Here is a 115343-nt window from a genome sequence, read left to right on the forward strand (position 1 = left end):
CCCCCCCCCCCCCGCAGGTGGAGCCCCCCCTCGGCGCACGGAGTGGCTGCGTCGATGGAGGTGGGTGAGCCCGCTGGGCATCACCCCGCCGTGGTCGTTAGCCACTAGCCGGGCCGGGGGGTCGATGGATGGCTGTCAAGCCGCATCGTCTTGGCTCCGCGGACGCCAAGGCACGTGAGCGAGGAACCGCCTTGAGCACACCGGCCGGGAGCACCAGGAAGTTCGCCCTCTGACGGTCGTAGACACCGGCTGTGAACCGTGTGTTTAAGGCGCCGCTGGACACGTCGACAGCGGCGGGTCCTTACGGTGGACCCACACCCGCGTTGCCTTGGTAGGCGTACCTTACCGTCCGGAGTCAGGCTCCAAACGGTTGGCCGTCGGTGACTCGCGGGCGAGAGCGTACGTCGACCACGTCGGAACATCTAGCGGCCGGTCCGTCCTGCGCTGAACCGCACGCCAACGTACGTCCACGGAAGGTATTTGGACGGGAAGGGCACGTCCTCGGCAGCCTGTCCCCGGCACGTTCTCCCAGGTCAGAGTACGTATTTGGGTGTCCAGGCAGATGTCCCAGTGGCTGTTGCACGGGACAACCTCAATTCAGGTAGACGCGTGTGGTTAGTGCGCAAGTCGCCCCTCGGACACAATCAGTACGCCCAACCTGGTGAAGGATCGGCATGAGCCTCCACCAGGTGGGCGTGTTTGTCGAATCTGACGTTCAGTCCTAGCAGGCGATACAGCTCGTTCTTGTCGGCTGCGTTGAGTGCCGCTGTCAGGCGCTCGACGCTGATGTCAGTTGTCGCCTTCTTTTTGCGCTGCCTGCGCCACCGCCGGGCGCGACCCTGTCTGGACATGCTGTTCGGTTCCATCGGAAGCGGCGGTTCGACGGCGCGCGGGACGAGTAGAGGTGTCGTCGGAGGCGGTAATCGGGTTGTGGGGACCCGGGGGGTCGAGAGGTTCCGGATTCGTTCCGCGAGTGGAGACCTTGGACGCGCTTGAGTAGGGACGCACGTCCCTTACCCGGTTGCTGCGCGCTGGACATGATCGCCTTCGGATGCCCGACGGGGCGGTGCACGCGGCGAACAGGGAGCAGTCATGGACCGGGTCCTGACATCGGAACAGGAAGCAGCGTTGCGCAAGCTGGTTGGGGAGGGCGTTCTGGCCAGTTGGCAACACGATGCGGTGCGTGACGCCCTCGCCGAGGAACGGGTCCCGGCGACCGCTAGGCGCAGCGAGATCCTCGCGTACCTCGGTGGCGGCTTGGTCCTTGTGGGCGCGGCGCTGATGGTCGCCACCTCCTGGGCGGACCTGTCGCGCCCGGCGCGCAGCCTTGTGGTGCTGGGGGCGACCGCGGGTCTGCTCGTGGCTGGACTGCTGGTCAGCCAGCACGGCAGCCGCGCGGGCCACCGCGCCGCGACCGCTCTGTTCGCTCTCGGCGCCGGGGTCGGTGCCCTGGCCGCGGGCACTGTCGCAACCGCCCATGCAGGGATGTGGGCTGCTTCGACCGCCTTGGCCCTGTCGGCTCTGACCTACGCGTACCTGCCATCACTGCCCAGCCTGGGCGTCGCGGGGATCAGCGCGTTCGCCCTGGTCGTCGACCTTGTGCTGGCCGAGGCCGGGGGCGAGGGGCGGGCCGCGGCGGCGGCCCTGGTGGCACTGGGCGTGCTGTGGGGCGCTCTTACCGTGTCCGAACTCGTGCGACCGGCCTGGGCCGGGTACGGGATCGCGGTGGCCACCGCGCTGATCGGCGCCCAGCTGGCGATCGATGGGCTCGGCCGGGTCACCTGGGCCTACATCCTCACCGCAGGGATCGCGGTGTTCTGCTCGCTCGCCTACGCCCGCTACCGCCATCCGGTCCTGCTCGCGGGCGCGGTCATCGGGACGACCGTCGCCGTACCGCAAGCCCTGTGGGACTGGACCGGCGGCACCGTGGGCGCCGCGGCGAGCGTGCTGGTCGCCGGGGCGGTCCTCCTGCTCTTCGGCACGCTCGGGGTGTGGCGCCGGTCCAGGGGCTCCTATCCGCGACGGAGGCACAGCAGCAGCGTGGGTGGGCGCCGCCAAGCGGAAGGTGACCGCGGTGTGCGGGGCCGCATCCTTGGCCAGAGGCCCGAGAGGGACGCGGAGGCGTCCGCCAGCCCCTAGCCGGACAGGAGCCGCGTTCACCACGCAGGTCAGAGCGAAGCGGTGGGCGCCACGGATCATTCGAGCGGATGGGGTTCTCGGGATGGCGGATGTGGCGGGTGCGCCTGCGACCAAGGTCATGAGGGCCGCTGCTCGTCGGCATGCCCAGGTCGATGGCGATGGCATGACGACACGCGAGCCAGTGCCCGGGATTCTGCGCGCTCGCCCGTTGGCGATCGGGCTGTTGGTCGTGGCGATCGGTCTGGCGGTCTACACCGGGTTCCGGGCGCCCAGCGCGTGGACCGCCACGCTGCATTCCGTATCAGTCACCGACGGCTTCCGTCGCCGTGTGCTGGTCGGCACGCTGTTGCGACCGCTCGCCCTGGCGACTGACTACGACTACTGGGTCTTCGCGGGGTGGAGTTTCCTGGTGTCGGCCGCGGTGCTGGGTGTGGTGGTCGGCGTTTATCTGCGGACGGGATCGGCCAGCGTGCGGCTGCTGATCGTGGGCTGGCTGCTGCTGCCCACCGGGGGCTACTTCTTCCACGAGGTCGGCTACTACGACCACGTCCTCTACCTCCTGTTGTTCGCCGCGTTGTGGCTGCTCCACCGGAACCGGGTGGTGCTCGCCGTCGCGGTGATGACGCTCAGCGTGCTGGCGCACGAGATCACGGTGTTGACCGTGTTGCCGATCTTCGCGATGGTGGCGCTGTGGCGGCTGGCGTTCTGGCGGGCGTTGGCCGCCCTGGCGCCGCCCGCCCTGGTGACCGGCGCCGTGCTACTTGCCGTCGCTCCGGCGGCGCCGGGTGCTACCGGCCGGCTGGCGGCCACGGTGGCGCAGGCCGACTTCCCCTACCGGCCGGATGCCTTGGCGCTGTTCAACCGCACCCAGAGCCAGAGTTGGCAGCTCTACAGCGTCAGCAAGGTGCTGCTCTACCTCGCGCCGTTCCTGACGATCGCCGTAGTCGCGTTCCTGGTTCTGCGTCTCGTCGGTGACGCGCTGACGGTCAACGTGAGCAGACCGCCGCTCGCCTTGGTCCACGGCGTCATCGCGGCCGCCGCCATCACCATGCCCGCCACGCTCGCCTTCGCCGGTTGGGACAAGGACCGGTGGGGTTTCCTCTTGGTGACCAACCTGGTCGTCGTCCTCGTGCTCCACCTGCGGCACACCGGACGTGAGCTGACGCCGCCCCAGGTCGCGGTGCTGGTCGCCGCGATGCTGCTGATCACGCACCTCCCGCTGAGCTACTTCGACGGATACGCCCCACGACCGCTGCACTGGACGGCGATCCGGCAGTTCCTGAGTGAGGTTGTGCACGGTCACGTCTTCGTGATCCCCACGAGGTAGTGGGGACCGATCCGGATCGCGATGGCGCGTCAGGCCTCGTGGACGAGTTGGACCCACGGGGTCACATTCTGAAGCGTCGTGAGCAACACGTTCGGTTCTATCAGGTACGAGACGCCACCTCAGACGAGGACGTGTTCGCCCTCGCGGGGAACGACGGCGTTCCAGCCGTGGTCGTCGCGCAGGCGTTGCGCGAGGGTGCTGCTGGCGTCGGGTTCGCCGTGCACGAGGTAGGCGGTGTGAGGTGGGGGCGCGGCGGTGGCCCACGCGATGAGGTCCTCGGCGTCGGCGTGGGCGCTGAAGCCGTCGAGGACGCGGACTGTCGCGCGGACCGGGACGTAGTAGCCGTGGATCTTGATGAAGCGGGCGCCGTCGGCCAGGAGGCGGGCTCGGGTGCCCGCGGCGGCGAAGCCGACGATGACCACCGTGTTTCGGTTGTCGGGAAGGAGGTGTTTGAGGTGGTGCAGGACGCGTCCGCCGGTGGCCATGCCCGAGGCGGAGACGATGATCGAGGGCACTCGCGGGTGGTTGGCTGTCATCGACTCCTCGACCGTGTGCAGTTCGTGCAGGCGCAGTGGGGCGAAGGGGTCGTCGCCGCACCAGAGTTCGGGGCGCAGTCGTGGGTCGTGGTCGGCGATCGCCTGGCGGTAGACGCGCAGGGAGGCCAGGGCCATCGGGCTGTCGACCAGGACCGGCAGGTCCGGGATCAGGTCGGCTCGCCGCAGGCGGGCCAGGGCCATCAGCACGACCTCGGTGCGGTCGACGGCGAAGGCGGGGATCAGCACGCTGCCGCCGTGGCGGACGGTGGTGTTGATCGTTTCCGCCAGGTGCTCGTCGACGCCGGTGTCGTCGTGCGAGCGCAGGCCGTAGGTCGATTCCAGCAGCAGTGCATCGCAGGCGGGGCGGGGGCGAGGCGAGTTGAGCAGGGGGTGTCCGGGCCTGCCGAGGTCTCCGCTGACGACCACGGTCTTGGCGCCGCCTGCGAGGCCCAGGCGCACCCATGCCGAGCCGAGGATGTGCCCTGCGGTGCCGAACTCCGCCTCCACGCCGTCGGCGACGGTGAACGGGGTGTCGAAGTCGACGGGTCGCAGGCAGGCCACCGCCGCGGCGGCGTCGCGCTGGTCGTAGAGGGGGAGGGCCGGGTGGTGCTTGGACCAGCCGCGGGCGTTGGCGTGCGCGGCCTCCTCCATCATGAGGTGGGCGCTGTCGGCGAGCAGGATCTCGGCCAGCCGCGCGGTGTCCGCGGTGGCGTACACCGGCCCGCGCCAGCCCTCGCGGACCAGGACTGGCAGGTAGCCGGTGTGGTCGAGGTGGGCGTGGGTCAGCACGACGGCGTCCAGTTCGGACACGTCCAGCGGCGGGCGCGACCAGTTGCGCTTGCGTAGCGAGGACAGTCCCTGGAACAGGCCGCAGTCGACCAGGACCCGGGCGGTGCCGGAGGAGATCAGGTGCTTGCTGCCGGTGACCGTGCCTACCCCGCCCAGGAAGTCCACCGCGGGTGCGGCGTCGGCGTTCATCGGCTGCCCGCCAGGCTGGCGCCGTCGGTGACGCGCACGTCGATGTCCGGCGGTAGGCGCAGGGTGTTGTGGACGGTGCAGTGGTCGACCGCGGCGAGCAGCCCGCAGCGGTGCTTGTCGGTCAGCGGCTGCGGGGTGCGCACCGCGATCTCGACCCGTCCGACGCGCGCCGGGTTCGGCCGCATCGACCAGCGGCACTCGACGGTGACGCCCCGGTCGCACAGGCCCTCGGCGCGCAGGTAGCCGACGGCGTAGTGCGCCGCGCAGGACGCCAGTGCCATCACGCACAGCTCGACGGGGGTGGGGGCGATGTCGTCGCCCGGTTGGTCCACCAGCACCGGGTGGTTGCGCGTGGTGGCCAGGAAGCGGTTGCCATGCAGGTGGGTCACGCTGATCGTCGCCATCGGTCTTCCCTGTCGGGTTCCCACCGCCCGTGCGGTGGTCGTCGGGTTTCGGGCGGCCGAGCACCGCACGGTGGGCGCCCGGCCACCCGGATTCAGTCGGTCCAGGCCAGGTCGGCGTGGACAGGACCCACCTGCACCGAGGTCACCCCGGGCACGGTGCGGACCAGGGCGGTGACGACCCGGCGCTCGGCCTCATCGGCGAACTCGCCGGTCACCGTCGCCGCGCCGCGGCGCAGGGTGACCGACCAGCGCCTCGTGCTGCCCGCGTAGTCGTCGAGCAGGGACCGCACGTTCGCGGCGACCACGTCTTCGTCGCGCACGAGCACGCGCAGCAGGTCCCGCCGGGCGACCATGCCGACCAGCACGCCCTCCTCCACCACCGGCACACACCGCAGGCGCCCGCGCAGCATGCGGGCCGCGATCGCGGCGGTGTCGTCGGTGGGCGCGGCCACCTCGACCGGCCTGCTCAGCGCCGTGGACACCGGGTCGTCCCGGTGATCGGCCCCCGAGGTGGCGGCCAGGGCGTCGGATTCGCTGAACAGCCCGATCACGCGGCCCGCGTCGTCGACCACGGGCAACGCGGCGAACCCCTTGTCGGTGAGGATGGCGATCGCCTCGCGGATGGTCGTGCCCGCGCGGACACTCACCACGGGCCTGGTCATCACGTCCCGCGCTTTCATCACACCCTCCCTCGTCAGGGTTTGCCGACCTCGACGGCGATGCGCCGGGCCGGGCTCGCCTCGGTGATCGGCACGCGGACTTCCAGGACGCCCGCCTCGTAGCTCGCGGTGATCCCGGCCGGGTCGGCGCCCGCGGGCAGGCGGACGGACCGGCCGAAGGAGCCGTAGCGGAACTCCGAGTGGGTCCTCTCGTGCCTGCTGTCCGAGCGCTCGGCCGTGACGGTCAGCAGGTTCCCGTCGACGCTGACATCGATGTCCTGGGCGGGGTCGACGCCGGGGAGCTCGGCGCGCAGGACGTACTGGCCGTCCTCCTGGTAGTCCTCGACCCTGACGACGTGGCGCCCGGCGAAGGGGAAGCCCTCCTCCAGGACGCGGAACAGGTCGGCGATCGCGGTGTTGCGGGGGATCAGGCTGGTCATCGTCTCTCCTTTCGCGAACCTGGCTTCAGCCCACCGCGCCGAGAGCGGCTCGCGACAGCGACCAAAGCCCCGACCTCCGGGGGACCAAAGCGCGAAGTGGTCCTCGGCTGCCGACGGTCCCGACGCGGGTGCGACGGAAGTCCCTGTGCGCCTGCCCTGCCCGCACTCCAGTCTCGAGTTGTCAGTCCACGCTCCACAGGAGACACCATGAGTCACGCGACAACCGACCGGACCGCCCCTATCGTGACCGTTCGCGGCGTGTTGGGCCTGGGCATCGGCGAGTACGCCGAAGCGAAGGTCAACGCCGCGCTCGAGCACGCGCACGGACCGGTGCACAGGGTTCGGATCACGATCACCCGGTTGCCCGACCCCGCGGTCGCCGAGGCGGTGGAGGCGACGTCGCACGTCGACGTCGACGGCACGGTGCTGCACACCCACGCCCGCGCCGACACCGCCCGGACCGCCGTGGACCGCCTCACCCACCGCCTGGCGCGCCAGCTCCGCACCCACTCCCGGCGCGGGCGCGGTCACCGCGTGACCACGGTCCACGACGGGCCCGCTCCTGGCCGGACGGTGGTGTCGCACCCGACCTACAGCGCCGACCGCTGTTCGGTGGAGGACGCCATCGCCGACATGGAGGCCCTGGACTACGCGTTCCACCTGTTCACCCACACATCCGGTGAGGACTGCCTGCTCCGCCGCACGACGGAGGGCTACCTCCTCGCCGCCGCGCACGGCACTCCGCCGTGGATCGGTCCCGACCTGCCCGTGTGGCCGTCCGACCAGAGCGCCGCACGGCTCACCGCCCAGCAGGCGCAGGCGCGCCTCGACCTGTCCGCAGAACCCGCGCTGTTCTACCTCGACGACACCGACGGTCGCGGACGCCTGCTGTACCGGCGGGACGATGGCGGCTACGGCCTGGTGACCGCCGCCGACTGACGATCGGCCGACGCCGCGCGGGTCTTCCTGCCCTGGCGAGGTCCGCGCGGCGGGGGTCAGGCTGGTGTGGCGAAAGGGGGCAAAGTCATGAGCATCGATGTGCAGCAGCCCAGGATGTACGACCTGGTGGGCAGCACCATCATGGTGGCCGGGGTCGCGGGGGGCGCCTTCGAGGCGAACTTCGAGTATCGCGTCCACGAAGGTCACGACGAGGTGACCGGGCACTTCATGGCGGGCGACGGCATCGGCGGCCACGGACAGTTCCAGATCACCGTCGACGTCGCGGGGGCGGCCTTCACGCTCGACCGGCTGTTCGTGGAGGTCTTCCACACCTCCCCCGACGACGGCGCCGAGCTCGACAAGGTCGTCGTTCCCGTCGTGTACGGACCCAAGATCGTCCCCGGGTACCGGGTGTACTCCGAGCACGTCGTCCAGCAGGGCGAGACGCTGTGGGGCATCGCCGCCCAGCACTACGGCAACGGCGCCCTCCACCACCGCCTCGTCGCCGCGAACCCCGGCACCATCACCAACCCCGACATCATCAACCCCGGCGACGTCATCCGCGTCCCGCGAGACTGACCACGACCGCCCGCGGGATCGCCCGGGACCAAGGTCCTTGATCTTGCGGTCGTTGCTTCCCTATCTCCCGCTCAGGCGCGGCCGCAGAGTGAGGACAGCGTCCCACTGAAGGAGATTCCGTGCTGTCCGCAGCCTCCGCGGCCGTTGTCCGCGCCACGTTGCCCGTCGTCCGCGCCCACGCCGTCGACATCACCGCCCACTTCTACCCGTCGATGTTCGCCGCCCACCCTGACCTTCTCCACCTGTTCAACCAGGGAAACCAGGCCGACGGCAGGCAGCGGGTTGCACTGGCGTCCGCGGTGGTCGCCTTCGCCGAGCACCTGCTGGGCGACGCGCCAGGCGGGGGCTTCGACATGGTCGCCGAGCGGATCGCGCACAAGCACGTGTCCCTGGGCATCCGGGCCGACCAGTACCCGGTCGTGGGACGCCACCTGCTGGCCTCGGTCGCCGCGGTCCTCGGCGACGCCGTCACCCCCGCCGTCGCCGCGGCGTGGGACGAGGTCTACTGGCTGCTCGCCTGCAGGCTCATCGCCGCCGAGGCCCGTCTCTACCAGCGGGCCGGAGTGGAGCCGACCGCCCTGTGGCGGCGCTGGCGGGTGGCCAAGCGCCTCGACGAGGCGGTCGACACCGTGTCGTTCACCCTGATTCCCGACAGGGACGACGCGATCCCCGACTTCACCCCGGGGCAGTACGTCTCCGTGGCGGTGGATCTGCCCGACGGCCGCCGCCAGCCCCGCCAGTACTCGCTGTCCCAGGGGCCCGGCCGCGGGTCGATGCGGATCACAGTGCGCCGGGTGCGCGGCACCGCCGCGACACCGGACGGCATGGTGTCCACCCACCTGCACAACCACCTGGCCGAGGACGACTCCCTGCTGGTCGGACCGCCCGCCGGGGAGACCACGCTCGTCCCCGCCACATCCCCGGTGCTCCTGATCAGCGCGGGAATCGGCATCACCCCCATGGCGGCCATGCTCGACCACCTCGCCCGCACCCAGCCCACGCGGCCGGTCGTCGCCGCCCACGCCGACCGCTCCCCCGCCCACCACGCCCTGCGCGCCGACTGCGCGCACGCCCTCGCGGGCCTGACCCACTCCGACTGCCTGACCTGGTACGAGTCCGGCCAGCACAACGACTCGCGCCCCGGCCGGATGGACCCCGGCATCCTTCCGCTGACCCCGGACACCACCGCCTACCTGTGCGGGCCGGTGCCGTTCATGCGGGATGTCCGATCGTCCCTGCTGCGCCGCGGACTCCCCGCCGAGCGCCTCCGCTACGAGGTGTTCGGGCCGGGGATGCTCGACCAGCACACCGGCTGACGGCTTCGGCGGGATCAGCGCGCTCGCAGCGCAGCGCGGGTCTGGGCGGCGATCTCGATGTCCTCGCGGGCCGTGATGACCCAGGTCGTCACGGTCGCGTCCGGTGCGCTGATGCGGGCGTCCTCCGAGGTGCCGCGGTTGCGCTCGTCGTCGAGGGTGATTCCCAGGAAGCCGAGCCCGGCGGCGGTCTCCGCCCGCAGCGCGGCGTCGTGTTCGCCCCCGCCGCCGGTGAACACCAGCAGGTCGAGGCCGCCGAGGGACGCGGCCATGGCGGCGACGGCCTGGCGGAGGCGGTGCACGTACACCTCCAGCGCCAGGGCGGCGTGCGGGTCGCCCGCGGCGGCGGCGCGGCGCACGTCACGCATGTCGCCGCCGTGGCCGCTGAGCCCCGCGAGCCCGGAGGCGTGCTCCAGCCCGTCGGCCAGGTCGTCGAGGGTGAGCCGGTCGCCGTGCAGCAGCCACAGCAGCAGGCCGGGATCGACGTCGCCGCTGCGGGTGGCCATCACCAGCCCCGCCAAGGGGGTGAACCCCATGGTGGTGTCCACCGAGCGCCCGCCTGCGACCGCCGCGACGGACGCCCCCGCTCCCAGGTGGCAGACGACCACCCGGGCCCGCTCCACGGCCAGTCCCGCGAGCCCGGTCGCCCGCCGCGACGCGTAGGCGTGGGAGAGGCCGTGGAACCCGTATCGGCGCAGGCCCCATCGACGGCGCCACGCGGCGGGCAGGGCGTAGGTCGCCGCCGAGGGCGGCATCGTGGCGTGGAACGCCGTGTCGAAGCACGCCACCTGCGGCACGTCGGGCAGCAGGGCCGTGGCGGCGTCGATCCCGGCCAGCGCGCGGGGTTGGTGCAGGGGCGCCAGCTCGCTCAGCCGCTCGATCGCCGCGCGCGTCTCGGCGTCGAGGCGGACGGGACCGGTGAACTCCGGGCCGCCGTGCACGACCCGGTGCCCGACGGCGTGGACCTTCGGCGCGTCGGCCAGGAAGTCCGCGATCGGCGCGGTCTCGTCCTGACCTGTCCACCGCTGGATGTCGTGGCTCGCCAGGACGGTGTCATCGGCATCGAGGACGCGCAGCTTGAGGCTCGACGAGCCCGCGTTGACCACGAGCACGGCGGACATCAGAACTGCCACGTCCAGCCGCGCACCTCGGGCAGGTCCTCACCGTGCTCGCGGATCCAGGCGTGGTGGCGGGCGCGCTGGTCCTGCATGTGCTGACGCAGCCGCGCCGCCCTCGGCCCCAGCCCGGGCACCCGGTCGATGACGTCGATGACGAGGCGGTAGCGGTCCATGTCGTTGAGCACGAGCATGTCGAACGGCGTGGTCGTGGTGCCCTCCTCCTTGTAGCCGCGGACGTGGAGGTTGGCGTGGTTCGTGCGGCGGTAGGTCAGCCGGTGGATCAGCCACGGATAGCCGTGGTAGGCGAAGATGACCGGCCGGTCGCGGGTGAACAGCGCGTCGAACTCGCGGTCGGGCATGCCGTGCGGGTGCTCGGTGTCCGGTTGCATGCGCATCAGGTCGACGACGTTGACCACGCGGATCCGCAGCCCGGGCAGGTGCTCGCGCAGGAGCGCGGTGGCGGCGAGCACCTCCATGGTGGGCGCGTCGCCCGCGCAGGCGAGCACCACGTCCGGTTCCACGTCGCCGTCGTCCGTGCTCGCCCACTCCCAGATGCCCGCGCCCCTGGCGCAGTGCAGGACCGCGTCCTCGATGCCGAGCCAGTCGGGTGTCTCGTTCTTCGCCGCGACGACGACGTTGATCGCGTCGCGGCTGCGCAGGCAGCTGTCGGCGACGGTGAGGAGGGTGTTCGTGTCCGGCGGGAGGTAGACCCGGACGACCTCGGCCTTCTTGTTCATCACGTGGTCGATGAAGCCGGGGTCCTGGTGGGAGAAGCCGTTGTGGTCCTGCCGCCAGACGTGCGAGCTGAGCAGGTAGTTCAGCGAGGCGACGGGTCGGCGCCACACGAGCTTCTGGTGGGTCTTGAGCCACTTCGCGTGCTGGTTGAACATCGAGTCGACGATGTGGATGAACGCCTCGTAGCAGTTGAAGAGCCCGTGCCTGCCGGTGAGCAGGTAGCCCTCCAGGAACCCCTGGCACAGGTGCTCGGACAGCACCTCGACGACCCGCCCCTGGCGGCCGAGGTGCTCATCGACGGGCAGCGTCTCTGCCTGCCACTGCTTGTCGCTGGCCTCATACACCGCGTCGAGCCGGTTGGAGGCCGTCTCGTCCGGTCCGAAGAGCCGGAAGTTGCGCGCGTCGGCGTTGGCGACCATCACGTCACGCAGCAGGCGGCCCAACGCCCTCGTCGGCTCCGAGGTGGTGGCGCCGGGCTTGGCGACCTCCACGGCGTGGGCGCGGATGTCGGGGATGTGCAGGTCGCGCAGCAGCAGGCCGCCGTTGGCGTGCGGGGTGGACCCCATGCGCCGAGGGCCGTCGGGGACCAGTGCCGACAGCTCGGGGCGCGGCGCGCCGCGCTCGTCGAACAGTTCCTCCGGGCGGTACCCGCGCAGCCAGGACTCCAGCAGCCGCAGGTGGTCGGGATTGTCGCGGACGCCGGCGAGCGGGACCTGGTGGGAGCGCCAGGTGCCCTCGACCGCCACGCCGTCCACGGTCGCGGGTCCGGTCCAGCCCTTCGGGCTGCGCAGCACGATCATCGGCCAGCGCGGGCGGGCACCGTCCTGCCCCGCGCGTGCTTCGTGCTGGATGCGCTGGATGTCGTCGATCACCTGGTCGAGCACTTCGGCCATGCGGGCGTGCATCGCGGTCGGGTCCTCCCCCTCGACGTAGCGGGGGTCGTAGCCGTAGCCGCGCAGCAGCGCGTCCAGCTCCTCGTGCGGGATACGGGCCAGGACGGCGGGATTGGCGATCTTGTAGCCGTTCAGGTGCAGGATCGGCAGCACGGTGCCGTCGCTGGCCGGATCGAGGAACTTGTTCGCGTGCCAGCTGGCGGCCAGCGGTCCGGTCTCGGCCTCGCCGTCGCCGACCACGCAGGCCACCAGCAGGTCCGGGTTGTCGAACGCGGCCCCGAAGGCGTGCGCCAGGGAGTAGCCGAGCTCGCCGCCCTCGTGAATTGAGCCGGGCACCTCCGGCGCGACGTGGCTGGGCACCCCGCCGGGGAAGGAGAACTGGCGGAACAGCCGCCGCATCCCGGACGCGTCCCTGGGCACGTCCGGGTAGGTCTCGCTGTAGGAGCCCTCGAGCCAGGTGTTGGCCAGCAGCGCGGGCCCGCCGTGGCCGGGTCCGGTCACGAACAGCACATCCAGCTCCCGGGCCTTGATCACCCGATTGAGGTGGGCGTAGACGAAGTTCAGCCCGGGTGTGGTCCCCCAGTGCCCGAGCAGTCGGGGTTTGATGTGCTCAGGGGCCAGAGGCTGGGTCAGCAGAGGGTTGTCCAGCAGGTAGATCTGCCCTGCCGAGAGGTAGTTCGCGGCCCGCCAGTAGGCGTCCACCAAGGACAGATCCGCCTGCCCGACTGCTTGCGACACCGTCGTTCTCCTCACTCGTCGGGGCGTACTGATCTCCCTTTCACCTACCCAATCCCGAGTTGGGCAAGCGTGCAACCTGATGCGCTCTGATCCCACGGCTTCACTCACGGAGGCGGTGCCAGGGGCTGAGGCGCGGGCTGTCGTCGTAGTGGAAGCCGATGCGGTCGCGCACCTCGTGCGGGGCGAGGACGCGGCGGAGCCGGTCGCCGACCGCACGGGCCTCGCTGCTCCACTGGACGCGGCCGAGGAGCAGGATCGCGCCGTCCTGGCTGGCGGCGCGGACGTGTGTCGTGTCGATGTCGGGGACCGCGCGCAACGCGGCTTCGGCGAGGGCGAGCGGGTCGGGGGCGTCCGGCGGCGTCCTCGGCATCGGGACGCGGGTGACAGTCGTGGTCATGGCGGGGTCCAGGGGTTCCTATCCGCGGGTGCGGATCGCGTGCTGCAGGCGCGCGGCGCGGCGTTGGGCCGCTTCGTCGCGTTCGTGGAGTTCGGCGCTGGTGAGGATGTGGGCGTCGGGTCCGGGGAAGACCAGGGCGCGGCGCTCGGTGTCGGTCCAGCGGACGAGGTAGGGCGGGGTTCCGTCGGGGTGGGCGACCTCCTCGATGTGGCCGCGGCGGGCCTCGCGGTGGTCGTCGGCTCGTTCGACGACGAGCCAGTCGCCGGGGTGGGCGCGCATGGCGGGCTCCCTGGGGGTCAGAACAGCGGACCGGGCGTGAGCGCGGTCGCTTCGGCGGTGGTGGGGGCGGGCGCCAGGGCGTCGGGGATGAGCACGACGGGCACCCGGGCGTGGCGGACGCAGTAGGCGGCGACGGAGCCGAGGAGGGCGGACAGGACCGCGTTCGCGCCGTGGCTGCCGAGCACGAGCATCGCCGCGCCGTCGGCGGCGGCGAGCAGGGCGTCGCCGATCGTCCCGGTCAGGACCCGGTGCTCCACCGGAACGTCCGGGTGGCGGGCGGCGGCCGCGGTGACCTCGGCGGCGATCGCCCCGGCCGCGGCGGCGCCGCGGGGACGGACGGTGACGGCCAGGACGCGGCAGCCGCGCCGCCGCCCCTCGGTGATGGCCCACTCCAGCGCGGCGAAGGACAGGTCGGAGCCGTCGGCTCCGACGACGATCACGCCGGTCGGTGCTGTGTCCACGATGTGCTCCTTCACTTGTCGATGACTCGATGGTGGCCGGGCGGCCCGATGTCCGACACACACGACGGTCCTCACCCGTGTGGGACCTAGGCCCCTCGGTGGGTCGTGGGCTCAGGACGGTCGCACGACGGCGACCGGGCAGGGGGCGTGGTGCAGGACGGCCTGGCTGGTCGAGCCCAAGCCCATCGCCGTGAACTCGCCGGTCCCCCGGGTGCCCACCACGACCAGCGCGGCGCCCTCCGCGTGCTCGACGAGAGCACGCACCGGACGGTCGCACCGGACGACCCGCTCGACGGCGACCAGCGGGTACCTCGGCGTCCACGGGGCGATCCAGTCGTCGAGCAGCCGGGCGGCGGCGGCACCCGCGGCAGTGCGGTCGGCGTCGGGCAGTGCGCGCCACCGGCCCGAGAGCATGACCTCCGACCAGGTGTGGACCGCGACCAGCCGGGCGCCGCGCAGCGCGGCGGCGCCGAACGCGTAGGCGATCGCCGCCTCGCTCGCGGGGGTGCCGTCGACCCCCACGACCACCGGCCCGTCCTCCGCGCTCGTTCCGCGCACCACGACGACCGGGCACGCCGCATGCGCGGCGAGGGCGACCGCGACCGAGCCGACCAGGGCCCGGTGGAACCCGCCCAGGCCGCGGTGGCCGATGACGAGCGAGTGGGCGCGCGCCGACTCACCGACCAGCGCCGGGACGGCGGACCCGATCAGCACCTGGTGGTCGACGACGACGTCCTCGACCGCGGCCGACGCCGTGCGCAGGGCCTGTTCCCCGAAAGCGGTCAGTTCCGCGACCCACCGGCGTTCGTCGGCAGGCGCGAGGAGCGGGGGCAGCGCGCAGGCGTGGACCAAGCGCAGCGGGAGGGCGCGGCGGCGGGCCTCGGCCGCGGCCCAGGCGACCGCCGCCAGCGCCGAGTCCGAGCCGTCGACCCCGACGACGATGGGGGCGGTCATGGCCGGGGCTCGTGGCGGATGTCGACGACCATCGCCTCGGGGATGGTCACGCCGGTGTCGTCCCAGGACCAGCCGAGTCGGTTGTGGACCGAGACGACGCCGTCGACGCGTTCGGACAGCGCGGCGGCGATCGGCACCCAGCTGCGCCGCTCGACGGTGCCGTCGAGGGTCACCTGGCCGTCGTGCACGGTGACCCCGACCCGGTCGGCCGGGGTGTCCAGCGAGCGCTCGAACACCTCGTGCCGGATCTCCTCGGCGATCGCGTCGTCGCCGCGCAGGAAGACGCCGAGCAGGTCCGAGCGGCTGACCACGCCCGTCAGCACGCCGTCGGCGGTGACGACCGGCAGCCGCTTGACGCGGTGCTCGGACATCAGTCGCGCGGCGGTGGTGACCGGGGTGTGCTCGGTGGTGGTCACCGCGGGACTGCTCATCAGCTCGGCGGCCACGGTTCCCGCGGCACGGGTCTTGTCGGCGTGCCTGCGCAGCAGCGCGCGCAGCGAGTGCGGCGCGCCGTCGGCGCGGGCGCTCTCCTTGGCCAGCAGGTCCGCTTCGGACACCACGCCGACGACCCCGCCGCTCGCGTCGGTCACGGGCAGGGCGCTGACGGAGTGCTCGGTCATCAGCCGGACCAGTTCGGCGAAACCGGTGTCCGGCCGGGCGGTGACCACCGTGCGGGTCATCACATCGGCGACGGTGCGCTTGTGCATCTCGACCTCCTCAAGACGTTGTGCGACCAGTGAATCCGCGCCGCCGTCCCGGTCGCAGGAAGCCAAGGTCCCGCATCGGCACCCTCTTTGGACTCTCCACCGAGCACGGCGCGGCGGCGATGGTTGAGGCATCGAGAGGGAAGGAGGCGCCATGACCGCCGCGAAACCCGACCACGGCACAGTGCGCGCCGTGCTCGCCTTGGCCGGACGGGCGCCGTCGGTGCACAACACCCAGCCGTGGCGCTGGGTCGTCGGCGCGGAGTCGGTGCACCTGATGGCCGACTGGGACCGGTGGCTGCGCGCCACCGACCCGGACGGGCGGGACCTGCTGGTCAGCTGTGGAGCCGCGCTGCACCACCTGCGGACCGCGTTCGCGGGCATGGGCTTCGCCACCCGCGTGCACCGGTTGCCCAACCCCGCCGACCCGGTCCACCTGGCCGCCGTGGAACCGCGCGCCGCGACCGCGTCCGACGAGCAGGTCGCGCTTTCCGCGGCGATCGGCAAGCGGCGCACCGACCGCCGCCGGTTCTCGTCGTGGCCGGTTCCCGCTGCCCATCTCGACCTGTTCGCGGCCAGGGCGGCCGAGGAGGGCGTGCTCGCCGTCCCGATCGCGGGCGCCCGGGAGCGAGGCAGGCTGGCGTCGGCGTTCACGCGGGCCGCGGCGCACCAGGAGCGCGTCGAGGGCTACGGCACCGAGCTGGGGCTGTGGTCCGGGCGCGGCCGCACCGCCGCCGACGGCGTCCCCAGGACCGCGGCGCCGAGCAGGCCGATGGCGCACGACGGCCTTCCCATGCGCGCCTTCAGCGCGGGCTCCCTGACCGCGTCCACCGCCAACGACCAGGAGGTCGACGCGGGCGCCCTGCTGGTGCTCGCCACCGCGGGCGACGACCCGCTCTCCCGGCTGCGCGCGGGCGAGGCGGCCAGCGCCGTGCTGCTGGAGGCCACCGGCCTCGGCCTGGCCACCTGCCCGCTGTCCCAGCCGCTCGAACTGCCCGAGACCCGGGCGGCGATCCGCGACGGTGTGCTCGACGGGGCCGCCGTCCCGCAGCTGGTCCTGCGGATCGGGTGGGCGCCCGCCGCGGCTCCCCCGCTGCCCTCGACCCCGCGCCGCCCGGTCGAGGACATCCTGTCCCGTCTGCCGGGCACCGGAACACCGTGATCACCGAACCGATGGAGGAAGAGATGTCCCTGCACCACGCCGAACGCCCCACCCGCCAGTCCGCGCGCCCCGCCCCCGCCGTCGGCGCCGGGTGGCCCCTGCCCGCCGCGCGGCTGCTCGCCACGATCCGGATCGCGATGGGCCTCGTCTTCGCCTGGGCGTTCCTCGACAAGTCCTTCGGCCTCGGCTACGCGACCCCGTCGGCGAACGCCTGGATCAACGGCGGCTCGCCGACCAAGGGTTTCCTCGGCGGCATCGACCGCGGCCCGCTCGGGGACATGTTCCGCTCCTGGGCCGGGCAGGCGTGGGCGGACTGGCTGTTCATGGCCGGGCTGCTCGGCATCGGGGTCGCCCTGCTGCTGGGCGTGGGCCTGCGCGTGGCCGCCGTGGCGGGCTCGGTGCAGATGGCGCTGATGTGGGCGGCGGAGTGGCCGCTGGCCCGCCACACCGACGTGGGCGAGTTGACCCGCTCGACCAACCCGGTGCTCGACTACCACATCGTCTACGCCCTGGTGCTGGTCCTGCTCGCCGCCGCGTGCGCGGGTGACGTCTGGGGCATGGGCAGGCGCTGGGCCCGGCTGGACCTGGTCGACCGCAACCGCTGGCTGCGGTGACCCCGACCGAGAGGAAGCCCCGACCCGCGAGCGGGTCGGGGCTTCGCGGCGCGCGATCCGCGGTCACCGGGCCGCCAGGGCGTCGGCCAGGCGGTCGACGGAGGTCACGGTGACGCGCGCGGCCAGGCCCACGGGGGCGGTGGCCGCGACGAGCGGGTCGGCCTCCACCACGAACACCGGCCGGTTCGCGCGCAGCGCGCACACCACGCCGTACTCGCGGGTGGTGAGCTCGTCGTCGGCGCCGCGCACATCGACGAACAGGTCGACCGGGTCGGTGCGCGTGTCCAGCGGGCAGCGCGATCCCGGGGCGAGCGCGCGGCACAGGCCCGCGTCGGCGTGGCAGGTGCTGACGCGGGCCCCCGCGGCGCGCAGCCGGGCCGCGACGGGCCCGGCGTCGCCGAAGCGGGCCTCGGTGAGCAGCACGTGCTGGGGCTTCAGGTCGATGGTCATGGCGTCCTCCTCGGCAGAGCTGTGCTTCCAGCGTTCCGGCCCGGGCTCGGGGACGCAGTGGCCGAAAGTCCCGCACGGGTGGGGATGTCCGCCGCGCGGACCGGGACCTGGCTCCCTGTCAGCGAGCCCGCGCGTGTCACAGGCTCGGGGAAGACGACCAGGAGGAGAGCCATGACGCGATGGGTGAGCACACTGTCCGAAGTCGACAGCGAGGATGTGGCGACGGTCGGCGGCAAGGGGGCCAACCTCGGCGAGCTGATGGCCGCGGGCTTCCCCGTGCCCGACGGGTTCGTGGTGACCGCGGACGCCTTCCGCCGGTCCATGGTCGACGCGGGCGTCCGCGTCGACGACCCCGACACCGACGCCGAGCGGCTGGGCAAGGCCGTGCACGCCGCGGGCGCGGCCGACGAGGTCCGCGCGGCGATCGCGGCGGCCTACCGGGAGCTCGGCGATGACGTCCTGGTGGCGGTGCGGTCGTCGGCGATCGGCGAGGACTCGGTGACGACCTCGTTCGCCGGGATGAACCGCACGCTGACCAACGTGCGGGGCGCCGACGCCGTCGTGGAGGCGGTCGTCGAGTGCTGGGCGTCGCTGTTCGCGCCGAGGTCGGTGGCCTACCGCGCCGAGCACGGGCTGGCGGGCGCGCCCGCGATCGCCGTCGTGGTGCAGCGGATGGTGCAGTCGGAGCGCTCCGGGGTGATGTTCACCGCCGACCCGCTGACCGGCGACACCGGCAGGGTGGTCGTCGAGGCCGCGTTCGGCCTCGGCGAGGTGGTGGTCAGCGGCGCGGTCGAGCCCGACACCTACGTGCTGGCCAAGGCCGGTCCGTCGGTGGAGCGGGTGCGCGTCGGCACGCAGACCCACGTGATCGCCCTCGGCGCGGACGGCGAGCGCCGGGTCGAACTGCCCGCGGACCGGGCGGGCAGCCGGGTGCTCGGCGAGGCCGAGGCGGTCGAGCTGGCCCGCACGGGTCTGGCCATCGAGCGCCACTACGGCCGCCCGCAGGACATCGAGTGGGCCATCGCCGACGGCAAGACCTGGATCGTGCAGACCCGGCCCGTCACCACCATGGGCGGGGAGCGGCCCGTGGTCGCGGGCCTGCCCGCCGCGCCCGGGGTGGCTTCCGGCCGGGTCCGGGTCCTCCGCGACCCGGCGGAGGCGGATCGGTTCGCCGACGGCGACGTGCTGGTCGCCCGGATGACCGACCCGGACTGGGTGCCGCTGATGCGCCGTGCCGCCGCGGTGGTCACCGACGAGGGCGGGGCCACCTGCCACGCCGCGATCGTGGCCCGCGAGCTGCGCGTCCCCTGCGTGGTGGGCGCCCGTACCGCCACCACGGCGCTGCGCGAGGGCATGACGGTCACCGTCGACGGCGCGGCGGGCACCGTCACCGAGGGCGTGCGCACGGCCCGCGCGGAGGTCGCCGAGCCGGTGCGGGTCGAGCCCGTCGAGGCGCTCGGCACCCGGGTCTACGTCAACATCGCCCTGCCCGACGGCGCGGCGGCGGCCGCGGCGCTGCCGGTCGACGGGGTCGGGCTGCTGCGCGCGGAGTTCCTGATCACCCAGGCGCTGCGCGGCGCGCACCCCCGCAGGTTCCTCGCCCAGGAGGGCGCCGACCGGTTCATCGAGACCATGGCCGACCCCCTGGCCCGCATCGCGACCGCTTTCGGCACCCGCCCCGTCGTCTACCGGGCCACGGACTTCCGCACCAACGAGTTCCGCGGCCTGGCGGGCGGGGCGGACTTCGAGCCCCTGGAGCGCAACCCGATGATCGGCTTCCGGGGCTGCCACCGCTACGTGCGCGACCCGCAGCTGTTCTCCCTCGAACTGGCCGCTCTGGCCAGGGTGCGGGAGCAGGCGCCGAACCTGCACCTCATGCTCCCGTTCGTGCGGACCCGCTGGGAGCTGGAGGCGTGCCTGCACCTGGTCGACGCCAGCCCGCTGGGCGCCCAGCGCGGCCTGCTGCGCTGGATCATGGCCGAGGTGCCCTCCGCCGCCTACTGGATCCCCGAGTACGCCGGGATGGGTGTGGACGGGGTGTCCATCGGCAGCAACGACCTCACCCAGCTCGTCCTCGGCGTCGACCGCGACTCCACCACCTGCGCGGAGCTGTTCGACGAGGGCGACCCGGCCGTGCTGGACATGATCGGGCGCATCGTCGGCGCCTGCCGCCGCGCCGGGATCACCTCGTCGCTGTGCGGGCAGGCGCCCACCACCAGGCCCGAGTACGCCGAGCGCCTGGTGCGGCTCGGGATCACCTCGATCTCGGTCGACCCGACCGCGGTCCCCGCCACGCGGGCGGCCATCGCCGCCGCGGAACGGCGGATCGTGCTGGAGGCGGCCCGAGGCGGTGCCCGGTGACCCGGGCGCTGCGGGCCCGCACCCGGCGCAGGTGGGCCGGGCTCGGCGGCACCCTCGCGGGTTTCATGGCCGTCTGGGCCTATGCGGGCGCGGTCGGTGTCATCGGCGGCGGCGTCGACTTCGGCCCGGACATCACCGCCCGCCTGCCGTGGGAGAGCACCACGGTGGCCGGGATCGCGCTGCTCGCCTGCGTCGCGGCGCCGATGACCGCCGCCTGCGCCCTGGTGTGGCGCGGCTCGGGCCGCGCGCCCAGGGCGCTGGTGGTCGCCGGGGTGCTGCTCGCGGGCTGGATCGTCGTGCAGCTGGCCGTCATCCGCACGTTCTCCTGGCTGCAGCCGCTCTGCCTCGGCTACGCCATCGTCGTCGCCGCACTCGGCGTCATGTCCACGACAGACAATCCCAAGGAGCGATCATGACCGGCAACAGCAAGCGCATCGTCGTCGGCTTCGACGGGTCGCCGTCGAGCGTGGCCGCGCTGCGCTGGGCACTGGCCGAGGGCCGGGCGCTCGCGGCGACCGTCACCGCCGTCGAGGTGTGCCCGCCCGACACCGCCTTCCTGCCCGCGACCTCGATGAGCCTGCACCCCAGGGGCACGGTCCCGCACCCGGGCGCCGGTCCGCTGGCGCGCATCGCCGAGCAGGTCGCCGACGAGGCGGGCGCCCGCCTCCGGGTGCGCCGGGTGTCCGGGCGCACCGGCAAGGCGCTGGCCGAGACCGCCGAGGGCGCCGACCTCATCGTCATCGGCGCCCACCACCACGCGGCGCGCCTGGCCACCGGCATGGGCGTCTTCGCCATGGACTGCGTCCGGCATGCCCGCTGCCCGGTGGCCGTCATCCCGGAACGGACCTGAACCCGGACTGGCGAACGGCCCCGGACCGACGAGGTCCGGGGCCGTTCGGGTGTCCGGGTCAGCGCGGCGGGACGACGGCAACCGGGCACTCGGCGTGGTGCAGGACGGCCTGGGCCGTGCCGCCGAGGACGACACCCGCCAGCGGGCTGTGCCCTCGGCTGCCGACGACCAGCAGCTGGGCGTCCTCGGCGTGGTCGAGCAGGGCCCGGGCCGGACGGTCGCGGACCACGATGCGCTCGACGGGCACCTCGGGGTACTTCTCGGTCCAGCCCGCCAGCCGCTCGGCCAGGAACGCGCGCTCGTCCTCGGCGATCGCGTCCCAGTCCATCAGGACCGGCAGCGGGTACCAGCCGCCGGTGTAGGCGGTGTCGAGCCAGGTGTGCACGGCGCGCAGGCCGACACCGCGGTGCGCGGCCTGGTCGAAGGCGAACGCCAGCGCCGCCTCGCCCGCCGGGGACCCGTCGACGCCCACGACGACCGGCCCCTGCTCGGGTGCGCCGCGGACGACGACGACCGGGCTGTGGGCGTGGGTGGCCATCGTCAGCGCGAGCGAGCCCGCGAGCAGGCCGCGGAACCCGCCGAGCCCCCGACTGCCCAGCACCACGGCGTGAGCGTCGAGGGAGGCGTCGACGACGACCTGGGAGGGCGTGCCCATCCGCTGGTCGAGGATCGGCGTGACGCCGGGCGCCGCGGCCCGGGCGGCGGCGGACGCCTCGGCGAGCACGCGCTCGGCGTGGTCGGTCATGGCCGCCACCCACCGGTCGTCCGGGTCGAGGGCGGCGGGCAGCCGGGGCGGGGGCGGCGGGTAGGCGTGCAGCAGCCGCAGCGGCAGGCCGCGCGCCGCTGCCGCGCGGGCCGCCCAGCGGACGGCGTCGAGCGCGGCGGCCGAGCCGTCGACGGCGGCGATGATCTGGGACATCAGCGGACCTTTCCGGGTGTGCGCGAGAACGCGGTGGGTGGACGGCGGGGCGTGGGCGCGGTGTCGACCGCCGGGACGCCGACCCGCAGGATCACCTGCGGGAAACCGGGCAGTTCGGCGGTCTCGACGAGCCCGGCGCGGACTTCGTGCAGGTGCAGGGGCAGGGTGACGGCGGAGGCCGCGAGCCCCATGGCGGTGGCGGCCAGCCAGGTCTGCTGCAGCGCGATCCCGGCGTGCAGGTGGTCGCTGCGGCCGTCGCCGGTGGTGATGACCACCAGGTGCGCCTCATCGGCGAGCCGGTCGGCCAGGGACGGCCCGCCGGGCCGCGGGTCCGCAGCGGCGCCCAGACCGGCCCACAGCCTCGGGTCCGCGTCCGGCCCGCACCAGGCGGCCAGCTCGGCGCGGTAGGCGGGGTCGTTCCCGATGTGGTCCGCGGCGTGGGCAAGCAGGCGCCCCACGGCGGCGTCGCGCTCGGGCCCGGCGAGCAGGACCACGGCCGCGCCCGCCACGTCGGTCGCCTTCAGCAGCCCGGCTCGGGCGGTGACCGGGGGCGGGGCGGCGAATCGGGCCCGGTGGCTGCGGCGGGCGCCGATGGCCGCGTAACGCGCCAGCTCACCCGGGGTCGGCGGCTTGCGCTCACCCGCGCGCACCATGGCGACGACGTCGCGGCGCTCGGGCAGCGGGAACTGCCGCCACGACTCGGTCCAGCCGAGCCTGCGGCAGGCGAGCCGCAGGGTGGCCACGGCCGCGCCGCAGGAGATCAGCCGGTCCCGGCCGAACGGGTCCTGCCTCGGCAGGCGCAGGGCGACCCGCTCGATGACCAGGGCGTCGCGGTCGCGGGTCTCCAACGCCCACGGGCGGGTGTCGTGCACCGACGGCGCGCGGTCCATCGCCGCCGCGAGGACAGCCTCCTCCGCCTGAGTCCACCGTGGACTGTCGGCGGTCATCGGATCGACGCGGTCAGCGGCGACCCGGCGACCGCACCGCCGTCGACGACGAACTCCGAGCCGGTGCTGTAGGTGGCCTCGGCGGCGATGAACAGCACCATCCTGGCGACCTCCTCCGGCTCGCCGAAGCGGGCGATGGGCTGGCCCGCGGTCATGGTGTCGTCGAACCCCTGGGTCATCGGGGTGCGGATCGGCCCGGGGTGCACGGAGCAGACCCGCACCCCGTCGCGGGCGAACTCCAGGGCCGCGGTCTTGGTCAGCCCGCGCAGGCCCCACTTGCTGGCCGTGTAGGCGCCGAGGTTCGGGTAGCCGGTGAGACCCGCCGTGGAGGAGATGTTGATGACGACCCCGCCGCCCGCCGCGCGCAGCGACCGGGCGGCGACGTGCATGCCGAGCCAGGCGCCGGTGAGATTGACGTCGATGACGTGCTGGAAGGACTTCAGGCTCTGCTCGCCGATGCCGCCGAACTCCACGATGCCCGCGTTGTTGACCAGCAGGGAGACCGGTCCGAACGCGGCCTCGGTGGCGGCCACGGCGCTGTGCCAGTCGTCCTCGGAGGTGACGTCGAGGTGGGTGTACGCGGCGCCGGGCGGCAGGTCGGCTGGCTCGGGCAGCACGTCGGCGGCCATCACCGACGCGCCCGCCTCGGCCAGCGCATCGACCACGGCGCGGCCGATGCCGCGCGCGCCGCCGGTCACGATGGCGGTGGTCCCCTCCAGGTTGGACATGGTGCTCTCCCTCGATATCGGTTGTCGCATTCCCAGCCTCGCGTTCTCCCCTCTGCGCGAAGAGGGTCGAACGTCCCCGTGGCGCGGGACGTCCGACGACGGCGCAAGCGCTCCGCCGTGGGCTGCAATGGCAGCGAACCGACCGGAGGAGCAGCCATGTCCGCTTCGTCGCCGTGGCCGGACCACGACACGCTCATGTCCGCGATCGCCCTCGCCAACCGGGCCCCGTCGGTGCACAACACCCAGCCGTGGCGGTGGCTCGTCGGGACGCGGTCGCTGCACCTGATGGCCGACCGCACCCGGTGGCTGCCCGCCACCGACCCGCACGGCCGCGACCTGGTGATGAGCTGCGGCGCCGCGCTGCACCACCTGCGGGTCGCGCTGGCCGCGCGCGGTTGGTCCACTGTGGACCTATCCGTCGATGCCGAGGGCGACGATCACCTCGCCGCACTCGGCCTGCGCCCCTGCCCGCCCGAGGGCGCGGAGCTCGCCGCGGCGATCCCGCTGCGGCGCACCGACCGGCGCCGCTACAGCGCGCGGCCCGTCCCGGACAGGGCCGTCGCCGAACTGGCGCGGGCCGCGGCGCGCCTCGGCGTGGCGGCGATCCCGCTCGTCGGCGAGGAGGAGCGGCTGGAGGTGGCCGTGAGCCTCTTGGCGGGTGCGGCGCGACAGCGGGTCGATCCCCGGGTGCGGCGGGAGCTGGTCCACTGGACCGGCCGCACCCACGGTTTGCCCGAGGGCGTTCCCGCCGCCAACTCACCGAGCGGGGCTGTCCGCCACGGCGGGCTGCCCATGCGGTATTTCCCCCGGGGCGTGCTCACCGAGCCGCCCGGCGGCCCGGTCGGGCCGGATGTCGGGCTGCTGCTGGTCCTCGCCACCGCGGGGGACACCCGCGCGGCGTGGCTGCGCGCCGGGGAGGCGGCCAGCGCGGTGCTGCTCGCCGCGACCACGCTGGGCATGGCGACCTGCGTGCTCTCCCAGAACGTCGAGGTCGACGGCGTGCGGGCGCGCCTGCGCGACCGTCTCCTGGCCGGGCGCGGCGAGCCGCAGCTGGTCATCCGGGTCGGCTACGCGCCGGAATCGGCGGGCCCGCTGCCCGCCACCGCCCGGCGCCCGGTCGGCGAGGTGTGCCACCGCCTTCCCGGCACCGGGTCCCGCCCCCGCCGCGCCTAGTCCGCGCCTGCTGGATCACGGCGCGCTACGCATGCCCGCCGTAATCCGGCCTCTAGCGGACCAGATCCGCCAGCGGCCTGCGGTGGGTCGGGGGCGTCACGTGCGCGGGATGGCCGATCCGGAGCACGGCCTGGGGCGGACCCGGCAGGCCGAGGTCCGTCACGAGCGCGGCCCTGGCCTCGCTGACGTGCAGCGGCTGGGTGATCAGCGAGCCCGCCAGCCCCGAGGCGACCGCGGTCAGCCAGAGGCGCTGCAGGGCCATGCCCGCGCCCAGGTGGTCGCGGCGGGTGTCGCCGTCGGTCGTGACGACGAACTGGGTCTCGGCTGCCAGGCGCCGGGCGAGGACCACCTGGTCCGGGATCGCCGTGTGCCGGTTGACCAGCACGGGGATCGGCTGCCCCTGGTCGGGTGGAAGACCGTCGGCGGCCGTCCAGGCGGAAAGTTCGCGCAGGTAGGCGCGATCGTGGCGGATTACCGACGCGCTGTAGCCCAGCGTGCGTGCGAGCGGGTTCTTCTGGTCGGGCCGCACCAGGTGCACGGTCGTGCCGGGGACGCGGGCCGCGCGTGCGAGTCGGTGCAGCAGCGCGGCGTCGACCGGCGTCGGGAGGAAGGCGCCGCGATGGCTGCGCCGCGCGGCGATGGCCAGGAACCGTCCCCGGTCCGCGGCGTCGGGCGGCCGGGGCCCGTGGGCGTCGACGTGGCCGACGACGTCCGGGCGGGCGGGGTCGGGCAGCCAGGTCCAGCCTGCCTGGTGGCCGAGCCCTCGGACCGCGGCGTGCACGGTGGCCAGTGCCGCGCCGCAGGAGATCAGGCGGTCGCGGCCGAAGGGATCGTGCCGCGGCACGGCGATGTCCGTCCGCTCGATGACCGACGCGGTGCTGTCTGCGAGTTCCAGGGCCCACGGCTGGGAGTTGTGCACCGAGGGGGCGCGGCTCATCGCCGCGGCGATCGCGTTCGCCTCGTCCGCGGTCCAGCCGCTCACCGCGCCCCCCTCGGGGCGCGCGCGGCGAGGCCCTCGGCCCATGCGGTGGCCCGGCCGGTCTCGCCCGCGGCCAGCGGTCCGGGGGTGCCGGTGACCCAGAACGTCTCGGCCTCGCCGACGGTGAAGCCCGCGTGGCGCAGTGCCCTGCGCATGCAGCGAGCGGCCGAGCCGGGCAGCCCCCGCACGCGCACGCGGGTGTCGAAGGCGTGCGCGACCACCTCGGGCCTGCCCTGCAGCCCGGCGAGCCACTCGCGGACGCCCCGGCCTTGCGACACGAGTGGGCCGTCAGCCTGCTGCCGGGCGGAGTCCCGGGTGCTCTGCCTGCTCATGCCGAAGGCGTGGGTCGGGCCGCCGACCAGCAGCAGGCCCACGTCATCGGGCAGGCGCTCCGGGGCGGCGCCGACCTCGACGAGCGTCACCGGCCCGGAGGCGGCCATGCCGTCGGCGATAGCGGCGGCGATCTCCCTGGTGTTGCCGAACATCGACTCGAAGACCACGAGCGTGCGTGCCATGACGGATCCCTTCAGCTGTTCAGGGTGGGGAGGATGCGGACGCGGGCGTCGACCGCGCGTCCGGCGGTGAGCGGGTTGATGTCGAGTTCGGCCAGTTCGGGAACGGTCTCGGCCAGCCGGGCCACCCGGCGCAGCACGTCCGCGACGGCCGGGTCGGGATGGGCGCGGGCGAGTCGCGGGGCGGTGCTCATCTCGGCGATGTCGCCCTCGGTGAGCGGGCACAGCCGCATCACCTGGTCGTCCAGCGCCTCGGCGTCGGTGCCGCCCGCGCCGAAGGCCACCAGCGGACCGAAGCGCGGGTCGTTGCGGACGCCGATGAGCAGTTCGGGGCCACGCCCCACCATCGGCTGCACGAACACCGAGCGCAGCCCGGCGCCGAACCGGTCGCGCAGGGCGGCCACGGCGGCCCGCACGTCCGCCTCCGTGCGCAGGTCGAGCAGGACTCCCCCGGCCCTGCTCTTGTGCAGCAGGCCGCCGGTGACGGCCTTGACCGCGACCGGGACACCCACCCTGCGCCAGAAGTCCACCGCCGCGTCGGCGTCCGGCACGGTCTCCCCGGCGACGACCGGGATGCCCGCCGCGGTGAGCAGCGTGAGGCTGTCCGCCGGGTCCAGCCAGACGCCTTCCGGGTGTTCGGCGAGCCGATCGGCGACGAGGGCGGCGACGGCGCCGCCGTCGAAGTCCGCGGGCTCGGCCACGGGCACGGCGGGCCGGTCCAGCCAGGACCGGCGGTCAGCCGCGGCGGCGATGGCGCGCACCGCGGCTGCCGGGTCGGCGTAGCGGGGCGGCACGCCCGCTTCCACCGGAGTGTGCTGTCCGATGTGGACTCCGACGAGCGGCTTGCCGAGTTCGAGCGCGGTCTTCGCGACGCGGTCGATGGCGGTCCCCGGGTCGCCGAGCGCGGTGGGCACGGTGATCGCGACGACCGCGTCCACGCCGGGATCGGCGAGCACGGCGGCGACGCACTCGGCGAAGACGTCGGCGGTGACGACCGCGGTCGTGTCGACCGGGTTCCCGACCGCCGCCGTGGCGGGCAGCCGGTCGCGGAGGCGGCGCACCGTCGATTCGCCGAGCGCGGCGACCGGCAGGCCCGCGGCGGCGCAGGAGTCGGCGGCGAGCACACCGGCGCCGCCCGCGTTGGTGACCACGGCGGTGCGCCTCCCCGGGGGAAGCGGCTGGTCGAGCAGCAGCGCCAGGACCTCGACGGCCTCGGCCGTCGAGTCGACGGCGGTGATCCCCGCCTGCCGGTACAGCGCGTCGGCCGTCGCCGCCGGGGTGGCCAGCGCCGCGGTGTGCGACCCGGCCGCCCGGCTGCCCTCGGCCGAGACCCCGGCGCGGATGGCGACCAGCGGCTTGCGCCGGGCCAGCGCCCTGGCGAGCCGGGCGAAGCGGCGCGGGTCGCCGAAGGACTCCAGGTAGAGCACCGCGGCGTCCGTGCCGTCGTCGGCCGACCACCAGTGCAGCAGGTCGTTTCCGCTGATGTCGAGCTTGTCCCCTGTGGACACCAGGGTGGACACGCCGAGGCCGACCCGCGACAGCTCGCGCACCAGTCCGATCGCGATCCCGCCGGACTGGCAGGCCAGCCCCACCCGCCCGGGCAACGGCGGCCGGTCCATGAAGGTCGCGTCGAGCCGCGCGAGCGGGTTCGCGATGCCCAGGCAGTTGGGCCCGACCATCCGCATCCCGTGCTCGCGCACGACCTCGCGCACCGCGGCGGAATCGGCAGCCGACAGCCCGGCGGTGACCACCACGAGGGCGCGCACCCCGACTGCGGCGCACTCCCGCACCACGCGCGGGACCGCGGGCGCGGGCACGCACACCACCGCCAGCTCGGGCGGCTCGGCCAGGTCGGCGACGCTGGGCACGCACGGCACGCCCGCGATCGACCGGGCATGCGGGTTCACGGCGGTGAGCTGGCCGGGGAAGCCGCCGCGGCGGATGTTGACCAGCACGGCGTGCCCCACGGAGTCCACGCGCCTGCCCGCGCCGATCACGGCGACCGACGCCGGACGCAGCAGCGGGACCATTCCCGCGACGACGGCCGTGCGGGCTCGCTGGTCCACGGCGGTGAGATAGGCGTCGAGAGAAGCGCTGTCCTCGTCGAGCGGCATGGTGATCCGGATGACGTCGTCGTCGCGTTCGGTGCGCACGGGCAGACCGAGGTCGTCCAACACCCGCAGCATCCGGTGGTTGGCGGTGAGCACGTCGGCGGTGAGGGTGGTGACCCCGTCCGCGCGGGCGCGTTCGACCAGGTCTTGCAGCAGCAGGGTCCCGATGCCGTGCGCCTGGTCGTGATGGGCGACCGAGACCGCGAATTCGGCGACGCCGGGCCCGGTGCGCGCATAGCTGGCGGCGCCGAGCAGGGCCCCGTCGCGGAAGGCCCCGACCGCGGGGCGGGCGTGGTCGGGGTCGGTGGTCAGGCTGCGCACGTACTGCTCGGCGTTGGACCTGCCGAGGGTGAAGAACCTCAGGTAGCGGTCCTCGGGCGGCAGCGCGGCGTGCAGCAGCCGCAAGGCGTCCTCGTCGCCGGGGCCGAGCCGCCGGATCTCGACGGCGCCACCGTCGCGGCAGCGGGCCCAGTGCGCGGCGGTGGCGGTCATCGGTACCACCGCCAGCCGCTGATCTCGGGCAGGTCCTCGCCGTCGCGGTCGGCGAACACCCGGTTGAGGTGGGCGCAGGTGAGGGTGGCGCCGGAGACGCTGCCCCGGTGCCCGCGCAGGCGCGACGTGACGTCCCCGGACCGCAGCGTCTCGGCCAGCGGATTGTCCAGCAGGTGGACCTGCCCGACGGACAGGAGTCTCACCGCCCGCCACCACGCGTCGACGCGGACGACCGGGTCCCCGGGACGGAGATCGGCGATGGACATGGACTGCACGGTGCCTGCGGTCATCAAAGTGCTCCCGGTGTGTGGCGACTGAGTCGATCGTGGCCGCGGGCGCCCACCCCGGGACAGCGTCGGCCGTCCCCACCGGACCGTGACCTTCGACCCCGTCGGCGCGGAGGAACCCGATCAGGTGACCGAGCCGACTGAACACGGCGCCCGCGTTCATCCTGGGCAGATGAACGACGCGCGCGGTGGCGAGAAGGGACGTTCGTCCTTTTCTCGGCGCGGCGCTGGGCCCTATCCGCGACAGCGGCGGTGATCGACGCTGAACGTGCTCGCCGACAGGGCGTGCGTTCGATGACCCGCGAGCTATGGACTGGAGGATGATGACCTCGACACCCCGCCCCTCGAGCGCGACCTCCGCGACCTCCGCGACCTCCGCCGGACGCGCGACGCTGATGCTGGCCATGGCCACGGCCGGGTTCGCAGTGAACTTCTGGGCATGGGCGCTGTTGAGCCCGCTCGGACCGCTGTTCAAGGACTCCCTGGGGCTGAGCTCGTTTCAGCAGGCGCTGCTGGTGGCCGTACCGGTGGTGGTCGGATCGTTGGGACGCATCCCGGTGGGCGCGTTGACCGACCGGTTCGGCGGGCGGGTGATGTTCCCGCTGGTCTCGGCGGTCACGATCGTGCCGGTGCTGTTCGTCGGCCTGCTCGGGCACTCCTCGCTGGCCGCGTTGCTGCTCGGTGGCTTCTTCCTCGGTCTCGGCGGCACCGCGTTCGCCGTCGGTGTGCCCTTCGTCAACGCGTGGTTCCCGCCCCGGCGGCGCGGGCTGGCGATCGGCGTCTTCGGCGCGGGCATGGGCGGGACGGCCGTCAGCGCGCTCACGACCGTGCCGCTGGTGGACGCGGGCGGGGTGGCCACGCCGTTCCTCGTCACCGCGGCGGTGCTGGCGGCCTACGCGGTCGCCGCAGCCCTGATCCTCCGGGACGCCCCCGGGCGCACCGTGCCCGCCTGCTCGTTCGGGCGGCGCCTGGCCGCGACGCTCCGGCTGTCGGTGACGTGGCAGGCGTCGTGGCTGTACGCGGTGGTGTTCGGCGGATACGTCGCGTTCTCGGTCTACCTGCCCGCCTACCTCAAGACCGCCTACAACCTCACGCAGGCCGACGCGGCGGGCCGCATGGCCGGGTTCGTGCTGCTGGCCGTCGTGCTGCGCCCGCTCGGCGGTTGGCTGTCGGACCGGGTCGGCCCGGTCCGTGTGCTGGCCGCGTCGCTGGTCGTGGTCGCGCTCGGCGCGACCGTGCAGGCGTTCACCCCGCCGCTGATGCCACTGGGCACCATCGCGTTCCTGGCCATGGCCGCGGCGCTCGGCGCGGGCAGCGGGGCGGTGTTCGCCCTGGTCGCGCTACTGGCCCCGGCCTCGGCGGTCGGGTCGGTGACCGGTGTGGTCGGCGCGGCGGGCGGACTGGGCGGCTTCATCCCGCCGCTGGTGATGGGCGCCCTGTTCGGGGCGTTCGGCTCCTACGCCCTCGGGTTGGCCGCGCTGGCCGTGGTCGCCGCGGTCACCCTCGCCTTCACCCTGGCCGCCGTGCGGCGGGGCGTCCACGCCCACTGACCTCTGCGAGGCCGCGGCGCCGCCACTAGCGTCACAACCGCCCTCTGGATCACCCGCGGACCGCACCCTGCCCCACTGCCACGAGGAGCCGTGCACAAGTGAGCACCCATACCGATCCACCTCCGGGCCTGGACACCGGGCTGACCGACGCGCTGATCCGGACCCGCCGGTTCTTCAGCCGCGCCGAGGTCTCCGACGACCTGCGGACGCTGCACAGGATCGGAGGCAGGCAGGCCGACGAGTTCTACCGGGACCGGTGGAGCCACGACAAGGTGGTCCGCTCCACCCACGGGGTGAACTGCACCGGGTCGTGCTCGTGGAAGGTGTACGTCAAGGACGGCATCATCACCTGGGAGGCCCAGCAGACCGACTACCCCTCGGTCGGGCCCGACCGGCCCGAGTACGAGCCGCGCGGCTGCCCGCGCGGGGCCGCGTTCTCCTGGTACACCTACTCGCCCACCCGGGTGCGCTACCCCTACGTGCGCGGCGTCCTGCTGGAGATGTACCGCGAGGCGAAGGCCCGCACCGGTGATCCCGTGCTCGCCTGGGCCGACATCGTCGAGGACCCGGAACGCGCCCGCCGGTACAAGGCGGCGCGCGGCAAGGGCGGGCTGGTCAGGGCCTCCTGGGACGAGGCGACGGAGATGGTCGCCGCCGCGCACGTGCACACCGTCAAGCGGTACGGGCCCGATCGGGTGGCCGGGTTCTCCCCCATCCCGGCGATGTCGATGGTCTCCCACGCGTCCGGGGCCCGGTTCGTCTCGCTCCTGGGCGGGTCGATGCTGTCGTTCTACGACTGGTACGCCGACCTGCCCGTGGCCTCCCCGCAGGTGTTCGGCGACCAGACCGACGTGCCCGAGTCCGGCGACTGGTGGGACGCCGGGTACCTGATCATGTGGGGATCGAACCTGCCGGTCACCCGCACCCCGGACGCGCACTGGATGGCCGAGGCCCGCTACCGGGGCCAGAAGGTCGTCGCGGTCGCCCCGGACTACGCCGACAACGTCAAGTTCGCCGACGAGTGGCTCTCCGTCCAGCCCGGCGCCGACGGCGCGCTGGCGATGGCCATGGGCCACGTGGTCCTGCGCGAGTTCTTCGTCGAGAAGCAGGTCCCGTACTTCACCGACTACGTCAAGCGCTACACCGACCTGCCGTTCCTCGTCCGGCTGGACGAGCGGGGGGACGCCCACGTCCCCGGCAAGTTCCTCACCGCCGCCGACCTCGACGGGCACGCCGACAGCGAGCACGCCGCGTTCAAGACCGTGCTGCTCGACGCGGCCACCGGGGCGCCGGTGGTGCCGGGCGGCTCGCTCGGCTTCCGCTACGGCGAGCAGGGCGCGGGCCGCTGGAACCTCGACCTCGGCGACGTCGACCCGCTGTTGTCCGTCGCCGGGAACGACGCGGTGGAGGTCGAGCTGGCGCGGTTCGACAGCGCTGGCGCCGTCCGCAGGGGCGTGCCGGTCCGCCGGGTCGGTGGCCACCTGGTCACCACGGTGTTCGACCTGCTGCTGGCCCAGTACGGGGTGCGCCGCGACGGCCTGCCCGGGGCATGGCCCCGCGACTACGACGACGCCGCCGAGCCCTACACGCCCGCGTGGCAGGAGCCGATCACCGGCGTGCCCGCTCAGGCCGCGGCGCGCATCGCGCGGGAGTTCGCCGCGAACGCCGCCGAGTCCCGGGGCCGGTCGATGATCATCATGGGGGCGGGCACCAACCACTGGTTCCACTCGGACACCATCTACCGCGCCTTCCTCGCCCTGACCACGCTCACCGGGTGCCAGGGCGTCAACGGCGGCGGGTGGGCGCACTACGTCGGACAGGAGAAATGCCGTCCCGTCACCGGCTGGTCGCAGCTGGCGTTCGCGCTGGACTGGTCCCGCCCGCCGCGGCAGATGATCCAGACCGCCTACTGGTACCTGCACACCGACCAGTTCCGCTACGACCACTTCGGCGCCGACACCCTCTCCGCCGCGACCGCGGGCGGGCACCTGGCGGGTAAGACGACCGCGGACGTCATCGCGCAGGCCGCGCGACTGGGCTGGATGCCCTCCTACCCCACTTTCGACCGCAACCCCCTCGACCTGGCCGACGACGCCGAATCGGCGGGCGTGCCGGTCGGCGAGCACGTCGTGGCGGAGCTGAAGGCCGGGCGCCTGCGCTTCGCCTGCGAGGACCCCGACGCGCCGGAGAACTTCCCGCGCGTGCTCAGCGTCTGGCGGGCGAACCTGCTGGGGTCCTCGGCCAAGGGGAACGAGTACTTCCTCAAACACCTGCTGGGCACCGACAACTCGCTGCGGGCGGAGGAGGCGCCGCCGCGCGCGCGTCCCCGCGACGTGGTCTGGCATGAGGAGGCGCCCGTCGGCAAGCTGGACCTGCTGCTGACGCTGGACTTCCGCATGACCAGCACCACGCTGTTCTCCGACGTGGTCCTGCCCGCCGCCACCTGGTACGAGAAGCACGACCTCAACACCACCGACATGCACCCGTTCGTGCACTCGTTCAACCCGGCCATCGCCCCGCCGTGGCAGACCCGCACCGACTGGGCGGCGTTCCAGGCCATCGCGAAGGCGTTCAGCAGGCTCGCCGCCACGCATCTCGGGGTGCGCAAGGACGTCGTCGCCACCCCGCTGCTGCACGACACCCCGGACGAGCTGGCCACCCCGCACGGCGTCGTGCGGGACTGGAAGGCAGGCGAGTGCGAACCTGTCCCGGGCGTCACCATGCCCCGGCTCACCGTGGTCGAGCGCGATTACGGTGCGATCGCGGCGAAGATGGACGCCCTGGGTCCGCTGGCCGACACGCTCGGCGCGACGACCAAGGGCATCACCTACCGCGTCGAGCGCGAGGTCGAGTACCTGCGGCACAAGAACGGCTCGATCCGCGGCGGCCCGGCCGACGGCCGCCCGTCCCTGGTCCGCGACGTGCACGCGTGCGAAACGATCCTCGCGCTGTCCGGCACCACCAACGGGCACCTGGCCACCCAGGGATTCCGCACGCTGGAGCAGCGCACCGGCACGGCGCTGGCGGACCTGGCCGCCGAGCACGAGGGCAAGCGGATCGCCTTCGCCGACACCCAGGCCGCGCCCGTCCCGGTCATCACCTCCCCGGAGTGGTCCGGCAGCGAGACCGGCGGCAGGCGCTACTCGCCGTTCACCATCAACGTCGAGCGGCTGAAGCCGTGGCACACCCTCACCGGGCGCCAGCACTTCTTCATCGACCACGACTGGATGGCCGAGCTGGGCGAGCAGCTGCCCGTCTTCCGGCCCCCGCTGAACATGAGCGCGCTGTTCGCCGAACCCCGCGTCGGCGACCAGGGCGAGCTGGGGATCACCGTCCGGTACCTGACCCCGCACAGCAAGTGGTCCATCCACTCGGAGTACCAGGACAACCTGCTCATGCTCAGCCTGTCCCGCGGCGGCCAGACCATCTGGATGTCCACGCAGGACGCGCGCAAGATCGGGGTCGCCGACAACGACTGGATCGAGGCGGCCAACCGCAACGGCGTCGTCGTCGCCCGCGCGATCGTCTCGCACCGCATGCCGGAGGGGACCGTCTACATGCATCACGCCCAGGACCGCCTCATCGACGTGCCGCGCACCGAGACGTCGGGCAAGCGCGGCGGCATCCACAACTCGCTGACCCGGCTGCTCATCAAACCGTCGCACCTCATCGGCGGGTACGCGCAACTGTCGTTCGCGTTCAACTACCTCGGCCCGACCGGCAACCAGCGCGACGAAGTGACCGTCATCCGCCGCCGCGCGCAGGAGGTGATCTACTGATGCGGGTCATGGCTCAGATGGCGATGGTGATGAACCTCGACAAGTGCATCGGCTGCCACACCTGCTCGGTCACCTGCAAGCAGGCCTGGACCAACCGCTCCGGCGTCGAGTACGTCTGGTTCAACAACGTCGAGACCCGCCCCGGTCTGGGTTACCCGCGCACCTACGAGGACCAGGAGCGGTGGCGCGGCGGCTGGACGGTGAACCGGCGCGGCAGGCTGAAACTCAAGGGCGGCGGGCGGCTGCGCAAGCTGCTGACCATCTTCAGCAACCCCAAACTGCCCAGCATCGACGACTACTACGAGCCCTGGACCTACGACTACGACACCCTGACCTCCGCGCCCCTCCAGGAACACACTCCGGTGGCCCGGCCGCGGTCGCTCATCAGCGGGGAGCCCACCAAGATCACGTGGTCGGCGAACTGGGACGACAACCTCGGCGGCGCGCCCGACCACGGGCACCGGGACCCGATGCTCAAGGGCATCGAGGACAAGGTGCGGTTCGAGTTCGAGCAGACCTTCATGTTCTACCTGCCGCGCATCTGCGAGCACTGCCTGAACCCCTCGTGCGCGGCGTCGTGCCCGTCGGGGGCGATCTACAAGCGCAGTGAGGACGGCATCGTCCTGGTGGACCAGGACCGCTGCCGTGGATGGCGCATGTGCGTCTCGGGCTGCCCGTACAAGAAGGTCTACTTCAACCACCGCACCGGCAAGGCCGAGAAGTGCACCTTCTGCTTCCCCCGTGTCGAGGTCGGGCTGCCTACCGTGTGCGCGGAGACCTGCGTGGGAAGGCTGCGCTACATCGGCCTGGTCCTCTACGACGCCGACAGAGTCCTGGAAGCCGCGTCCACTCCGGACGACACCGACCTCTACGAGGCCCAACGCCGGGTGTTCCTGGACCCGAACGACCCGGAGGTGGTGCGCGCCGCCGAGCGCGCGGGCATTCCGCGCGACTGGATCGAGGCCGCCCAGCGCTCCCCCGTCCACGCCCTGATCACCACCTTCAAGGTGGCCTTGCCGCTGCACCCGGAGTACCGGACCATGCCGATGGTCTGGTACATCCCGCCGCTGTCGCCCGTCGTCGACGTCGTGCGGGACACCGGGCACGACGCCGAGGACCACGGCAACCTGTTCGCCGCCATCGAGGCCCTGCGCATCCCCGTCGAGTACCTGGCGCGGCTGTTCACCGCGGGCGACGTCGAGCCCGTGAACGCCGTGCTGCGCAGGCTGGCGGCCATGCGCGCATACATGCGCGACATCAACCTCGGCCGCGAGCCACGGGAGGAGGTCGCCATGAGAGTCGGGATGACCGGCGAGCAGGTCTACGACATGTACCGGCTGCTCGCCCTGGCCAAGTACGACGAGCGCTACGTGATCCCGCCCGCCCACGCCGAGCAGGCCCACGGCCTGGAGGAACTGGCCACCGAATGCAGCCTGGACTACGAGGGCGGCCCCGGCATGGGCGGATCGGGACCGTTCGGGGAGAACTCCGGCGGCGCCTCCCCGATCGCTGTGGAGAACTTCCGGATGCTGCGCGACCGGCAGACCACCGACACCATCGCCGCACCGCTGGACAAGGACAACCGGGTCAACCTGCTCAACTGGGACGGCAAGGGCCGCCCGGACGGTCTCTTCCCGCCCAGGGAACACCCCGGCGGCGGAGACCCGGCAGGCGAAGTGGAGCCCAAGCCATGACGGCCACCGACGCCCAGCGCGCCACCGCGTGGCAGGTCCAGTCCCTGCTCATGGGCTACCCCGACCCGCCGCTTCTGGAGCGGCTGCCCCTGCTGAGCGCAGCCGTCACCACGCTGCCCGACGCCATCGGCGCGCCTCTGCGGACGACACTGGACCACCTGGCGCGTACTCCGCTGACGGAGCTGGCGGCCGACTACGTGGCGACCTTCGACCATCGCAGGCGGTTCAGCCCGTACCTGACCTACTTCACCTACGGCGACACCCGCAAACGCGGCATGGCGCTGCTGAGGTTCAAGCACGCCTACCGCCAGGCGGGCCTGGTGCTCGACGATGCCGAGTTGCCTGACCACCTCGCCGTCGTCCTGGAGTTCGCCGCGAGCGGCGACGCCGCGGTGGGCACCCGACTGCTGATCGAGCACCGCGCGGGCCTGGAACTCATGCGCCTCGGCCTGCACGAGCACGGCTCGCCGTGGGCGCACGTCGTCGACTCCGTCTGCGCCACCCTGCCACCGATGGGCAGGCGCGACCACGACTCGGTCGCCCGGCTGGCCGCCGAGGGCCCGCCGGAGGAGGAGGTCGGGCTGGCCCCGTTCGCCCCACCGGAGTACATGCCCGCCGGACGAGGAGAGCCCCGATGAGCGCGCTGGACATCCTGCTGTGGGTCGCCGTCCCGTACATCTCGCTCGCGGTGTTCGTCGTCGGCCACATCTGGCGCTACCGCTATGACAAGTTCGGCTGGACGACTCGTTCCTCCCAGCTCTACGAGAACCGACTGCTGCGGCTGGGCAGCCCGTTGTTCCACTTCGGCATCCTGCTGGTGGCCATCGGCCACATCGGCGGCCTGCTCGTCCCCAAGTCCTGGACCGAGGCCGTCGGGATCAGCGACACCGCCTACCACGTGGTGGCCGTCGTGCTCGGCGTCCTCGCGGGTGCGTGCACCCTGTTCGGCGCGGCGATCCTGGTCTACCGCCGCCGCACCGTCGGGCCGGTCTTCTCGGCCACCACCCGCAACGACAAGCTCATGTACGTGCTGCTCGTCGGGGCCATCGTGCTCGGACTGGGCACCACCGTGCTGGGCAACCTCACCGCGGACCCGCACGACTACCGCGAGACCGTCTCGCCGTGGTTCCGGTCCATCCTCATCCTGCGGCCCGAGCCTGCCCTCATGGCCGCCGCCCCGCTCGGGTTCCAGCTCCACGTGCTGGTCGCGTTCGCCCTGTTCGCGTTCTGGCCGTTCAGCCGCCTGGTGCACGTGTTCTCCATGCCGCTGGGCTATCTGACCAGGCCCTATGTCGTGTATCGCAGCCGTGACGAACAACTGGGCAGCCGGCCGACCCGCCGAGGGTGGGAGCGGGTGCCGTGACCGCGGCGGTCCTGCTCAGGACCGCACTCGGGGTGAGCGATCGCCAGGACTCACTCCGCGGCGGAGGTGGCGGGGGCGTGCAGGCGCCGCCCCGTCACCTTCTCCGCGCTGATCCGCACGAAGTGGTCGCGGCGGCCGTCCACCCAAGGCCGGAGCCAGGTGCCCGACAGCAGCAGCAGCTCGTCCACGTCGGTGATGAGCTCGGCGTGGCCGACGACCGTGACGCTCCAGCCGCTGCGCAGGTCGGGGTCGAGTTCGTCGGCCTGGAAGGCCACCACCGCGTGTCCGGTCGCGGCCGCCAGCTTCCCCCCGCCCGCCACCCGGATCACGACCCGGTCCCCGTGCATCCGGAAGTTGACCGGCTGCACCGCGGGCAGCGCGTCCTCGGTGAACACCAGCCGCCCGACCCGCACGGTCTCCAGCAGCCGCAGGCACCGCTCCCGATCGAGGACCTCAAGTCGCTGCTCGCCCCTCATGCTCCGCCTCCAGCCACGTCTCCGCTTCCGGCCACCACCGAGTATGCGCGCGCCTCTCCGCCGAGCCGCAGAGCCGCAGGTCCCCGGCGGGGTGGAGCGACCGACCGTGTCCGCGCCCGGACCCGGGGAGGGAACAGGAGGATAATCGGGTCAGGACGGGCAGACCGGGAGGGAACGTGTCCGAGCACGACATCGGGGGTGACGTTCCCACCGACCCGCTCCGCTTCCCCGACACCGCCCGCCTCGAACTCGACGCCGCCATCGACGCCTTGGTCGAACGCGCACATGCCGTGCGCAACACCCAGGAACGGCTGCGCTCGCTCCTGCGCGCCACCCACCTCGTGGCCTCCCACGTGGACCTCGCCGTCGTCCTCCGCCACATCGTGACGGCCGCCAGGGAGCTCGTGGACGCGACCTACGCCGCGCTGGCCGTGCTGGGGCCGGACGGCGAGGTCGACGAGTTCGTTCACGTGGGGATGGACGCCGAGCAGGTCGCACGGGTCGGGCATCCGCCGCGCGGGCTCGGGATCCTCGGCCTGCTCATCACCGAACCCCGGCCGCTCCGGCTGGCCGACCTCACCGCGCACCCCGCGGCCACCGGCTTCCCGGCAGGCCACCCGGCGATGCGGTCGTTCCTGGGCGTGCCGATTCTCGTGCGCGGTCGCGCGTTCGGCAACCTCTACCTGGCTGACAAGGCCGGCGGCGGGGAATTCACCGCGGAGGACGAGAGCCTCGTACAGTCCCTCGCCGGGTACGCCGCGGTCGCCGTCGACAACGCCCGCCTGTTCGCCGAGGCGCGTCGCCGCGAGGCGTGGCAGCACAGCAGTGTCGACATCACCGCCGCCCTGCTGGCGGGCCAGGACACCGACGACGTTCTGCGGCTGATCGCCGATCGTGCCCGCACCACCGCCGAGGCCGACGTCGCCGCCGTCGTCGTGCCCGCGGCCGAGTCCGCGCTCCTGGTCGTGCGCACGGCTGTCGGCGAGCGGGCGGATGACCTGCTCGGCCGCGGCCTGCCGGTGAACGAGTCGCTGTGCGGGCTTGCCATGACCGACGCGGAGCCGCTCATCAGCGCCGACATCGCCGAGGACGAACGGGCCTACCCGCCGCTGGCGGTCGAACTCGGTCCGGCGATGGTCGTCCCTCTGGTCACCCCCGACCATCCCCCGACCGGTGTCCTGCTGGTCGCCAACCGGCGGGGCAGGCGTGGTTTCGACCGCGGGGACCTGGACCTACTCGCCGCCTTCGGCGCCCAGGCCGCGCTGGCCCAGCGTCTGGCCGCCCACCGGGCCGACGCCCAGGAGCTGCGGCTGCTGGAGGAGCGCGACCGCATCGGCCGGGATCTGCACGACCACGTCATCCAGGAGGTGTTCGCCACGGGTCTGTCCCTGCACAGCGTCGCCGCCACCGCCGCCCCCGAGCAGCGCCGCAAGCTCATGGTCGCGGTGCGCAGGCTCGACCAGGTGATCAGCGACATCCGCTCGACCATCTTCGACCTGCACTCCCCGCCTGCGCCGTCCGAGGACGGGCCGCCAAGCCTGCGACGCAGGCTCACCCGGGTCATCCACGACCTCACCGACGCGATCGGGTTCACCCCCGCGCTGCGGTTCGACGGCCCGCTGGACACGCTCGTCCCGGAGGCGATCGCGGTCGACCTGGTCGCGGTCGTGCGCGAAGCCCTGTCGAACGCCGCCCGGCATGCCGCGGCGACAGCGGTGACCGTCGAGGTCAGCGCATCACCCGGCCGCGTCACCGCCCGCATCGAGGACAACGGGCGCGGCATCACCGATGGCAAGCGTCGCAGCGGCCTGGCCAACCTCGACGGGCGGGCCCGTGCGCACGGCGGCGCCTTCACCGTCGACAGCTCACCCGGCCAGGGGACGGCGTTGACCTGGACCACCCCGCTTCCAGCCGAGTGACTACGGCAGTGGGACGCGCCAGGTGAGGCGGGTGCCGTGTGGGGTGGCGGGTGTGAGGGTGAGGGTGCCCTCGCAGGTGGCGGCGCGGTGTTGGAGGTTGGCCAGGCCGCTGCGGGCGAAGTGCTCGGGCAGGCCGGTGCCGTCGTCGACGACGTCGATCACGAGGTCGTCGCCTGCCTCGATGGTCACGGTGACGCTGGTGGGTGCGGCGTGGCGGACGGCGTTGCTGACGGCCTCGCGCACCACCGCCTCCGCGTGCTCGGCCACCGTGGGCGGGACGAGGGTGTCCACCGGCCCGGACATGCGCACCGTGGGTGTGATGCCGCTGTCGGCGGCGGTCTGGGTGATGGCGTCCATGAACCGCCTGCGCGCGCTGCCCGGGGACTCCTGGCCGGCGGTGTGCAGGTCGAAGATGCTGGTGCGGATCTCGCGGACGGTCTCGTCCAACTGTTCGACCACCCGCATGATGCGGGCCCGCACCTCCGGGCCGCTCACCCGGTGGAGGGTGCCCTGCAGGGTCATGCCCGAGGCGTAGAGCCGCTGGATGACGTGGTCGTGCAGGTCGTGGGCGATACGGTCCCGGTCGGCGAGCACGTCGAGCAGCCGCCGGTCGCGCTGGGCCTGCGCGGCCTGCAGGGCCAGACCCGCCTGGTCGGCGAAGGAGTCCAGCACCGGCACCAGGTCCGGGTCGAACAGCGCCGCCCCCTTGTCCCGCGCGGCCAGCAGCACCCCGCTCACCCGGTCGGTGGTCCGCAACGGCACCACCAACGCCGGACCGAAACCGAGCGCGTCCGCACCGAGGACATCGCCCAGCGCGGCGGCCAGGTCCGCCACCAGGTCGGCCGCCCCCGCCTCCAGAACACCCTCCAGGACCGGGGTCTCCGGCGGGATCGGCGCCCCCACCAGCGCCCGACCCCGCTCACCGGTGCCCGTGCGCACCCGCAACACCTCCTCGTCGGCCAGCAGCACCAGCACGCAGTCGGCCTCGGTCAACTCCAACGCCCGCCGCACCACCAACTCCAGCGCGTCGTCCGTGCTGGCCCCCGCGAGCAACTCGGCGCGGACCTCCGAGGACGCCTCCAACCACCGCTGCCGCCTGCGGCCCTGCTCGAACAGCCGCGCGTTCTCGATCGCCACCCCCGCCGCCGCCGCCAGCGCCCGCAGCACGACCTCGTCCTCGGCGCTGAACTCCCTCGCCCCCCGCTTCTCCGTCAGATACAGATTGCCGAAGATCTCCTCACGCACCCGCACCGGCGCACCCAGGAAACTGCTCATCGGCGGATGATTCGGCGGAAAACCCACCGACGCCGGATGCGCCCCCAACTCCGGCACCCGAATCACCTTCGGATGCGTGATCAGCAGCCCGAGCAGCCCCCGCCCCTCCGGCAGATGCCCCATCCGGGCCCGCTCCTCCGGGCTGATGCCCACATAGACGAACTCCTGCAGCAGACCCTCCCGACCCCCGAGAACACCCAAAGCCCCATAGCGGGCATCGACCAGATCCACCGCGGCCTGCACGATCCGCTGCAGCGTCGAATCCAACTCCAACCCCGCACCCACGGCCATCACGGCCTCCAACAGGCCATGCATACGATCCCGCGTACGGCCGATCTCACTGAGCCGCTCCTGCACCTCGGCCAGCAGCTCGTCCAGGCGAAGCCCGCCCAAACCGGTCGTCTCGCCCATGTCGGACATCTCCCGCATCCCTTCGCCGCTCCCGCCATTCTCACGGCGACACGGACGCACGCCAACCCGACATGACGACACCTGTCCCGAACCGAACGGGACCCCCGACGACCGCGAGCTGGCGTTGACCGCTGGTGACCCTCACCTACTGGGCGTGGCCCGGTGATGACCCGGACCGGCCGCTCACGCAGAGCGTCGTCATCGCCAGCAGGCCGCGCAAGGGCACCCGCCCAGGGAGTGATCGCTAGCCGACGAGCACCCGCACCAGGTCCGCGCTGGTGAGGATGCCGACCAGCGCGCCCGCGGAGGTCACCACGACCGCGTCCGCCCCCGATTCGGCCACGGCGCGCGCCGCATCGGGCAGCGCGGCCGACAGGTCCACCGACGGCGCGGGCGTGCGCATGATCCGGGTGACCTGACAGTCCGCGTCACCGCTGGCCCACGCGTGCCAGAGGGCGTCGGCCTCGGTGAGCAGTCCGAGACACCGCCCGTCGGCGATCACCGGCAGGTGGCGGACCCTGGTCTGGGCCATCATCCGCAGGGCGGCGTCGAGCGTGGCTTCCGGCGTGATGCCGATGACCCGGCCGGTCATGGCCGACTCCACGGTGGCGCTCATGCGTCGGCCCTCCTGATCGCGGCGACCATCGCGAGCCCGACCATCCGCCCGGCGGTGACGTCCACGGGCTCGGGTGTCGGCGGCTCGACGGGCTCGGGGGCGGGCGCGACCCCCTCGGCCGCGGTGAGGCCGAGCATGTCCAGCAGCGCGGCCGCCTCGGCGGCATCGGCCGAACGCGCCGCGACGACGCGGGCGGCGCGGTGTCGTTCCCAGTTGCTCATCGTCAACTCCTCATGCTGGTGCGGATCCGCCGGGCGAGTTCGGTGTCAGCCCGAGCACATCGGCGGTGGGGTAGGCAGGGGACAGACCGTGGAAACGTGCAGCGGTCAGGGCCCTTGGTGTCGCGCACAGCCGCACGCGGGCGGGCATCCCGGAAGCGGTGCCGAAGCAGGCCACCACCGGGCAGTCGGCGGGCCACCTCGGCCGCGACGTGCCCGCGGACCAGCGCGACATCGTCGAACAGGGCGGCCTTCAGGCTCGGTGCGCCCGGATTCAGCACGCGGGTCATCGCCGCCTCCTCCACACGGCCTTCGCCGCCAGGTCCGCCCCGAGCACGACGGGGATGACCGCCGCGGCCAGCGCCCAGCCCAGTGCGGTGGGGCCGGTTCCGCCGAGCAGGTCGGGCAGCGGCGGCACGGAGAGGAAAACGGCGAGGACGGCCAGTTCGACCGCGACCGCGGCGAGCAGCGCCGGGTTGCCGCGCCAGCCCGCCCAGCGGCTCTCCGAGCGGCAGGCGAACGCCGTGCCGAGCTGGCCGAGGACGATGGCGGCGAAGGCGGTGCCCGAGGCCGTGGCGAGCAGGGCGGGGTCCGCGGTGTCGCCGAGGCGCCAGCCGCCGGTCACCAGGACGATGAGGAAGGCGGCCAGCGCCGCCGCGGCCTCCACGGGTCCGAGCAGCCCGAACGCGCGGCGCAGGACCCGCCCGTCGAGCAGTTGCCCGCGGCGGGCCGGGCCGGACAGCGTGCGCGGGTTGGCGGGCTCGGCGCCCAGTGCCAGCGCGGGCAGCAGGTCGGTGCCGATGTCGATGGCCAGCACCTGCAGCACGGTGATGGCCAGCGGGATCTGCCCGCCTGAGAGCGCCCAGAGGACGAACGGCGCGAGTTCGGCGACGTTGTCGGTGAGGTGATAGGTGAGAAACCGGCGGATGTTGGCGAAGGTCGCCCTGCCCAGCTCGACGGCGGCGACGATGGTGCCGAAGTGGTCGTCGAGCAGCACCAGGTCGGCGGCCTCACGGGCGACGTCGGTGCCGGAGGCGCCCATCGCGACGCCGATGTCGGCCGCGCGCAGCGCCGGGCCGTCGTTGACGCCGTCGCCGGTCATCGCCACCACGTGGCCGCGGGACTGCAGCGCCCGGGCGATGCGCAGCTTGTCCTCGGGTTGGACTCGGGCCACGACGATCCCGTCGTGGTCGACCAGAGCGGCGAGGGCTGCGTCGTTCTCGGGCAGGTCCGCTCCGGTGAGGACCGGAGAGCCGGGCAGGGCGAGGCCCACCTCACGGGCGATCGCGGCGGCGGTGCCGGGGTGGTCCCCGGTGATCATGCCGACGGCGATTCCCGCCCGCCTGCACGCCGTGACCGCCTCGGCGACGTCGGGGCGGGGCGGGTCCTCCAGCGCGATGAGGCCGAGCAGGTCCAAGTCGCGCTCGTCGGCGCCGGGGGTGACGCGGTGGGCGACGGCGAGCAGCCGCAGCCCGCGCTCGCTGAGGGCGGCCAGCTGCTGGCGCGCTTCGTCCGGCACCGCGTGGCACAGCGGCAGCACGGCGTCGGGCGCGCCGACGACGTGGAGCCCGTCGGCGTCGACGACCGACGACCGACGCCTGCGGGGGTCGAACGCGGTCCGCCCGATCGGGTGGGGTGGTGCGGGCACGCCCGCCTTGGCAGCCAGCACGTGCAGGGCGACCTCCATCGGGTCGCCGACGGGCCGCGGGTGGCCGTGACGGGTGTCGACGTGGGCGTCGGGTGAGCACCGGGCAGCGCTGTCGGCCAGGGCGGGGAGCAGCGCCAGCGCGGCGGGCGCGCCGGTGGCGGCGCCGTCCGCGCTGTAGCCGCTGCCGGAGATGTCGACCATGCCCGCCGGGGTCCAGACCGCGACGACGGTCATCTCGTTGCGGGTGAGGGTGCCGGTCTTGTCGGTGCAGATGAACGTCGTGGCCCCGAGCGTCTCCACGGCCTCCAACCGGCGCACCAGCGCTTTCCGGGCGGCCATCCGGCGCGCGGCCACGGCCAGCGAGAGCGTCACGGTGGGCAGCAGGCCCTCGGGGACCAGGGCGACGGTGACGCCGACGGCGAACAGGAAGCTCTCGGCCAGGGGCAGGTCGAGCAGCGTGGCGATGCCGAAGAAGACGACACCGACACCAATGGCCACGCTCGCGACGACCAGCACCGTGTGGTGCAGCCGCACCGCCAGCGGGCTGGACGGGCGGCCTGCCGTCGCGGTCACCGCCGCCACGGCGGCCAGGCGCGTGTCGGCCCCGGTGGCCGTGACGACCGCCTGGCACACCCCTTCCACGACGTGCGTGCCCGCGGTGAGTCTGTCGCCGGGCTCCTTGCGCACCGGAAGGCTTTCCCCCGTCAGCGCGGACTCGTCCACCGCGAGGCCGCTGCCCGTGACGGCCTCGGCGTCGGCGCAGACCCGGTCGCCCGCCTCCAGCACGAGGACGTCGCCGACCACCAGGTCCTCCGCCGCGACGACGACCGCGCGGCCGTCGCGGCGCACGGTCGCGCGCAACGGCATGAGGTCGCGCAGGCGTTGCGCGGCACGGTCGGCCCGATACTCCTGGGCGAAGGAGAACACGGCATTGACGACCACGACCACGGCGATGGCCACGCCCAGCTCGGGCATCCCGGCGAGCACGGCCAGCCCGGCGGCCACCCACAGCATCACCGCGAAGAAGTGCACCAGCTGGCGGGCCAGCACGAGCGCGGCAGGGGTGCGACGCGGCTCGGGCAGCCGGTTGGGGCCCGTTCTGCGCAGACGGTCGGCGGCCTCGTCGGCCGACAGCCCGGGGTGCGGCAGCGTGGCGGTCATCGCAGGATCTCCCGCAGTCCGAGGCCGGTGATCATGGCCACGATCGCGGCCATCGCCAGCCCGGCGACCGCGCCGACCGCCACGGTCTCGGCCACGGCCTGTCCCTCGTGCCACAGCGGCGTGGCGATGGCGAGGAAGGCGGCGAGCCCGGCCACCCAGGCCATCGCGGTCACCGCGATCCAGCCCGCAGACCGGCGGACGTGGCGGCGCAGCACCAGCCACTGGGCGAACCCGATGGTCAGCGGCAACGCGGCCAGACCGGTCAGCGCCCATGGCGACAGCAGGATCGACGGGAGGAGTCCCAGCAGGTAGGCGACCGCTGCGGCCGCCGCCGTCGCCCCGACCCAGCGTGGCACCGACAGGCCGGGCACGACGGCCCGGAGGACGGCGGCCTGCCCGAGGCCGAGGGCCGCGCCCTCCACCGCGCCCGCGGCGACCAGCGCGGGAACGGCGACGCCCGCCGCGGCGTCCGCGGTGATCGCGCCCACCGCCGCGGGCAGCAGGAAGCCGCCGAACTCGGCCGCGGTGACGACGCCGATCCAACGCCGCAGCGACAACCCGGTCACCCGCGCGTCGGCCGGGACCGCCGTGATCCAGGGACTCGTGCTCATGACGACCACCATCACCGAGCGGCCGGTCCCTGCCCCAGTGCCGCAAGCGGCTCAGCGGGCGGGACCTTCGACCCACCCGGGCACGGGACCTGCGCCACCGCAGGACCGACGTTGGCTCCTGCCGTACCGCTCGCCACCTAACGCAGGCTGGGGCCATGACGCAGACGACCGAGGCACACGCCTTCGGACTGTCCGAAGCGGACGCCGCGGACGCGCTGAACCGCTGCGGGCGCAACATCATCCCGGAACCGCGCCGCCCCGGCGTGGTGTCCAGGGCCGCTGCGCAACTGCGCGACCCGATGATCATGCTGCTGCTGGCCGCGATGGTGCTCTCGACCGCGCTGGGCGATGTGACCGACACCGTCGTCATCGCCGTCGTCGTCGTGCTCAACACCGCGGTCGGCATCATCCAGGAGCTGCGGGCCGAGCGCGCGCTGGCCGCGCTGCGCAGGCTGTCCGCGCCGACCGCGCGCGTCGTGCGCGACGGGGTGGCCGCACAGCGCCCCGCCGAGGACGTCGTTCCCGGGGACGTGGTGCTGCTGGAGGCGGGCGACATCGTGTCCGCCGACGGCGAGCTGCTGTCCCACCACCACCTGCAGGTCGACGAGGCCGCCCTCACCGGCGAGTCCGTCCCGGTCGACAAGGACGGCGGCGAGGTCCAGGCGGGCACCGTCGTCACCCGCGGCCGCGGCGCGTTCCGGGTCACCCGCACCGGGGCGGACAGCGCGCTCGGCCGTATCGCCGCGCTGCTCGACGGGCAGGGCACCAGGCCGACACCGCTGCAGCGGCGGCTGGCCGCGCTGGGCAGGCTGCTGGCCGTGGCGGCCGTCGGCCTCTCGGCGCTGGTCGCCGCGATCGGCCTGGTGCAGGGGCGCCCGCTCGGGGAGGTCGCGCTCACCGGCATCAGCCTCGCCGTCGCCGCCGTGCCCGAGTCGCTGCCCGCGGTCGTCACCCTCGCCCTGGCCCTCGGCGCGCACCGGATGGCCCGCCGCGCCGCCGTGGTCCGCGCGCTGCCCGCGGTGGAGACGCTGGGCTCGGTCACCGTGCTGGCCGCCGACAAGACCGGCACCCTCACCCAGAACCGCATGCTCGTGGAACGCCTGTGGACCCCGGAAGGCGGGGAGGCGACGGTGACCGGCAGCGGCTACGACCCGGCCGGCGCGATCGCCGGGACCGGCTTCGGCGACCTGCTGCGCGACGCCGTGCTCTGCAACGACGCCGACCTGCTCCCACCCGGCCCTGACGGCGGCTGGCGTCCGGCCGGCGACCCGACCGAGGTCGCCCTCGTCGTCGCCGCCGCGAAGGGCGGACTCGACACCGACGACGTGCGCGCCGCCCACCCGCGCGTCGCCGAGATCCCGTTCGAGAGCGCCACCAAGCGCATGACCACCACCCACACCGCGCCCGACGGCGGACTGCTGGAGATCACCAAGGGCGCGCCCGAGGTCCTGCTCCCCGCCGACGATCCCGCCCACGCCGTCGTCCGCGGCTGGACCGCCCAGGGCTACCGCGTGCTCGCCGTGGCCGAACGCGTCGCAGGAGGCCAGCGCACCGTCGGCATGGTGGCCATCACCGACCCCCCGCGCCCGGACGCCGCCGACACCGTCGCCGAGTTCCGCCGCGCCGGTGTCCACCTGCTCATGATCACCGGGGACCACCCGGACACCGCCCATGCCATCGCCGCCCGCGTGGGCATCACCACCGAGACCGACAGCGACAGCGTCTACGCCCGCGTCCAACCCGAGCAGAAACTCGACATCGTGGCCGACTGGCAACGCCGAGGCCACATCGTCGCCATGACCGGCGACGGCGTCAACGACGCCCCCGCCCTGCGCCGCGCGGACATCGGCATCGCCATGGGCGGCGACGGCACCGAGGTCGCCCGCCAGGCCGCCGACCTCGTCCTCACCGACGACAACCTGCGCACCGTCGCCCATGCGATCGAGGAAGGCAGGCGCATCCACGCCAACGTGCGCACCTTCCTGCGCTACGCCCTCTCCGGCGGCGCAGCGGAGATCGCCGTCATGCTGCTGGGCCCGCTGATCGGCCTGGCGGTCCCCCTGCTGCCCGCGCAGATCCTCTGGATCAACATGCTCACCCACGGCCTCCCGGGCGTGGCCATCGGCGCGGAGCCCGCGTCGCCCGGGCTGATGCGCCGTCCCCCGCTCGCCCCCGGCGCCGCCATCCTCAGCGGGCTCTGGGGCCGGGTGGCCTGGACGGGCGCCCTCATCGCCGCGGTCACGCTCGCCGTGGGCTGGTGGATGGCCGAGACCGGGAAGCCCTGGCAGTCCGCGGTGTTCCTCTGCCTCGGCCTGGCCCAGCTCGCCGTCGCCGTCGCCCTGCGCGCCAGCGACCGCGGGCTCCGCTTCCTCGACGCGGCGATCGCGGGCGCCGTCATCCTGCACGTCGCGGCGGTCTTCCTCCCGCCGCTCGCGGGTTTCCTCGGCACCGAGCCGCTCGCCATGACCGACACGCTCATCGTCTGCGCCGCGGCCGTCATCCCGGGCGTCGCGGTCCGACTCACGCGCAAGCGCTAGCCACGACGCAAGGAGGCCATGATGGCGCAGAACGGGTTTTATCCGGTCCGAGTGGACGGTGCGCTGGACGAACCGCTGTCCCGCGGGCTGTGGCTGGTGAAATGGCTGCTGCTCGTCCCGCACCTGCTGGTGCTGGCCGTGCTGTGGCCCGCGTTCGTCGTGGTCACCGTCGCGGCGTTCTTCTCCATCCTGGTCACCGGCCGCTACCCCCGTCCCCTGTTCGACTTCACCGTCGGGGTGCTGCGGTGGAGCTGGCGGGTGCACTACTACGGCTACGCCGCGCTGGGCACCGACCGCTACCCGCCCTTCACCCTCGCCGACGTCCCGGACTACCCGGCCCGGCTGAGCGTGGACTACCCGGAGCGGCTCTCGCGCGGACTGGCGCTGGTGAAGACCTGGCTGCTGGCCCTGCCGCACTACCTGGTGGTCGCGCTGTTCGCGGGCGTGGGGTTCGGGACCACCGGGGACGGGACGGACTTCGCCGTGGCGGGCCTGATCGGGCTGCTCGTCCTCATCGCGGGTGTCGTGCTGCTGTTCACGAAGGCGTACCCGCGGCCCATCCACGATTTCGTCATCGGGATGGACAGGTGGGTGGTGCGCGTCGTTGCCTACGCCGCGCTGATGACCGACGAGTACCCACCGTTCCGACTCGACGAAGGCGGTGTCGAGGCGGGACCCATGCGACCGGCCGCGTCACCGCGCGCCAACGACTGGACCGCGGGCAGGGTCGCGTCCGTCGTCGTGGGCGCGGTCCTGGCCCTGACCGCGACCGGCCTGCTCACCGGGGCGGCGGGGATGCTGTGGCTGGACCGCACGCAGCGGGACGCGGACGGCTACCTCGTCGCGCCCGTCACCACGGTGAGCAGTTCCGGCTACGCGATCACCACCGACGAGCTCACCGTGCACCACGGACTCCCGGTGTCCGACACGCTCGGCCGCGTGCGGATCACGGTCACCGCGACGGACCCGGCCGATCCGGTGTTCCTCGGCGTGGGACGCCCATCGGACGTCGACCGGTATCTCGCCGGTGTGGCGCACGGGGTGCTCACCGACGAGGGGTCGATCGTCGAACAACCGGGAGCGACCCCGACGGGCGCGGCCGCCGACCAGCGGTACTGGGCCGACTCCGTCCAAGGAGCAGGCAGCCAGACGGTGACCTGGGAGCCCGCTGACGGGGAGTGGAAGTGGGTCGCGATGAACGCGACCGCCGAGCGCGGCGTGCAGCTGCGGGTGCAGGTCGCGGCGACCCTGCCCGCGCTGCCGTGGCTCGCCGCCGCCGCGGCGGGCGCGGGCGCCGTCCTGCTCGCGTGCGCGGCGCTGCTGATCGGAGTCGCCGCACACCGTGCGGCCACCCCGCCTGCCCCTCCCGCTGCGCCGATTCCCGCCACAACACCATGAGGACCCTCCGAGGAGACCAGTGAGGCGCACCATGATCTTCAGGGAGCCGGACAACGCGACGACGCCCCTGTGCGGTTGGCAGCGGCGGGTGGGCAAGCGCCCGTGGCGCTCGCTCAGCCGGGAGCAGCGCGTCGCCGTCATCGTCCTGGCCGCGGCGCAGATCGGCCTCGCCGTCGCGGCTTGGGCGGACCTGGCGCGCAGACCCGCGTCGGCTGTGCGCGGCGGCAAACGCGGGTGGGCGTGGGCGATAGCGGTGAACTTCGTGGGACCGATCGCCTATTTCCGCTACGGGAGACGGACTCGGCGCTGAAGCCCAGCCGCACAACTCGATTGCCGATGTCCGGATCGAACTCAGCTAGGAGAAGCACATGAAGGCGCTGCGCTACACCGGTCCTGCGACCATGGAGTGGGTCGACACCGCCGACGCCGCGGTCCAGGAGCCCACCGATGCCCTCGTCCGCGTCGACGCGACCACGATCTGCGGCACAGACCTGCACATCCTCAACGGCGACGTGCCCTCCGTCGACCACGGCCGGGTGCTGGGGCACGAGGCCGTCGGCACGGTGGTCGACGTGGGCGCCGCGGTCTCCGCCGTCGCAGCGGGCGACCGCGTCCTCGTCTCCTGCATCACCTCGTGCGGACGGTGCCGGTTCTGCCGCGAAGCCGCGTACGGGCAATGCGTCGGCGGTGGCGGCTGGATCCTCGGCAACCGGGTCGACGGCACCCAGGCCGAACTCGTCCGGGTGCCCTTCGCCGACACCTCGACCCACCTGCTGCCCGCGGGGCTGTCCACCGAATCCGCGTTGATGCTGTCCGACATCCTGCCCACCGCCTTCGAGGTCGGCGTCCTCAACGGCGCCGTCGCTCCCGGCGACACCGTCGCCGTCGTCGGCGCCGGACCGATCGGCCTCGCCGCCATCGCCACGGCGCGGCTGTTCAGCCCCGGCGCGATCATCGCGATCGATCCGGCCGCGCCGAGACGCGACGCGGCCAAGCGCTTCGGCGCCGACCTGGTCGTTGACACCACGACCGACCCGACCTCGGTGGTCATGGCGCGCACCGACGGCCTCGGGGCGGACGTCGTCATCGAGGCCGTCGGCGTCCCCGCCGCGTTCGAACTGTGCGCCGACCTCGTCCGCCCCGGCGGCCATCTGGCCAACGTCGGCGTCCACGGCAGCCCAGCGGCGCTGCACCTGGAACGGCTCTGGAACCGCAACATCACCATCACCACCGGACTGGTCGACACCTACTCGACCCCACGGCTACTGGCGATGCTCGCCGCCGGACACCTCGACGGCGCCCAGTTCATCACCCACCGCTTCGACCTGGACGACATCGAACACGCCTACGAGGTGTTCTCCCGCCCCATGGACAGCGGCGCACTCAAGATCGCGCTACACCGCCGGGGTTAGGGGCGATCAGTGGTCGGGGTCGCCGCGGCGAATGAGCCGGAGCCAGGACGTCCTGATCTGCGTCGCAGCGATTCGCTCTGCGGATCACGGCCACGCTAGAGAGCCGATCGCCCGATGCCCTGCCCTGCCGGATATCGCCCGGTAGGGCAGGGCGCGGTCCCTTTGAACTCAACCTGGCCTTGCACCTTGCACCTGTTTCGCGAGCGAGCGTCGGACAACCGGGGCGGGGCCGCAGCTCGGCGGCCCCGCCCCGGTCATATTCGCGATGCGTCCCCTGCCAGCGCACCGCGGTGGCCTGCTCGATCACAACAAGCGCTACACCACACACTTCACCGCAAGACGCCTGGTGGGCACACCGACCAAAGTCCTCTCCATAACGGGACCTACGCACGCGCTCATTCACTGTATGCGACGTCCCGCCCAAGGATCCTCGCGCCGGTGACAAATCAGGCATCGGGTGCGGGTGTTATCCCGCCTTCCCCGGAAGCAGTCGCGTCGCGGCACGCACGAGCAATGGAAGATCGAGGGCAGTCACCACGACCGACAACACCTCGCCCACCGAAGCACCGTCAGGGTCCTCAGATCTCCGCGCGGAGGCGAGCACAACGATCACGAGCAGAGCAAGAAAAGCCGGGCGATACCGCGGTCTGTTCATTCCGAACCTCCTCCGAGTCGGACTCCTCGTCGTCCCCGTCCACTCATCTCGACATGCCCTCGAGCCCGAAGACGAGCGAGCGCAGCGAGCCCGCTGCCCCATCGATGCGGGCGGCGACCTGCAGCATGCGCCTGCGGACCATGGAGTTCCGGGCGATGGTGACGGTGTTCTGCAGGGCCAGCCCGACGGCGATCAGTTCGGGCAGGACCGCTGCCCGCAGCCCGTTCGCGATCCGCTCCCGGTCGTCGGCGACCGCGCGGACCCGCTCGGCCTCGACCTGCTGCCGAAGGGCCGCCAAGGCCGCTCCGTGGTCCACGAGCCTTCGGAGGAGCGCGAGGTGCTCCTCACCGAAGGGTGGATCGGCGGCATACCGGACAAGGACCAGCACGGCAGGCACCACGCGATCGTCGGCGACAGTCAGCAGAGCGGTCGAACCGAGCCCGCGTGGACAAGCCGATGTTCCGTCGAGCACACCCGCCGCCACGGGGTCCGGGCTGATCCGGTTCGCCGACGCGGTGAACACCCGACTGACCAGACTGTCCCGGCCCGCCACCCGACGGATCGCACGGTGGTCTTGCCCAGCCAGCACGGACAGCCGGACACCGCCGTCCGCGCTCGGCCTGCCGACGGCCACGAGCGCGGCATCGGTGGCGGTCCGCGCGGCGCGACCGATGGGCGACAGTGGCTCCGGCGGCGGCTCCGCGCCCAGCATCGCATCGACGAGCTCGATGGTCGCTCTCACCCATACCTCCGCCAGGCCAAGCGACCAGGAACCGGTGGAATCGTTGTAGGACAACCTTCCTCCAACTTCATGACACGACCGCGGGACTCGTCGCCCGCGATCACGGCCGCGGCTCTATCGCAAGAGGTCCGCGGCATGCACAGCGGCAGGCAGGATGGCCGCCGCGATCCCGAGTCCCACGACCAGGACGACAACCACGAAGCGGACGAGGTCACGCCCCAGCGTTCGCCCGCGGCCGCAGCGGGCTCTGGTGAGCCCGACGTCGCCGAGGCCGGATCGGGTCATCGCCATCGCGCCGCCGATCCGAGGCCTTCGGCGCTCTGCCCGCACCACTGCGTCCCTAAGCCCACAGGCGCCGTCACTGCGCTCCGAGGGCTGATCCCGCCAGCCATCCCACGCCTCCCTCATTCCAATGTGGGAACTTCGCGACAATTTGAGCGAACAGGCGCCGGACACGCGCGATAACGCATATCCCAGCCACCCCGACTAGCTGTGGACTGTGCCCGGCGCCCGCAGCGGCCCGTCTCCCCTGACCGCCATGACGAATATGGCCGACCCGATCCGGATCCATCGCCACCCATCCCGGGTGGTTTGTCCCGCCGTTGAGCGAAGGAGCGGCCGAGCCGACGAACACCTGTGTCACCCGCATCGGGTGACACAGGAAAAATTCGACCTGCCGCCCCCGTTTCCGCGCACCACACGGGCTGCTCTAAATCCCGTTCCACGATCACGAGAGACGAAGATCACAAATCGCCAGTATCCCCATCGACGCAGGTGACGGGGGCGGCGGCGGGCGTTCCCAGTTTTCGCACCTAACGGCGTTCCGCTCAGGTTCCCGGGTCTAGCTGGCCCTTCCCCGGTGCTCACTCATTTCGCCCGCAGAAGGTGAGGTTCGCACCCGTCGTGCGCCGATGTACTCAGCCGTGCCGACCGCTACCCGCCATCATGCGCGGTTGAAAGGCGAATCCGCCGAGTAGAAACCGTCCGAGCACCTGATAGGAGCGCGATCGAATGCAGGACGACAACGCAGTCCGGAGCCAGCTCGTGCGGGCACCGAGCACCCACGCCTCGGTTCTGCCCACGAAAATCCGCGTCCCGGACGTGCAGCCGGTGCGGCCATGGCGGGACCGCATCGCGGCGATCCTGGACCGAGCGGTCGATGACCTCGCTGTGGCCGGATCGGTGATCGTCATCGATGGACCCCCGGGCGCAGGCAAGACAACCGCGGCGGCGAGTTGGGCGAACGATGCGATGGAGCGGGGTGATGACGTCCGCTGGGCAACGCTGGACCAGCGGGACAACGACACGTGCACCCTGTGGACGACGGTCGAGGCCGCGTTGCGCCTCACAGGACGGGACGGGGAGCAGGACGACCGGACGGCGTCGTTGCCGTCGTTGTCGTCAGTCCTAGCAGCTCTCCATCGTCCTACCGTCCTCATCCTCGACGATGTGCATGAACTGCGGTCACCCGCGGTCCAAGACGACTTCGTGCGGTTCGTGCGCACCGTTCCCGACACACTGCGACTGGTCCTGGTCGGCCGACGACCTGGCCTTCGGCTGTCCCGTCTGCGATTGGAAGGCCGCGTCCTGGAGATAGCGGGCGACGTCCTCGCGTTCGACCAGGACGAGGCCGAGTCGCTGCTCGACCAGCACGGCCTGCGACTTCCTCCCGAGGGTCTCGCGGAGTTGATGGCCCACACCCGCGGGTGGGCCGCCGGACTGCGGATGGCGGCGCTCTGGCTGGCCGATGATCCCACTCGCGCGACCACGATCGCCGCGTTTCCCACCGGGGCCCCGCTCGTGGCCGAATACCTCAACGAGGAGGTGCTCGCCGACCAGTCCCCCCGAGCCCGACACGTCCTCATGGCCACCAGCATCTGCGACACCGTGCACCCGCGCCTGGCCACCGAACTGTCAGGACAGCGGAATGTCGACGTCCTTCTGCACCAGTTGGCAGGAGAGAACAACCTGATCACCCGATCCGGTCCCGGTGGACAGACGTACCATTACCACCCGCTGCTACGCAGCCACCTCCGCAGCGAACTCGCCAGGACCAGGCCGGGCGCCCCGGATCATCTGCACCGGGTGGCGGCGCGCTGGTTTCGCGCCGAGGGCGACACCGGCGCCGCGCTGCGACACGCGCGGCAGGCGCGGGACAGCAAACTCACCGTGGACCTCATCGCGTCCCACGGTGTCCAGGAGATCCTCAACGGCAACTCCGACGTCGTACGCGAGGCGATCGACTGCCTTCCTGACGGGAGGGTCGACAGGCACGCGTCGGTGGTGGCGGCCCTGGCCGCGTTGGACGCCCGTGACGCGGCCGCGGCCGACGTCCACCTCACCCGGCTCATGACCGAGCGCCGAGCGCCGCTGTCCCGGCGAACCCGGCTTCTGCTCGACGCCGCTCTGCTCCAGCGCACCCACCTCGGGCCAAGTGTGCGGCTGCCCCGGCACGAGCGCCCACTGTCCAGTGGTGACGAGGCGACCGACGTTCTCCTCCTGCTGGCTGCCGGAACCACTCGATTGTGGTCCGGGGACCCGCAGGGCGCGGAGACCGAGTTGAGCCGGGCGGCGGAGTTGACGGACAGACCGCACTACGGGTGGGCGCACCTGCAGGCCATGTCCCACTTGTCTGTCGCCTTCGCGCTTACTGGGAACGTTGTCGGACTGGCCGACCGCGCGCGGCGCGCGCTGCGGTTCGCCGCCGAGCACGGGTGGGACCGCACCTGGCCGTGCGCCGCGCCGTATGCCGCGCTCGCCGCTCTCAGTTACCACCAGGGCGACGGTGTCCGGGCCGGGGACCTGATCGCCATGGCCGCGGAACTCCTGCCCCAGGAATCGGAGCCGCCGGTCGCCCTTGCCGTGCTGTGCATACGGGCCTTCATCGAATTCGACGTGGCCGCGGAACCGCACGGGGTCGTCGGCATCGCGACCGGCCAGTGGCACGCGCTGTCAGGACGACACAGGTGTCCTCAGGTCGTCGCCGTCCTGGCACCGACCCTGGCCCGGATGTCGCTGCAGGTGGAAGAGCCCGCCTGGGCCGAAGCGCTCGCCGACGACGTGCGCGGAACCCTCGACCAGCACGCGGAGCTCTCCCTGCTCCAGGCCGCCATCCACGCCCACCACGGCCGTTCCGCGCGGGCACGGCGCTGTCTCGCCCCCGTCCTCGCGGGTGACCTGGCCCCGCTGACCCCACTGGCCCTGGTCGAGAGCTGGGTGCTGGAGGCCGCATTGGCCGATCGCGCGGGCGACGCCCACCGCGCGCACCAGGCCGTGTCCTCGGCTCTCCATGCCGCCGAACCGCTTGGCGTGACCCGCCTGTTCCGACCCGTGCGCGATGTCCTCGCCCAGGGCGTGGGCCGCTTCGGTCGCGCCGACCGCTTCGGGCACACCGTGCTGTCATCCCTTCCCGCGCAGAAGGCCATACCCGACCCCCTGACCAGCCGGGAGCGCGACCTCCTGGTCGAACTCCCGTCCATGCGCACGGTCGAGGAGATCGCCGAGTCGATGTACCTTTCGGCCAACACGGTCAAGACCCACCTGCGCAGCATCTACCGCAAGCTGGGGGTGCGACAGCGCCGCGACGCGGTCACCACCGCCCGACAGCTCGGCCTGCTGTGAAGACGCCTTCCCCGCCTCGGCTCCGACGACCGTCGTCGGGCGGACTGTCGATCGCGCGACGCTCCAGGAATCGGGCGGACTAGCCGTCGGCGATAAGCCGAATCAGATCGACGGTGCGGTTGGCGTATCCCCATTCGTTGTCATACCAGCCGAACACCTTGACCAGGTGGCCGCGAGCACGGGTGAGCGGGCCGTCGATCACGCACGAGGCCGGGTCTCCCACGATGTCACGGGAGACGATAGGGGCAGTGGAATAGCGCAGCACGTTTCGGAGCTGGTGCTCCGCCGCTTCGGCGAAGGCGGCGTTGACCTCGTCGGCGGCCACCGAGCGGGACAGCTCGACCGTCAGGTCGGTCAGCGAGCCGTCCTCCACCGGCACGCGGACGGCGACTCCGTCGAGCCTGCCCCGCAGTTCGGGAAGGACCTCGCCGACCGCGGCCGCGGCCCCGGTGGTGGTGGGGATGATGTTCACCGCGGCCGAACGCGCCCGCCGCGCGTCCTTGTGTGGTCCGTCGAGCAGGTTCTGGTCGTTGGTGTAGCTGTGGACCGTGGTCATGAGAGCGTGCTCAACCCCGAAAGCCGTGTGGAGCACGCGCACCATCGGCGCCAGGCAGTTGGTCGTGCACGAGGCGTTGGATATGACGCGGTGACGCACTGGATCGAAGGTGTGGTCATTCACCCCGAGCACGATCGTCGCGTCCACTCCCCTGCCGGGCGCGGTGATCAGCACCCGGTCCGCACCAGCGCGCAGGTGCGCGGCCGCGGCGTCGCGGGTGCGGAACCGCCCGGTCGCCTCGACGACGAGGTCGACGCCCAGTTCGCGCCACGGCAGCTGTTCCGGGTCCGGCAGCGCGGTCACCCGCAGAGTCGTGTCGGCGAAGGACATCCAGTCCGTGCCGGACTCGATACGCGGCCCCCATGGACCGTAGGTCGAGTCGTGGCGCAGCAGATGCGCGAGGGTTTCCGGCGTGGCCAGGTCGTTGACGGCGACGATGTCGATGTCCTCGGCACGGTCTGCCACGGCCCGCAGAACGGCTCGACCCATCCTGCCGAATCCATTGACGGCGATCCTCATGACCGCTCCCTTCGTGTCGATCTGGTCACTGGTGACCGGTGAGGTCCCGCCGCCGCAGCCCGGCGGCCCCGGCCGCGACCAACGCCGCGGCGACGCCTGCCAATGCGAACAAGGACAGCCACTGCGCGTCCGCGCCAGGCAGAGCGGGGACGTGGGTGAACGGGGAGATCCCGAGCACCGCGCCGTCCAGGCCGAGCAACGGCCCGACCTCCCCGATCAGGAGTGCGGCGATCAGGTAGGCCCAGGCCGCACCGCTCGCGCGCGGGAACACGCCGTACCCGACGGCGGCCACGCCGACGAGCACCCAAGCGGCCGGGACACGCGCCAGAGCAGCCCCCATCACCCTTGCGAACTGGTCCGCATCGCCCAGCCGCAGCGCGTGCACGGCGCCCGCCGCCACCCCCGCGGCCACCAGCACGAGGGCCGAGCCCACCAGGGCGACGGCGATATGACCGAGCAGCCACCGGGTCCGGCCGACGGGCCCCGCGAGGACGAGGGCGGCTCGCCCCGCGTCCTCCTCGGCGTGCGCACGCCCCACCGCTTGGACGCCGTGCGCCGCGGCGAGCACGCCCAGCACCCCCAGCATCGCGGCGAGCACGGAGTCCGAGAGCGATCCCGCGTTCCCGAGCTTGTCGAACAGCTCACGCGCCTGCTCGCTGGACAACATGTCCCCCGCGCTGCCCGCGACGGCGCCGACCAGCAACCCGTAGGCCGTGAACCCGGCCGTCCATCCGGCCAGCGCTCCCCGATGCGACCGCCACGCCAGCGACAGGGGACCGCGCAGGCCGAGCCCGGGCGACACCGGTCCAGCACGCTCGGGGACCAGACCCGCACCGAGGTCACGTCGGGCGGCCAGTGCGTACGCCGCGGCGACGGCCGCGACCGCGAACGTGAGGGGCAGCAGACCGGCCCACCACCGGTCGCCCGCGAAGGGCCGCACAGCCTGCGCCCATCCGATCGGGGACAGCCACGACAACCACTGCTCCCCCATAGCGTCGCCGATCCCACGCAGCGCGTAGGTCAGCGCGAGCGTCCCGAACGCCAGCCCGGCCGCGCCACGGGCGCTAGCGACGGCTTGGGCGGCCACCGCGGCGACCGCCGCGAACGCGACTCCGACGCCTGCCCATGCCAGACCGAACGCGAAGCACCCGCTCAGGGGCAGGCCGGACGCGGCGAGCGCCAGCGCGCTGGCCAGTCCGAGCAGGAGGCTCCCGCCGACCACGACCACCATGGCCGCGGTCAGCTGGGCGCTGCGCCCGACCGGTCCCGCGACCAGCAGCTCGGCGCGTCCGGCCTCCTCCTCGCCCCGGGTGTGCCGCACGACCAGGAACACGGCCAGCGCCGCCACGAGCACCGCTCCGCTCGCCAGCGCCTTCAGCATCGCCAGGGCACCGACCGACGACGGATCGTGGACGCGCCCGTACAGGGCCACCATCGCCGGGGTGTCATTCAGCGCGGACACCGCCTTCGCCACCGACTCGGCGGTGGGATAGAGATCGGTTGTGGCGACCGCGGATGTCACGGCCAGCGCGACGAGTGCCAGCAGCCATGCCGGGAGCAGGATCCGGTCCCGACGCAGCGCGAGGCGGACGAGCGCGCCCGTGCCAGCCAGCTCCCTCATACCCGCACCTCGTCACGGTAGTGTTCGAGGAACAGGTCGTTCAGGCTGGGCGGCCTGCACTGCAGGTCTCGGACTCCGAGGTCGGCCAAGGCGCGCAGCGCCCGGTCCAGCCCGTCGGGGTCGACGCGCAGGCGCACCCTGCCGCCCTCGACCCGCAGATCGTGCACGCCCGGCAGCGCCGCCAACGCGCCGGGCGCCCCGGTCACTTCCGCATCCACCGCGATCCGCCGCAGACGGCGCAACTCGGTGAGCGTGCCGCACTCCACCACCCGGCCCGCGCGCACGATGCTCACCCGGTGGCAGACCGTCTCGACCTCGGCCAGCTCGTGGCTGGCGAGCAGCACCGACCGTCCCTCGCCGACCGCGGCGGCGACGCAGTCGGCGAACACCGCCTGCATGACCGGATCGAGGCCCGCTGTGGGCTCGTCGAGCACGAGCAGGTCGGCTTCGGCGGCCAACGCCGCGACCAGCGCCACTTTGCGTCGGTTGCCGTTGGAGTACGTCCGGCATCGGCGTGAGGGATCCAGCTCGAAGCGATCCACCAGGTCCGCGACGCGGTCTTGGCGGCGCATGCCCCGCAACCTGCCGAGAAGCCCGATCACCTCGCCACCGGTCAGGTTCGGCCACAGCGTGACGTCACCGGGCACATAGGCCGTTCGCCGGTGCACGCGCACCGCGTCGCGCCACGGGTCACCGCCGAGCACGCTGACGCGTCCTCCATCGGCGCGCACCAGCCCCAGCAGCACACGCAGCGCGGTGGTCTTGCCCGCCCCGTTCGGGCCGAGCAGGCCATGGGCCTCACCCGCGCGCACGGTGAGATCCAGTCCGTCGAGGGCTCGTACCCGCCCGAAGGACTTGCGCAGGCCCAAAGCCGCCACCGGGTCCCGACTGCTCATCTCCCCAGCCTCGCTCGGCGGTCGGCGTACTCCTCAGCGTCGATCTCGCCGCGGGCGAAGCGCTCGTCCAAAATTCTCCGAGCGCTGGAGCCCGTGCCGAAGTGCCGGATGAGCACGGCCGTCATGACCGCCACCACAACCAGGACCACCGTCATCGCGGCCACGGCGAGATAACCGCCCGCCCAGCCCATACCCGCGGGATGCCAGCCGTACATGGCCCCTCCTCGTCGACTCGGATCAATGACCACAGCGTGTTGTCCCGACCGATCGCGGCCTAGGGACCAAGGCACCGGTTCGCCCAAGGCCAACGGCATGTGCGGCCAGCGCGCGCTGTGGCAGGTTCCGCGGTACCGGAAGGGACATCTCACCCGCCGCGGATGGTTACCGCCCCGGCGGCAATCAGCAGAATCGGTGATGGCGGCCACGATGCCCCCGGGTCGCCCCACAGGTGCCGGGGCGCGGTCAGGCCCCGCAGGCTCGGCACACCCGGCGGGCCAGGCCGCCCCGGCGCCGCAGGCCGATCGATCTCCCAAGGGCACAAGGTCCTCCGCTGACGGGCCTCGCGCACCTGGGCACGCCATGCGATCGCGTGCACGTTCGGTACAGCAGAGCCGACAGGAGGACCTAATGACCACCAGGACAGTCCTGTTCGAACAGGCCGGGCAAGCCGCGCGCCGATGGGTGCGTGAGATCTCGCATGGATTCCCCACCGATGACGAGCACTTCGTCTTCCGAGTTCTGCGGACATGGCTGCACATCGTCCGCGACCAGTTGACCGTGCCCGCGGCGGCGCACCTGGCCGCTCAGCTGCCAGACCTGCTGCGGGGCACCTACTACGAGGGCTGGAACCCGAGCCGCGTCCCGCACCGGGCGGACGTCGCGGCGTTCGTCGACCGCTTCGCCCAGGATGCGGGCATCTCGCCCAAGGACGTGCCCACCGCCGCCCGCGTGGTCACCACGAGGATGGACCGCCTGATGAGCGCGGGGCAGATCGCCAAGGTGCTGGCCCAACTCCCCCGCGACGTCCGCGCCGTCCTCGACCCCGCGGCCCGGATCGAGACCGAGGTGATCTGAGCGGACTCCGCAGCCAGCGAGCGTGCGGGATTTCCCAACGCGCCGGCCGAGCACCGCTCGCGGCGCCGGATCCGACGGGAGTTCGAGATGGTGACCGCAGGTCGTCGAGGGCGTCACCGGACGCAGGCACGGGCCCTCCTGGCCGTAATGGTCCCGGCACTGCTCGCCTTGACGCCCCTTCCAGCGCGGTCCGCGGACCCGGTGGGGGCGCCCACAGTGCCCGAACCCCCGGCAGGCGAAGCGCTGCTGGGCGGTTCGGGCACGGAGCCCGCCGACGGGATCACGCTGCCACCGTCGGAGCCGGAGGAGTTGAGCGCGCCCCTCGCCCGGGCCTCGGCCCGGCCACCGCTCGGCGTCTACACCAGAGCCGACTACACGCCACGCCGACTCACCTGGTCAGAACTGCCGTACAACTCGCCGACGCCCTACGGCTGGGACCGCGGTGTCCCCCGGGACTCCGCCGGAGTGCGGATGCACGCCATCGACGGCGTCCTCTACGACCACCCGGTGGCCCAAGCCCAGGACGGGCTGATGGCTCTCAGCGACCACCGGCTCACCGGCGAGGCGCGCTACCTGCAGCGTGCCCTCGCAGATGCCCAGCGGCTCGTCGAGCGACGCGTGCTGTCCGACGGCGGTTGGTATCACCCCTACCCGTTCGACTTCTCACTCCACGGCTTGCCCGGCGCGACGATGCGGGCGCCCTGGTTCAGCGGCATGGCGCAAGGGCAGGCCCTCAGCCTGTTCACCCGGCTGCACCAGGTCACCGGCGAGCAGTGGTGGCGGGACGCGGCAGAGGCAACGTTCACCAGCTTCCGCAACGCGCCTGCCCAAGGCCTGCCCTCCGTCGTCGACATCGACTCGGCGGGCTACCTGTGGCTGGAGGAGTACCCACGCTGGCCCACGGCCGATTCCGACCGCACGCTCAACGGCCACGTCTTCGCCGCGTTCGGCCTGTACGACTACCACCAGCTCACGGGCGATCCGCTCGCCCGGGACCTGTGGAACGGCAGCCTGGCCCACACCCGCCACTACCTGGTCAACGGCTTCCGCGTGCCGGACTACATCAGCCGGTACTGTCTGGCTCACCCCACCGTGCAGTCCCCCCGCTACCACCAGATCCACTGGACTCAGATGCTCACCCTGCACGCCAGCACCGGCGACGCCCTGTGGAGCCGCTACGCCGACCTCCTTCGATCGGACTACCCACCACCGGCTCTCACCGGCACCGTCCAATTCAGACCAGGCACGCACACCGGCTACAAGTACGCCACGAACGGCGCCGTCACGGCCACCAGGACAATCACCTTGAGCAGGCAGTCCAGCGCTCCCACCAACGCGCGCCAGCGCATCCGGGGCCGCGGCATCGTCCTGGCCATCACCGCAGGCGCGCTCGCGGGCTACAGCGTCCCCGAGAACTGGCAACGGGCCTGGATCGCAGGCGCCAAGGTGAGCTTGACCTACCCCCTACCGCGCACCGTGTCGATCCCAGCAGGCAGCCGATCCGCCTACCGGTACAGCTCCACCGGGGCCGTGACGTCATCGAAGACCATCACGCCGTCCAGGACGACGAGCGCGCCCTTCAGCACCAGCGCCACGATCAACGGCCGCTGGCACATCCTGGTGAGTGCTGGCTCTCTGGCCGGTTACTGGCTACCCGCCCAGGGCACGACCCTGCATTGAGTCGTGCCGCGCGCGGTTGGCCCAGTCGCCGCCTCGTGCGGCACGATAACCGGTACGACCCTTGGCGCACGCCCTGGTGTCGACCACCTCGGCGTTGGAGGTGCAGGTCCCGTGACGATCGACGAGTTCCTGGACGCTTCCCCGTTCGCCCGCGCTGTCCACGAGCGGCTCCGCACGCTGCTCGACGACCCGTACACGGTCCAGGCCACGAAGAGCCAGCTCGCGTACCGGCGCGCCAGGGGGTTCGCCTATCTGTGGCTGCCCGGCCGCTACCTGCGCAACCCGGGAGCCGAGGTCGTCCTGTCCATCGTCCTCCCCCGCCGGTCGGACTCGGCGCGGTTCAAGGAGGTCGCCCACCCTGCGCCGGGGCTGTGGATCCACCACCTTGAGATCCATGACGTCACTGAGCTCGACGCCGAGGTCGCGGCGTGGCTCCGGGAAGCCGCCGAGGCGTGAGCACGGCCGGACCGACGCAGCTGCTCAACCAGCGCAGCAGGGACAACGTGCCACCTTGAGTACGGAGCCCGCCCCCCGACCAACAGCCCTACGACAGATCATGCTCCGGTGAGCAGGCGGTCGAGGGTGACGAACCGGTATCCCCGGTCGCGCAGGGCGGCGATGGTCGCGGGCAGCGCGTCGGCGTCGAGGGTCGTCCTGTCGTCGGGGTTGGAGCCGATGTGCATCAGGACGATCTCACCCGGCTGGAGGGCGCCGAGCACCCGGTCGGTCACCCGGCTGGCGGTCATGCCACCGCTGGTCCCCTTCCAGCCCAGGGTGTCCACCGTCCACCGGACCGCGGCGTAACCGGTGTCGTTCACCGCGCGGATGGCGCGGGCGTCGCGATCCCCGAAGGGGAAGCGGAACAGCGGCCGAGGGTCCGCTCCGGCACTCCGGATCGCGGTCTCGGCGCGGCGCAGTTCTCCGGTGATGTCCGCGGCGGACAGAGCGGTCATGTGCGGGTGGGTCATCGAGTGGTTGCCGACGCGGTGGCCCGCCGCGGCGATGGACCGCACGCCTGCGGGATTGTCCTTCGCCCAGCTTCCGGTGAGGAAGAAGGTCGCGGGCACGCGCTGGTCGGCCAGGGTCCGCAGGATGGACGGCAGGCCTGCGGAGTCGGCGCCCGCGTCGAAGGTGAGCGCGACGACCTTCGCGGTCGTCGGAATCCGCGTCACGTCCTGGCCGCGCAGGCCCGCGGGAAACGGCGTCGTCGTGGGTGGCCGGGTGGTCGTCATGGGCCGGGTCGTCCGCGTGGGTCGCGCCGTGGTCGGCGTGGTCGTCGGTGTGCTTGTGGGCGGTCGTGTCGACGTCGTGGAACGCGGCGTGCTCGGTGTGGTGGACGTGGTGGTCGTCATGGTGGGCAGGGCGCCATCGGGGTCTTCCCGGTCCCTGGTGGTCAGCACCGCGATCGCCACCACCAACGCCAGCACCAGTCCGGCCGAGCCCGCGACGATCACCTTGTGCTGCCTGAACCAAGCGGCCATCGAAATCACCTTCCTCACGGAGCAGGGTCCATTAGCGATCGATCCGGTGCGCGGGTCGGAAGTCCCGTCCCGATAAGGGCTGATCGCGGAGCCGAGCCCGCCGTTCCCGGCGCGCAGGGTGTCCGCGTGGGTTGGGAGCCGCTCAGGAAACCGGTTCCGTGCCGTCAGGTTGCGGGATCGAGCAGCACGGCGGTCACCGGGCGTCGGGGGGTCGGGGCGATGTCGACGGCCGGGACACCCACCCGCAGGACGGCCTGGGGGAATCCGGGCAGTTCCGCGGCCTCGACCAGCCCGGCTCGGACCTCGGGAAGGTGCAGCGGCTGGGTGATGACGGAGGCCGCGAGGCCCATCGAGGTCGCGGCCAGCCAGGTCTGCTCGAGGGCAACGCCCGCGCGCAGGTGGTCGCCGGGGCCGTCACCCGTGGTGGTCACCACGAAGTGCGCTTCGCCCGAGAACCGCGCGGCCTGCACGACGGGGTCCTGCGCCGCGCCCGCGTCGAGCCCGTCCCATGACCTCGGCTCCGTCCACGCCGACAGCTCGGCCCGGCAGGCCGGGTCCTTCCCGATCAGGTCCACCGCGTGCCGGAGCAGCCGGGCCAGGGCCTCGTCCCGCGCCTGCCCGTCGAGCAGGACGACCGCCGCGCCCGCCACGTCACTCTCCTCCACCAGGCGTGCGGGCTCCGCGGGCGGACTCGCGAACGGGGGGCGATGGCTGCGCCGCGCCCCGATCGCGGCGTACCGGGACATCTCGGCCGCTGTCGGCTCCGACCACGCGCCCGCACGCACCAGCGCCACGACGTCGCGGCGGTCGGGCAGCGGATACTCCCGCCAGGACTCCGCCCATCCGAGCCTGCGCACCGCCACCCGCAGATTCGCCAGCGCCGCCCCGCAGGAGATGAGCCGGTCCCGGCCGGTCGGGTCGTGCGCGGGCGGTCGCCCATCGACCCGCTCGACAAGCAGGACATCGCGCCCACGTGTCTCGAGCGCCCACGGCTGCGAATTGCGCGCCGAAGGAGCGCGGCCGGTGGCCGCGGCCATGACGACCTCTTCCGCGTGCGTCCAATGCCCGCGGCCTCCGCTCCGCGCACTCTCGCGGCGCGCGGGCCGCTCACCACCACGCACAACGACCCCTAGTCGATGCCACGGGGTCTCGTCACGCGCGATGTCCCCGTCCACGTCGCCCATGCCGTTCTCCTTGTTCTCGGTTCGCGCCACTCAGCCTCCGGACCGGGACTACGCCCGGGGAGGGTCGAACGTCCCGGGGCAACGGGACGTCCGATGTCAGCGGATCGTCCGGGGGGCGGTCCTCAGTGGATGACCGCCACCGGGCAGGGCGCGTGCTTCAGCACGGCCTGGCTGGTCGACCCCAGCAGCTGCCCGCGCACGCCGCCCAGACCGCGGGACCCCACCACGAGCAAGCGCGCGCCCAGTGCCAGACCGGTCAGCAGCCGCGCAGGGCGGCCCGCCAGCAGCACCCGGCTGACCGGGACGTCGGGGTGCTTGTCCGGCCAGCCCGCCAGGCACTCGGCGAGCAGGCGGGCGTGCTCGGGCGCCTCGTCCTCCTCCAGCAGCACGTCGGTGCCGCGCAACGGGCGCACCGGGGCCACCATCGCGCCCACGACACCGGTGCCGAGCCGTGCCGCCTCCGCTACCGCGAACTCGATCACGGCGGCCGATGCGGCCGACCCGTCGACCCCGGCCACCACCAGTCCGCGGGACTCCGGCGGGCCGGGCTCGTCGACGACCGGTCGGACCACGACCACCGGGCAGGCCGCGTCGGCGGCGACCCGCAGCGCCGTGGAGCCCAGGAGGGCGCCCGCCGCCCCGCTGTGCGAGCCGACGACCACCAGGTCCGCGTCCTGCCGCAGGAGCGCGTCGGCGGGGCCACCGGGCACTGTCCGGCCCGCGACGGCAGCACCGGGCTCAACCCGCATGGCCAGTTCCACCGCGGCCTCGACCACACCGGGCCCACTGCCCGCGTGCACGATCCGCAGCGGACGCCCCTTGGCCGCGCGCGCCGCCCACTCCACAGCGGCCAGCGCCTGCTCCGAACCGTCCACCCCGACCACGACCGGCCGTCCGGACATGGCGGCCTCCCTCCGTTCGACGTCCACTCGACCATGCCCTGCGGAGAGCCGAGCGGACGCGTGCCAAACGCTCTGAAAGGCGGGACCTTCGTCGCTCATCAGCGCGCCCCACCGCGGCTGATAGTTGCCGAAAACCCGATCGCGGAAGGAATCCCCACCATGTCGAGCACAACCGCGCGCGTCGCCGCCGCCCTCACCGCGGGCGCGCTGGCCCTGGCGGGGTGCGGCGAGGCCGCCCCGCCTGCCGCAGCCCCGACCACGACGACCACGACGACCACGACCACCACCTCAACGGCGGTGTCGACGACACCGACGACGACGAGCAAGCCTGCTCCGCCGCCCACCCCACGCCCGACGACGACCCGGCCGCTTCCGGCGGGCACGGTCCAGACCGCCGCCTACTTCCTGCGCGGCGAGAAGGTCTACCCCGTGCTCCGGACCGCCACCCCGCCCGCGGTCGCCGGTGACGCCGTGCGTGCCCTGCTGGCGGGCCCGACCGCCGCAGAGCGGGCGGCGGGCTACCGGACCGCGGTGCCGTCCGGTGTCGCGCTGCGCGGGCTGACGATCAGGGGCGGCACCGCGACCGTCGACCTGACCGGGGCGTTCGCGAGCGGCGGGGGGTCGGCGTCGATGTTCGCCCGGCTCGCCCAGCTCACCTTCACCCTGACCCGGTTCAGCACCGTCGACCGGGTGGCCCTGTGGCTCGACGGCGTGCCCGTGCGCGTGTTCAGCGGCGAGGGCATCGTCATCGACCACCCGCTCGTCCGGGCCGACTACGAGGACCAGACCCCGGTCGTGCTGCCCGACTCCCCCGTGGCCTACGCCCAGGTCCGCAGCCCGCTGCGGGTGTGGGGCACGGCGAACACCTTCGAGGCCGTCTTCCACCTCGACGTCCGCGACGCGGCGGGCCGCACGCTGACCACCGCGCGCGTCCAGGCCACCTCCGGCACCGGCACCCGCGGCACGTTCGATGTGACGCTGCGCTTCAGCGGCGCCAGGCCGGGCCTCGGCAAGCTGATCGCCTGGTACCACTCGCCGAAGGACGGGTCCCGCGTCGAGGTCGGCGTCACGCCGATCCGACTGGGCTGAGCGCGGGCCGCCCTCGGTGTCCCGTCCGGCGCTCGGGGTCAGGCGGTGGTCAGACCCCGAGCGCCCTCAGCCGCACTCACGGCTCCATTTGGGGGGGCGATCGCCGACCACTCGCTCGCCCACGCCCGGGCTCGCCATCGGTCCAGGATTGCGCCGCACATGACCAGCAGACCCGCCAGGAGCGCGCAGGCCGCGAAAAGCGTGACCACGGCGTCGACGCGCGTGGACTCCACGGCCCTGGCCGCGCTCGCGCTGACGTTGTCGGCGTACACCGCAATCCCATGAGGACGACGACCACCACCACCGTCCACTCCAGTCGATCCGAGGAACGAGGGCGGCAGGCCACCTGCGAAGGGCCGAACGCCATCGGTCGGCGAGGACGTCCGGCGGTGGTCCCGTCCGCGCACGGGACAGCACGCTGGTGCTTTCCCGACCACTGTCGAATACGAGGAGTCCACCATGACCCACCCGGTTGTCCATTTCGAGATCGGCACCAAGGACGGCGAGCGCGCGGGCGCGTTCTACCGCGACCTCTTCGGCTGGCAGCTGGAGCCCGCGGGGCCGGGGTACTCGCTCATCAGCCCCCAGGACGGGGGCATCGGCGGCGGGCTGATGGAGGCCACCGAGGACATCCCGACCTACGTCACGGTCTACGTCCAGGTCGAGGATCTGCGGGCGAGCCTGGACCGGGCGGTGGCGTTGGGCGGTGCGGTCGCCGTGGAGCCCATGCCGATCGAGGGCGTCGGGTCGTTCGCGCTCTTCCAGGACCCGGACGGCAACACGATCGGCTTGATGCAGACGGCAGGCGCGTCTTCCTGACGGTCGGACCGACCCGGCCGGACCCAGTGGGCCTCTTGTCACCCCGATACGGCCGGATCGGTCCCGGTCCGGTCGGCGTGATCACCATCGTCGATCCCGTGCGGCCGTGCCGTGGACCACGGTCCGAGCCGGTGGTGACCTTGGCCGACGGGCGAGTGCGTCGGCGGGGACGACCCGGTGGTGATCGGCCACGCCCGCCATGAACGCGCCTGCGCGGGCCGGGGAAGACACCCCTGGCCCGCGCAGGCGGCCGTCAGACGTCTTTCGCGGCGTCCGGTTCGGCCGTGCCCTGGATCGCGGCGTCGCGGCCCGTGGGCTCGACCGCGATCGTCCAGCGGTTCGCCAAGGCCGCGAGGGCGCCGACGGCGGACACCACGGGGGCGACCACCGCGGCGACGACGCCCGCGGTCACCGGCATCTCGATCACCCGTTTGCCGCTCTTGTCCTTCACCACCAGGTGGCGGCTGTTCCCCTCGCGCACGAGGGTCTTGATCCTGTCGGCCACCTGGCGCCCGTCGACGCGGGCGGACTCCGCTCGGGTCGGTGCTCGGCTCGTCATCCCGGTTCCTCCTCCGGTTCGGTTTCCCGGCAGGCCCGCGCTCCGGCGGGTCCTGCCCTGCTCTCAGCGAACTGACCGCGGGCAGGCCCGGGCGAGGGACCAAAGGCGCACGGCGGGGAAGCGTTCGTCCTGTCCGCCCTTGCCTGCCCAAGGCCGGGCGTGGGTCCGGTGGCCGCGGCGGGGCATCCGCGGCCACCGGACGCCGCCCTCAGCCACGGACGTCCTCGCGGCGGGGCGGGACCGTGTCGTCCCAGGTCGCGGAGATGTGGTTGTGGACAGCGACCACACCCGGGGTCACGCTCGCCAGGTAGCCCGCGATGCCCACCTCGCTGCGGCGCTCCACCTCCCCGCGTATGGTCACCACGCCGTCCTTGACATCGACGTCGACCGTTCCCGGCGTGAGCCACAGGGAACGGCCCAGGACCTCGTCACGGATCGCGGCGACCAGTTCGTCGTCCCTGCGGACGAACACCTTGAGCAGGTCGCGGCGCGACAACACGCCCACGAGGGCGCCGTCCGGGCTCACGACGAAGAGCCTGCGCACGCCCGCCTCCGCCATCGCGTGGGCCGCCGCGGCGGCGCGGGCGTCGGGACGGATAGTCCGTACCGGTGTGGTCATCAGGTCCGCGGCGGTGAGCGCGTGCGCTTGGGCCCAGCGCTTGCGTGCCGCCTTGCCCGCGAAGAGGCCGGGCGGGTCGTCGGCGCCGCCGCGGTACTCCTCTTTGGGCAGCAGGTCGGCCTCGGACACCACCCCGACGACGCGCCCGTCGTCGACGACGGGCACCGCGCTGATAGCGTTCTCCGCGAGCAGCGCCACCAGGTCCTTGAACCGGGTGTCCGGTGTCGCCGTGATCACCTGGTCTGTCATCAACGATGCAACGGTCGGTTCGCGCACGGTGTCCTCCAACGGCTCGATCGGGTCCGCGTCCAGCGTGAACGCCCGCGTCCGCTGCCGGAGCGGCCCAAAGTCCCCGGGGGGCGGGGACTACTGGCGTCGGGAGTGCTGACGACGCAGGGAGCGCACGGCGTCTCCGTCGGAGGTGTCCGTGGCGGCGGCGACGCTCGCCCGGCAGGTGCGGACGAGTTGGCGGGTCGCCCGCGAGTCGGGGACGCGGCCGCAGCGGGTGCAGGTGACGCGGACGTCGCCGGTGAGCTGGTCGATGGCGACCGCGGCGGGGCAGGCGCAGTCGCGGCACCACCGGTATCCGGAGACGGCGACGACGTGGGTCGGGGAATGCACGCAGGTGTGCAGCCAGCGGCGGTGGAGCCTGCAGGTGACCCGCTCGAACGGGTCGAGTCCCTGCTCCTCGGCGGCGTCCTCGCCGGTCAGCCGCCGCGCGAGGCGCGGGTCGGGCAGGTCGGCGTACCGGGGGTGGACGGCGGGACCCGCCGGGGGCGCCGCGAAGTCGGTCTGCGCCGGTCGGTTCTCGAACATCGTCCTCGCCTTTCCCGTGCAGCGGTTTCCTGGTGTCAACGGTCCGCTCGGCGGAGGTCCGCCACTACCGACGTGGTTCCCGTCCGGCGGTGGAACTTGGTCCTGGCCTTCGTCGCCGCACGGCCTTCCGGGGCGGGGCGATGGTCCTGGGCGCGCGGGTCAGCGCCTGCCGCCCACGACTGCCGCGAAGCCGTCGGCGGCCGTCCGCAGGGCACCGGCCGTGTGCTCGATCCCCGCGGCGAGCACCGCCACGTCGGGGACCGTGTCGTGGTCGGCGGTGATGCCGACGCACACCTGGTCGTCGTAGCTGAGCATGCCGATCGCGGTCCGCATGCGCAGCGCGATGGGGACGTACGGGTAGAGGGCGCGGACAGTGCGCCCGAACAGCTCCATCCGGTGGCGGGGACCGGGAATCCCGCTGGCGACGGTGACGACGTTGTGCTGGGGCAGGCGGGCGAGGCACCGCAGCGCCCAGGCCAGGGGCGGGTGCGGCAGCGCGGCGGCCAGCGACACCGCCGAGCGTCCGGCGGCAGCGGTCCCCTGGCGCTTGGCCGAGGCCGTGGCCCGGTGCACGGCGCTCAGCAGATCGACAGGGTCGCCGAGGTGGACCGGCAGCATCGGCAGCATCAGCGAGAGCTGGTTGTCCACGGCGCCGTCAACCGCGTGCGCTCGGGTGGAGACCGGCACCAGCGCCCGCACGGCGTTCGCGTCCAGCGGTTCGCCCCGGTGCAGCAGCAGGGTGCGCAGTCCGCCCGCCACGGCGGCGAGCAGCACGTCGTTCACCGTTGTGGCGAACGTCGTGGCGACGCGCCGCACGTCGGGCAGACTCAGGCGCACCGGTCGGTAGCGCCTGCGGTCGCCGATCGGGCCGATGAGCGTCGACGGGCTGGTCGGGACCAGGGCCGAGGCCAGGGACAGGGCCCCGCCGATCCGCTGCGCGACCAGGTCGGTGATGCCGGTGCCCGGTTGCGCCCGGCGCGGGACGGATGTCGGGGAGCTCGAGAACATGTCCTGGTAGAGGCGCATGCCGGACATCCCGTCGGCCACGCAGTGGTGGACCTTGAGCACCAGCGCCCACGACCCGTCCGCGAGCCCCTCGACGGCCCAGCACTCCCACAGCGGTCGGTTCCTGGGGAGCCGCCGCGCCATGATGGCCGCGACGGTCGCGCCCAACTCGGCGTCACCTCCCAGTCGAGGCACGCAGGCGCGGAACACGTGGGTGTCGGGATCGAAGTCCGGGTCATCGACCCAGGTGGGCGCGTACGCGTCGGCGAACGCGCGGCGCACGCGCTGGCGCGCCCTCGGCACGGCGGCGGCGATCGGCCGCACGATGGCGCGCAGCTCAGCCGGGGTGGGCGCCGGTCCGTCGATGACCGCGACCGCGGCGACCGCCAGGGTCGCGCGGGGATCGGCGTCCTCCAGCAGAAGGAACGCGGCATCCAGCGGACCGAGCCGGTCGATCGCCATGCGGGCCTGCTTTCCGATCACTGCCGCGCTCAGGCGACCAGGACGGCGGCGCCGGTCACCCGGTCGGCCCTGAGGTCGTCGAGCGCGGCGCCCGCCCGGTCGAGCGGGTAGGGGGTCGTCGCCACCCGCAGCGGGTGCTCCGCGGCGAAGTCCAGGAACTCCCGTGCCTGGGCCCGCGTGTTCGAGGTGACGCTGCGCAGCTGCCGCTCCTGGAACAGGTGCCGCTGATAGTCCAGCGGCGGGACCTCGGTCAGGTGGATGCCCGCGACCGCCAGCGTGCCGCCGCGGTCCAGCGCGGCCAACGCGGGCGGGACGAGTTCCCCCGCGGGTGCGAACAGGATCGCCCCGTCCAGCGGCTGCGGCGGCGCGTCGGCGGCGCCCTGGGCGGACGCTGCGCCGAGGTCGAGCGCCAGCTCGCGGGCCGCGGGCGCACGGGTCATCACGTGCACGGTCATCCCGCGCGCAAGCGCCACCTGGGCGGCGAGGTGGGCGCTGGCGCCGAAGCCGTAGACGCCGAGCACCCCGCCGTCCGGGACCTCGGCGCGCAGCAGCGCGTGGTAGCCGATGATCCCCGCGCACAACAGCGGGGCGAGGACGACCGGGCTCGGCCCCTCGGGGAGCGGGAGAGCGAAACCGGCCGGGACGGTGGTGTACTCGGCATACCCGCCGTCGGCGTCCCAGCCCGTGTAGCGGGAGTCCGGGCACAGGTTCTCCCGCCCGCGCAGGCAGTACCGGCACGCGCCGCAGGTCGACCGCAGCCAGGGCACCCCGACGCGGTCGCCCGGGGCGTACCCCGGAGCCCGACTCACCACGACCTCGCCGACGACCTCGTGGCCGGGCACGACCCCGGGTCGGCGCACCGGCAGATCACCGTCGACCACGTGCAGGTCGGTGCGGCACACCCCGCAGGCGAGCACCCGCACGAGCAGTTCGCCGGGCGCGGGCTCGGGGACGTCCGCGCGGCACCGCCGCGGCGGCCGCCCCGGGACCGCGACGCGCCAGGCCAGCATGGTGGTCACCGGCCGGAAGCGTTCGATGGTCATGGGTCCAGTCAACGCGACGGCCCGATGACCGTTCGAGAAACGATCGGCCCCGGCCCGCCGGGACGTTCGGCCCCTGCCCGGCCTCGACGATGCCGGTCGTTCGGCAGCCGGGGACGTTCGTCCGCGCCCTGGTGCGGCCCTGGACCCTATCCGGGCGGCCGACGCCGGGTGAGTCTGCCGATCTAGGCCGGTAACCGACATTGGGAGGGCTCGACATGGCCGACACCACCGATCCGAGAGAAGAGGCCCGCAAGCGCGTCAAGAACCGCCGCGACTTCGGCCCGCACCTGCTCATGTACCTGGCGACCAACGCGATGCTGGTGGTCATCTGGCTCAGCACCACGGCGCCCGGCTTCTTCTGGCCCGGCATCCCGATGGCCGCATGGGGCATCGGGGTCCTGGCGCACGCCTGGGACGCCTTCTTCGCCAAGCCGATCAGCGAAGGCGACGTGGACCGCGAACTGAACAGGTGGCACCGCCTCCCCGGCTCCCGCTGATCGACGACGGCCGCGGCCCACGACGCTCGACGTGGGCCGCGGCCGTCCTGGCGTTCACCGTCGACCTGCCGGGCCTGCCGACCGCCGACCACGCCTGCGGCTTCGGCGGACGACCTCCGTCCGCACGCCACAGAGGACGATCGCGTCCAGCCCGGATCACCGTCAACGCCTCCTAGGTCCCGGCGAACTCGGGCCGAAAGGCTGTTCGAGGAAACACGGCGGTCGGCGATGGTGAGCCCATGTTGCCGAGATACCGCATCACCGCCGCGATGGCGCCCGCCTTGTTCGTGACCGGGATCGGTCTGGTGGAGGTCGTCCGCCAGCGCGACTGGGACCTGGTCACGATCCTCGCCGCCGTCCTGGTGGCGCAGATCGCCGCCCTCGCCGCAGGCTGGGGAGGACGGCAGCCCGCGAGTTTGCGGGCCGACCTCGCGGTCTGGTTGCACGACCACGCGGCGTCGACCGGGGAGCCCGCCGGGCGGATCGTCGACCGGGCTGTCGCCGACCACCGGGCGGCAATGGAGGCGGCGCCATCGACCGCGGGGAAGTCGTGATGACGCCGGTGATGCCAGAGGCCGTTGCCGTGCCGGTCGGGCACGGCGCTCCGCTGACGAACGCCGTCGCGGGCGGGAAGGCCGCCGCGCTGGATCGGCTGACCAGGCTGGGGTTCCCGGTCCCCGCGACGGCCGTGGTGACCGCCGCCGCGTACCGCGCGGTCGCCGAGCACCCCGACATCGCCGCTCTGCTGGCCGGTCTCGCCGACCCCCGCGCCGCCGTGTCCGCGGCAGCCGTCGACCACGCGTTCCTGACGGTCCCGATACCCGACTCGGTCAGCGGCGCCATCATCGATGCGGCCCGCGCCGTGGCTGGTGGCGGTCGCGTCGCCGTGCGCTCGTCGGCGACAGCCGAGGACATGGTGTCGGCATCCTTCGCGGGCCAGTACCGGTCGACCCTCGACGTCGACGGCGACGATGCCGTGCTGCGAGCCGTCCGGCTGACCTGGGCGTCGCTGTGGCACCCCGCGCCCCGCGCATACCGGGCCCTGTGGGGCATCGGGCACGACATCGCGATGGCCGTCGTGATCATGCGGATGGTGCCCGCCCGCACCGCCGGGGTCGCGTTCACCTCGGACCCGGGCGGCACGCCCGACGTGGTGCGGGTCGAGGCGGTGGACGGGCTCGGCGAGTCGCTGGTCTCGGGGGCCCGCACACCCGAGGTCTGGCTCGTGCCCCGGCGGTCCGCCGATCACCGGGCGCCCGCGGTCGCGGCCGAGGCGGCCCGGCTGGCACTGCGGGTGGAACAGGCCGTCGGCACGCCCCAGGACATCGAGTGGGCCCACGACGGGACGCGACTGTGGCTGCTGCAGGCCCGGCCGATCACCGCGGCCCCCGACCGCGGCGACGAGTGTGACACGCCGGTCGACGACAGCGAGCTGACCGCCACCGGCATCGGCGAGACCCTGCCCGGAGTGATCCCCCCGCTGGTCTGGGATGTCGCGGGCGGCTTGGTGGAGGAGGCGCTGCGCGACGTCTTCGCCGAGCTGCGCGGACTACCGGCGACCGGACCGCGATTCGTCCGGCGGGTGCGCGGGCGTGCCGCGCTGGACCTGGATCTCCTCCGCACGGCGGCGAGCGCCATGCCAGGGGTCGCCGAGGACGAGATCGAGGGCCAGTACTTCGGCGCCGCCGTGGGCGACACGCGGCCGGGACGGCGACGACCGCTCCGGGCCGCGACACACGGTCTTCGCGTCGCCGCTGTGCGCAAGCGGGCAGTGTTGGAGTCCGAGGTGGTGATCGGCGCCGCCGACGAGATCGCCACCGCCCGCCCTGATCTGACCGGACGGTCCGATGAGGACCTCCTGGCCTACCGCGGACGCCTGGTCGCGCTCGGAGGCCGGGCCATGACGGTGGAGATCACGGTGGCCTCCGCGGCCACCGCGGCATACCAACAGCTGATCGGTTTCCTCACCCCGCATGTCGGTGAGCGTCAGGCGGCCTCGACCGCGCAGCGGGTGACGGCAGGCGCGGGTGTCGCCATCAGACGCGCCGGGATGTCGAGGGCGATCTTCGCGGGTCCGGCCTGGACGGCGTCCGAACTCCCCTCCTCCGCGGCCGAACCGAGCCACGGCGGTGAACAGGCGCTCGCTGAGCTGGAGCGACGTCTGCGCGCGATGCCCGCGTGGCGACGGGTGCGGATGCTGACCGGACAGATCGTCGACGTCCGGATACACCTGCTGCGTCGCCTGGTGCGGGATGCCGCCGACGGCCTTGCCCGCCGCGAGCGGACCAAGGCCGCCGTCCTGATCGTCGGCGGCGAGGTCCGCAGGGTGCACGTGGAACTGGGCCGGAGGCTGGTCGAGCGCGGCCGACTGGCCGACGCCGAGCAGGTGGACCTGCTTCGTGACCGCGAGTTGGCTCCCGCGTTGCGCGGCGCGGCCCCACCGCCGGTCGTGCTGGCCCACCGCGCACGGCGGCTGGACCGGCAGCGCGCCGATGGCCCGCTGCCGGTCCGGTTCACCGGCGTTCCCCGTCCCGGCGGCCCGGCGGACGCGGTCGGGGATCAGGTGTCGGGCTGGGCCGCGAGCCCCGGCAGGCACACCGGACGCGCCCGCGCGGTCATCGATCCGGTGATCTCGGCACTGGACGACGGCGAGGTCCTCGTCGCCACCGCGACGGACGCGGCCTGGTCGCCGCTGTTCGCCCGGGCGGGGGCGATCGTGGTGGAGCGCGGCGGTCCGCTCTCGCACGCCGCCATCGTCGCCCGGGAGCTGGGCGTTCCGGCAGTGCTCAACCTGGCGGGCGCCACCGCGCTGCTCGACGGACGACTGGTGACCGTCGACGGCGACGCGGGCGTCGTGATCATCCACCCGGAGCCCGGCCGCCCCGCCTCCGGGGCCCGGATCGTCCACTTGGAAGCCGTCGGCGGTCAGGAGGGACCCAGGTGAACCGGAAAGCACGCGAGGACTGGCTCTCGGACCTCGACATCACCCGCACACACATCTTCGTTCCCGCCATCATGAGCGCGGGCATTCTGATCTCGCTGTTCACGCTGGTCCGTGACGCGCTGCACGGCCGGAACAGGCGCGGGCACTCGCGCCGGGCGGCCTTGGAAGCGCACGCCACCGCGCACCACGTGCTGACCGGCGAGCCCGCGCACCGTGCCCTCGCGGCAGGGCTGCGGCCGAGGGCCGGTTATCTGCTGGCCGCGCTGAGCTCGGCGGGTTTCGCCGTCTACGTCGCCATCGGCGCGACGGCGAACTATTTCCGCCCGAACGGCTTCGTCGAGAACATCGTGTGGTTGTGGGCGGCGTCGCTGGGGGTGTCGATGGCACTGTCCGTCGTCGCCGCGGTGTGCGCGGTCGCATTCCTCCGCTGGCCGAAGCCCGCCCGGTGGCAGCTTCCGCTGCTGGCACACAGCCCGCTCGGTCAGCCGCCCACCGCGCCGCGGGTGGTGAGCGTGCTACTGCTGGGCTGGGCCGCCGCCCTGACCGGGGCGGCAGCGGCGATCTTCACCTTCGTGGTGGCCGGAGCGCCGCACCGGCTGGCCGCGGTGGACGCATGGGTGGCCGCCACCGCGCCCGGCCTGGACGGACTGGCCGGACTGGGCGTGTTCGACCCGTTGGGACCGTTGCCGGTGTACCTGGCGGCGGTCGCGGTGATCGGACTGGCAGCGGTCCGCTGCACCGCGGTGCCGGTGGCCTACGTCATCGCCGCGGCGGTCGGGCTGCTGCTGGACGTCGGACTCGACCTGCTGGTGCCGCGCGACCGCCCGGTGGGCGGCGCCGCGGACTCCTTCCCGAGCGGTCATGAGGTCCAGGCGCTGCTGCTCATCGGCTTCGCGCCGATGGCACTGCTCGTGCTCACCCGGCGCGCCTGGTTGGCCTGGGCGGGAGCCGCGCTGCTCGCCGCGGTCGCCGTCGCCGCGGGCCTCACTTCACTGCAGACCGGGGCGCACTGGTGGTCGGATATGACGGCGGGCGCGCTGTGGGGCGCTGCCGCGGCGCTGACAGGTTGGTGGGCGTTGGCGTACCCGCGCTGGCATCGGCATTGCGGCGACTGCCCGCTCTCGGTCCCGCACCACCCGGGGGCGACGGGTCTGCTTCGCCTGCCCTGGCGGGTGGAGCACACCGTCCGATGGGCGGCCCGCATCTGGGTGCCGATCACGGTCGCGGGCTTCGGTGCGCTGGCATTGGTCGTCGGGCTGCCCGCGAACCCCGAGGGGGACGGCGTCGGCGGGCGGGTCGCGGGGCCGCTGCAGCTGGCGCTGCTCGGGCTGGTCGCCGTGGGATGGCTGGTGGCCCTGCGGTGGGAAGCGGCGGGAGCGCTTCTGCTCGCGCTGGCGGGGAGCGTCCTGGGCACGTTGGCGGCACTGGCCTACCACCCGCTGGTCAGCCTGGCGGTCGCACTGGTCTTCCTCGCGCCCGCGGTCGGCTTCTGGCTGGTGTGGCAGCACCGGCGGACCCTCCGCGCCATCGCGGTCCTCGCCGTCTCCACAACCCTGCTGCTGAGCGGGACCTGGGTGGGCGCCTTGACGATCTACGACCGGTACTACGGCCCCGCTCACCCCGCCTCCACGGCCCCGATCCTGCCCGTCGACCGGGTCGTCTGGTCATGGGCGGGCGGGGTCACCACGGAATCGGCCGTCGTCGTCGCCAAGCTCGCCGAGGGCGCCCGGCGAGCGCGTTTGGGGATCGCACCCTCAGCAGGAGCAGCGCCGGTCCGCTCGTCGCCGGAGGAGGTGGTGGGCGCCGACGGCGTCGTGCGGATGGTGGCCGTCGGGTTGGCTCCGGGCACCGCCTACCGCTACGAGATCGAGGTGGACGGCGTCGCGGACGCCTCCCGCGGAGTGGGTGAACTGCGGACCGCGCCCGACGGCCCGGCGTCCATGACGGTCGCTTTCGGTGGTTGCGCCCGCACCGGCTCCAACGGCGCCGTCTTCGACGCGATCCGCGCGATCCGCCCCGACCTGTATGTGATCACCGGTGATGTGCACTACGGCAACCCGGCCGAGAACGACGTCGAACGGTTCGCGAGCTTGTACGGGCGGGTCCTCACCGCGCCCGCCCAGGCGGCGCTGTACCGGAGCGTGCCCGTCGCCTACGTGTGGGACGACCACGATTACGGCCCGAACGACGCCGACGCGAGCGCACCGACCCGCCAGGCGGCCCGCGCGGCCTATGCCCGTCATGTTCCGCACTACCCGCTCGCCGGTGGAGCTGACGGCACGATCCACCAGGCGTTCACGATCGGCCGCGTGCGGTTCGTGCTGACCGACACGCGCTCCGAGCGCACGGCGGCCACCATGCTCGGCAAGCAGCAGCTCGCCTGGCTGCAGCGCGAACTGGTGACGGCCAGCCGCAGCCATGCACTGGTGGTCTGGGTGAACCCCGCCCCGTGGGTCGCACCCGCCTCTCCCGGCCGCGATGACTGGGGTGGCTACCCGGACGAGCGGGCGCGGTTGGCCGCGACCATCGCAGGCGCGGGTGTCCGGAACCTGGTGATGGTCAGCGGCGACGCCCACATGGTCGCCGTCGACGACGGCACGAACACCGGATACTCCGACGGGCCGGGATTCCCGCTGCTGCACGCCGCGGCGCTCGACCGCCCCGGCGGGGTGAAGGGCGGCCCGTACAGCGGTGGCGTCTTCCCGGGCGCAGGCCAGTTCGGCACGGTCTCGGTGACCGATACCGGCGGTTCCTCGATCGAGGTCACCCTCACCGGCCGTGACTGGCGCGGCACCGTGCTCGTCCAGCAACGTTTCACGCTTCCAGCGCGGTGAACCGCAAAGCGCGCGATCGCGCTTCGATGCGTGATCACAGGCAACAGCACCCGCCGGATCCCGCGGGTGCGCTACGGCAACCGCCATCGCGCGTTTTGCTCGTTCGAGAGTGTCGGCCAAGTCCCCAACGGCACGACCTGCCGGCTATCGGTGTTCGGGACCTGCGTCCGCGCCGTTGAGCGATCGCCGCGAACGGTTTGGGAAACCTGGTCGACGACGGCGCGGCTCTGTGCCTCTGCCCGCAGACCAGAGACCGGGACGCCGCGACGACGGATGACGCTTCCGCGCCCGCCGATGCAGACATCCGGCATATGGTCCTCCGCTGTCTTTGCGTAGTTCAGTTAGCCGCTGGCACTCCTGTGATTAGCGCTTGCTTGGTTCGGGAGCCAAATATTATCTGGATAGTAGATCGTACAAGTGCGATTCATGGACTTGAACTGCGCTGCATCGCACCGGCGGCTGGGTGTGCTGAGCGACCTGTTCGGCAGCTACCGGCTGGTCGGCGGGTAACGCCTGCCGGACGGTCGCGATGACCTCACCGTGAATCGAGTGGGGCGTGTCGCGCTGGTCGGGCTGGTGGTCGCGGTGGTGGCGGGGTCGCTGTCGTACTGGTGCTCTTCGGTGGGAGCGGGGTTGAGGGCGTGGCGACCACCCCGGCCGCCTCCGCGCCGTCCGGATCAGCGGCCGCGGCGCCGCTCACCGGGGAGCAGGCCGACGAGCTGGCGACGGACCTGATCAGCGGCGATGAGGCGCGGGTGCGGGAGGCGGTAGCGGTCTCGCCCGAGCAGCCGTTAGAGCCCGGGTTGGCGCCCTCGCTGGCATCGGCCGTCATCGAGGTGGACGCGTCGACCTTCCAGCCGCAACCGGACGGCTCGGCCGTGGTCGCTGCCCGGGTCGACGGGAAGCGGTGGACGATCCGTCTGGTCGCGGTCGAGGGCCGCTGGTTGATCAGCTCCACCGAGGCCGCCCAGTGAACCGAGGCGCCCTGCTGCCGGTCCTGTGCCTGGTCGGCGCGCTGTGCGCGGCACCCGCGCGGGCGCAGGACGTGCCCGCGCAGTGCGACCTGACGACGTCGACCAAGGCGGAGGCAGGCCAGGACGAGGACAAGCGGCCGGTGGTGTTCGTGCACGGCTGGACCGGCGGCCCGCTGATCGACTCCGCGAATGCGCTGTCCGACGCGCTCGACGGGAAGATCAGCACCTACGCCTTCGACTACAGCAAGGTCTCGTCCCACTGGGCCTCCGACTCGCGGATCGCACCGTGCCTGGCGGCCTATCTGGGCCAGGTGTCGGCCGCCCACCGCGGGGTCGGGGGCGACGGAAGGCTCATCGTCGTGGCGCACTCCATGGGCGGGCTGGCGCTGCGCTACGCCCTGACCCCGGAGCTGGCCGAGAAGGTGCCGTACGTGATCACGTTCGGCACCCCGATGCTCGGGTCGCCGTGGGGCGGCGCGGACGGGCCGTCGCGGCTGGTCGAGGTGTTCCAGCAGGCCTTCGGCAAGGACCTGCCCGACGCGGCGGGCCGCGACGGCGGCAAATGCCTCGCCGAGCACACCAAGGGCGCGCCACTGCCGGACGGCTGCGGCGACCTGCCGCCGTGGCTGCCGGAGGGCGTCACCCTCACCCAGATCGGCGGTGACGCCACCGTGGACCGCACGTTCTTCGGCTTCAAGGCCTACTCGATCCCGCTGGCCGGCGACGGCGTGGTGCCGCTGCCGTCCGCCCACGGCTACCCCCTTTCCGGGCCAGGCGGGCAGCCGCCGCTCGACGGCGCCAAGTCGTACTCGCGACGCAGCACCTGCTCCATCGACTTCGGACTGGTCAACCGGGCCGCGCACGAGCTGGCGTTCGTCCCGGGCGCGATGGCGCTGGACTATTTGACGCTGCAGGACATCCAGCAGGACAGGTTCAGCCTGCCGGTGCAGGCCTACCTCGGCGGCGTGACGATCGCCGCGAGCTGCTCGCACACCCGCCTGACCACTGAGCGCAAGTCCGTCGACCACGCCGTGGCGGTGATCAAGGAAGCGCTGACCGCGCTCGCCGCACCCGCTGGCGGGACCGCCACCACGGTCACGAACGTGGTGGCGCTCGACAAGGCTGGCAACCCCGCAGCCGGGTGGGCGGTCGAGAACGACGGCACCGAACTCGACGAGTGCCATCCCTCCCCTGCCGCCGTCGGCGCGGACATCGGCTGGTGCGGCTCCACCGCGGCGGGCGCCCTGGTCTGCTGGGTGAAGGCCGACCGCCACTCCTTGCTCTGCGGTGACTTCCCATGGAACAAGCGGCTGCGTGCCATGGTGTCCACCAAGGCGGTCCCCGCGCTCGCACCACCGCAGACCGCCGACCCGTGGGGCCTAGAGCTGGAGAGCGGCGCCAAGTGCCTCCTGCGCAACGGCGGCAGCTGGCCAGGCCGGGCCGACGAGTACGTCGGCGCCTACTCCTGCGACGACGAGTCCGTTTTCGTACTGGTCGGCAACGACCGGGTTCCGGTCGACCGCAGCGGTGCGGCGTGGACCGTCAAGGTCGGCGGCCTCAGCGCGACGAACGAGGCCCTGCCTCCGCCCACGACGGAACGGGTGCGGACCGCGTACTTCGCGGCGGCACCCTGAACTGGTCCGAGAAGCGCCAGTTAGTCCGGAACATCCCGCCCCGGCAGCTATGCAGTGCGTGGGCGGTACCGCCACGAGGGCGAGCCGGCCCCACCGAGGAGAACCGTGCAACTGTCACGGCGACCACGCGTCCACCCGAGCCCGGATCGCGACCACCCCGCGCGCTGCGGGCACCGCCTGGTCCCGCCACGTTACGCGGGCTGCGGCCGGACCAAAGCACTGCCCCGACGCGATGACCAGGGCGAACACATCTGCTCGCATTGCGCGCAGCACGCCCCGCACTGGCACCGGCCCTGCTCCCGCTGCAGGCGGTCCCGCCCGGTCCACCCGCGTCGACGGCCAGCCGCTTTGCGCCGGATGCAGCATCCGCCGCCCCGAAAGAACCGCAACGGGTGCTCGCGCCCCTCGAAGCCCCCTGCCGCAGGTGGGACGGCGGAGCGGCAGCTCGCCTGGCCGTTCGCACCGCTGACCGTGGACGACCTGGACGAGCTCATCGGCAGGTGGGCGGGATGGTTGGCCACAGCCTCGAACGGCAGGCTCAGATCCGAGCTCGATGCCCGAACGGCGCCCGGAGAACAGCTTCCGCCGCCGTTGATCACCGACTTCAGTCGTGCGCGCACGCAGCGGATTATGACCCGGGCACCGTGCCCTTCACCGCCTCCTCCCCCGACGCTGACATGAACCCCGCCAACTCCGCAGGCACACCCCCCGCGAACCGCGCCCCCTCGAGTCTCGTCCACGGTGACGGCGTCTTGCGGTCCGCGTAGCGGGTGCTCGGCAAGGTCGCTCCACGGAAGACAGCGCCGCGGGTGAAGGCGGCCCCGATGAAGGCGACCTTGCCGGTGAAGGTCGCCCCGCCGAAGACGGCGTTGCCGGCGAAGGTCACTTCATTGAAGTAGACGTCGTCGGTGAAGGTCGCCCCGGCGAAGTTCACCTGCCGCGTGAAGGTTGCTCTGTCGAAGTCAGCGTCACCGATGAAGGTCGCCTGGCGGAAGGAGGCGCCGCCGAAGGTCGCCCCGGCGAAGTCGGCGGCGCCGGTGAAGGTCGCCCCGGCGAAGTCGAGGGAGCCGGTGAAGGTCACCCTGCTGAACCCGGCATCGCCGGTGAAGGTCGCTCCGCGGAAAGATGTGGTGTGGACGGTGCAGCCGCTGAAATCGAGGGCGATGAGGGTGGCGCTGGTCAGGTCGACGTCGATGCCGGTCCAGAACGTCGCGACGGGGTTGTCGGGTGTGTCGCCGGGGTGTAGGTGGCGGGCGAGGATGCGTTGAGCGGCGAGACGAACTTCGCGCTCTTGGACCTGCTCGCGGTGCTCCGCAATCAGCTCTTTGCGGACGGCGGGGTCTGTGGTGCCGTCGAGAACGGGCGGGTTGTCGGGCGGGGTGTAGGGCATGCGCAGGTAGGCGCAGAGGACGTTGACGATGGTCTGCCGCTGCTCGACATGGTCCTGGGCCAGGCGCTCCAGCGCGTACAACCCGCCCAACCGCACCGGCGCCTTCTCGGAACCGAGCTGCTCGACGGCCTTGGTGTAGAGGTCGGTGATCCGCCGCGCCTCGGCATCGCGTTCGGTGGCGGTAGCGACCCGCTCCTGGTGAAGGCGGGTGGTCTCGAAGCTCTCGCGCTGCAGCTCATAGGCACGGGCGACATCGGCCTGGTCCCGCTCCTTCTGCTGCAGCCCGATCTCGGTGGAGCGCTGCCGCCGCCACGCCAGGTAGAGACCGAACAGCCCGCCGGTGCCCAACAGCACGGTCAACCCGACGCGCACCAACTCCAGATGGATGGGAGCCCGCAAGGAGCCGCCGTCGACCAGCGACCACAGCAGCGTCAGCAGCCCGCCGACCACCACCACGACCCCGCCCACCGCGGCGGCGACCGCGCGCTTGGAGGGCGGCTTCATCGGGGCGGGTGGCCGCTCGGGCTGCGGCACCGGGGAACTCGTCACCTGCTGATCATCGCGCGGCCCGGCGAACCTGTTCCGGGCCGTACACGCACCGCGAGAGCGCGTCCCTATGGAAGCCGGTCTTGACCGACTCGTGCCAGGTCGTGGCCGTCGTCGATTCTGCTACGACGTCGCGGTTCAGACTGCGCTTAAGATGCTTGGAACGGCGCGGCTACCCTGCCGGGGCGGTGTTGCGGTGCAGGACAACTGCGCCGGACACGGCGAACGGCCGCGAACCCGATGCCCTGCCGGTGTTGCTCCACCGACCGGGCGTGGTTCTCCGGGTCCACGGCCGCCGTGACCGCTACTGCCCCGTCGGGTGGCAGCCCAGGAGCAGTACCAGGACAAGCAGCAGCCCGGCTCTCGCCCACGCGGGGGCCGGACCCATCACGGGCTGGAACACCCAATCCGCCGCGCAGGGCGTCAGCACCTCAAGCCGCCGCCTCGGTCGCCCTGGTCCCGGCTCGCCGCAGGCCCGGCGCGAGAAGGCTCCTGGCCGTCGGCCCCTTATGCGTGGACAACCTCGGGCCAACCCCGCGCGTGCGCCGGTCCCTGCTGCCGCCCTCTTGGGTGCAGGCGATCGTCCTCCGGGCAGGCCCTCCCCGATGACGGCACGAGGGCGCATCGTGCGTTCACCCAGCTAGACGGCGGTGTCGGCCTCTTATGCGCACCCGCTCGGCTGGCAACACGCGGGGGGCCGGTCCCTCCGCCGAATGCGGGAGGGCAGTCCCTAGCCTGTGCGACTGGCGCGGACGAAGACCAGCGCCGCGGAGCGCGCGCAGCAGGCCGCAGCGGTGATCGCGGCCGCGGAGAACGGCGAACAGCACGTCGGCTACCTCGCGCGGTTCGCCGCGCAGGTCGCGCTGCCCTATCGCGAGCCCGCGCCCGGCACCGGCGTGTGGGTGCGCCGTGACGGCGACGTCCTGCTCACCGTCACCCCAGGCGGACCGTCACCGACACCGGCGAGGAAGCGCCGATCGGCTTCCCCTACGGCACGATGCCGCGGCTACTGCTGGCGTGGCTGTCCCCCCAGGGCTCAGCGCGACGCCGGAATCCGGCTGCTGGTGGCCAAGCGCTGGGACATGCGTTGGCAGCACATCGGCGACCCGACCAAGCGACCCTGCTCGGGATCCAAAGTGGAACTGTCCCGTGACTTCTTTAACCACCCCACCCCGTGCCGCTGGACCTAGGAGTGCTCAAGCACCTCAAGGAATCGGCGTTGGCGATGGACCTCTACGCCTGGCTGACCTACCGCTTCAGCTACCTCCTCGGCGCACGAGACAACCAGATCGTCAGGCCCATGACGGCGCATTTGGCGAGACCATCCGAACAGACCCACACTGGCAGCGGAATCGACTGGCCATACCCGCGCGTCCGTCGGTGGCAACGTAGTCCGGCAGGGCCGCAGCGATGACTGATTGCCCCGGACAACGGCCAGCGGCGAGCCGACCCCCTAGTCGAGTGGGCTCAGTGGCGTGCCACGGCGGTTCCGAGGACGTGGAACGACGTCGGCGTGCGGGCGTCGGGGAAGCGGAATCGGTCGAGGTGTTCGATGGCGAAGCCGGACCGCTCGATCGTGGTGACGGTGTCGCGGCCGGTGTGGCAGCCGCCGGCTATTCGTGGCCAGACGGTGGCGTCCAGAGCACGTTGAACACGGGCCAAGCCGAGGGTGTCGGCCCGGACGTGTTCGAGGAAGCGGAACTGGCCGCCGGGTTTGAGCACTCGTCGGAACTCGCGTAGTGCTGTGTGCTGGTCCCGTACCGAGCACAGGACCAGGGAAACGACAACGGCGTCGGCGCTGGAGTCCTCGACGGGCAGGTGCTCGGCCAGGCCGTCAACGACCTTCACCGGGACGGGAGCTCGGGTGGCCGCGCCCTCGGCGAGGGCTCGCAGACGCGGTTCCGGTTCGACCGCGACCACGTGTGTGACGGTGGGTGGGTAGTGCGCGAAGTTGTGCCCGTCGCCTGCGCCGACCTCGATCACCTCGCCGGTGAGGCCGGTGAGCAGGGCCTGCCTGCGTTCGGCCATGCCGCCGCGTTCCATCGCCCGGGCCATCAGCGGATAGAGCCGGGCGAAGAGCGGGTGTCGCACCGACATCGCGCTCACCACCGCACCGGAAGTTCGATCAGGCCGCCGGTCAGCACGTCGCGTCGCATCCGCAGTTCCTCCACGTCGATGTCCAGTTCCAGTGTGGGGAATCGGCGGGCGAGTTGCGTGAACACCACCTGCAGCTCGATGCGGGCCAGTGGCGCGCCGATGCAGTACCGCGCGCCGTGTCCGAAGGTGAGGTGGGCGGAGGCCGAGCGGGTGACGTCGAGCCGGTCGGGGTCGGCGAACACGGCCGGGTCGTGGTTGGCGGTGCCGTTGTCCAGCAGCACGAGGTCCCCCGCCCGGATGAAGACCCCTTCGATCTCCAGATCTGTCCGCGCGTACCGGGGGATGCCCCCGCCGCCCTTGCCGGGTGCCCGCAGGAGTTCCTCCACCGCGTTCGGCACCAGGCCGGGCTGGTCGACCACGGTCCGCCACTGTGCCGGGTCGGCCAACAGCAGCAGCGCGCCGAGTCCGATCTGGACGACGGTGGTCTCGTGCCCGGCGAACAGCAAGGCCATGGACAAGCCTGCGGCCTCGGCGTCGGGCACCCCGTCAGTGGCGCAGAGCCGGGAGAGCACGTCGTCGCCGGGTTCGGTCCGCTTGCGGGCGACGAGTTCGAGGCCGTAGCCGAACAGTTCCCCGAGCCCGCGCTCGGATCGAGCCCGGTCGCGCGTGTTGGCCGCGTCGGCGGTCCACGCCCGGAACCGGTCACGGTCCTCGTACGGCACGCCGAGCAGTTCGCAGATCACCAGGATCGGCAACGGCACCGCGACCGCGGCGTGGAGATCGGCGGGCGGGCCGTGCTCGACCATGTCGTCAAGCAGCGCCGCGGTCAGCGCCTCCACCCTGGGCCGCAGCGCTTTCATGCGCCGAGGCGAGAAGTGCGGCTGCAGGAGGGACCGCATCCGGGCGTGGTCGGCCTTCTCGGTGCCGAAATCGCCGAGCGGGCCGCCGAACAACGCCGACTCCCCGGTCCGGGCCGCGGTCTGTGGCGCAGGGTGGGACCGGCCGAGCCGGTCGTCGTCCAGCAGCCGACGCACCTCAGCGTGCCCGGTGACCAGCCACGCCTCGTCACCGACAGCGGTGAGCACCCGGTGGACCGGGCCGCGTGACCGCAGTTCGCGGAGCAGCGGGGCCATGCTCAGGGGATCCGACTGCTCGAACGGCAACTGCACCGGCGGGACCATCATGCCTCCATCAAGTTCATGCCTTCTTGTACAAGATGACATAAACGCCTGAGGATGTATAGTCCGCTCTAAACATCAGGAGGTGGACGTGGCGGCGGAGACCGGGCAGCCAGCTCGACGACCATCAGCCGGGCCGGAGCGCGTCCGACGACTGCCGCGGGCCGAGCGGCGCGAACAGATCCTCGGCGCGGCCACCCGCGCCTTCGCCCGCACCGGGTTCGCCGCGACCGGCCTCGACGACGTCGCCGCCGAGGCGGGCGTCACCCAGGTGATCCTCTACCGGCACTTCGCCTCGAAGAACGACCTCTACCGCGCCGTGCTCCACCGAGCCTGCACCCGGCTCGCCGACACCGTCGGCACCGACGGGTACGACGGCACCAGCCTGCCCGCGCTGATCTGCGCCGCCGCCGCGGATCCCGACGGGTTCCGCCTGCTGTTCCGGCACGCGGCCCGCGAGCCGGAGTTCCGCGACGTGGTCGACACCATCCGGACCGCGTCGGCCGACGTCACCGACCGCCACCTGGCCGACGCGATCCCCCAGGGCCCCTGGCGGGACTGGGCCGCACGCCTCGTCCCCACCCTCACCCTCGAAGCCGTCCTCACCTGGCTGGACCTCGACCAGCCCGACCCGGAGAACGCCGCGGACCACATCGGCCGCGCCATCCACGGCGTCATCCAAGCCGCCCGCGGCGACTGACGCCTCCATCCGGACCTGTATCGCTGTTGCCGAGGTGAGACCGGCCGCTAGGTCGCGACAGGCAGGTCGGACAGGCGCCACTCGAGCATGCCGTCGGTGAGGCGGCGGGCGTGGTGGCCATGAGTCGTGAGCAGTCGAACCGCGTCGTGGGCGAGCACGCAGTACGCGCCACGGCAGTAGGCGACGATCTCCTGGTCGGCGGGGAGTTCGGCCAAGCGGTCCTGGAGTTCGTCGAGGGGGATGGACAGGGCGCCGGGGATGTGGCCCGCGGCGTACTCCTCCGCGGGCCGGACGTCGAGGACGGTGGCGCCGCCCTCGCGCACGCGGGCGAGCAGTTCGTCCCGGGTGACCTCGTCGGTGTCGGGTCCCAGGTAGGCGGCGCGGGCGATCCCGACATCCGGGATGTGGTCGCTGGCGACGGCGCGGACCATGGCGTAGAGGGCGGCGATGTCCGCGCCCGCGAGCCGGTAGTAGATCTTGGTGCCGTCGCGGCGGGTCGCGACGAGGTTGGCCTGTTTGAGGGTCTGCAGGTGCGCTGAGGCGGTGGTCAGCCCGAGGCCCGCGGCTCGCGCGAGCGCGTCGACGGTGCGCTCGCCTTGGGCGAGCAGGTCCAGCAGTTCGAGGCGTTTGCCGCTGGCCAGCGCCTTGCCCACGCGGGCGAACTGGTCGAACAGGGCGGTCTTGGCCGCGGTGTCACCCATACTCCTCCAATCATCTATGGAGTAGTGTACAACAGATGCACGCGGTGCGGACAGCCGCGTGATCGCGAAGGAGATGGTGAGCAATGGTCGAGGTCGTTCCCCTTGTCGACGAGGGTTTGGGCAATTCCGCCTATCTGGTCGACCTCGGTGACGGTCGGGCGCTGGTGGTCGACGTGAGCCTGGACCTGCGGCCGGTCTCCTCGGCCGCCCGTCGGCGCGGTCTGCGGCCCGCGTTCGCCGCCGACACCCATCTGCACGCCGATTTCCTCTCCGGCGCCCGCCAGCTCTCCGTGACGGACGGCGCTCAAGTGCTGGCATCCGCGGCCGGGCATCGCGAGTTCACCCACACCGGGCTGCGCGACGGCGACGAGGTCGACCTCGGAGGATTGCGGCTGCGCACGCTGAGCACGCCCGGGCACACCCATGAGCACCTGTCGTTCCTGCTGCTCGACGATGACCGACCGGTCGGGGTGTTCACCGGGGGATCGCTGCTCGTGGGCGCGGCGGCCCGTACCGATCTGGTCGCACCCCATCAGACCGAGGCGCTCGCCCGCGCCCAGTACGCCTCGCTGCGCAGGCTGGCCGAACTGCCCGACGACCTGCCGGTGTGGCCCACCCACGGCGCGGGGTCGTTCTGCTCGGCCCCGCCCGGCGCCGAGCGCACGACCACGATCGGCCGGGAGAAGGCCGCCAATCCCCTGCTGCGGGCGCCGGATGAGGACTCCTTCGTCGCCGCGCTTCTGGCGTCCCTGGGCAGCTTCCCGCCCTACTTCCTCGAACTGGGCGAGCTCAACCGACGCGGCCCTGGCGTCCTCGACGGCCCCCCGAGGCTGCCGGGACTGCCCACTGAGCGGGTCCGAAGGATGCTGACCGATGGCGCACAACTGGTGGACGTGCGCACGGTCGCCCAGTTCGCGGCCGGACACGTGCCGGGCTCGCTGTCGATCCCGTTGCGACCGGCGTTCGCCTCCTGGCTCGGCTGGCTCGCCGCACCGGACCGTCCCCTCGTCATCGTGAGAGACCAGGATCAGGACCCGGCGGAGATCGCGTGGCAGGCGGCCAAGATCGGATACGGCCTGGCAGGAGAACTCACCGGAGGCATCGACGCCTGGGGGTCCGCGGGCCACCCGATCACCACCACCCGGCTGGTCCAGGCCCACCAGGTCGAGGGACCGGTGCTGGACATCCGGCAGACCACCGAGTACGCCGCCGGACACCTGCCCGGCGCACTGCACCTGGAACTCGGCGAACTCCTCCACCGTGTGGACGAGGTGCCCGCCGCGCCGCTGGTCGTCATGTGCGGGCACGGCGAGCGCGCCATGGGCGCCGCCAGCCTGCTCGAACAAGCAGGCCACCGCGACCTCGCCGTGCTCGACGGCGGCCCGGAGGACTGGGCGGCGATCAGCGGCCGGGCTCTGGAGACCGGGGCATGAGCGCCCGGGTCGTGCGGCTGGGGCTGCGCGCGAACCTCGCCCAGTTCAGCCTGCTGGTCGCCGTCAACGCCCTCGTCGGCGGCATGCTCGGGCAGGAGCGCACCGTGTTGCCGCTGCTGGCCGAGCAGACCTTCGGTCTGACGGGCTACACCTTCCTGCTCACCTACGTCCTCGCCTTCGGCCTCACCAAGGCCACCGCGAACTACCTCGCTGGCACCCTGTCGGACCGGTACGGGCGGAAACCGGTGCTGCTGGCCGGGTGGCTGATCGCGATCCCGGTGCCGCTGATGCTGATCTGGGCTCCCTCGTGGGGCTGGGTCGTCGCCGCCAACGTCCTGCTCGGCGTGAACCAGGGATTGACCTGGTCCACCACCGTGATCATGAAGATCGATCTCGCCGGACCCGCCCGCCGCGGCCTGGCCATGGGGCTGAACGAGGCAGCGGGGTACCTCGCCGTCGCCGCCACCGCCCTGGCCACCGGGTACCTCGCCGCCGAACACGGGCTGCGGCCCGCCCCGTTCCTGCTCGGCCTGGCCTACGCCGCCCTGGGCCTAGGGCTCACGGTGTTCGCGGTACGGGAGACCCGCGACCACGCCCACCTGGAAGCAGGCGGGCGGCACGACCCGCACGCCCTGCTCACCGATCGGCAGGTCCTGGCCCGCACCAGCCTGCGAGACCCCGCCCTGTCCTCGGCCAGCCAGGCCGGGATGGTCAACAACCTCAACGACGGACTCGCCTGGGGCCTGTTCCCGATCCTGTTCGCAGGCGCCGGACTCTCCATCGCCCAGATCGGCGTCCTCGCGGCGGTCTACCCCGCCGTCTGGGGACTCGGCCAGCTGGTGACCGGCCCGCTGTCGGACCGGTGGGGGCGCAAGCACCTCATCACCGCCGGCATGCTGCTCCAGGCCGCGGCGCTCGCCCTCACCGCCGTCGCCACCACCTTCACCGCCTGGCTCATCGCCGCGACGCTGATCGGCGCCGGGACCGCGATGGTCTACCCGACCCTGCTGGCCGTCATCGGCGACGTCGCCCACCCGACCTGGCGCGCCCGCGCTGTCGGCGTCTATCGGCTCTGGCGTGACGGCGGCTTCGCCGTCGGCGCGCTGCTCGCCGGAACCGTCGCCGACCTGTGGGGCCTGCGCGCCGCGGTCTGGGTCGTCGCCGCCCTCACCGCGGTGTCAGGCCTGATCGTCGCGATCCGGATGTACGAGACACACACGCCCGCGCACCGGCGCGATAGGACGGATGAACGGACGGGTTAAGACGTCACCGCCCATCCGGGTAACGGACACCAGTAAGCCTGGCCCTGCGGGCCTCCCCCGATACACTTCGAGCCTTGACAGGGGGATACCAGGAGTCGTCGCTTGTGCGCGGCTTTGTCCGGTTATAGAAGGGGGATTTCCTTGTGACTACCGAGACGCGCACAGGGGCGTTGGACGTGGAGGCCCTGCGGGCGGACTTCCCCATCCTTCAACGGCGATTGGCCGACGACCACGCGTTGGTCTACCTCGACAGCGCGAACACCTCCCAGAAGCCCAACCAGGTCATCGAGGCTGTCGCTGAGCACTACCGGCAGCGGAACGCCAACGTCGCCCGCACGGTGCACCAACTCGGGGAGGAGTCCACCGCCGCGTACGAGGACGCGCGGGGCAAGGTCGCGCGCTTCGTGGGTGCGCGGTCGGCTGAGGAGATCGTGTTCACCAAGAACGCCTCCGAGGCGTTGAACCTGATGGCCAACGTGTTGGCGTGGTCGTCGCCGTACCAGGTGGGCGGCGGTGACGAGGTGGTCATCACCGAGATGGAACACCACTCCAACATCGTGCCGTGGCAACTGCTCACCGAGCGCACCGGCGCCCGGCTGCGCTGGTTCGGCCTCGACGACGACGGACGCCTCGACCTGTCCGCGATGGACGACCTCATCACCGAGCGGACGAAGGTCGTCGCCCTCTCCCACGTCTCCAACATGTTGGGCACCGTCAACCCGATCGCGCGCATCGCCGAACTAGCGCACGAGGTGGGCGCGATCGTCGTGGTCGACGCCTCGCAGGCGGTCCCGCACATGCCCTACGACGTGCTGGCGACCGGAGCCGACGCGGTGGCCTTCACCGGGCACAAGATGTGTGGACCGACCGGTATCGGCGTGCTGTGGGGGCGGTACGACCTGCTGGCGCAGTTGCCCCCGTTCCTCGGGGGCGGCGAGATGATCGAGACCGTGCGCATGGACGGGTCCACCTACGCGCCGCCGCCGCACAGGTTCGAGGCGGGCACCCCGCCGATCGTCGAGGCGGTGGGGCTCGGAGCCGCCGTGGACTACCTGACCGCGGTGGGGATGGAGAAGGTGGCCGCGCACGAGGCGGAGATCACCGGCTACGCCCTCGAGCAGCTCACGACCATCCCGGGCGTGCGCGTCCTGGGCCCGAGGACCACTCTCGACCGAGGCGGGGCCGTCAGCTTCGTGGTCGACTCGGTGCACCCCCACGACGTGAGTCAGATACTCGACTCGCTGGGCATCGCGGTCCGGGCAGGCCACCACTGCGCCCGGCCCGCTCACCAGCGTTTCGACGTGTCGGCCTCCACGCGCATGTCGAGTTACCTCTACACCACGCGAGCCGAGATCGACGCCTTGGTGGAGGGACTGGACCACGCGAAGCGGTTCTTCACCGCATAGCAGGTGGCACGGCTAGGACGGGATCTCTCGATGCCGTCCTAGCCGTCACCGGCGAATCCCCGTGTGGGCCTTGCGCGCCATCGCCGGGAGCGTGGCGCGGTCCAGCTTGCCGGACGGGGTCACGGGCAGTTCGGCGAGCGAGGCGTAGCGCGTGGGCACCATGTGATCAGGCAGGATGCGTGCAGTGTGCTGACGCAGGGCGATCGCGAGGTCTTCCAACAGGCACTCGCTTGCGGGCACCACGCAGGCCACCAGGAACTGGGCGCCCGCCGGTGTCGTCGTCACGGTCGCGGCGACGTCGCGGACCAACGGATGGGTGCGTATCGCCTCCTCGACCTCCCCGAGTTCGATGCGGAAGCCGCGGAGTTTCACCTGCTGGTCCGCCCGCCCCAGGTACTCCAGTTCGCCGTTGGGCAGCACCCGCGCCAGGTCCCCCGTGCGGTAGTGGCGCCTGCCGTCCAGCGAGACGAACCGCTCCCTCGTCATCTCAGGTCGACGAAGGTATCCGGCCGCCACCCCCGCTCCGGCGATCCACATCTCCCCGACCACGCCATCCGGTACGGGCTCCAGGTCGTCGTCGCGCACGGAGATCGTCAGATGCGGCAACGGTGTGCCGATCGGCGAGCGGACAACACCGGTCAGGTCCGCATCGGTGAGGAACTTGGCCGTCGCGTGGACGGTGGTCTCGGTGATCCCGTACATGTTCACGGCCACCGGTGGGGTCGACATGGCGCTGAGGAACGCGTGTGTCGCGGCCAAGTCCACCGCCTCGCCGCCGAAGATCAGGTACCGCACTGCCAACGGCGGCGGTGAACCGCTCAGGTAGGTCGCGGCCAAGGACCGGAACACCGACGGGACCTGGTTGAGCACCGTGATCCGGTGCTCGGAGAGGAAGGTCAGGAAATCGTGCGGGCGCTGAGCGGTGTCGCGCGGGACGATCACCGTGGCGCCGCCGGTGGCGAACGCGCCCCACAGCTCCCAGACCGAGAAGTCGAAGCTGTAGGAGTGGAAGAGGCTCCAGCGATCGTCGGCGCCGACGTCGAACAGCGGCAAGGTCGCCTCAAGCAGCGCCAACACGTTCCCGTGGGTCACCAGACACCCCTTGGGGTGTCCGGTGGACCCGGAAGTGTAGATGACGTAGGCGATGTCGGCCGTCGTCGTGTCGACGGGACCGAGACCGTCGGTTCCCGGCAGCGGTTCGACGACGATCACGTCGGTGAGATCCATGCGCTCGGCACGGCCGATCACGAACCGGGATCGGGCGTCGGAGACGATGTAGCGCAAACGCTCGGCCGGATAGTCCGGATCGAGTGGAAGGTAGGCGGCGCCTGCCCGCAGGACGGCCAGGATCGCCACCGGAAGTTCCGCGGTGCGGTCGACCAGCAACGTGACCAGGTCTCCCCTACCGACCCCGGCCCGCACCAAGCCCGCGGCGAGCCGTTCGGCCGCCACCCACACCTCGTGATAGGTCAGGACCTCGTTGCCGTGCACCACACAGGGGCGGTCCGGGAACTCGGCCGCCACCCGCTGGAAGACGTCGACCAGGCACGTCGCGCCGTCCAGGAACCTCGTGCTGTCAGCGGACACGACGGCTGTCCTTCCGATCGTGGGATGAGATCCAGTCGTCCACCACGGTGGCCAGCACCGAGAGCGGCAGCGCGCCGCTGCCGAGCACGACGTCGTGGAATCGGCGGATGTGGAACCGGTCTCCCAGCGCCCTCTCCGCGCGCGACCGGTTCCGTTGGAACTCCAGGCGGCCCACGGTGTAGGCGAGGGCTTGGCCGGGCAACGCGATAAACCGGTCGACGTCGGCCTCGACCTCGACGCGGGGGCGGGTGGTGTTCGCGAGCAGGTACCCGATGGCTCGGTCGCGGCTCCACCCGAACGCGTGCAGCCCGGTGTCCACGACGAGCCGGGCGGCCCTTCGCGCGTCCACCGACAGCATCCCCAGCCGGGCGCGATCGCCGGAATAGAGAGCCATCTCATCGGCCAGTCGCTCGGCGTACAGGCCCCAGCCCTCGGCGTACGCGGTCAGGGTGCTGATGCGGCGCAGCATCGGCAACTCCACGAACTCCTGGGCGAGCGCCAGCTGCAGGTGGTGGCCGGGCACGCCCTCGTGGAACGCGACCGCTTCAAGACCGTCTCGGTCGCGCTCGGCCACTCGGTAGGTGTTGAAGTAGCAGACCCCCGGCCTGCGTCCGTCCAGGGACGGCGGCTGGTAGTAGGCGGCCGGACCACCCTGGGCGGCAGCCTCCGGGACGGGGGCGATCTCGCACTCCTGGCGGGGCAACCGGCCGAACCAGTGCACGGCCGCCTCGTTCGCGCGAGCTATCGCGGACCTGGCGGCCGCGATCATCTCCTCGGCGTCCCGCCACGGTGCCGCGGGGCTCGATCTGGCCACGGCGATCGCGTCCTGGAGATCAGCGGCGTCGGTCAGCGCGACGAACTCGGCGGCGATGTCCGCCATAACGGACAACCCGGTCTCGTGTAGGTCCGTCGGTGACAGGTCGGTGGTCGTGTGCGCGCGGGCGAGGGCTGCGTACTGCTCTGCACCGTCCGGAAGCCAGCACAGGCCGGGGCGGGTGTCCGGGCGGGCAGCGGGCAGCACCTCGCTCGCCAGTGCCTCCCGATACCTCGCTATGGCCGGGCGGACCGCGTCGTGCAGCAGCGCCGCCCGCCGAGCGGTGAATCCCGAGCTCGGGTTCTCCGGTGTCGGGGTCATCAGCGGGTCATCCGCGGGCGCGGCGAGGTAGCGCTCGAACTTGTCGATCGCGGCCTGGACCAGCCGGGCGACCGCGGCCCGCCCCGCGGCTCGCCCGAGCCGGTGACGCTCGCTCAGCTGGTCGAGGAACCGGGGGATCGCCGACAGCCGGGCCAGGTACGACTCGCCGTCGTCGGTCACCGTGATCCCCGGGAGCGTGGTGATGAGCGCGGTCGCCGGTGCGACGAACAGGTCGGTGACCGTGTGATCGGCGGCCCGTGCGTCGATCTGCGCGACCGCGGCTTCCGCCTGCTGCACCGTGACCGCCGCGGTGAGCCGGTCCCGCTGGTCCCGGGTCTTCGCGACCCGCGCCAGCTCGGCGATCCCGACCAACCTGGTTCGCCGGGATGCCGCGCTGTCCTCGGTGAGATCAGGGAGGAGGTGATCGCGTCCTGGCAGGCCGAGCAGGGTGGACTCCACCGGATCGGCGTCGAGGATCTCGCCGAGCAGTCGGTCGGCGAGGTGGTCAACGGTCATCGCGGTCCCCCAGGTTCGCGGCGAAGCGAGCGGCGAGCCGCTCGGCGAAGCCCACCGCGATCACGTCCGGTCGGTAGTTGACGACGATGCGGAGCACCTCATCCGAGTCCTCCCACACCTCGGTCAGGATCTCGGTCGCGATCCCGAGGTAGCCGCCGCGGATCAACTCGGCGTCGACCCCGGCGAGCCGCATTCGCGGTTTCGCGTTGTTCTGGTAGGCGAAGATGTTCTGGAACAAGGGGGTCCGACGGGACCTCGGTGGGTTCACCAACCGCACCGCTTCGCCGAAACCCACGTCCTGCGTACGCAGCGCGCGCTGGACCGCTCTCGCCCAATCGTCGAGCCCACCTGCGGTCATCCGCACGCACACCATGTCGATGTGGCAGCCGACCACCCGGTCAAGGCGCTGGTCCGATCGGGTCGCGACCGGGACGCCGATGCCGAAGTCCGTGCTGTCGGTCAGCTCCGCCAAGGCCCGGGCGTACGCGGCGAGCAGGACCGTGAACCGAGTGGCTCCGGCCGGGTCGATCCCTTCCGTGCGGACCTGACGGATGATTCGCGCGGGCGCCGCGGCACCGGGTATGCCCGCGCCCGGGCAGACCAGTTCGGGAAGGCCGCGCAGATCGGACACGACCTGGGCGCGTTGTGCTGGCAGATCGGCGTACTCCAGTTCGCGCTGCCGGATCGCCCAGGTCTCGGCCAGCCCGGGAACCGTGCCGAGTTCCACGGGGCGGCCTGCGGACACCGCTGAATAGGCGGTGGCCAGGTCCTCCGCGAGCACCGACTCCGACCAGCCGTCGAAGGCGATGTGGTGGACCACGTACCCCAGCAGGGTCCGCCCGGGCAGTGGAACGACCGCGACCCTCCACACCTCACCGGAACCGAGGTCCAGGTGAGCGCTCAACACGCGGCGCAGTGCGGCGACACCCGCGCCCACCGAGTCCGCCTCCGGGAGCACCAGCGGGTCGGGAGGCGGATGGGAGCCGGGTGTCGCCGTGGCGGATCGGCCTGCCGCGTACGTCGATCGGAGCGGCTCGTGATGGTGGTGGACGGCTCGTACGGCGGAGCGCAGCGCGGACAGGTCCAGTGGAGCCCCTACCGACCACACGCTGACGCAGTACGCCGAACGGTCCTCCGGTTCCAGCAGGGCCTTGGTGAGGAACCCGACCTGCATGGACGACAACGGAACCGAGGCGTTCGGCGGGTCCTGTCCGGGCGGGTCCCCCGGCGGGCGGCCCAACCAGGCGGCCAAGCCGCGGGCGGTGGGCTCGCGGAGCAGTCGGGACACCGGTACCGGCCTGCCCAGTTGGGCCGCCAGGCGCGCCGACACCCGGCCTGCGTCCAGGGACGTACCGCCCAACTCGGTGAAGGGCACGTCGGCTGGGACCGAAGTCCGGCCCAGCACCGCCGCGAACACCCCCACCACCCGGCTGATCAGGGGATCCGCCGCCTCGACGTCGTCGCGCTCCTCCCCCGTCGGTGGCGTCATCGCCAGGAGCGCCCGTTCGTCTAGTTTGCCGTTGTCGGTCAGGGGGAACGCGTCGACGGGGAGGACCGCGGCGGGCAGCTGATAGCCGGGCAGCACAGCGTCGAGACCGAGGTCCGCGAGGCGATCGGCGGGATCGGCGGGCACGCAGAACGCCAGCAGCGCGTCCACCGCCCCGGACGCGTTCCGCCTGGCGAGGACCGCGCAGGCGCGCACCCGGGGCAACGCCTCGATCTGCCGCTCCACCTCGCCGGGCTCGACCCGGTGTCCGCGAACCTTGACCTGGCGGTCCAGCCTGCCCTCATAGCGCAACAGCCCGCTCGCGTCCCATCGGCCCAGGTCGCCGCTGCGGTAGACCCGAGTGGGGACGCCGCCGATTTTGACGGTGGTGAACCGACCGGGATCCGATCCGACATAGCCGATGGCGAGGCCGGTGCCGGACAGGCAGAGTTCGCCGGACTCCCCGACCGGGCAGGGCTCCTCACCGCGGAGCACATGCACCTGAGTGCCGGTCACCGGCTTCCCGATCGGGATGTCGGTCGCGCAGTCCTCGATCCCGATCCGGTGTGTGGTGGTGAAGATGGTGTTCTCGACCGGGCCGTACCCGTTGGTCAGGGCGATGTCCGGATGGCGGGTCATGAACCGCCGCACGTGCGGCGCGGACAACCGCTCGCCGCCGATCAGCAGCTGTTTCAGACCGCTGAACGCCTCGATGTCCTCGTCCACCGCGAGGTTGAACAGGCTCGCGGTGAGCCAGGCGGAGTCGACGCCGTGATCGGCTATCGCAGCACGCAGCTCGACCGGGGACAGGTAGGGCTCGTCGACGAGCAGCGAGGTGCCCCCGGTGAGCAACATCGCCCACAACTCCAGCGCGAACGCGTCCCAGGGCAGCGGGGCGGCGGACGGCATCACCGAGCCGGGCCCGAGCTCGGCGAACGCGCAGGGACGGAACAGCCTGCTGATCGCGCGGTGCGGGGTCAGCACGGCCTTCGGACGTCCGGTGGTGCCGGAGGTGAAGAACGCGCAGCACGCGTTCCCGGGGTCAACCGGCACCGGGCGGAGCAGCGTTCCAGTCGGGATTCGCGACGGCACCGGTATCCCGTGCTCGCCGACGACGACCCGCGCGCCGAGGTCGGCCAGCACGTCGTCGACGCGGCGGCGCGGCCAGGCCGGATCGAGCAGGGCGTACGCGGCGCCCGCCTTGAGGATCCCGAGGATCGCCACGACCAGATCCACGCCGCGCGGCATCGATACCGGGACCAGATCGCCTTCGCGGACACCCGCACGGACGAGGGCGGCCGCGTACCGATCGGCCAGCCCATCGAGTTCGCCGTAGCCGACGACGCGCTCGCGGTGGACCAGCGCGGCGGCGTCGGGCGCGACGTTCGCCAGCTCGCGCACGATCGCGTTCAGTGCTTCGGACATGAGTCAGCCGATCGGGTTCGGTTCCGCCGCTTGCCTCGCCACGTGCTGCTCGGCGTTGCGCGCCAACGGCACGGTCAGCAGACCCGCCAGCAGGAACAGCCCGGCGAGGACGACCCAGCCGAGCAGGCCGAGGCCGATCACCAAGGCGGTCACCAAGGCCGGACCGACCGTCTGCTGCATGCCGCGCCCGAGCGCGAACACCCCCTGGTACTCGCCTTGCCTGCCTTCCGGCGGCAGGTGCAGCGACAGGCCGAACGCGCCAGCAGCCTGGCTGATCTCCCCGAGCACCAGGACGATCGCACCGCAGACAAGGATCAGGGTGGCGGGCACGGCATCCATACCCTCGCTGATGGCGAACAGCCCGCAGCAGACGGCGAGCAGGAACCCCGCCCGCCGCAGGATCCGGGCCGAGCCTCCGGTGGTCTCCGCGCCGCGGCTCAGCATCACCTGGAACACGAACACCATCGCGGTGTCCACGATCAGCACCAGCGCGGTGACACTGGCCGGGGCCGAAGTCCGGCTCACGACCCACAGCGGGAGGGCGACCACGAGGATCGGCTGGAAGAACTCCAGCACGCCGCACAGCATCGCCAGTCCGACGAAACGGACGTCACGGAGCCCCGACCTGACCTTCGTGCCGAGCGCCACCGCTGGCCGGACGTGGGCGGGGACGCCCAGGCGCCACACCAGGAACGCGCATCCGGCCTGGGCGAGCGCGGTGAAGACGATGACGGCGAGGAACGCGTGCGGGCTGTCGACGGCCAGAGCCACCCCGGCGACCATCGCGCCGACCATGAACCCGACGTTGAAGAGGCTGCGCATCTGCGAGCTGACGCGAACCTGCTGCTCGCGGGGGAAGGTGGCCTTGGTCAAGGTCATCCGCAGCGGGTTGCAAGAGGTCTCGCCGATCGAGATCAAGCTGGTCACGACGAGAAACGCGATGAAGTCGCCGACCCAGTTGTAGGCGATGAACAACACGGCGAGCCCGGCGTAGGTGATCAGCAGCGGGATGCGCGCGCCGATGCGGTCGGCCAGGCGACCGATCGGAACGGTGAACACCATGCCGAACACGTTGGCCACGGACAGCCCGATACCGATCTGCGCGGGCGACAGTCCGATGGTCCGGGTGAAGAAGATGACGCTCGATGTCAGGAACACTCCGAAGCCGATGGACTGGGCCAGTGCCAGCAGGGCGAAGCGCCGGGCCAGGCCGCGGTCCGGGATCAGCTCCACCGCCCAGGCTCGTACGCCGCGTCGGATCCGGGTGAATGCCATTCGATGAGTCCTCGTCCTCGGACCGGCTTAGGTTCGATCGCTTACGGCGCGCAAGCTGCCAACCGGGCGCGCAGTTCTTCCACGACCGCCGGATCGCGCAGCAGCGGGAGGGTGTCGGCCGCGTCGACGGTGTGCAGTTCGTCGACCTCGGCCACCCGCCGCCAGTCGGCTTCGGGCAGGTGTGCGTTCTCCTTGAGCTGGAACACCGTGACCGCGCCGTTGTACCGGCGGGGCTCGTAGTGCTCCTGGGCGAAGATCCCGGCCGCCCACACAGCTTGCCGCCAGTGCAGGTCGGCGGGATCCATCTCCGCGTCGACCTTCCCGGTGGCGACCAGTGCCGCGATCAGCTGGTCGCCGCCCGCCGTCAGGCTGGTCACCTGGAACTGGTCGCGCAGCGATGCGAGCCGGAAGTCGTAGTAGTCGGCAGGTCCCCACGCGGGATCCAGGTCTGTCGCTCCCGGAGGCATGGTGTTGAGCAGCGCCAGCAGTTCCACCGTCTCCCCGGTCTCGGTCAGCTGCCTGGCTATCTCGTAGGCCACGCGTCCGCCCGCGCAGGGCCCGACCAGCAGGTACGGCCCCGTGGGTTGGATGGTCCGGATCTCGCGCAGGTAGCGGGTGGCCATCTCGACCATGGACAGCGGCGGTCGTTCCCGATTCCAGAGGCCGACCGACTCGACGCCGTAGACCGCCCGGTCGCCCCGGACGCTGTCCATGGTCTCCTTGAGGAACCGCACGTTGCCCGCGCCCCAGTGGAAACAGAACACAGGACGACCTGTGCCCGGATCGGTCAGCGGGATGACCGTGGGATCCGGTTCGACGTCGAGCGGACTGCGACCGGTGGCCCAGACAGTGGCGAAATCCGGGTCGCCTGCCATGGTGGGCGACGGGCGGGCCAGTCCGGCCGCGATCGCCGCCGGGGTCTTGCGCTCGAACACGTCCGTGGCGGTGATCGTGATCCCGTGCTCGCGGGCCTGTGCGACCACGGTGACGATCAGCAGGGAGTACCCGCCCAGTTCGAAGAAGTCGTCGTCGGCCTCGACGTCCACGCCGAGCACCTCCGACCAGACCGCGCACAGCGCCCGCACGACGGAGTCCTGGTCGACCAGCTGGGGAGCCATCGCGTTCACGCCTTCCCGAAGAACGTCCGGGCTGCGCGTACGCCGTCGAGCAGTGCGGCGACCTCTTCCTCGTCGTTGTAGAGGTAGAACGTGGCGCGGACACTCGACTGCACCCCGAGTCGCTGGTGCAGCGGCACCGCGCAGTGGTGGCCGACCCGAACAGCGACGCCTGCGCTGTCCAGCACCTGGCCCACGTCGTGCGGATGTATGCCCTCCACGACGAACGACACGGCGCCTCCTCGGTTGGCGAGGTCGGTCGGCCCGAGCACCCGGATACCCGGTATCTCGGCGAGACCCTTGAGTGCCAAGGCGGTGAGTTCCTGCTCGTGTTCGGCGATGCGGTCCATGCCGACCGCCGACAGGTAGTCGACGGCCGCGGCGAGGCCGACGACCTGGGAGGCCATCGGCACCCCCGCCTCGAATCGTTGTGGCGGGTCGGCCCAGGTGGTGTCGGTCATCGACACCGTCTTGATCATCGATCCGCCGGTCATGAACGGTGGCATCGCCTCGAGCAGCTCGTATCTGCCGTACAGTGCGCCGACGCCGGTCGGGCCGATCATCTTGTGCCCGGTGAACGCCGCGAAGTCGACGCCGAGCGACGGGAGGTCGACGGCGCCGGACCCCATGACGCCGTGCGGGACCGACTGGCACCCGTCGAGCATCGTCAGCGCGCCGACCGAGCGGGCCTTGGCCACCAGGGTCTCGACCGGGTTGACGGTGCCGAGGACGTTCGACCGGTGCGTGAACGCCACCAGTCGCGTCCGTTCGTTGATCACCTCGTCGATGTCCGACAGGTCGAGCCTGCCCTCGTCGGTGAAGCCGAGCCAGCGCAGGGTGGCGCCGGTCCGCCTGCACAGCTGCTGCCAGGGCACGAGGTTGGCGTGGTGTTCCATCTCGGTGACGACGATCTCGTCGCCGGGACCGAGCCGGAATCGTGCGGACTCCGGTCCGGCGGTCAGCGCGTTGCTCATCGCGAAGGCGACGAGGTTGATCGCTTCGGTCGCGTTCTTGACGAACACCACCTCCGAGGTGCTCGCGCCGACGAACTCCGCGACGCGCCGCCGTGCGTCCTCATAGACGGAGGTGGCCTCCTCGGACAGTTGGTGTGCGCCCCGGTGGACAGCGGCGTTGTGCCGTTCGAGGAAGTCCCGCTCCGCGTCCAGCACCTGACGCGGCTTCTGCGCCGTGGCGCCGGAGTCGAGGTACACCAGCTTCTGTCCGTCGCGCACGGTGCGGCTCAGGATCGGGAAGTCCGCGCGCAGCGCCGCGGCGTCGAACGCGGTCGTCGTGACCGTTCCAACGGTTTTGTTGCCCACCGGGTTCTCCTTCACAGGCTGAAGTAGTCGACCTTCAGCCGGGGGATGTAGTTCGACACGTCGCTGTAGTACAGGATGATTCCGTCGTTGTACTGGTCGAAGGAGTGCTTCAGGTCGTGAAGGTTGTTCACCGCGCGGTGCGCCTGCCACGCGGGCACGAAGTCCCGGCCTTCCAGCGCTTCCTCGAGCAGACCGGTGTGCCCGGCCTTGACGTCCTCCTCGACGTGCGACACGAGCGGGGCGAGGCAGCCTTCCGGATAGCCGTACTCCACCGCGAGGCGCTGTAGCGTGTTCGCGCCCTCCAGCGTCTCGGTTCCCCGAGCTTCGAACAGCTTCGTGCAGGCGAGGTAGCCCAGCGTGTCCTCGCGGGCGATCTCACACAGGTTGTTCGTCCACGACCAGGTGCCGATGAGGGGGTGTGCGTTCTCGACCTCCTCCTTGCTCAGGCCCATGTTGACCAGACTCTCCCGAGCCATCCAGGCGTGGTCGTACTCCTCGGCGAGGTACTCCGAGAGGAGCCGCTTCCAGGCCGGGTCCGAGCAGTGGGCGATCGCGGTGGAGATGTGCCTGCTGGCGGAGTTGATGTAGTGGTAGGTCTCCAGGATGAGACCGAGGAAGACCTCCTTGCGGAAGTCCTTGTTCTCCAGCCCGGACCAGAGCCGGTGGTACCCGATCTGCTCGGTCCACATCGCTGTCGACCTGTCGATCTGGGCGAGGAAGTCGGCGACCGGGATCCGTTCGAGCTCGGGCTGCTCGCGCCTGAGCAGGCCCTGCTCGGCGAAGTTGCCGACGATGCCCACGGTGTCCTCGACGCTGATCCCGGTGATCGCGGAGATCTCGGAGATCGTGTGCCTGCCGTCGAGGTAGCGCTTGAAGTCGAGGAAGGTCTTGAGGTCGGCGCCGTGCTGTTCGAGCTCGAAGTGCCGATCGCCGACGATCATGAGGATGGCGCCGTTCGCACGGTTGGGCACGAAGAACGTGCAGTGGCGCAACTGAGGCTTGTCCGTGAGGTTCAGTGCAAGGGTCATTCCGCTCTCCGTTCCGGGAGGTGTCGCCAGCGCCCGGCGTGGGGCGCTCACGCGCCCCACGCCTCCTAGCTGAACGGGCAGATCACGCTGATCAGCCGCACAGGACAGCACCGCTGACCTTGCTGATCTGCGGCTTCGAGACCGGCTTGATGGTGACGGTCATGGTGGTTTCACCTCCCCCGGGAATCGACGAACCAACTCGTGCCGCATGGCGGCACGGCCCAGTCGCGCACGGAAGACTCTTGCGCGTCGCGATCCGCGTCATGAAACGTGTGCGCAGGGGAATGCTCGCCCCGCGGGGCAAAGCAAGATACGGCGGGACATACCAGGCGCGCCACTATGCGCACGTGAGATGATGTCCCGCAAATTCCCCCAGTTAGGTTGAACGCTGAATCACTGCCCCAACCCACCACGAACATTAGGGGCCGCTGACAGGCGTCGCCACGCATTGTGATCAGCGTCACATCGAAAGCTCGCCTTATATAACGTGCATACTGCTCGAAGACACCGCAGGCGAGATCGTTCACTCGAACGGGCGCACAAAACGGTCGATTGGTGCCTTATGGCCGCAATCGTGGGATGTCCGGACGTCAAAATTCGGCGCCACGCAGCGCGACTTTCCCGATTACTGACGAGGCTGGCCCGCCCCCGCGTCGCAGCCGGACTGACGCGCAGCAGCGACAGCGAAGCCGCTGGTAGAACGTCAGAACACCGGTGCGTGGCGGACTGTTCGGCATCCGCCGACATACGAATACCTTCCGCGTTAGCGGCGGTCGGGATTCGCGACGCCGCTCCTCCGATTCTTACCTTCGCACCGTGTTTGCCCGTTTCCACCAGACCCTCACGGCAACAGGAGATCCTTCGTGTCACGGTGCAATCGAGACGATCAGGCGCACATCCATCGTGACGGTATGACAAGCGGACCGACCGATGGGTTCACCATCCGCATCGACGCCCGCCAGTCCGCGATCTTGGGTCTTCCCGCGTCAAGCCAATTGCGAACCAGACCCACCACGATCTCGAGCAGCTGGTCCGCGTGTGGGCCGTGGACGTGGGCTAGTCCGGTCCGCTGGAGACAGAGCGCGCCACCTTCCTGCCGATCGATCAGTGTCGCGGTTCCCTGCGCCGGATCCACGTCGGCGAACCGGGCCTGGGTCATCGCTGGGCCCTCTGCGGCCATGAGGAACCAGAGATCGGTGTACTCCTTCCAGTCAAGGCTCGGGAGCACCCGCTTGACGAGCCCCGGTCGAGGGAACGGTCCGATCGTGAACCTCTCCGGATGGGCTCCCGGAAACTCCTGGTAGAGAGCGCCTCCCGCGGTCATGAAGTCCGTCCACGGCCCGATGGCGGTCGCGTGCGGGGCTCCGGCCCGGCATTCGACCCTGACCAGCGGGTGTGCGCCACCGTGGGCAAACGGGGCCAGGACCATTCCGGAGGGCTTCAGTTGTTCCAACCAGGCAGGCGGCACACCTCTGATACCGCAGCTGGCGACGATCCGATCGAACGGGCCTCGCTCGGGATGGCCGAGGTATCCATCGCCGACCACGGCGGTCACGCCCGTGCAGCCCGCCCGCCGCAGTGCGGCGCGGGCGTCGGCGACGACATCGGGTTGCAGGTCGAGGGCGACGACCTCGGCGCCGGTGACGGCGTGGATCAGGGCGGCGTTGTACCCGATTCCCGATCCGACCTCCAGGACCCGCATGCCCGGTTCGAGTCGCAGGGCGTGGAGCATGGTGGCCAGGAGCGACGGCAGTGTGGTCGAACTGAGCAGACGGCCCGCGTGGTCCAGCTTGAACGCGAGCGGGTTGTCGTCGTAGATGACCGCGAGCAGCTCGTCGGGGAACCGGTCGTGGTCGGTGACGGCGTGCCACTCACCGTCGACCAGGAGTCGGCGGGGGAACCGGTGCCGCGGAACGGTGGCGAGCGCGGCGACGACGGCGGCGTCATCGATCTCCGCAGCCGCTGCGACCTTCGCCGCGTAGGACGACAGCCACTGGTCGAGCGACGCGGGCCGGGAAGTCATGGCAGCCTGCTCGCGGTCGGGACCGTCGAGTCGTCGAGGACATTCCAGAGCAGGACAGCAATGCCTTCGTAGGGTCCCATCCGCGCGGCATCGGCGACCCGCTCGAGGAAGCCGTCGCTCCACGGTCGGATGTGCTGCTCGAGCAGTTCCCGGACGGCCGCCCGCTCCCCTGTCCGCGTCGGATCCGCGGCCGCGGCTTCGCGGAAGTGGGCGAGGAGCGCGAGCTCCACCGAGATGTGGTCCGGTTCGAGGACGGCGTCACGGCTGTCGATCACGGGCCGCACGCCGTGCCGGACCATCAACGCCTCTACGGCGTGGGCCGGGCGCCCACCGAGCTTGACCTCGCCATGCCATGCCGAGGCGTACGGCGGACAGACGGGCTGCGGCCCAATGAACAGGCGGCAGAACTCCGCGGCCATGTCCTCCAGTATGACCGCCTCGTCGCGTGTCGCGTCGGGGGCGTCGACGAGCGGGTGACCGGTTCCCCATCTGATGTCGGTGGCGAGCATCCGGCCGTAGAGCGGCGCGTCGACCTCGCGCGCGAACAGCCGTGCGGCCAGCCGCAGCACCGCCGTGTTCGCCCGGAGCAGGGCGGCGGCGTCGTGTTCGGGGGACACGTCATCCAACCTTCCGGATCCGCACCACGGTGTCGTGGTAAGCCTGTCCGCCCGCGACGGGATCCGGGTAGATGGGCAGGATGTCGTTCTGGGGGACGCTGATGGCCCCGCGCCACCACAGGCGGTCGAGATCCGGATCGGCGGCCTCGCCATAACCGGGGATGGCCGCGTCGTCCTTGCCGTTGGTGGCATAGGCGCCACCGACGCTGCGTCCGGCGTTGTGCGCGATGGCGATCACCAACGGGTGCACGCCTTCGGTGAGACGCACCCTGGTGCGCAGGGTCCCGAGTTCGGAACCGTCGCCCATCGGGACCGCCGGGTCGAGTGGCCGGAAGCTGGTCACCTCGATCCAGTCTCCATCGCCGATACCGAGCTTGTCGGCGGTCGCACGGTTGAGCAGGGCCGGATTCGTGTGGGAGATCTCCTGCAGCCACTTCGACTGCATCGTGCGATGCGCGTTGTGCACGTTGATCTTGTAACTGGTCATGATCAGGTGATCGTCGGGGAACTCGCGCTGGTGGCTCGGGATCGGCTCGTAGACCGGCAAAGGGTGCACCTCGCGGCCAGCTGCTTTGCCCTTCTCCACGACGAAGTCGCTGTAGATCTCGACCTTGCGCGAGGGTGTGAGGAAGCCGCGCAGGGCGACCCCGCCGATCCGGATGCCGATCGCGACGGGCTCGCCCGTCTTGCTGTCGGCGCCCTTGTAGATGATCCCGGTCTCCGCGTCCTCCGCCGCTCCGTCGAGTTCGGCCGCGGTGAGGGGCTTGGTGTGGGGCTCGTAGTGCGGTTTCTTGGTCGGGTCCATCCAGACGCCGTCCGCCCTCATGCGTGCGAAGCCGCCGGGCACGGGTCGGAAGTACTCTTCCAGGTACTCCTCGGTCGTCGCCCAGGGGAAGTATGCCTCCATCCCGCCACCGATCCGGCGGGCGAGTTCGGGGAAGATCTCGCGGATGTCCTTGGACTCCCCCCGCGGCGGGACGACGGGCTGGCGCAGGCTGACGTAGTCGACGAGGCCCTGGGGCGGCCGGGCATCGATGTCCCAGCGTTCGAGGTAGGTCGCCCAGGGCAGGATGATGTCGGCCAGGTGCGAGGTCTCGGAGTACATGACGTCGATGCAGACGTGGAACGGAATGAGCTTCTCGTCCTGCAGCACGCCGCGCACCAGTTGGGCCTCCGGCCAGGACCACGCGGTGTCGGCGTTGTAGGTCATCAGGGCGGAGATCTTCTGCCGTCCCTCCCTGATCCAGAGGTAGATGATCTCCGCGACCTTCATCTTCCCCGCGAAGGCGTTCGCCAGCGGCCAGTCCTTGGCCTCGGCGATGATGCTGCGGGCGGTCGGCTTGTCGGGCACGGGCTCGGGTTCCGGGATGGCCTTCTTGTCCCAGGAGGAGCGGGGGTGCCAGCACCAGCCGCCGCGTTTGCCCATGTTGCCGACGAGTGCGTTGAGCATGGTGATCGCACGGTCGTTGTAATAGCCGTTCCGGTGGGCCTGCGAGCCGCGGTTGCAGATCGTGGTGCACTCGGGGGCCGCCGCGGCGAACTCGCGGGCGATGCGCTCGATGGTCGTGGCGGGGACTCCGCTCTCCTGTTCGGCGCGGGCCGGGGTGTACTGGGCGACGTGTTCGAGGATCTTGTCAGGTGGGTAGTTCGACCAGGTTTCCAGCCAGGTCCTGTCCCACAGACCCTCCCGGCAGATGACGTTGGCCATGGCCAACGCGATCAGGCCGTCGGTGCCGGGTTTGACGCAGAACCACTCGTCGGACAGCGCAGCGGTGTTCGACATGCGGGTCTCGAAGGTGACGAGCCTGGCGCCCTTCTCCCGGGCTCGCATCATGCGGATGGCGACCGGAATGTGGCCCTGATGGGCTTCGGCCCAGTTGGAGCCGAAGTTCAACACGTATCGCGAGTTCTCGAAGTCGCCCAAGTCCCAGTCGGACTCGCCGATGGTGGTGGCGATCGCCGCGCGCCGGTTGGCCGAGCACAGCGCGCGGTGGTTGAAGTGCGATGGGGTGCCGTAGGCGTTGAGGAACCGTGAGACGATGTCCGATGAGCGGTTGCGGCCTTGCTGGAAGGCGAACTCCTCGGGTTTGCCGCGGTCACGAATCTCCCGTAGGCGCGTCGCTATCTCGTCGTACGCCTCCTCCCAGGTGATGCGCCGCCAACGCCCGGACCCACGCTCCCCGACCCGCTTGAGCGGGTACAGCATGCGGAAGGGGTCGTAGAGCACCGAGGGGCCTGCCACCCCTTTCGCGCACACCGCGCCCTGGCTGTTGGGGTCCTTGGGGTTGCCGGTGATCTTCAGCAGACGGCCGTTCGCGACATGGCCGATGATGCCGCACGCCGTGGTGCACATCTGGCACATCGAGGGGATTCGGGTCGCCTCGGGGGTGCTGTCGCCGGTCCGGTCGTCCAGGAGCCGGTCGGTGATCTCGATCGCGCCGACGCCACCGACCGCGACAGCCGCCATGGCTCCGAGTCTCAGCAGGTCGCGGCGGCTGAGGCGCCAACCGTCGCGAGACCCGCCGGTGGGATCCGGGTTGGCGGTCGGCGGGCTGGCGGCGTCCCTGGTCACGGTGAACGTCCCCTCGGTTCAGACGGCGAAGATCAGGTAGCGGAGCGTCGCCGCCCCGGTGAGGATGGCGACAGCGGCGACGGCACGGCCTGCTCGACCGCGGCCCGCCGCGATGAGGATGACCACCGGGACCACGACGCCGAGCCCGAGCACGCCCGCGTAGAAGAGCGGAGCCCACTCTCCGGCGAGCAGCGAGGTGAGAGCCCGCTCGGCGGGTCCGTTGGACACTGAGATGGCGGAGAAGACCATCGTGACGGCGTAGGCGCCCAGCAGGGCCAGCGTGGCCCGGCCATGCGCGGCGAGCTGCTGCTCGGTTGCCTGATCGTCGAAGATGTGGAGGGCTTGGACGATCGCGGCGCCCATGAGCAACGAGGTGATCAGGTAGAGCAGCGCCGAGCCGCTGGTGTTGGCCAGTGGGGACACCCACGTCCGCGCCAAGACCGCGACCGGGTAGACGGCCAATGCGAAGCTGGTGGCACCGAGTAGCCACGCCGTGCCACGGTCAAGAACGAATGTCGCTCCTCGGGCGGGCTCCACTCCCGCGTCGACGGCGCCGCCACGACGGCGCCACAGCAGGTACAGCGCGACCACGAGCAGGAGCATCTTGACCGCGATGATCTTCGCCCCGAGTGAGATCGGCGAGTCCCAGTTCCCGAACCGGGTGAGCATCAGGAAGAAGCGCTCCGGCCTGCCGAGGTCAACGGTCAGCAACAGCCCGGCCAGGCCGAGCACGACCAAGCAGATCCAGGTCGAGCGCCAGTCCAGGACCGTGCTGGTGGCGCCGAACCTGTCGCGGTGCCAGAGAGTGGCCATGGTGAGGCCGCTGGGAATGCCGACGAGCGTGAAGTACGCGGCCAGCAGGCCACCCCAAGGGGACTGGGGCAGTGGGGCGCTCCCGGCGAGGGTGATGAGCATCCGTCAGCTGTCCTGGAGGTCGGCGGTCTTGTCGACCTGGACGCCGTCGTTGACGATAAGCGGCAGCGCGTGCTTCGGATCGACGTAGAAGACCCGGGGAGCGGTGTGCTCATCCGGCTTCCACACGGTCGTGTCGTTCTCGCGCATCCTGGTCGCGATCTCGCTGTCGGGATCGTCAAGGTCTCCGAAGATCCGGCAGTTGGTCGGACAGGCCTCCACGCACGCTGGTGCCTCCCCCTGAGAGGTGCGGTGGTCGCAGAAGGTGCACTTGCTCGCGGTCTGTGTCTGCGGGTCCTCGTAGATGGCGCCGTAGGGGCATGCGGCCATGCAGAAGCGGTTGAGGTTGCAGTCACCCTCGTTGATCACAACCTCCCCGTTGGGCAGGCGGGTGATCGCGTCCGTCGGGCAGGCGTTCAGGCAGGGCGCGTCCTCGCAGTGATTGCACAGAACGGGGATGAAATGGCGGGTCGGGTTGGGGTAGGCGCCGTCCTCGACGTACTTGACGGTGTCGCGGAACACCCCGAGCGGCACGTCGAACTCGTTCTTGCACGCGACGGAGCAGGCGTGGCACCCGATGCAGGTGTTGAGGTCGATCAGCATCCCGAAGCGCGGCATGGCGCTCCTTTCGGTGGAGCCGTCGGCGATCGTCAGGCCGGGGCGATGCGCGACGTCTGCGCATCGCCCGGGCCTTCCGCTGGTCAGGACGGCATGGGTGTGGCGCGGTTCAGACGTTGATGACCTTGTCGGCCCAGAGCGTCCATTCGGTGAGCTCCTTCATCGAGGAGCGGTGGGAGCCCGGCACGATCCTGTCCTCGCTCATGCCGCGGGCGTCCATACAGCTGCCGCAGCAGCCGATCTCGCCGCCCTGTCGAACAAAGGACGCGGCCATGCTGCCGGTGTTGTAGTAGCCGTTGGGGGTCTTCTGACCTTCGGCGACCGTGACGACCGAGTCGCCGAACAAGAAGACCTTGACGTCGGTGCCGTCCTGGCGGGCGACCTCGGTGGCCCACCGCAGTCCGTTGTACACGCGTTCGGTGCCGTAGGGCGGGTCGTGCAGCACGAAGAGGACCTTCATGTTTCTCCTACCTCCAGGTTTCGGGACGGTCGGTGCGTCGCCCATGCTCCGGGCAAGGGCAGGGCGTTCAGCGCGTCGCCGCTCCCATGCGGCGGCGTAGGAACCGGGATATCTGGTCGACGACGAGGACCAGCAGGAGCAACGCGATCATCAGCGTCGCCAGTTCCTCGTAGCGGAACAGGCGCATCGAGATGCCCAGGGCCTGGCCGATGCCCCCCGCGCCGACGAAACCGATGATCGCGGAGCTGCGGATGTTGCACTCCCACTGGTAGAGCACCAGGGACGCGATGTTGTTGCGCGCTTGGGGAACGATGGCCAGCACGGCTGTGGCCAACCTGGTGGCGCCGGTCAGGCGGACCGCCTCGACCGGTGCCACGTCCACCGCCTCCAGTTGCTCGGACACCAGTTTGGCGAGCAGACCCGCGGCATGCAGGGAGATCGCGTACACGCCCGCGGCGGGTCCGAGGCCGACGGCGGCGACGAACACCAGCGCCCACAGGAGTTCCGGAACCGACCGGAACACGGTGGCGACCCAACGCGCGGGCAAGGAGATCCACTTGGGCGCGCCGATATTGCCTGCCATGAGCAGAGCGAGGAGCAGACCCATGACGGTGCCGAAGAACAGCGCCGCGATCGAGATCTGGAGGGTCTCGACCACGGCCTTGCCCACCGAGCGCAGCAGTTCCTCGTCGGTCTGCGGCGGGAAGAGCCCTGCCAGGATCTCCCGGGCGTTGTCCCAGCCCTCGATCAGGGACGCGAAACTGACACCGGTGCCGTCCAGTGACCACACCACAGCGGCGATGGCGATGACGAGCACCAGCCACCGCGTCTTGGAACGCCGGTACCGGACCGCGGCGCGCCCGCCACCGGGGGGCTCCTGGTTGAGGTCCGTCGGCAGGCGCTCCTTCCCGTCATCCCGTTCGTCCACGGCGTCCTGGCTCGGGTTGGCGGGGAAGCTCCCGGTTCTCGGGTTCATGTCCCCACCTCGACGCCCTCATAGATGTCGCGAGCGTCGCGCTCGGAGAGTTCGGGACCGTCAAAGCACACTCGTCCGTCCCGAAGGGCGACGACGCGCGGGAACTGACGAGCGATGGACAGGTCGTGGGTGCTGATCACGACGGTGACACCGCTGGCTTCCCGCAGCGTGTGCACCGCGGCCTGCGCGGTGACCGGATCGAGGCCGGAGGTGGGCTCGTCGGCGAGGAGGAGCCGGGGCTCGGGAAGCACCGCGCGGACCAACGCCACCCGCTGCCGTTGGCCGCCGGAGAGGCTTTCCACCTGGGACTTGAGGAACGGCTGGATCCCTTGGGTCTCGGCGAGAGTGCGGACGCGCTCCGCGTAGCGCGCGGGCACGCGGCCGCGCAGCACGGCGGCCCAGTCCCGCAGGCCCCAGGAGGGTGACGTGCCCAGCACGGCATTTGTCTGCGCCCTCAGCCCGTGCACCAGATCGTTGCCCTGGCGCACGACGCCGGTGCACCGACGGATGGCGCGGAGTTCGGCGGCCTTGGCAGGGTTCTTGCCACCGACGGTCAGGGTTCCCGAGGTCGGCTTGACCGCGCCGAGGACGCATCGCAGCAAGGTCGTCTTGCCGGAACCGGACGGTCCGAGCAGGACGACGTGCTCGGCCTCCTCGACGGTCAGCGAGACGTCGTCGAGCGCTGGATGCTCACGATCGGGGAACGTGACGGACACGCCGGTCAGCCGGATCTCCATGGCTTGGCCACCTTTCCGGGTTGAGAACGCGAGGCAGGCGATGGGGGCGGCGCGTTGTCACGCGGTGAGCAGTCCGAGTTCGACGGCGTGCTTCTCCACCGACGCGTAGTCGGCGTCGGTGACCTGTTGGTAGCCGGTGGTCTGCAGCAAGTCGAGCAGGCCCGGCTGATTCATCTCCAGGAACGCCGCGGTGATCGCGGTGGCGGCCTGCTCGCCGAGCGCGCTGCGCATGACCCACGGGTAGCCCATGACCCTCTCGGTGCCGACCACGCGCAACCGGCCCTTCGGGAGCTTCCCGTCGTTCTCCAGGCGGTGGAGGATGCGCAATTCGATGCCGCCCGCGTCGGCTGATCCGTTGACCACCGCCTGTGCGGTCGCGTCATGGCCGCCGGTGAAGGCGACTTCGCTCAGGGGCGGGCACTTGTCGATCGCCGAGGCCGAGCAGCTCGCCCCTGCGGCGTTCAGCATCATCCGCGGGTAGAGGCTGCCGGAGGTCGAACTGACATCGCCGAAGGCGAAGGTGCCCTTCCCGGCGACGACGTCGGCGACACTCCGGTAAGGGGAATCGTCACGCACGACGATGCCGGAGAGGTATTCCTTGGCGCCGGTCTCCTTGTCGACCTCGGTCACCAGCGGTCGGACGTCCACTTGGGCCTTCGCCTGCACATAGGTGAGGCCGCCCAGGTAGGCGATGTCCACCTTCTCCGCAGCGAGCGCGGCGACGACTCCCGCGTAGTCGGTGGCCACAAACAGCTCGACCGCTGTGTCGAGCTTGGTCGACAGGTACTCCCGCAGGGGATCGTACCGGGCACTCTGCTTGTCCGGAGCCATGTTCGGGATGATCCCGACGCGGAGCGTCTCCGGGAGCCCCCGGCTGTTGACAGCGCCGGGGTCGTCGGTCGTACCGCACGCGGTCGCGATCACCATCAGCAGGACTGCGGAATGGACGAGTTTTCTCACCGGTTACAACCTTCACAGATGACGGAGTGGCGCCAGGCTGGGTTCTCGCCGCCCGCGCACGGACTGGCCGATGTCCGTTCGATTCAGCATTGACCATCGGTCTCGAAGTCGCCGAACAGAGGCGCGCAGGGCTACCCCACGCGCGGGTATCCACGCATAAGGGATCTAGTTGGCCGGATGGCGCACGTGTTCAGGGCGCAGCGGGTCGACACCGAGAATTACATGACGAAACTTCACTTCCTCGGGCTGCCCCAGCCCCGGTCCCACCATGGCATCTCCCCCAGATCGCCGTGCTGCTACACAATTACATGGAACACCATGTGGTGCAAGGCCCTCCCGGGGACGAGTCCGCTTCGCATCCATCCGCTCGACAGGGTTGCACCGAATGGGCGTAACACGTTTATGCATCAACGAATTCGGTCGCAGGGGCTGTCCACATTCGACGAATCTGTCTCACATCCACGACAGCAGACGAAACGGACAGGGCGGATCAGCCTACGAATCCTCGATCGTCGATCGTTCAATTCACCGAAGGGTGGAGGACACACGAGACAATGATCGGATGATCGACTAACGAGTAGGGCATGCGCACAGCCCCTTCACTACCGCGGTGTCGAGGCTGGACGCGTCGGCCTACGACGCCGTCTGGACAGGCTCGCCGGAGACCCGCCACTCGATCATGCCGTGGTCGAGCCGATTGGCGCGCCAGCCGTTCGCCCGGAGCAGTCGAACCGCTTCCTGAGCCAGGACACAGTGCTCGCCGCGGCAGTACGCCACCACGTCCACATCGGAGGGCAGCTCGGACAGCCGCTTCTCGAGTTCGGCCAAGGGGATGGAGAGGGCCCCGGGGATGTGCCCCGCGGCGTACTCGTCCCAGGGGCGCACATCGAGCACCACGACCGAGCCGGACTTCACGCGCGCGAGCAACTCGTGACGGTCGACCTTCTCGACGTCACTGTCGTCGACCACGCCCAGGTACTTCAACCGCGCCTGCTCCGCGTCGGCGATACGACTTCGGGCGACCGTCTGGAGCAGTACATACAGCGATGCCACGTCGTCGCCCGCCAGCGCGTAGTAGATGGAGGTCTCCTCGCGGCGGGTGGTGACCAGACGGGCACGCTTGAGCACCTGGAGGTGCGCCGAGGTCGTCGACAGCCCCATCCCGGTCAGCTCCGACAAGGAGCCGACGGTGCGCTCGCGCTGGGCGATGAGGTCAAGGAGCTCCAGCCGCTTGCCGCTGCCCAAGGCCTTGCCGACCAGCGCGAACTGGTCGAACATCGACAGGCGCTCATCGTCCCGCACGAACCTCTCCTCAAATCTTCCTTGGAATAAGGTAGCACTGCATGTAGAGTCGGACGACGTACGCGGTGTCCGGCACCCTCCACTCGGTGTCGAGATTACGCCGCGGGAAGACCTAAGAGCGCCGAGAAGCCAGGCATCGGCCCGCGTCGCCGACGGCGGCACCGGCTTGGGGGGTAACGCATCGTGTTCGAGGACGTGACTGTCGCGCGCCATAAGGACCCCGCCTTACGCGGTGTCCGCGTCATGGAGGTCTTGTTCTATCCCGGTGTCTGGGCCATCTGGGCCTATCGTGTCGCGCATCGCCTTCACCGACGCCGCATACCGCTGGTTCCTCGGGCCATCTCGCAACTCTTCCGGATGGTGACCGGGATCGAGATCCATCCCGGGGCGGTCATCGGCCGCAGGTGCTTCATCGACCACGGCATGGGAGTCGTGATCGGCGAGACGGCCCGGGTGGGCGACGACGTCATGCTCTATCACGGCACAACCCTGGGCAGTAAGGGTTGGTGGACCGATGATGACCGGCTCGAGAAGCGCCACCCGACCATCGGAGATCGCGTGGTGGTGGGTACGGGTGCCAGCATCCTCGGCCCGGTCACCATCGGGCACGACTCCGTCGTGGGAGCGCACGCGTTGGTTCTGCAGGACGTGCCCGCCCATTCCGTCGTCCGGGCCGCGAGATCGGAGATCTCCGCGCAGATCGGCGACCTGACCGACGAACAGATCATGGAGTACTGCATCTAGGTCTGCGTGTCACGTTAGTGGCGCAACCCGAGAGGAACACTGTGAGTGTCATCCATGCTTCCGTGACAGACCTGATCGGCCGCACGCCCCTGGTCGAGCTCCACCGGTTCGGGCACGGTCTTCCGGCCCGGCTGATCGCCAAGCTCGAATCGTTCAACCCCGGTGGCAGCGTGAAGGACCGCATCGCCCTGGCGATGATCGAGGACGCCGAGGCGAGCGGACTGCTCAAGCCCGGGCAGCACATCGTCGAGCCCACCAGCGGCAACACCGGTGTAGGCGTGGCGATGGTGGCCGCCGCCAAGGGATACCCGGCGACCTTCACGATGCCGGAGAGCATGAGCGTGGAACGCC

General features: G+C 71.9%; 102 protein-coding genes and 1 pseudogene (1 of these 103 only partly in view). 44 read left to right on the forward strand and 59 right to left on the reverse strand.

Features of this window, described 5'->3' with window-relative positions; translation table 11 throughout:
* Positions 1–1092 precede the first annotated feature (1092 nt).
* Together IEY98_RS10755 and IEY98_RS10760 are read left to right on the forward strand one after the other, a co-directional pair.
* A complete protein-coding gene (locus IEY98_RS10755; protein WP_189210293.1) occupies positions 1093–2139 on the forward strand; it encodes a DUF2157 domain-containing protein in 1047 nt (348 codons plus the stop codon).
* 82 nt (positions 2140–2221) lie between these two features.
* A complete protein-coding gene (locus tag IEY98_RS10760) occupies positions 2222–3466 on the forward strand; it encodes a hypothetical protein (RefSeq protein WP_189210294.1) in 1245 nt (414 codons plus the stop codon).
* Between the two features lie 119 nt (positions 3467–3585).
* Here IEY98_RS10760 and IEY98_RS10765 read toward each other — a convergent pair whose 3' ends face one another.
* The 4 genes from IEY98_RS10765 to IEY98_RS10780 form a co-directional block, all read right to left on the reverse strand.
* Complete coding sequence (locus IEY98_RS10765) at positions 3586–4980, reverse strand: MBL fold metallo-hydrolase RNA specificity domain-containing protein (RefSeq protein WP_189210295.1); 1395 nt, start codon at positions 4978–4980, stop codon at positions 3586–3588.
* Complete coding sequence (locus IEY98_RS10770; RefSeq protein WP_189210296.1) at positions 4977–5384, reverse strand: OsmC family protein; 408 nt, start codon at positions 5382–5384, stop codon at positions 4977–4979. Before IEY98_RS10770 ends, IEY98_RS10765 begins: the two co-directional genes overlap by 4 nt.
* Positions 5385–5476: 92 nt before the next feature.
* Entirely contained in the window at positions 5477–6064 is a 588-nt protein-coding gene (locus IEY98_RS10775) for a CBS domain-containing protein (protein WP_189210297.1), read from the reverse strand.
* Between the two features lie 14 nt (positions 6065–6078).
* Positions 6079–6483 carry an Hsp20/alpha crystallin family protein gene (locus IEY98_RS10780; RefSeq protein ID WP_189210298.1) on the reverse strand — a complete coding sequence of 135 codons (405 nt, stop codon included), beginning with the start codon at positions 6481–6483 and terminating at the stop codon, positions 6079–6081.
* A gap of 207 nt (positions 6484–6690) precedes the next feature.
* Here IEY98_RS10780 and IEY98_RS10785 point away from each other — a divergent pair, with 207 nt between their 5' ends.
* The 3 genes from IEY98_RS10785 to IEY98_RS10795 all read left to right on the forward strand — a co-directional run bounded on the left by IEY98_RS10785 (position 6691) and on the right by IEY98_RS10795 (position 9317).
* Positions 6691–7422, forward strand: a complete 732-nt coding sequence (locus IEY98_RS10785) for an HPF/RaiA family ribosome-associated protein (RefSeq protein WP_189210299.1) — start codon at positions 6691–6693, stop codon at positions 7420–7422.
* An 87-nt stretch (positions 7423–7509) separates the two neighbouring features.
* Positions 7510–8001: a Gmad2 immunoglobulin-like domain-containing protein gene (locus IEY98_RS10790; RefSeq protein ID WP_189210300.1), complete on the forward strand. Its 492-nt coding sequence runs from the start codon at positions 7510–7512 to the stop codon at positions 7999–8001.
* 119 nt (positions 8002–8120) lie between these two features.
* A complete protein-coding gene (locus IEY98_RS10795) occupies positions 8121–9317 on the forward strand; it encodes a globin domain-containing protein (protein WP_189210301.1) in 1197 nt (398 codons plus the stop codon).
* A 14-nt stretch (positions 9318–9331) separates the two neighbouring features.
* Here the strand turns inward: IEY98_RS10795 and IEY98_RS10800 are convergent, their stop codons facing one another.
* The 7 genes from IEY98_RS10800 to IEY98_RS10830 form a co-directional block, all read right to left on the reverse strand.
* Positions 9332–10435, reverse strand: a complete 1104-nt coding sequence (locus IEY98_RS10800) for an acetate/propionate family kinase (RefSeq protein ID WP_189211713.1) — start codon at positions 10433–10435, stop codon at positions 9332–9334.
* Positions 10435–12798, reverse strand: coding sequence for a phosphoketolase family protein (locus IEY98_RS10805; RefSeq protein ID WP_229786798.1), 2364 nt, complete (start codon positions 12796–12798; stop codon positions 10435–10437). Before IEY98_RS10805 ends, IEY98_RS10800 begins: the two co-directional genes overlap by 1 nt.
* Positions 12799–12898: 100 nt before the next feature.
* Positions 12899–13195 carry a BON domain-containing protein gene (locus IEY98_RS10810; RefSeq protein ID WP_189210303.1) on the reverse strand — a complete coding sequence of 99 codons (297 nt, stop codon included), beginning with the start codon at positions 13193–13195 and terminating at the stop codon, positions 12899–12901.
* Between the two features lie 18 nt (positions 13196–13213).
* Positions 13214–13474: a DUF1918 domain-containing protein gene (locus tag IEY98_RS10815; RefSeq protein WP_189210304.1), complete on the reverse strand. Its 261-nt coding sequence runs from the start codon at positions 13472–13474 to the stop codon at positions 13214–13216.
* A 17-nt stretch (positions 13475–13491) separates the two neighbouring features.
* Positions 13492–13935 (reverse strand): universal stress protein, encoded by a 444-nt coding sequence (locus tag IEY98_RS10820; protein ID WP_189210305.1) that lies wholly within the window; start codon positions 13933–13935, stop codon positions 13492–13494.
* A 111-nt stretch (positions 13936–14046) separates the two neighbouring features.
* On the reverse strand, positions 14047–14889 hold the full coding sequence (locus tag IEY98_RS10825) for a universal stress protein (RefSeq protein WP_189210306.1): 843 nt from the start codon (positions 14887–14889) through the stop codon (positions 14047–14049).
* Complete coding sequence (locus tag IEY98_RS10830) at positions 14886–15596, reverse strand: CBS domain-containing protein (protein WP_189210307.1); 711 nt, start codon at positions 15594–15596, stop codon at positions 14886–14888. Before IEY98_RS10830 ends, IEY98_RS10825 begins: the two co-directional genes overlap by 4 nt.
* A gap of 151 nt (positions 15597–15747) precedes the next feature.
* On the opposite strand from IEY98_RS10830, the gene IEY98_RS10835 reads away from it, so the two are divergent.
* Positions 15748–16755, forward strand: coding sequence for an Acg family FMN-binding oxidoreductase (locus IEY98_RS10835; protein ID WP_189210308.1), 1008 nt, complete (start codon positions 15748–15750; stop codon positions 16753–16755).
* 23 nt (positions 16756–16778) lie between these two features.
* A complete protein-coding gene (locus tag IEY98_RS10840; RefSeq protein WP_229786799.1) occupies positions 16779–17369 on the forward strand; it encodes a DoxX family membrane protein in 591 nt (196 codons plus the stop codon).
* A 63-nt stretch (positions 17370–17432) separates the two neighbouring features.
* On the opposite strand, the gene IEY98_RS10845 is transcribed toward IEY98_RS10840, so the two are convergent.
* Positions 17433–17819: a hypothetical protein gene (locus IEY98_RS10845; protein WP_189210309.1), complete on the reverse strand. Its 387-nt coding sequence runs from the start codon at positions 17817–17819 to the stop codon at positions 17433–17435.
* 171 nt (positions 17820–17990) lie between these two features.
* On the opposite strand from IEY98_RS10845, the gene ppsA reads away from it, so the two are divergent.
* Genes ppsA through IEY98_RS10860 form a run of 3 tightly spaced genes read left to right on the forward strand, consistent with a single transcriptional unit; the run spans position 17991 to position 21030 of the window.
* The gene (gene ppsA, locus IEY98_RS10850; RefSeq protein WP_189210310.1) at positions 17991–20180 is read left to right on the forward strand and encodes a phosphoenolpyruvate synthase; all 2190 of its coding nucleotides are present in this window, start codon (positions 17991–17993) and stop codon (positions 20178–20180) included.
* Complete coding sequence (locus IEY98_RS10855; RefSeq protein WP_189210311.1) at positions 20177–20596, forward strand: hypothetical protein; 420 nt, start codon at positions 20177–20179, stop codon at positions 20594–20596. The genes ppsA and IEY98_RS10855 overlap by 4 nt, the downstream gene beginning before the upstream one ends.
* Positions 20593–21030 (forward strand): universal stress protein, encoded by a 438-nt coding sequence (locus tag IEY98_RS10860; RefSeq protein ID WP_189210312.1) that lies wholly within the window; start codon positions 20593–20595, stop codon positions 21028–21030. The genes IEY98_RS10855 and IEY98_RS10860 overlap by 4 nt, the downstream gene beginning before the upstream one ends.
* Before the next feature lie 58 nt (positions 21031–21088).
* On the opposite strand, the gene IEY98_RS10865 is transcribed toward IEY98_RS10860, so the two are convergent.
* Genes IEY98_RS10865 through IEY98_RS10875 form a run of 3 tightly spaced genes read right to left on the reverse strand, consistent with a single transcriptional unit; the run spans position 21089 to position 23624 of the window.
* The gene (locus IEY98_RS10865) at positions 21089–21949 is read right to left on the reverse strand and encodes a universal stress protein (protein WP_189210313.1); all 861 of its coding nucleotides are present in this window, start codon (positions 21947–21949) and stop codon (positions 21089–21091) included.
* Entirely contained in the window at positions 21949–22896 is a 948-nt protein-coding gene (locus IEY98_RS10870) for a nitroreductase family protein (protein ID WP_189210314.1), read from the reverse strand. Before IEY98_RS10870 ends, IEY98_RS10865 begins: the two co-directional genes overlap by 1 nt.
* Positions 22893–23624 carry an SDR family NAD(P)-dependent oxidoreductase gene (locus IEY98_RS10875; protein ID WP_189210315.1) on the reverse strand — a complete coding sequence of 244 codons (732 nt, stop codon included), beginning with the start codon at positions 23622–23624 and terminating at the stop codon, positions 22893–22895. Before IEY98_RS10875 ends, IEY98_RS10870 begins: the two co-directional genes overlap by 4 nt.
* A gap of 156 nt (positions 23625–23780) precedes the next feature.
* Here IEY98_RS10875 and IEY98_RS10880 point away from each other — a divergent pair, with 156 nt between their 5' ends.
* Positions 23781–24797 (forward strand): Acg family FMN-binding oxidoreductase, encoded by a 1017-nt coding sequence (locus IEY98_RS10880; protein WP_189210316.1) that lies wholly within the window; start codon positions 23781–23783, stop codon positions 24795–24797.
* A 52-nt stretch (positions 24798–24849) separates the two neighbouring features.
* On the opposite strand, the gene IEY98_RS10885 is transcribed toward IEY98_RS10880, so the two are convergent.
* Genes IEY98_RS10885 through IEY98_RS10900 form a run of 4 tightly spaced genes read right to left on the reverse strand, consistent with a single transcriptional unit; the run spans position 24850 to position 29181 of the window.
* Complete coding sequence (locus IEY98_RS10885) at positions 24850–25779, reverse strand: Acg family FMN-binding oxidoreductase (RefSeq protein WP_229786800.1); 930 nt, start codon at positions 25777–25779, stop codon at positions 24850–24852.
* Positions 25776–26291 carry a hypothetical protein gene (locus tag IEY98_RS10890; protein WP_189210318.1) on the reverse strand — a complete coding sequence of 172 codons (516 nt, stop codon included), beginning with the start codon at positions 26289–26291 and terminating at the stop codon, positions 25776–25778. The genes IEY98_RS10885 and IEY98_RS10890 overlap by 4 nt, the downstream gene beginning before the upstream one ends.
* Positions 26292–26302: 11 nt before the next feature.
* Positions 26303–28891, reverse strand: coding sequence for a bifunctional acetate--CoA ligase family protein/GNAT family N-acetyltransferase (locus tag IEY98_RS10895; protein ID WP_189210319.1), 2589 nt, complete (start codon positions 28889–28891; stop codon positions 26303–26305).
* Positions 28888–29181, reverse strand: a complete 294-nt coding sequence (locus IEY98_RS10900) for a phosphoketolase family protein (RefSeq protein ID WP_229786801.1) — start codon at positions 29179–29181, stop codon at positions 28888–28890. The genes IEY98_RS10895 and IEY98_RS10900 overlap by 4 nt, the downstream gene beginning before the upstream one ends.
* Positions 29182–29501: 320 nt before the next feature.
* Between IEY98_RS10900 and IEY98_RS10905 the strand changes: the two genes are divergently transcribed.
* From IEY98_RS10905 to narI, 5 genes are all read left to right on the forward strand, one after another.
* The gene (locus tag IEY98_RS10905; RefSeq protein ID WP_189210320.1) at positions 29502–30728 is read left to right on the forward strand and encodes an MFS transporter; all 1227 of its coding nucleotides are present in this window, start codon (positions 29502–29504) and stop codon (positions 30726–30728) included.
* A 98-nt stretch (positions 30729–30826) separates the two neighbouring features.
* Positions 30827–34507, forward strand: coding sequence for a nitrate reductase subunit alpha (locus IEY98_RS10910; RefSeq protein WP_229786802.1), 3681 nt, complete (start codon positions 30827–30829; stop codon positions 34505–34507).
* Positions 34507–36201, forward strand: a complete 1695-nt coding sequence (narH, locus tag IEY98_RS10915) for a nitrate reductase subunit beta (protein WP_189210321.1) — start codon at positions 34507–34509, stop codon at positions 36199–36201. Before IEY98_RS10910 ends, narH begins: the two co-directional genes overlap by 1 nt.
* Positions 36198–36839, forward strand: coding sequence for a nitrate reductase molybdenum cofactor assembly chaperone (narJ, locus tag IEY98_RS10920; RefSeq protein WP_189210322.1), 642 nt, complete (start codon positions 36198–36200; stop codon positions 36837–36839). Before narH ends, narJ begins: the two co-directional genes overlap by 4 nt.
* Positions 36836–37564 (forward strand): respiratory nitrate reductase subunit gamma, encoded by a 729-nt coding sequence (gene narI, locus IEY98_RS10925; protein ID WP_189210323.1) that lies wholly within the window; start codon positions 36836–36838, stop codon positions 37562–37564. The genes narJ and narI overlap by 4 nt, the downstream gene beginning before the upstream one ends.
* 50 nt (positions 37565–37614) lie before the next feature.
* Here the strand turns inward: narI and IEY98_RS10930 are convergent, their stop codons facing one another.
* Complete coding sequence (locus IEY98_RS10930; RefSeq protein WP_189210324.1) at positions 37615–38040, reverse strand: pyridoxamine 5'-phosphate oxidase family protein; 426 nt, start codon at positions 38038–38040, stop codon at positions 37615–37617.
* A gap of 176 nt (positions 38041–38216) precedes the next feature.
* On the opposite strand from IEY98_RS10930, the gene IEY98_RS10935 reads away from it, so the two are divergent.
* A complete protein-coding gene (locus tag IEY98_RS10935) occupies positions 38217–39959 on the forward strand; it encodes a GAF domain-containing sensor histidine kinase (protein ID WP_189210325.1) in 1743 nt (580 codons plus the stop codon).
* Here IEY98_RS10935 and IEY98_RS10940 read toward each other — a convergent pair whose 3' ends face one another.
* From IEY98_RS10940 to IEY98_RS10960, 5 genes are all read right to left on the reverse strand, one after another.
* Entirely contained in the window at positions 39960–41663 is a 1704-nt protein-coding gene (locus IEY98_RS10940) for a sensor histidine kinase (RefSeq protein ID WP_189210326.1), read from the reverse strand.
* Between the two features lie 226 nt (positions 41664–41889).
* Complete coding sequence (locus IEY98_RS10945; protein WP_189210327.1) at positions 41890–42261, reverse strand: CBS domain-containing protein; 372 nt, start codon at positions 42259–42261, stop codon at positions 41890–41892.
* A complete protein-coding gene (locus tag IEY98_RS10950; protein ID WP_189210328.1) occupies positions 42258–42482 on the reverse strand; it encodes a hypothetical protein in 225 nt (74 codons plus the stop codon). Before IEY98_RS10950 ends, IEY98_RS10945 begins: the two co-directional genes overlap by 4 nt.
* Positions 42483–42765: 283 nt before the next feature.
* Complete coding sequence (locus IEY98_RS10955; RefSeq protein WP_189210329.1) at positions 42766–45288, reverse strand: cation-translocating P-type ATPase; 2523 nt, start codon at positions 45286–45288, stop codon at positions 42766–42768.
* Positions 45285–45899, reverse strand: coding sequence for a hypothetical protein (locus tag IEY98_RS10960; RefSeq protein WP_229786804.1), 615 nt, complete (start codon positions 45897–45899; stop codon positions 45285–45287). The genes IEY98_RS10955 and IEY98_RS10960 overlap by 4 nt, the downstream gene beginning before the upstream one ends.
* A 155-nt stretch (positions 45900–46054) precedes the next feature.
* On the opposite strand from IEY98_RS10960, the gene IEY98_RS10965 reads away from it, so the two are divergent.
* The 4 genes from IEY98_RS10965 to IEY98_RS10980 are packed head-to-tail and all read left to right on the forward strand — an operon-like array spanning position 46055 to position 51246.
* A complete protein-coding gene (locus IEY98_RS10965; RefSeq protein WP_189210330.1) occupies positions 46055–48436 on the forward strand; it encodes a cation-translocating P-type ATPase in 2382 nt (793 codons plus the stop codon).
* A gap of 21 nt (positions 48437–48457) precedes the next feature.
* A complete protein-coding gene (locus tag IEY98_RS10970; RefSeq protein ID WP_189210331.1) occupies positions 48458–49834 on the forward strand; it encodes a DUF4389 domain-containing protein in 1377 nt (458 codons plus the stop codon).
* Positions 49835–49865: 31 nt separating this feature from the next.
* Entirely contained in the window at positions 49866–50144 is a 279-nt protein-coding gene (locus tag IEY98_RS10975; protein ID WP_189210332.1) for a PLDc N-terminal domain-containing protein, read from the forward strand.
* Between the two features lie 58 nt (positions 50145–50202).
* Entirely contained in the window at positions 50203–51246 is a 1044-nt protein-coding gene (locus IEY98_RS10980; protein ID WP_189210333.1) for an alcohol dehydrogenase catalytic domain-containing protein, read from the forward strand.
* Positions 51247–51944: 698 nt separating this feature from the next.
* On the opposite strand, the gene IEY98_RS10985 is transcribed toward IEY98_RS10980, so the two are convergent.
* Positions 51945–52697 (reverse strand): hypothetical protein, encoded by a 753-nt coding sequence (locus IEY98_RS10985; RefSeq protein ID WP_189210334.1) that lies wholly within the window; start codon positions 52695–52697, stop codon positions 51945–51947.
* Between the two features lie 957 nt (positions 52698–53654).
* Between IEY98_RS10985 and IEY98_RS33385 the strand changes: the two are divergent.
* Positions 53655–54185 (forward strand): annotated as a pseudogene (locus IEY98_RS33385) (AAA family ATPase); the annotation flags it as partial.
* A gap of 30 nt (positions 54186–54215) precedes the next feature.
* Positions 54216–56264, forward strand: a complete 2049-nt coding sequence (locus tag IEY98_RS10990; RefSeq protein ID WP_229786805.1) for a winged helix-turn-helix domain-containing protein — start codon at positions 54216–54218, stop codon at positions 56262–56264.
* A gap of 79 nt (positions 56265–56343) precedes the next feature.
* Here IEY98_RS10990 and gap read toward each other — a convergent pair whose 3' ends face one another.
* The 4 genes from gap to IEY98_RS11010 are packed head-to-tail and all read right to left on the reverse strand — an operon-like array spanning position 56344 to position 60071.
* Complete coding sequence (gene gap / locus IEY98_RS10995; protein WP_189210336.1) at positions 56344–57339, reverse strand: type I glyceraldehyde-3-phosphate dehydrogenase; 996 nt, start codon at positions 57337–57339, stop codon at positions 56344–56346.
* Positions 57340–57364: 25 nt separating this feature from the next.
* Complete coding sequence (locus IEY98_RS11000) at positions 57365–58960, reverse strand: ABC transporter permease (protein ID WP_189210337.1); 1596 nt, start codon at positions 58958–58960, stop codon at positions 57365–57367.
* Positions 58957–59856, reverse strand: a complete 900-nt coding sequence (locus IEY98_RS11005; protein WP_189210338.1) for an ABC transporter ATP-binding protein — start codon at positions 59854–59856, stop codon at positions 58957–58959. The genes IEY98_RS11000 and IEY98_RS11005 overlap by 4 nt, the downstream gene beginning before the upstream one ends.
* Positions 59853–60071, reverse strand: a complete 219-nt coding sequence (locus tag IEY98_RS11010) for an SHOCT domain-containing protein (RefSeq protein ID WP_229786806.1) — start codon at positions 60069–60071, stop codon at positions 59853–59855. Before IEY98_RS11010 ends, IEY98_RS11005 begins: the two co-directional genes overlap by 4 nt.
* A gap of 412 nt (positions 60072–60483) precedes the next feature.
* Between IEY98_RS11010 and IEY98_RS11015 the strand changes: the two genes are divergently transcribed.
* The 3 genes from IEY98_RS11015 (at position 60484) to IEY98_RS11025 (ending at position 63066) form a co-directional block, all read left to right on the forward strand.
* Complete coding sequence (locus IEY98_RS11015; protein ID WP_189210339.1) at positions 60484–60930, forward strand: DUF2267 domain-containing protein; 447 nt, start codon at positions 60484–60486, stop codon at positions 60928–60930.
* Between the two features lie 216 nt (positions 60931–61146).
* Positions 61147–62610 (forward strand): D-glucuronyl C5-epimerase family protein, encoded by a 1464-nt coding sequence (locus tag IEY98_RS11020; protein WP_189210340.1) that lies wholly within the window; start codon positions 61147–61149, stop codon positions 62608–62610.
* 111 nt (positions 62611–62721) lie between these two features.
* Positions 62722–63066, forward strand: coding sequence for a DUF5655 domain-containing protein (locus IEY98_RS11025; protein ID WP_229786807.1), 345 nt, complete (start codon positions 62722–62724; stop codon positions 63064–63066).
* 98 nt (positions 63067–63164) lie between these two features.
* Here the strand turns inward: IEY98_RS11025 and IEY98_RS11030 are convergent, their stop codons facing one another.
* Positions 63165–63842 carry a polysaccharide deacetylase family protein gene (locus tag IEY98_RS11030; protein WP_229786808.1) on the reverse strand — a complete coding sequence of 226 codons (678 nt, stop codon included), beginning with the start codon at positions 63840–63842 and terminating at the stop codon, positions 63165–63167.
* Here IEY98_RS11030 and IEY98_RS32510 point away from each other — a divergent pair.
* On the forward strand, positions 63841–64167 hold the full coding sequence (locus IEY98_RS32510; RefSeq protein ID WP_229786809.1) for a hypothetical protein: 327 nt from the start codon (positions 63841–63843) through the stop codon (positions 64165–64167). The genes IEY98_RS11030 and IEY98_RS32510 overlap by 2 nt on opposite strands.
* Positions 64168–64255: 88 nt before the next feature.
* Here the strand turns inward: IEY98_RS32510 and IEY98_RS11035 are convergent, their stop codons facing one another.
* Both IEY98_RS11035 and IEY98_RS11040 read right to left on the reverse strand, forming a co-directional pair.
* Complete coding sequence (locus tag IEY98_RS11035) at positions 64256–65128, reverse strand: nitroreductase family protein (RefSeq protein WP_189210342.1); 873 nt, start codon at positions 65126–65128, stop codon at positions 64256–64258.
* 269 nt (positions 65129–65397) lie between these two features.
* Complete coding sequence (locus tag IEY98_RS11040) at positions 65398–66177, reverse strand: universal stress protein (RefSeq protein ID WP_189210343.1); 780 nt, start codon at positions 66175–66177, stop codon at positions 65398–65400.
* A 159-nt stretch (positions 66178–66336) separates the two neighbouring features.
* Between IEY98_RS11040 and IEY98_RS11045 the strand changes: the two genes are divergently transcribed.
* The 3 genes from IEY98_RS11045 to IEY98_RS11050 all read left to right on the forward strand — a co-directional run bounded on the left by IEY98_RS11045 (position 66337) and on the right by IEY98_RS11050 (position 68085).
* The gene (locus tag IEY98_RS11045; RefSeq protein ID WP_229786810.1) at positions 66337–67266 is read left to right on the forward strand and encodes a GerMN domain-containing protein; all 930 of its coding nucleotides are present in this window, start codon (positions 66337–66339) and stop codon (positions 67264–67266) included.
* A 159-nt stretch (positions 67267–67425) separates the two neighbouring features.
* Positions 67426–67551 (forward strand): hypothetical protein, encoded by a 126-nt coding sequence (locus tag IEY98_RS33090; protein WP_268244575.1) that lies wholly within the window; start codon positions 67426–67428, stop codon positions 67549–67551.
* 174 nt (positions 67552–67725) lie between these two features.
* Entirely contained in the window at positions 67726–68085 is a 360-nt protein-coding gene (locus IEY98_RS11050) for a VOC family protein (RefSeq protein WP_189210344.1), read from the forward strand.
* Positions 68086–68338: 253 nt separating this feature from the next.
* On the opposite strand, the gene IEY98_RS11055 is transcribed toward IEY98_RS11050, so the two are convergent.
* From IEY98_RS11055 to IEY98_RS11075, 5 genes are all read right to left on the reverse strand, one after another.
* Positions 68339–68644 carry a DUF4342 domain-containing protein gene (locus IEY98_RS11055; protein ID WP_189210345.1) on the reverse strand — a complete coding sequence of 102 codons (306 nt, stop codon included), beginning with the start codon at positions 68642–68644 and terminating at the stop codon, positions 68339–68341.
* Positions 68645–68852: 208 nt separating this feature from the next.
* Entirely contained in the window at positions 68853–69512 is a 660-nt protein-coding gene (locus tag IEY98_RS11060; RefSeq protein ID WP_189210346.1) for a CBS domain-containing protein, read from the reverse strand.
* Between the two features lie 117 nt (positions 69513–69629).
* A complete protein-coding gene (locus tag IEY98_RS11065) occupies positions 69630–70079 on the reverse strand; it encodes a hypothetical protein (protein WP_229786811.1) in 450 nt (149 codons plus the stop codon).
* 159 nt (positions 70080–70238) lie between these two features.
* A complete protein-coding gene (locus tag IEY98_RS11070) occupies positions 70239–71546 on the reverse strand; it encodes a wax ester/triacylglycerol synthase domain-containing protein (RefSeq protein WP_229786812.1) in 1308 nt (435 codons plus the stop codon).
* 29 nt (positions 71547–71575) lie between these two features.
* Positions 71576–72556, reverse strand: coding sequence for a zinc-binding alcohol dehydrogenase family protein (locus IEY98_RS11075; protein WP_189211723.1), 981 nt, complete (start codon positions 72554–72556; stop codon positions 71576–71578).
* 248 nt (positions 72557–72804) lie between these two features.
* Between IEY98_RS11075 and IEY98_RS11080 the strand changes: the two genes are divergently transcribed.
* From IEY98_RS11080 to IEY98_RS11105, 6 genes are all read left to right on the forward strand, one after another.
* Positions 72805–73086 carry a 2TM domain-containing protein gene (locus IEY98_RS11080; protein WP_189210347.1) on the forward strand — a complete coding sequence of 94 codons (282 nt, stop codon included), beginning with the start codon at positions 72805–72807 and terminating at the stop codon, positions 73084–73086.
* Between the two features lie 239 nt (positions 73087–73325).
* Positions 73326–73640: a hypothetical protein gene (locus IEY98_RS11085; protein WP_189210348.1), complete on the forward strand. Its 315-nt coding sequence runs from the start codon at positions 73326–73328 to the stop codon at positions 73638–73640.
* Between the two features lie 11 nt (positions 73641–73651).
* Positions 73652–76030, forward strand: a complete 2379-nt coding sequence (locus tag IEY98_RS11090; protein WP_189210349.1) for a PEP/pyruvate-binding domain-containing protein — start codon at positions 73652–73654, stop codon at positions 76028–76030.
* Positions 76027–78864 (forward strand): alkaline phosphatase D family protein, encoded by a 2838-nt coding sequence (locus IEY98_RS11095; protein ID WP_189210350.1) that lies wholly within the window; start codon positions 76027–76029, stop codon positions 78862–78864. The genes IEY98_RS11090 and IEY98_RS11095 overlap by 4 nt, the downstream gene beginning before the upstream one ends.
* 641 nt (positions 78865–79505) lie before the next feature.
* Positions 79506–79838 (forward strand): hypothetical protein, encoded by a 333-nt coding sequence (locus IEY98_RS11100; protein ID WP_189210351.1) that lies wholly within the window; start codon positions 79506–79508, stop codon positions 79836–79838.
* The gene (locus IEY98_RS11105; protein ID WP_189210352.1) at positions 79835–81472 is read left to right on the forward strand and encodes an esterase/lipase family protein; all 1638 of its coding nucleotides are present in this window, start codon (positions 79835–79837) and stop codon (positions 81470–81472) included. The genes IEY98_RS11100 and IEY98_RS11105 overlap by 4 nt, the downstream gene beginning before the upstream one ends.
* Before the next feature lie 628 nt (positions 81473–82100).
* Here the strand turns inward: IEY98_RS11105 and IEY98_RS11110 are convergent.
* Positions 82101–83318 (reverse strand): pentapeptide repeat-containing protein, encoded by a 1218-nt coding sequence (locus IEY98_RS11110; protein WP_189210353.1) that lies wholly within the window; start codon positions 83316–83318, stop codon positions 82101–82103.
* Between the two features lie 827 nt (positions 83319–84145).
* Here IEY98_RS11110 and IEY98_RS11115 point away from each other — a divergent pair.
* Together IEY98_RS11115 and IEY98_RS33390 are read left to right on the forward strand one after the other, a co-directional pair.
* Positions 84146–84598, forward strand: coding sequence for a hypothetical protein (locus IEY98_RS11115; RefSeq protein WP_189210354.1), 453 nt, complete (start codon positions 84146–84148; stop codon positions 84596–84598).
* Between the two features lie 35 nt (positions 84599–84633).
* Positions 84634–84822, forward strand: coding sequence for a hypothetical protein (locus IEY98_RS33390; RefSeq protein WP_373292408.1), 189 nt, complete (start codon positions 84634–84636; stop codon positions 84820–84822).
* A 53-nt stretch (positions 84823–84875) separates the two neighbouring features.
* Here IEY98_RS33390 and IEY98_RS11125 read toward each other — a convergent pair whose 3' ends face one another.
* Positions 84876–85505 (reverse strand): class I SAM-dependent methyltransferase, encoded by a 630-nt coding sequence (locus IEY98_RS11125; RefSeq protein WP_189210356.1) that lies wholly within the window; start codon positions 85503–85505, stop codon positions 84876–84878.
* 5 nt (positions 85506–85510) lie between these two features.
* Positions 85511–86686, reverse strand: a complete 1176-nt coding sequence (locus IEY98_RS11130; protein WP_229786813.1) for a cytochrome P450 — start codon at positions 86684–86686, stop codon at positions 85511–85513.
* Between the two features lie 88 nt (positions 86687–86774).
* On the opposite strand from IEY98_RS11130, the gene IEY98_RS11135 reads away from it, so the two are divergent.
* Positions 86775–87383: a TetR/AcrR family transcriptional regulator gene (locus IEY98_RS11135; RefSeq protein WP_189210358.1), complete on the forward strand. Its 609-nt coding sequence runs from the start codon at positions 86775–86777 to the stop codon at positions 87381–87383.
* A 47-nt stretch (positions 87384–87430) separates the two neighbouring features.
* On the opposite strand, the gene IEY98_RS11140 is transcribed toward IEY98_RS11135, so the two are convergent.
* Complete coding sequence (locus tag IEY98_RS11140; RefSeq protein ID WP_189210359.1) at positions 87431–88084, reverse strand: ArsR/SmtB family transcription factor; 654 nt, start codon at positions 88082–88084, stop codon at positions 87431–87433.
* Between the two features lie 83 nt (positions 88085–88167).
* Between IEY98_RS11140 and IEY98_RS11145 the strand changes: the two genes are divergently transcribed.
* From IEY98_RS11145 to IEY98_RS11155, 3 genes are all read left to right on the forward strand, one after another.
* Positions 88168–89517, forward strand: a complete 1350-nt coding sequence (locus IEY98_RS11145) for an MBL fold metallo-hydrolase (protein ID WP_189210360.1) — start codon at positions 88168–88170, stop codon at positions 89515–89517.
* Positions 89514–90779 carry an MFS transporter gene (locus tag IEY98_RS11150; RefSeq protein ID WP_189210361.1) on the forward strand — a complete coding sequence of 422 codons (1266 nt, stop codon included), beginning with the start codon at positions 89514–89516 and terminating at the stop codon, positions 90777–90779. Before IEY98_RS11145 ends, IEY98_RS11150 begins: the two co-directional genes overlap by 4 nt.
* A gap of 143 nt (positions 90780–90922) precedes the next feature.
* Positions 90923–92185, forward strand: a complete 1263-nt coding sequence (locus tag IEY98_RS11155) for a cysteine desulfurase (protein ID WP_308425874.1) — start codon at positions 90923–90925, stop codon at positions 92183–92185.
* A gap of 45 nt (positions 92186–92230) precedes the next feature.
* Here IEY98_RS11155 and IEY98_RS11160 read toward each other — a convergent pair whose 3' ends face one another.
* From IEY98_RS11160 to IEY98_RS11240, 17 genes are all read right to left on the reverse strand, one after another.
* Positions 92231–93772 carry an amino acid adenylation domain-containing protein gene (locus IEY98_RS11160; protein WP_189210362.1) on the reverse strand — a complete coding sequence of 514 codons (1542 nt, stop codon included), beginning with the start codon at positions 93770–93772 and terminating at the stop codon, positions 92231–92233.
* Positions 93762–95423 (reverse strand): DUF885 domain-containing protein, encoded by a 1662-nt coding sequence (locus IEY98_RS11165; protein WP_189210363.1) that lies wholly within the window; start codon positions 95421–95423, stop codon positions 93762–93764. The genes IEY98_RS11160 and IEY98_RS11165 overlap by 11 nt, the downstream gene beginning before the upstream one ends.
* Entirely contained in the window at positions 95413–98334 is a 2922-nt protein-coding gene (locus IEY98_RS11170; RefSeq protein ID WP_189210364.1) for an AMP-binding protein, read from the reverse strand. The genes IEY98_RS11165 and IEY98_RS11170 overlap by 11 nt, the downstream gene beginning before the upstream one ends.
* 3 nt (positions 98335–98337) lie before the next feature.
* Positions 98338–99609, reverse strand: coding sequence for an MFS transporter (locus IEY98_RS11175; RefSeq protein WP_189210365.1), 1272 nt, complete (start codon positions 99607–99609; stop codon positions 98338–98340).
* A 41-nt stretch (positions 99610–99650) separates the two neighbouring features.
* Entirely contained in the window at positions 99651–100727 is a 1077-nt protein-coding gene (locus IEY98_RS11180; RefSeq protein ID WP_189210366.1) for a thioesterase domain-containing protein, read from the reverse strand.
* A 5-nt stretch (positions 100728–100732) separates the two neighbouring features.
* Positions 100733–102043 carry a cysteine desulfurase gene (locus IEY98_RS11185; RefSeq protein ID WP_189210367.1) on the reverse strand — a complete coding sequence of 437 codons (1311 nt, stop codon included), beginning with the start codon at positions 102041–102043 and terminating at the stop codon, positions 100733–100735.
* Positions 102044–102054: 11 nt separating this feature from the next.
* Complete coding sequence (locus IEY98_RS11190; RefSeq protein WP_189210368.1) at positions 102055–103071, reverse strand: iron-containing redox enzyme family protein; 1017 nt, start codon at positions 103069–103071, stop codon at positions 102055–102057.
* An 886-nt stretch (positions 103072–103957) separates the two neighbouring features.
* Entirely contained in the window at positions 103958–105094 is a 1137-nt protein-coding gene (locus IEY98_RS11195; protein ID WP_189210369.1) for a protein-L-isoaspartate O-methyltransferase family protein, read from the reverse strand.
* Positions 105091–105711 carry a TorD/DmsD family molecular chaperone gene (locus IEY98_RS11200; RefSeq protein ID WP_189210370.1) on the reverse strand — a complete coding sequence of 207 codons (621 nt, stop codon included), beginning with the start codon at positions 105709–105711 and terminating at the stop codon, positions 105091–105093. The genes IEY98_RS11195 and IEY98_RS11200 overlap by 4 nt, the downstream gene beginning before the upstream one ends.
* A 1-nt stretch (position 105712) precedes the next feature.
* Positions 105713–108178 carry a molybdopterin-containing oxidoreductase family protein gene (locus tag IEY98_RS11205; RefSeq protein WP_189210371.1) on the reverse strand — a complete coding sequence of 822 codons (2466 nt, stop codon included), beginning with the start codon at positions 108176–108178 and terminating at the stop codon, positions 105713–105715.
* Positions 108179–108301: 123 nt separating this feature from the next.
* The gene (gene nrfD / locus IEY98_RS11210; protein ID WP_189210372.1) at positions 108302–109198 is read right to left on the reverse strand and encodes an NrfD/PsrC family molybdoenzyme membrane anchor subunit; all 897 of its coding nucleotides are present in this window, start codon (positions 109196–109198) and stop codon (positions 108302–108304) included.
* A gap of 3 nt (positions 109199–109201) precedes the next feature.
* The gene (locus IEY98_RS11215; protein ID WP_189210373.1) at positions 109202–109813 is read right to left on the reverse strand and encodes a 4Fe-4S dicluster domain-containing protein; all 612 of its coding nucleotides are present in this window, start codon (positions 109811–109813) and stop codon (positions 109202–109204) included.
* A gap of 109 nt (positions 109814–109922) precedes the next feature.
* Positions 109923–110273, reverse strand: a complete 351-nt coding sequence (locus tag IEY98_RS11220; RefSeq protein WP_189210374.1) for a DsrE/DsrF/TusD sulfur relay family protein — start codon at positions 110271–110273, stop codon at positions 109923–109925.
* A 67-nt stretch (positions 110274–110340) separates the two neighbouring features.
* Positions 110341–111249, reverse strand: a complete 909-nt coding sequence (gene phnE, locus IEY98_RS11225; protein ID WP_268244576.1) for a phosphonate ABC transporter, permease protein PhnE — start codon at positions 111247–111249, stop codon at positions 110341–110343.
* Positions 111246–111986, reverse strand: coding sequence for a phosphonate ABC transporter ATP-binding protein (locus tag IEY98_RS11230; protein WP_189210376.1), 741 nt, complete (start codon positions 111984–111986; stop codon positions 111246–111248). The genes phnE and IEY98_RS11230 overlap by 4 nt, the downstream gene beginning before the upstream one ends.
* A 57-nt stretch (positions 111987–112043) precedes the next feature.
* Positions 112044–112946 (reverse strand): phosphate/phosphite/phosphonate ABC transporter substrate-binding protein, encoded by a 903-nt coding sequence (gene phnD, locus IEY98_RS11235; RefSeq protein WP_189210377.1) that lies wholly within the window; start codon positions 112944–112946, stop codon positions 112044–112046.
* Positions 112947–113579: 633 nt separating this feature from the next.
* Positions 113580–114248 (reverse strand): ArsR/SmtB family transcription factor, encoded by a 669-nt coding sequence (locus IEY98_RS11240; RefSeq protein WP_229786814.1) that lies wholly within the window; start codon positions 114246–114248, stop codon positions 113580–113582.
* 183 nt (positions 114249–114431) lie between these two features.
* Here IEY98_RS11240 and epsC point away from each other — a divergent pair, with 183 nt between their 5' ends.
* Together epsC and cysK are read left to right on the forward strand one after the other, a co-directional pair.
* A complete protein-coding gene (gene epsC / locus IEY98_RS11245; protein WP_229786815.1) occupies positions 114432–114992 on the forward strand; it encodes a serine O-acetyltransferase EpsC in 561 nt (186 codons plus the stop codon).
* A 62-nt stretch (positions 114993–115054) separates the two neighbouring features.
* On the forward strand, positions 115055–115343 hold the start of the coding sequence (cysK, locus tag IEY98_RS11250; protein ID WP_308425875.1) for a cysteine synthase A. It continues 617 nt past the right edge of the window; the window shows 289 of its 906 coding nt (coding positions 1–289); its start codon is at positions 115055–115057; the stop codon falls past the right edge of the window.

It is taken from the genome of Actinokineospora fastidiosa (genome assembly GCF_014648415.1).
Taxonomy (GTDB): Bacteria; Actinomycetota; Actinomycetes; order Mycobacteriales; family Pseudonocardiaceae; genus Actinokineospora; species Actinokineospora fastidiosa.

Coding starts and splice junctions, on each gene's coding strand:
- IEY98_RS11150 (WP_189210361.1), top strand. CDS start 89,514: ATGAGCGCCCGGGTCGTGCGGCTGGGGCTGCGCGCGAACCTCGCCCAG.
- IEY98_RS11180 (WP_189210366.1), bottom strand. CDS start 100,727: ATGGCTCCCCAGCTGGTCGACCAGGACTCCGTCGTGCGGGCGCTGTGC.
- IEY98_RS10890 (WP_189210318.1), bottom strand. CDS start 26,291: ATGGCACGCACGCTCGTGGTCTTCGAGTCGATGTTCGGCAACACCAGG.
- IEY98_RS10810 (WP_189210303.1), bottom strand. CDS start 13,195: ATGACCACGACTGTCACCCGCGTCCCGATGCCGAGGACGCCGCCGGAC.
- IEY98_RS10760 (WP_189210294.1), top strand. CDS start 2,222: ATGGCGGATGTGGCGGGTGCGCCTGCGACCAAGGTCATGAGGGCCGCT.
- IEY98_RS11075 (WP_189211723.1), bottom strand. CDS start 72,556: ATGCTGGCCTGGCGCGTCGCGGTCCCGGGGCGGCCGCCGCGGCGGTGC.
- IEY98_RS11055 (WP_189210345.1), bottom strand. CDS start 68,644: ATGACGAGCCGAGCACCGACCCGAGCGGAGTCCGCCCGCGTCGACGGG.
- IEY98_RS11065 (WP_229786811.1), bottom strand. CDS start 70,079: ATGTTCGAGAACCGACCGGCGCAGACCGACTTCGCGGCGCCCCCGGCG.
- IEY98_RS10980 (WP_189210333.1), top strand. CDS start 50,203: ATGAAGGCGCTGCGCTACACCGGTCCTGCGACCATGGAGTGGGTCGAC.
- IEY98_RS10955 (WP_189210329.1), bottom strand. CDS start 45,288: ATGACCGCCACGCTGCCGCACCCCGGGCTGTCGGCCGACGAGGCCGCC.
- IEY98_RS11220 (WP_189210374.1), bottom strand. CDS start 110,273: ATGAAGGTCCTCTTCGTGCTGCACGACCCGCCCTACGGCACCGAACGC.
- IEY98_RS10875 (WP_189210315.1), bottom strand. CDS start 23,624: ATGTCCAACCTGGAGGGGACCACCGCCATCGTGACCGGCGGCGCGCGC.
- IEY98_RS11090 (WP_189210349.1), top strand. CDS start 73,652: ATGCCAGAGGCCGTTGCCGTGCCGGTCGGGCACGGCGCTCCGCTGACG.
- IEY98_RS10780 (WP_189210298.1), bottom strand. CDS start 6,483: ATGACCAGCCTGATCCCCCGCAACACCGCGATCGCCGACCTGTTCCGC.
- IEY98_RS10845 (WP_189210309.1), bottom strand. CDS start 17,819: ATGACCATCGACCTGAAGCCCCAGCACGTGCTGCTCACCGAGGCCCGC.
- IEY98_RS10880 (WP_189210316.1), top strand. CDS start 23,781: ATGTCCGCTTCGTCGCCGTGGCCGGACCACGACACGCTCATGTCCGCG.
- IEY98_RS10930 (WP_189210324.1), bottom strand. CDS start 38,040: ATGAGGGGCGAGCAGCGACTTGAGGTCCTCGATCGGGAGCGGTGCCTG.
- ppsA (WP_189210310.1), top strand. CDS start 17,991: ATGACGCGATGGGTGAGCACACTGTCCGAAGTCGACAGCGAGGATGTG.
- IEY98_RS11070 (WP_229786812.1), bottom strand. CDS start 71,546: ATGGCGATCGACCGGCTCGGTCCGCTGGATGCCGCGTTCCTTCTGCTG.
- IEY98_RS11145 (WP_189210360.1), top strand. CDS start 88,168: ATGGTCGAGGTCGTTCCCCTTGTCGACGAGGGTTTGGGCAATTCCGCC.
- IEY98_RS10840 (WP_229786799.1), top strand. CDS start 16,779: ATGTCCCTGCACCACGCCGAACGCCCCACCCGCCAGTCCGCGCGCCCC.
- IEY98_RS10905 (WP_189210320.1), top strand. CDS start 29,502: ATGACCTCGACACCCCGCCCCTCGAGCGCGACCTCCGCGACCTCCGCG.
- IEY98_RS11215 (WP_189210373.1), bottom strand. CDS start 109,813: ATGCCGCGCTTCGGGATGCTGATCGACCTCAACACCTGCATCGGGTGC.
- IEY98_RS33090 (WP_268244575.1), top strand. CDS start 67,426: ATGACCAGCAGACCCGCCAGGAGCGCGCAGGCCGCGAAAAGCGTGACC.
- IEY98_RS10825 (WP_189210306.1), bottom strand. CDS start 14,889: ATGACCGCCCCCATCGTCGTCGGGGTCGACGGCTCGGACTCGGCGCTG.
- IEY98_RS10770 (WP_189210296.1), bottom strand. CDS start 5,384: ATGGCGACGATCAGCGTGACCCACCTGCATGGCAACCGCTTCCTGGCC.
- IEY98_RS11005 (WP_189210338.1), bottom strand. CDS start 59,856: ATGAGCAGTCGGGACCCGGTGGCGGCTTTGGGCCTGCGCAAGTCCTTC.
- IEY98_RS11175 (WP_189210365.1), bottom strand. CDS start 99,609: ATGGCATTCACCCGGATCCGACGCGGCGTACGAGCCTGGGCGGTGGAG.
- IEY98_RS10755 (WP_189210293.1), top strand. CDS start 1,093: ATGGACCGGGTCCTGACATCGGAACAGGAAGCAGCGTTGCGCAAGCTG.
- IEY98_RS11060 (WP_189210346.1), bottom strand. CDS start 69,512: ATGACAGACCAGGTGATCACGGCGACACCGGACACCCGGTTCAAGGAC.
- IEY98_RS11130 (WP_229786813.1), bottom strand. CDS start 86,686: ATGGTCCCGCCGGTGCAGTTGCCGTTCGAGCAGTCGGATCCCCTGAGC.
- IEY98_RS11015 (WP_189210339.1), top strand. CDS start 60,484: ATGACCACCAGGACAGTCCTGTTCGAACAGGCCGGGCAAGCCGCGCGC.
- IEY98_RS10815 (WP_189210304.1), bottom strand. CDS start 13,474: ATGCGCGCCCACCCCGGCGACTGGCTCGTCGTCGAACGAGCCGACGAC.
- IEY98_RS11195 (WP_189210369.1), bottom strand. CDS start 105,094: ATGACTTCCCGGCCCGCGTCGCTCGACCAGTGGCTGTCGTCCTACGCG.
- IEY98_RS11030 (WP_229786808.1), bottom strand. CDS start 63,842: ATGACGACCACCCGGCCACCCACGACGACGCCGTTTCCCGCGGGCCTG.
- IEY98_RS32510 (WP_229786809.1), top strand. CDS start 63,841: ATGGGCCGGGTCGTCCGCGTGGGTCGCGCCGTGGTCGGCGTGGTCGTC.
- IEY98_RS11125 (WP_189210356.1), bottom strand. CDS start 85,505: ATGTCGGTGCGACACCCGCTCTTCGCCCGGCTCTATCCGCTGATGGCC.
- gap (WP_189210336.1), bottom strand. CDS start 57,339: ATGAGGATCGCCGTCAATGGATTCGGCAGGATGGGTCGAGCCGTTCTG.
- narI (WP_189210323.1), top strand. CDS start 36,836: ATGAGCGCGCTGGACATCCTGCTGTGGGTCGCCGTCCCGTACATCTCG.
- IEY98_RS33390 (WP_373292408.1), top strand. CDS start 84,634: ATGGACCTCTACGCCTGGCTGACCTACCGCTTCAGCTACCTCCTCGGC.
- IEY98_RS11230 (WP_189210376.1), bottom strand. CDS start 111,986: ATGGAGATCCGGCTGACCGGCGTGTCCGTCACGTTCCCCGATCGTGAG.
- IEY98_RS11035 (WP_189210342.1), bottom strand. CDS start 65,128: ATGGCCGCGGCCACCGGCCGCGCTCCTTCGGCGCGCAATTCGCAGCCG.
- IEY98_RS10865 (WP_189210313.1), bottom strand. CDS start 21,949: ATGTCCCAGATCATCGCCGCCGTCGACGGCTCGGCCGCCGCGCTCGAC.
- IEY98_RS10775 (WP_189210297.1), bottom strand. CDS start 6,064: ATGAAAGCGCGGGACGTGATGACCAGGCCCGTGGTGAGTGTCCGCGCG.
- IEY98_RS10860 (WP_189210312.1), top strand. CDS start 20,593: ATGACCGGCAACAGCAAGCGCATCGTCGTCGGCTTCGACGGGTCGCCG.
- IEY98_RS10835 (WP_189210308.1), top strand. CDS start 15,748: ATGACCGCCGCGAAACCCGACCACGGCACAGTGCGCGCCGTGCTCGCC.
- IEY98_RS11040 (WP_189210343.1), bottom strand. CDS start 66,177: ATGTCCGGACGGCCGGTCGTGGTCGGGGTGGACGGTTCGGAGCAGGCG.
- IEY98_RS11000 (WP_189210337.1), bottom strand. CDS start 58,960: ATGAGGGAGCTGGCTGGCACGGGCGCGCTCGTCCGCCTCGCGCTGCGT.
- IEY98_RS10790 (WP_189210300.1), top strand. CDS start 7,510: ATGAGCATCGATGTGCAGCAGCCCAGGATGTACGACCTGGTGGGCAGC.
- IEY98_RS10870 (WP_189210314.1), bottom strand. CDS start 22,896: ATGACCGCCGACAGTCCACGGTGGACTCAGGCGGAGGAGGCTGTCCTC.
- IEY98_RS10785 (WP_189210299.1), top strand. CDS start 6,691: ATGAGTCACGCGACAACCGACCGGACCGCCCCTATCGTGACCGTTCGC.
- IEY98_RS11170 (WP_189210364.1), bottom strand. CDS start 98,334: ATGTCCGAAGCACTGAACGCGATCGTGCGCGAGCTGGCGAACGTCGCG.
- IEY98_RS10940 (WP_189210326.1), bottom strand. CDS start 41,663: ATGCGGGAGATGTCCGACATGGGCGAGACGACCGGTTTGGGCGGGCTT.
- nrfD (WP_189210372.1), bottom strand. CDS start 109,198: ATGCTCATCACCCTCGCCGGGAGCGCCCCACTGCCCCAGTCCCCTTGG.
- IEY98_RS11165 (WP_189210363.1), bottom strand. CDS start 95,423: ATGACCGTTGACCACCTCGCCGACCGACTGCTCGGCGAGATCCTCGAC.
- IEY98_RS10765 (WP_189210295.1), bottom strand. CDS start 4,980: ATGAACGCCGACGCCGCACCCGCGGTGGACTTCCTGGGCGGGGTAGGC.
- IEY98_RS11050 (WP_189210344.1), top strand. CDS start 67,726: ATGACCCACCCGGTTGTCCATTTCGAGATCGGCACCAAGGACGGCGAG.
- IEY98_RS11010 (WP_229786806.1), bottom strand. CDS start 60,071: ATGTACGGCTGGCATCCCGCGGGTATGGGCTGGGCGGGCGGTTATCTC.
- IEY98_RS10970 (WP_189210331.1), top strand. CDS start 48,458: ATGGCGCAGAACGGGTTTTATCCGGTCCGAGTGGACGGTGCGCTGGAC.
- IEY98_RS10895 (WP_189210319.1), bottom strand. CDS start 28,891: ATGACCGCCACCGCCGCGCACTGGGCCCGCTGCCGCGACGGTGGCGCC.
- IEY98_RS10965 (WP_189210330.1), top strand. CDS start 46,055: ATGACGCAGACGACCGAGGCACACGCCTTCGGACTGTCCGAAGCGGAC.
- IEY98_RS11080 (WP_189210347.1), top strand. CDS start 72,805: ATGGCCGACACCACCGATCCGAGAGAAGAGGCCCGCAAGCGCGTCAAG.
- IEY98_RS10945 (WP_189210327.1), bottom strand. CDS start 42,261: ATGAGCGCCACCGTGGAGTCGGCCATGACCGGCCGGGTCATCGGCATC.
- narJ (WP_189210322.1), top strand. CDS start 36,198: ATGACGGCCACCGACGCCCAGCGCGCCACCGCGTGGCAGGTCCAGTCC.
- IEY98_RS11190 (WP_189210368.1), bottom strand. CDS start 103,071: ATGACCCTTGCACTGAACCTCACGGACAAGCCTCAGTTGCGCCACTGC.
- IEY98_RS11140 (WP_189210359.1), bottom strand. CDS start 88,084: ATGGGTGACACCGCGGCCAAGACCGCCCTGTTCGACCAGTTCGCCCGC.
- IEY98_RS11205 (WP_189210371.1), bottom strand. CDS start 108,178: ATGGCGGCTGTCGCGGTCGGTGGCGTCGGCGCGATCGAGATCACCGAC.
- IEY98_RS10960 (WP_229786804.1), bottom strand. CDS start 45,899: ATGAGCACGAGTCCCTGGATCACGGCGGTCCCGGCCGACGCGCGGGTG.
- IEY98_RS11045 (WP_229786810.1), top strand. CDS start 66,337: ATGTCGAGCACAACCGCGCGCGTCGCCGCCGCCCTCACCGCGGGCGCG.
- narH (WP_189210321.1), top strand. CDS start 34,507: ATGCGGGTCATGGCTCAGATGGCGATGGTGATGAACCTCGACAAGTGC.
- IEY98_RS11085 (WP_189210348.1), top strand. CDS start 73,326: ATGTTGCCGAGATACCGCATCACCGCCGCGATGGCGCCCGCCTTGTTC.
- IEY98_RS10800 (WP_189211713.1), bottom strand. CDS start 10,435: ATGTCCGCCGTGCTCGTGGTCAACGCGGGCTCGTCGAGCCTCAAGCTG.
- IEY98_RS10830 (WP_189210307.1), bottom strand. CDS start 15,596: ATGCACAAGCGCACCGTCGCCGATGTGATGACCCGCACGGTGGTCACC.
- IEY98_RS10900 (WP_229786801.1), bottom strand. CDS start 29,181: ATGACCGCAGGCACCGTGCAGTCCATGTCCATCGCCGATCTCCGTCCC.
- phnE (WP_268244576.1), bottom strand. CDS start 111,249: ATGAACCCGAGAACCGGGAGCTTCCCCGCCAACCCGAGCCAGGACGCC.
- IEY98_RS10950 (WP_189210328.1), bottom strand. CDS start 42,482: ATGAGCAACTGGGAACGACACCGCGCCGCCCGCGTCGTCGCGGCGCGT.
- IEY98_RS10975 (WP_189210332.1), top strand. CDS start 49,866: ATGATCTTCAGGGAGCCGGACAACGCGACGACGCCCCTGTGCGGTTGG.